Source organism: Actinosynnema sp. NPDC020468 (assembly GCF_040642015.1).
Lineage (GTDB): Bacteria > Actinomycetota > Actinomycetes > Mycobacteriales > Pseudonocardiaceae > Actinosynnema.
Genome location: NZ_JBFAEO010000004.1, coordinates 115344 through 230686 on the forward strand (window position 1 = coordinate 115344; position 115343 = coordinate 230686).

Consider the following 115343-nt stretch of genomic DNA (forward strand, 5'->3'; position numbering starts at 1 on the left):
AGCACATCGCGATCTACATCAAGGCGTGGAACGACTGGATGAACGGGGAATCCAGAAAACTGATCGCATTCCGCAAGGGCGAGTCGACGCCGACTCCGGTAGAGCGCCCATAGTAACCACAGGGGTGACGCCGAGTGGCAGCTCGGCGTCACCCCTGCCGGAGTCGCAAACGCCGAACAGGCAGTCATTCCAATTCGGCTTGCCCTCCACGCCGTACGCTACCACATTTTCCGGGCGCCACAAACCCTTCAAGAAAATTGCGTACACCACTCTTTTTGTACCACTTGCTTTACGCAGAGCTCGTACCGGATATACCGGAATTTCGCGGGCGGAGCCGATCAGGGAAGTCTCGGCCGGCTCCACTCAAGAGTGGAACTCATCCGCAGAATCGCGTATGCGAAATTTCCCGAGACCTGCAACGCTTCCGACGTCTAATTCAACCGATTTACGCACGTCAGCCGCGTGCCAGGTTGCCGATGTACGCGCCTGTCGGGAACAGCGACGTCGCCTCTTCGAAGTCGATCCGGCCCATACCGTGGCACACAGCCTTGCCATGCCTGACCGGTCGGCAGCGCGCCGCCTCGTCACAGCGCTCCACGACCCGTCGTGCCACCATGTCGCGCATGACGCGCAAGGTGTGCCTGGCCCAGAACCCCGAGGCCGACGAGCTGCTGGCCGACGACATGTTCGCGCTGCTCACCGGCATGCTGCTCGACCAGCAGATCCCCATGGAGAAGGCGTTCAGCGGGCCGAAGGTGATCTCCGACCGGCTCGGCGGGTTCACGCCCTCGCTCCTCGCCTCGACCGACGCCGAGGCGTTCGCGACCGTCATGGCCACACCCCCCGCCGTGCACCGGTTCCCCGGGTCGATGGGCAGGCGGGTGCAGGACCTGGCCGCCGCCGTGGTGGAGCAGTACGACGGTGACGTCACGCGGATCTGGGCCGACGGTGACGCGAAGGTCGTGCTCAAACGACTGCTCGGGTTGCCCGGGTTCGGCGAGCAGAAGGCGAAGATCTTCCTCGCGCTGCTGGGAAAGCAGTTCGACGTGCAGCCCGAGGGGTGGCGCGCGGCGGCCGGGGCGTACGGCGAGGACGGGTCCCGGCGCAGTGTCGCCGACGTCGTGGACGAAGGCACGTTGCAGGAGGTCCGGGCGTTCAAGAAGGCCGCGAAAGCCGCCGCCAAGAAGTAGCGCCGGGCACTCCCCGACCTGACCTCGGCAGGTGACCCGTTCGGGTTAGAGTCGCCGTCGTGCACTTGCCTGGGCTCACCGATCTCACGCCGTTGGGGCAGGGCGGGTTCGCGACGGTTTACCGCGCGCGCCAGGTCCAGCTCAACCGCGAGGTCGCCGTCAAGATCGACAACCGCGTGCTCCAGACCGAGCGCGACCGGCGGCGGTTCCTGCGCGAGGCGCACGCCGCGGCGCGGTTGTCCGGGCACCCGCACGTCGTGTCGGTGCACGACGCCGACTTCACCCCGTCGGGCACGCCCTACCTGGTGATGGAACTGTGCGCCGGCGGCTCGCTGGCCGACCTCATCCGCCGCGACGGTCCGCTGCCCGCGGAACGGGTGCGGCAGCTCGGGGTCCAGCTCGCGGACGCCCTCGCCGCCGCGCACGCGGAAGGGGTGCTGCACCGCGACATCAAGCCCGGCAACATCCTGCTCGACCGGTACGGCACGGCGAAGCTCGCGGACTTCGGGTTGGCCGCGCTGCTCGACGCCGAGGGCAGCTCGACCGTGACGCGGGACGCGCTGAGCCCGTCCTACGCGCCGCCCGAGGCGTTCGCGATGGCCCAGCCGACCCCGGCCGCCGATGTGTACGCGCTGGCCGCGACCCTGTACGACCTCCTCGCCGGCAAACCGCCGCGCCCCGTGCCGTGGCCGATCGACTCGTTCGACCACCTCGGCGAGGTGCTGCGGTCACCGGTGCCGCCGGTCGCGGGAGTGCCCGCCGAGCTGCACGCCGTCCTGGTGCGCGGCCTCCAACCCGAGGTCTCCCACCGCACCCCGTCGGCCGCCCGGCTGCGCGACGAGCTGAGCGGGGTCGCGGCGTTGCCGACCCCGGCCCAACCGCTCGCCCCGATCGTCGCGCCGGCCGTGCCGAACGCGCTGCCGGCACCCACCCAGTCCCGACCGTTCCCCCCGCAGGGTCACTATTCCGCGCCCCCGCAGGTCCCCCAGCAGGGTCACTATTCCGCCCCGCCGAATCCCTACCACTCCGGCCCGCCACCCCAGTACGCCTCGCAGCCGGTCCGCAGGCGCAACCCGCTGCCGATCGTGCTCGCGGTCGTGCTGCTGGTCGCCGTCACCGCGGTCGGCGGCTGGTGGTTCGTGTTGCGGGAGAAGAAGAAGGGCACGAACACGGCGGCCGGCCAGTCCACCACCAGGCAGGTCGACCAGCCGGCCGACGACCTGCCACCGCCGCGGCTCAAGGCGTGCGGACCGGCGTACTGCGTGGCCGAACCGTCGTGCTTCCACGGCATCACCACCATCGGCGGCACCGCGGCCACCGCCCGGCGCGCACCGGACTGCGCCACCGAGCACTACTGGGAGGCGTTCGCGGGCGGCTGGCTGTCCGGACCGGTGCCCAAGGTCGACGCCGACGCCCTCGCCACGTCCACCGAGGTCGTCGGCGTCTGCACCACCGCGGCGATGAAGGCCAACACCCGACCGAACGTGGACACCACCGGCTGGGAGATCACCGCCGTCGGCTTCGCGGAGGGCGACCGCAACTTCTTCTACTGCATGGCCGCGCCCGCCGAGGGCGGCGAGACGACGACCAGCGCGTTCGGCTCGTCCTGAGGCCCGTCGTCCGAGGAACCGCCAGCGGGCTCCTGCGGCTTGAGCGCGAACACCAGCAGCACCAGGGCGACGACCGCCAACAACGCCGCGATCGGCGGCAACGGCAGCAGACCCACCCAGCTGATCACCAGCCCGCCGAACACGCCGGACAGCCCGACGCCCAGGTAGATCGCGGACGCGTTCAGCGACAGCAGCAGACCGCTGTTGGCCGGCGCCAGTTCGATCAGCCAGCTCTGGATGGGCGGGTTCGCCGACCACGTCAACGCGCCCCACACGAACAGCGCGATCCCGGCGCTGACCGGCGTCACGGTGGTCAGCGGCAACGTCGCGAGCACCACGGTGAACCCGCTGAACAGCACGACCAGCAGCTTCCGCGTGTCGTACCGGTCGGACAGCCGGCCGGCCGCCCAGTTGCCCACGGCGCCGCCGAGGCCGTACGCGACGAGCAGCGCGCTGATCACCGCGCCGGACGCGTGCGCGGTTTCGGCGAGCAGCGGCGCGATGAAGTTGAACACCGCGAACACGGACAGGCACGCGAGCACGGTCAGCGCCAGGACCATCAGCACGCGCTTGTCGGCGGCGGGCGCGAACCGGTCGCGCAGTGCCACGGCCGGCGGCGCGTCGACCCTCGGCAGCCACAGCCGGACGGCCACCGCGGCGATCGCCGTGACGACCGCGATCAGCGCGAACACGCCCTGGTAGCCGAGCGGCCCGCCGAGCAGGTTGCCCGCCGGCACCCCGAACACCAGCGAGAACGTGAGCCCGCCGAACACCAGCGCGACCGCGCGACCGCGGTGCTCCGGCGGGGTGAGGACGGTCGCGACGAGGGTGGCGCCCGGGGTGTAGACGGCCGCGCCGAGGGCGCTGACCACCCGGGCGGCGAGCAGCAGCGGGTAGTTGGGGGCGAGTGCGGCCAGTGCGTTGCCGAGCGCGGAGACGCCGAGGGCGGTGACGAGCAGCGTGCGGCGCTCCCACCGGCCGGTGGCGGCGGCGAGCAGCGGGGAGGAGATCGCGTAGGCGATGGCGAACGCGGTCAGCAACTGGCCCGCCGTGGCGTGCGAGACGTGCAGTTCCTCGCTCACCGCGGGCAGTACGCCGGACACGATGTACCCACTGGTGCCGATGGCGAACGCCCCGGCGGCCAGCAGGTAGGTGCGGGCAGACATGTCGATTCCCCCAGTCGGGTACTGTTTCGATGAGTACCGTACTACGAGACTCATCAAATTTCGACGCATCTCGTAGGATGGGCGTTATGACGGTTCTGGCCCACCCCGCCCGCGACGAGATCCGGATCGCGGACGTGCTGCACGCCCTGGCGGACCCGGTGCGCCTGCGCATCGTCCGCGAACTGGCGACCCACGCCGAGGGCATGTCGTGCGGCCTGCTGGAACTGGGCATCACCGCCTCGACCCTGACCCACCACGTCCGCACCCTCCGCGAAGCCGGCGTCATCTGGGTCCGCCCGAAAGGCACCTCCCGGATCAGCCACCTGAGACGCGACGACCTGGACGCTCTCTATCCCGGCCTCCTCACCGGCGTCCTAGCCGCCCCCCGCTGACCCACCCTGGTAGAACCTTAGAATCGTTCAACAATCCTTCAATCCTCTCGTAGAGTCATCCCACAATCCCACAACCGCCACGAAGACCAACCGCGAAACGAATCGCCACCCGAACCGCGAAACGCGGCAGTGAAGCGCGGCGACGGACAGCGATGGCAGCAGAAACGCACGCAACGGCACCGAGACAGGTGGCGATCGCGATTGGCAACACCACCACCAAAACCACCGGCAGCAGCCGCGATGGCGACAACCGGCCGCGATCACGACGGGCGGGCGCCGAACAGCCGGCCAGCCGAAGAGTCCGGCTGACGGCTGACGGCTGACGGCTAGGCGGCGGGCGGCTGGGCGGCTGGGCAACTGGGCGACCGACGGCAGTCCGGCGGCGACAGTGCGGCGGGCGGCGGTAGGCGGCGGGCGGCCGCGGTCGCGGGCAGCGGTGGGCGGCGGCGGGCAGGCCAGCAGCGGCGGCGGTAGTCGTGGGCGGCGGCGGGCCGGCGAGGAAGCGCTGCGGTCGGGGGCGCGCTTGGCGGCGCGGCCCGGTTGTCCGGTGGCGCCTGGGGTTTGCGATCCCCAGGCAGGTTGGGTGCGGGTCTTTCGGTGTCGGCCGGCGGTCCCCCTCCGTCGAGCGCGACGAAGTGAGCCTCTACAGCAGGGTGTGCGGGTGGCGAGGATGTGAGGATTGTGGGGTTGTTGAACGACTCTACAAGTGGACGATCGGGGTGAGCGGCTAGGCGAAAAGTGGTTGTGGGGGTGCCTAGGGTTGGAAGACGTGCGCGCCTACGGCCGTCTCGCGTTGGCCGGGTTCCGGCGCTTCTCCACCTACCGACAGGCGATGTTCGCCGGCTTGGCCACGAACGTCGTGTTCGGGCTGCTCAGGTTCGCCATCCTCAGCACGGCCGTCGGCGGCGCAGGGGTGGTGGCCGGGTACGACGTGGCGGACGTCGGGGCCTACGTGTGGCTCGGCCAGGGAATCATGGCCTTCACCCTGCTCTGGGGCGACACCGCGCTCGCCGAGCGGATCAGGTCCGGTGACGTCGTGGTCGACCTCTACCGCCCCTGGCACCTCACCTTCGCGCTCTACGCCGAGGACCTCGGTCGCGCCGGCTACACGCTCCTCGCCCGCCTCGCCCCACCCGTCGCGTTCGGCGCGATCTTCTTCCCGTTCCCCTGGCCCGAACCCACGACCTGGCCCCTGTTCGCACTCAGCCTCCTCCTCGCCGACACGGTCAGCTTCGGCATCCGCTTCCTGCTCAACGCCTCCACCTTCTGGCTCCTGGACAACCGCGGCATCGTGAGCTGCTACAACGTCACCAGCCTCCTGCTCTGCGGCATGGGCGTCCCGATCGCCTTCTTCCCGACCTGGGCGCAGACCGCACTCGCGAGCACACCTTTTCCCTCCATGATCCAGTCACCCATCGACGTCTTCCTCGAGCACGGTCCACAATGGACAACCCTGGCGCACCAGGCGTTCTGGGCCGCGGCACTGCTCGCCCTCTGCCACCTCACCCTGACCAGGGCCGTCCGGAAGGTCGTGGTGCAGGGTGGCTGACCGCGTCTACCCCAGGATCATCCGCGCCAGGGTGCGTTCGCAGATGGCCTACCGCGGCTCGTTCGCCCTGGAGATCGCGGGCCAGGTGCTGAACCAGTTCGTCGAACTGGCCCTGATCCTGGTGCTGTTCGGCAAGGTCGACGCCCTCGGCGGCTTCTCCGTCCACGAGGTCGTCCTGATCTACGCCATCGCCGGCACGGGTTTCGGGATCGCGGACCTCTGCGCGGGCCAGCTGGACAACCTCTCCCGGCACATCCGCACCGGCACGTTCGACGTCCTGCTCCTGCGCCCGCTCGGCACCCTCCCGCAGATCATGACCTCCGACATCGCCCTGCGCCGCCTGGGCCGCATCGTCGCCGGCGTCGGCCTGATGGTCTACGCCTTGTCCCACAACGACATCGCGTGGTCACCGTGGACCGCCGCGCTCGCCGTCGTCGCGCCACTGGCCGGCGCGGTGATCTTCGGATCGGTCTGGGTGACGGCGGGCTCCGTCACGTTCTGGCTGATCGAGGGCCGCGAACTGGCGAACATGGTCACCTACGGCAGCAACGCCTTCACCGCCTACCCGGTCAACGTCTACGACGCCTGGCTGCGCGGGTTCATGGCGTTCGTCGTCCCCGGCGCGTTCGTCGCCTACTACCCGAGCCTGGCCCTGCTGAACCGCCCGGACCCGTTGGGCGGCCCCGCTTTCCTGGGCTGGATCTCCCCTCTCGTCGCCGCCGCGGCCGCCCTCGTGGCGGGCCTGGTGTGGCGGTTCGCCGTCCGTCACTACCGGGGGACCGGATCATGATCGAGGTACGCGACCTGCGCCGCGAGTTCACCGTCACCAGGAAAACCGGCCGGTTCCGCCGCGAGAAGCACACCGTCACCGCGGTCGAGGGCGTCAGCTTCGACGTGCGGGCGGGCGAAGCCGTCGGCTACGTCGGACCGAACGGCGCCGGCAAGTCCACCACCATCAAGATGCTCACCGGGATCCTGGTGCCGACCTCCGGCCACGTCCGGGTGTCCGGCCTCGACCCGTCCCGCGCGCGCAAGGACCTGGCCCGCCGCATCGGCGTCGTCTTCGGCCAGCGCAGCCAACTCTGGTGGGACCTGCCGCTGCGGGACAGCTTCGACCTGCTGCGCGCGATCTACCGGGTGCCCGCCGCCGACCACGCCCGCAGGCTCGCCGAGTGCGTCGGACTCCTCGACCTGGAGCCGTTCCTGGACACCCCTGTGCGGCAACTCTCGCTGGGCCAACGAATGCGCGGCGAGGTCACCGCGTCCCTGTTGCACGGACCGGAACTGCTGGTCCTGGACGAGCCGACCATCGGCCTGGACCTGGAGTCCAAGGAACGCCTGCGCGAGTTCCTCGCCGAGCTGAACACCGCGCGCGGCACCACGTTGCTGCTCACCACGCACGACCTGGACGACATCGAGCGGCTGTGCCCGCGACTGGTGGTCATCGACCGCGGCACGGTCCTCGCCGACGGGCCGCTGGACGTCCTGCGCGACGAGGTCGCGCCGGACCGGGTGCTCGTGGTGGACCTGGAGAAACCGGCCGCACCGCTGGACGACCTGCCCGGCGTGGTGGCCGCGCGGGTCGAGGCGGGCGGGCTGCGGCAGCACCTCACGTTCCGCCGCACCGAAACCACCGCGGCGGCCCTGATCTCGGCCGTTGCGGCCCGGGCCGAGGTGCACGACCTGGTGATCGGGGAACCGGAGATCGACGATGTGGTGCGGCGCCTTTACGCGCGTCGGTAGAGTCGGACGAAACAGACACCACCCGATCCCCCAGGAGAGTCGCCATGCGCGCAGGTCGTCCGGTCGCCACCATCGTCTTGGCCCTGGGTCTCGTCGGGGCGGTGTCGGGCTGCGAGGCCGTGCAGCAGGCGTCGGACACCGCGAACCAGGTCGGCCAGGCCGCGGACAAGGCGACGCTGTGCATCGACGCGTTGAAGCTCGCCGGTTTCACGCCGGACGCGACCGACCCGGCCAAGGCGGTCGAGGAGACCAAGAAGAAGGCCGAGGAACTGGACGCGCTCGCGAACAAGGCCGCCGACACCACGCTGCGGGACGCGATCCAGGGCGTGTCGGACAAGATGTCCAAGGTGACCCTGGACGACCTCAGCCCGGCGTCGATCGCGACCTGGACGCAGGCCAAGCTGGACACCGTGTCCACGCTGTCGAACGCGTGCGGCTGACGCCCGGCCGTGGGTGATCGATGAGCGGAAATGCCAGGCTGTCGATACCTTCGGAGGCGTCCTACGCTGGGACGCACCGGAGGTGTTGCAGATGCACGCTGCTATAGGCGACCGGTTGCACGTCCACAGCCGCACCGTGGGGCTCGCCGAGAACATCGGTGAAATCCTCGAGGTGCGCGGCTCGGAAGGTGCGCCGCCGTACCTGGTCCGCTTCCTCGACGGCCACGAAGGGCTGGTCTACCCAGGCCCGGACAGCGCCGTCGAGCACCCGGAGCGACCGATCCTGCCTCGTCAGTCGTCGATGAGGGAATCCAGCTCGGCGCGGTAGAGCAGCGCCGGGTCGAACCCCATCGGCCCGAATTGTCCGGACACCTCCAGGCTGAGCACGCCGTGCAGCCTGGTGAACGCCCGGACGGCCGACATGAGCACGGCGGGGGCCACGTCGCCCTCGCCGCGCGACCGCGCCCACCCCACCAGCTGACGATCCAATGTGGACTCCTGCCCGGTGGTGCCACCCGGCGCGTCCAGCATGCCCAGGAACGCGCTCGTCGTGCGGTGCGCGGCCATGATGGTGTCCTCCGGCGCGTGGTAGCCGGGCACCGGCGTGCCGAACAGCAGCAGGTACCGGTGCGGCTGGGCCAGCGCCCACGCGCGGAACTCCTCGCCGAATTCGCGCACGCGGTCCTTCGCGGACATCGACCGGGCGCGGTCCGCGCAGTCCTCCATGGCCTGGCCGAGGTCGTTCCACGCGTCGCGGATCAGCGCGTCCAGCAGGTCGTCGCGACCCTTGAAGTAGCGGTAGAGCGCCGGTCCCGTCACGCCCATGCGCTTGGCGATCGCGTTCACCGACACGCCTTCCAGGCCGTGCTCGGCCAGTTGCTCCAGGGCGATGCGCTTGGCCTCGTCCCGGGTTTCCTCGCGGTACCGCTCACGCCTGGTGGTCAACGCCGCACCTCCTTGACAAACTCTAACTTGTGTTAGAGGTTGTTACCACAGCGAGAGCTTGTTACTTCGGAGGTGTTCGGTCGTGACGGTCGTGGTGCTGGGCGCGGGGCGGGGAATCGGGCGGGAGATCACCCGGCAGTTGGTCGAGGCCGGGCGCGAGGTGCGGGGCGTGACGCGGTCCGGCGGGGTGCCCGAGGGCGCCGAGGACGTGCGGGCGGACCTGCTCGACCGGGACGCCGCGGTGCGCGCGGTCCGGGGCGCGACGGTGGTGCACCTGGCCGCCAACGTGCCTTACACCGACTGGGTGACAACACTGCCCACGTTGGTGGACAACGCGGTGTTCGCGGCCCGGGAGGCCGGGGCGAAGCTGGTGTTCGCGGACAACCTGTACGCCTACGGGCCCGTGTCGACGCCGCTGGTCGAGACGATGCCGGAGCGGCCGGTCGGGCCGAAGGAGAAGCTGCGGAGCGCGTTGGGGCGGCGGATCCGGGAGGCGGGGGTGCCGTTCGCGATCGGGCGGTCCAGCGACTACTACGGGCCGGGTGGGGTCGGGTCGTTGCCGGGTGAGCTGGTGCTGAAGCCGATGGCGACCGGGCGTGGCGCGATGTGGTTCGCGTCGGTGGACGTGCCGCAGACGTTCGCGTTCCTGGGCGACACGGCGCGGGCGCAGGTCGTGCTCGGCGACTCGGCGGCGGCGAACGGCGGGGTGTGGCACACACCGGCCGCACCCGTGGTGACGGTGCGTGAGTTCGCGGCGCTGGCGGGCACCGTGCTGGGGAGACCCGGGAAGGTGATGCGGTTGCCTTCGGTGACCGTGACGCTGGGTGCGTTGGTCGACAAGCGGCTGCGCGGGATGGGCGAGTTGGCGCACCAGCGGGCCAAGCCGTGGGTGGTGGACCACTCGGCGTTCCTGAAGGCGTTCGGGCCGTTCGACGTGACGCCGCACGCCGAGGCGATCGCCCGGACCGCCGAGTGGTACCGCGCCGCGCAAGCCGGGTCGTGAGCCCGGTCGGGTTCCGGTCGGGCGTGCGGCCGTGAGCGGAATTGTCCCCTAGCCGAGAACGGTGGCGATCAACTCGTCACCCAGTTCGGGCGTCGCCGCCGCGATGCCGGACCAGCGGCGGGACAGGTCGAGGTCGAACGTCAGCGGACGGCCGTGGAGGTCGAGCAGCACGCCGCCGGCCGCCGGGACGGTGACGAGCGCGGCGATGAGGTCCATCAGCCGGTGCGTGTCGGAACCGACGTCGGCGAAGGCGTCGACCGACCCCTCCGCGACCAGCATCGTCTCCAGGCAGGACGTGCACAGGACCCGGATCCGGTCGGCGACCCCGGCCACCCGAGCCCAGGCCTCCTCGGTGCCGCGCTTGGGGCGCATGAGGCAGATCGAGGCGCCGGCGAGGGTCGTGCGCCCGGACGTCCGGAACGGCGTGGACTGCCCGGCGCGCGCCCACCACGACCGCCCGGTGTCGAACCAGACGGTGAGCGCCTCGACCGGCTGATCGTCCACCACCACGGCGCCCGCGAAGCAGGACAGGGGCACCCCGAGCGCCGCGTTCGCGGACCCGTCGACGGGATCGACGCACAACGTGACGGCCGACCCGTGGTCGAGAAACCCGGCCTCCTCGGACAACAGGTTGACCCCGGCCCGCTTGGCCGCCTCGGCGATCGCCCCCTCGACGATCGCGTCGACCCGCATCGTCGGCGTCCCGTCCGCCCCCTGCCCCACCTCCTCCCGCAACTCGCGCCGCGTGTGCAACTGCCGCGCCTCCTGATAAGCCCGCGCCGCCGCCACCGCCGTGGCGCTCAACGCGGGATGGACGTCGACAGGCAACACGGGAACCGGAACAGGCCACTGGTTCTTGGTCACGCCACCCACCCTGCCATGCCCCGCGCTCTCGTTAGAATCGTTCAACAATCCCACAACACCACAATCCGACAATCCCCCACGCACATCGTTGAACAACTCAACACTCAAGCACGCGAAGCCCCCGAAGCCCGACGGCGACCAGCAGGCAGGAGGCAGGAGGCAGGAGGCAGGGCAGCAGCGGACTGACTCGAGCAGCAAACAGCGGGCGGGGACCAGAAGGCTGACGCGGACTGGGCGGCGAGCGGGGAGCGCCAATCAGCCGTCGGCGGGCGACAGGCAGTAGCCACCGGCGGGCGACGGGCGACGGCCAGCCCGGCAGACTTCGGGCAGATGGGCCGGGCGATCTGCGGACAAGAGGTCCGGCAAGCGGCAGGTGCGCGCGGACCTTGAGGCGGGCATCGCGCCAGATGCGCGCGGGACTTGGGCGGACCAAGGCGACAGATGCGCGGGATCCCGAGGCGGGGCAAGGCGACAGATGCGCGCGGGATCTTGAGGCGAGGGCAAGGCGGCAGATGCGCGTGGGCGCTCGATGCAGGCGAGGCAGTAGGAGTGCGGGGGCCTCAGGCAGCAAGACACAGGTGCGCGTGGGCCTTACAGGCGGGCGAGGCGACAGGGCGCGCGTGGAGGACTTCGGGCAGAGGCGATAGGCCTGCGCTCGGATGGGTCCATGGCGAGAGCGGGTGCACCCGTCGGCAGGTCGCCGACTGCCTGCCGGCGACTGCCCGCGATGGCTGCCGGCCGCCGGCGGGCGACAGGACGCGATGGCGGGCGACGGGGGTGACGAGGCGACAGGGGACGGCTGACCGCAGGCGACAGGCGACAGGCGACAGGCGTCAGGGCGGACGACGGCGGGCGGCTGACCGTACGCGGCGGGCGGCGGGCGGCAGGCGGCTTACCGCGGGCGTGGGGTGTGGGCAAATAGGAACGTCCCCTTGTCGGATTGTTGAACGATCCGACAAGGGGACGTGGGAACAGCTGGGGTCAGATCAGGCCGAGGGCCTGGACCGCGTCGCGCTCCTCGGTCAGTTCGGCGACCGAGGCGTCGATGCGGGCGCGGGAGAAGTCGTCGATCTCCAGACCCTGGACGATACTGTACTTGCCGTCCGTCACCGTCACCGGGAACGAGGAGATCAGGCCCTCCGGGACGCCGTACGAGCCGTCCGACGGGATCGCCATCGACACCCAGTCACCCTCGGCGGTGCCGTTCACCCAGTCGTGGATGTGGTCGATCGCCGCGTTCGCCGCCGACGCCGCCGACGAGGCGCCGCGGGCCTCGATGATCGCCGCGCCGCGCTTCGCCACGGTCGGGATGAAGTCGTTCTCCAGCCACTGCTGGTCGTTCACGACCTCGGCCGCGTTGCGACCGCCGACCTCGGCGTGGAACAGGTCCGGGTACTGGGTGGCCGAGTGGTTGCCCCAGATGGTCAGCTTCTTGATCTCGTTCACCGTCACGCCGAGCTTCTTCGCCAGCTGCGACAGCGCCCGGTTGTGGTCCAGCCGCGTCATCGCGGTGAACCGCTCGGCCGGCACGTCCGGCGCGTGCGACTGCGCGATCAGCGCGTTGGTGTTGGCCGGGTTGCCGACGACCAGCACGCGCACGTCCTCGGCCGCGCCCGCGTTGATCGCCTCACCCTGCGGCTTGAAGATGCCGCCGTTGGCGGACAGCAGGTCGCCGCGCTCCATGCCCTTGGTCCGCGGCCGGGCGCCGACGAGCAGCGCCACGTTCACGCCGTCGAACGCGGTCTTCGCGTCGTCGGTGATGTCGATGCCGGTCAACAGCGGGAAAGCGCAGTCGTCCAGCTCCATCGCGGTGCCCTCGGCGGCCTTGACCGCCTGCGGGATCTCGAGCAGACGCAGGCGGACGGGGACGTCGGCGCCCAGCAGGTGGCCGGAGGCGATGCGGAACAGCAGTGCGTAGCCGATCTGGCCGGCCGCACCGGTGACGGTGACGTTCACGGGCGTGCGGGTCATGAGCCTTCCCGAATGACGAACTGGGCTTCAGTCACCGGGTAACAACCACTAGGCAGGCTGACGACCTGTCAGCGGCGGTCTCTGCTCCGGGACCGCGCACCGGACTGGGTTGTCCGGCAGGTCGGAGGTTACCAACTGGCGAACGATGACAAGGTGTGACAGTGGACAACCTGGACTACGCCGACGCGGTGCTCTTCGGGCAGCGGTGGGAGGGCAAGGCGTTCGTGGGCGCCGACTTCACCGAGGCCGACATGCGCGGGATGGAAACCGTGAACTGCACCTTCACCGACTGCACGTTCGACCGCACGGACCTCGGCGACTCGAAACACCGCGCTTCGGCGTTCCGCTCGTGCAAGTTCGACCGCGCCGTGCTCAACGGCGCGACGTTCGACTCGTGCACCCTGCTCGGCTCGATGTTCGTGGAGTGCTCGATGCGCCCGATCCACCTCACCGAGACCGATCTCACGCTCGTCGGCTGGACCGGCGCCCGGGTGCCGAAGATCGACCTGACCGGCGCGCGGCTGCGCGAGGCCAACCTGGAGGGCGCGAACCTCAAGGACGCCACGCTGCGCGACGCCGACCTCACCGGCGCCCGGCTGCGCGAGGCGAACCTCACCGGCGCGGACCTGCGCGGCGCGCGGCTGGACGCGAACTCGCTCGTCGCCGCCACGCTCACCGGGGCCCGGGTCGACCTGGACACCGCCGTCGCGTTCGCCGCCGCGCACGGGCTGCGGGTCGGGTAGACCCGCAGCCCGGCCGACGTCAGTGCGTCGGCGCCTCCTGGTTTGCGACCTCCACCAGGACGCCGTCGGCGAGCATGTCGTCGATCGACTTCGGCATCAGGTAGGCCGTACCGCCGCCGGGCTGCTCGAACCACGGCACCGCGACGCCCGTCAACACCTCGACCTGCCGCCGCAACCGGTACACCCGGTACGGCCGGTTGATCCACGACGGCACCAGCGAGCGCTGCTGGAACGGCGTCCCGGCGGCGTAGACGAGGTTGCCCGAACCGTCGCCGAACCGGTCGATCTCCATGCCGGCGGGCAGTTCCACCATCTTCTTGTGCCGGAACAACGTCAGCGGCGGCTCACCGCCGAGCGGGTTGATCGGCCACGACCGCGGCGTCTTGTCGCCGCCCGACTGGTCGGCGGCACGCTCACCGCGCTGCTCGACCGGCCGCTGCTCGGGCGAGCGCTGGTCGGCACCGCGCTGGTCGGCGCCCCGCTGCTCCGGCGCGCGCTGCTCGACGGGGCGCTCCGGCGGTCGCCCGCCGAACTGGGTCGGCGCGCCCTCGTGCTCGCCGAACGCCCGGTTCGCCCCGCCGAACTGCGGCGGCGTGAACGGCTCCCGACCCTGGTGCTCGCCCGGACCGGTGAACGGACGCGGGTCCGCGGGCCGGTCCTGGCCGGTGAACTGGTGCTCGGCCGGGCGGTCCGGGCCGCCGAACTGGCGGTCGTGCCCGTTGAACCCGCGGTCCGCGCCGAACCGGTCACCCGGTGCGGGACGGTCCTGCGCCGGCCGCACCGGCGCGCCGAACTGGCCGGGGTGCTCGCCGAACCCGCGGTCCGGCGCGGTGAACCCGCGGTCCGGCGCCTGCTCCGGACGGCGTTCCGGCACGTCCGGCGTCGGCTCCGCGAAGGAGTGGCCGGGCTCCTGGCCGAACACCCGCTCGGGCGGCGGTTCCTGGCCGAAGGGGCGTTCCGGCGGCGCTTCCTGGCCGAACGGCCGTTCCGGGCGGCTCTCCTGGCCGAACACGCGTTCCGGCGGTGCCTCCTGGCCGAACGGGCGCTCGGCGGGCGGCTCGTGCCCGAAGGCCCGGTCCACCTGCTCGGGCGCGGCGAACTGCGGCTCCTGGGCGGCGAACCGTTCCCCGCCGCCGAACGCCTGCGTCTGCTGCTCGGGCGCGGCGAACTGCTCGGCGGGCGCGAACGACTGGTGCTCCGGCGTCTCGAACGGCTCCGCGCCGAACGCGGTCGGCGCGGGTTCCGGCGCGCCGAACGTGCGGTCGGCCAGGTGGTCCGCCCGGGCCTGCTCGGCGGAACGACCCTGGTCGGCGACCTCGACCCGCTCCGGCTCGGCCGCGTGCGCCGACTCCGCCGCGTGCGCGGGCTCGAACCCGGCGTGCTCCGACCGACCGTGCTCGGGCAGCGCGTGCTCGGACCTGCCGTGCTCGACCTGGGCGTGCTCCGACTGCTCCGGTTCGGGCTCGGCGAGACCGTGGTCCGCGAGTCCGTGCTCGTGCTCGTGCTCGGGGTGGGCGTGCTCGGGCGACCGCGCGAACTCCGGGTCGGCCGCGTAGTCGGGCGTGCCCGTCTCCGGCTGCGGCGACGGGCGGAACCCCGGCGCCGCGCGGCGCGGCTCGCGGTGACCGGTCAGCACGAGCTTGCCGATCAGGTAGGCCGCCGCGTCGTCCAGGCGCTCGAACCGCACCGGGTTGTGCGTGCCCTGCTCGTGCCACGCCACCTCCCAGTCCGCGCCGTCGGGCCGCAGCACCCACGTGTGCTCGGCGGGCTCGCCGAAGCGGTACGCCTCGGCCGGCACGTCCAGGTCCTCCAGCGCCCGGCGGGCACCGGCCAGCTCGCGCTCCTCGTCCTCCTCCAGCCCGCGCAGCGGCGGCGGCGCCGGGTACTGCTGGGTCGGCTGCCCGACGTACGGCGTGCCGTTGAACGGCGGCTCCGCGTACTGGGTGCGCTCCGAGTCGGTCTCGGCGCGCATCCGGTCCCGGTCGACCTCGAACTCCGTCGTGTCGTCCAGCTCCGGCTCCACCGCCGGCGGCTCGGCCGCGGGCTCGGGCTCCGGCTCGGCCGCCACCACCGGCACCGCGGGCTCGGCCAGGTCCGGACCGTCCTCGGCGACCGGCTCGACCGCCTCGGGCACGGCGTCGTCCTCGTCGTCGGCGAACGGGCTCCACGCCTGGGTGTCGTTCAGCTCCCGCTCCCGCTCGTACTCCGCCGGAGCGAACAGGTTCATGCCTTCGACGTACGTCTCGCGCCGGTACCGCTCGTCGATCACCGGACCGTCCTCGTCGAACGTCACCCGGTAGGGCGGACCGTTCACGGGAGGGGGACCCACCGGCGGCTCGGCCTCGACCGGCTCCGACCGCTGCTCGGACCGTACGGGCTCCGACCGCACCGGCAGCGGCGCGGCGACCGTCGCGCCCACGTCGGCCGGGCGCTCGTCACCCGGCACCTCGATCGGCGCCACGACCACGTTCGGCCGCGGCAGCGGGGTGTCGCGCGGCGCGGCGGGCGCGCCCAACGACGAGGCGGCCGCGACCCGGGCCTCCTCGGCCACGTCGGGCAGCACGAAGTCCTGCGACCGCGCCCGCTCGACCAGCTCCGCCTCCGGCGGCACGCCGTAGGTGCGCAGGTAGTAGGCCACCGCGGCGGGCCAGATCCACACGCCGTCGGTCTGGAACGCGACCGGCACCACCGACGGCGTGTCGTCGTGCAGCACGTCCGCGTCGAACCCGCGCCCGGCGATCACCACCGGCGCGCGGTCCAGGTAGCCCAGCAGCAGCTCCCGGTCGGGCTCGGGCACCGGCGGCCGGTTGACCGACGGCCGACCGCCCGGTCCCGCGCCGTCGAACACCCGGGTGGTGCGGAACCGCGGCGCGGACGCGAGCCTGCGGCGCAGCCAGTCGGGGACGTTCTCCTCGTTGCGCGGGAACATCCGCATCTCGTCCACGTACGCCTGCGGCGGCGGTGGCGACTGCCACGACGGCTCGGCGCGGTCGAAGTCGAGGTTGTAGCTGGACGGGTGGTCGAGCTGGTAGCGGGCGTTGGACCAGCTGCCGCGGCCCTCCCGGTACATCCCGGTGCGCAGGCGCGCGAACAGCCCGCCCACCTCCTGGGGCGGGTGCCACGCGCGCAGCGACCCGTCGGACGAGCGGACCTCGGCGGACAACTCCGAGTACCGCCCTGTCGCGCGGTACTCGGCGGTGACGTGCGCCCAGTCGTCCGGCGCGGCGCGCATCAGCGTCAAGCCGATCTGCTTGACCAGCGCGTCCTGCTCGGTCGGGTTCAACGGCTTCGGCTCGGACACGTGCACCATCTTCCCCCGCGACTCCCCGTGCACGCACGGGCCCCCGATGCGCCGAACGGAGGAACCCGTCGGCGCTACCGAGGTCAAACCCTGGGCGCGGGCGGTTCCGTGGTGACCTCGGGCACTTCGACCAGACTGCCGCTCGCGAGCAGCGCGCGCACCGATTCGGCCAAGAAGTAACCCGTGCCACCCCCGGGCTGTCCGAACCACGGGACGGCGACGCCCTTCAGCGCCGGAACGGGCTTGGCGACCCGGTACACGTGGTAACGGCGGTTCAGCCAGTCGGGTGGCAACGACCGGTTGCCGAACATGGTCCCGGCCGCGTAGACGAGGTTGCCCTCCTCCGGCCCGAACCGGTCCAGCTCGGCGCCCGGCTCCAGCACCACCGGCTCGCGGTCGCGGAACAGCGACAGCGGCGGCTCGTCGGGCATCGGCTGGATGTCCGACACCGGCTGCACGGGGATCGCCGCGGTCGGCGTCGCGCCCCGGTTGGCCGACCGGACCTGGTCCAGGTCGTCGCGCCACAGCAGGTCCGCGAGCAGCACCTTCGCCGCGTCCGCCGCGTTGGTGAACACGGTCGGGTGACCCGTGGGGCCGCGGTCGCCGTCCCAGAACTGCACCTGCCAACCCTCGCGACCGGGCGCGGGCTCGACCACGAGCGCGTCCCGCTTCGGCTCGACGATGCCGTACTCGTCCTCGCCGACGCCGTAGTACTCGAGCCGCTCGCGCAGTTTCTCCAGCGCCCGCCGGTCCGCGTCGGTGATCACCCGCGGCTCGTAGAGCGGCAACGGCGCGGACTGCGCCTGCCCGGTCGCCACCGCGGCCGCCGCGGTCTCGGCGGCCGGGTCGACCGCGGGCAGCGCGTAGCCGTTGTCCCGGATGTGCTGGACCAGCTGCGGGACGGGCGGCACCGCGTGCGTCCGCAGCTGGAACGGCACGCCGCCCTGCCACACGAACACACCGTCGGTGTGGAAGGTCTGCGGCACGGCGGGCGTGGCGTCCGGGTCCAGCGGGTCCGGCCCGTAGCTGCGCGCGGCCAGCACGACCGGCGCGCCCTCCAGGTACGCCAGCACCTCGTCGCGCTCCTGCGGGTGCACGGCGGGCCGGTCGTAGGTCGGCCGGCCGTTCGGGTCGGTGCCGTCGAACACCGGCGCGTCGTACAGCGGCACGTCCTGCGCCACCGGCTCGGCGGCGGGCGCGGGCGCCAGCCACTCGGGCGTCTGGTCCGCCGGACGCGGGTAGGCCGCCAGCTCCTCGTCGCGGTGGCGCGGCTCGGGCGGGCTCGTCCAGTCCGGCTCGCGGTCCCGGTTGAACTCCACCGAGTAGGTGTCCGGGTGGACCAGGTGGAGCTTCATCGAGTACCACGCGCCGCGGGTCGACGTGGCCATGCCGTCGCGCAGCTGGAGCAGGATCGGCAGCGCCTCGTCGGGCAGGTCCCAGGCGAACGCCCGACCGAAGATCGTGACGCCGTTGGACTCGACCTCCAGGTGGCTGCCGAGCAGCCGCAGGTCGACCCACAGCTGCTCCCAGTCGCCCGGCAGCCGCTGCACCAGCAGCGTCGTCACCGAGCCCAGGATCGCGTTCTGGTCCTCGATGGTGAGCACCGGCTCCGGCGCGGTCATGCGTTCTGCTCCTCGCTGCTCGCCTCGACGAGCCTGTCGCGCAGCCAGTCGGGTGTGTACGCCTCGTCGCGGGGGAAGACTTCCAGGTCACGCGCGAAGACCGACGCCGGCACGTCCGGCACGAACCTCGGGTCGTGGTCCAGGTTGTAGGTGATGTCGATCCGGGCGGGCGCGTTCACGACGCACCGCGCCGAGAACCAGGTGCCGCGACCGGGTTTGTTGACCACCTGCCGCAGCTCGGTGAACGCGGCGAGCAGCCCGTCCGGCGGCGCCACCTCGGGGGTGCTCCCGTCGGGCAGGTACACGGTCAGCGCCAGGTCCTGCACCGGCACCGTCAACCGCACCAGGACGTCGATCCGCCGGAAGTCGGCGGGCGCGGCGTCCAGCAGCAGGCCCCCGACGCGCTGGAGCAACTCGGCGTGCCGCTGCTCAGAAGTCGCTTGGCCAGAGGGCTGCGTTGTGCTCATTGGGGTAGCTCCTGACGTAGATCACGGTGGTGCCGTCCGGCTGGGTCACGCGCCAACGGGTCTGGTAGGTGTGCGGGTGGCGCTGGCCGGGATCGCGGAGCGCGAACGTGTCGACGGACTCGACGGTACCGAGGTTCCGGCTCGCGAACTCGGCGCGGTCCCGCTCCATGCGGTACCAGGTCTCGTCCGTGGTGAACGCGGGTCGCCGGTTGCCCTGGTTCTGGTCGCGCTGCTGGCTGGACTGGTTGGCCTCCTCGCCGGGGAAGCCCATCTCGTTGCCGCCGTGGTGGCCGCCGTCGGAGAGCTTCTTGCCGGTCGAGTCGACCTCGCCGTGGTTGCCGACCGCGAGCTGCGCCGCGCCGTCCCGGCGGATCTCGCCGCCCGAGCTGAAGTCCGGGCGACCGGTGGTGGCGGCCGTCTCGCCCTGGCCGTCGGTCCGGCCGCGCCACATGTCGTTGTCCGCGATCAGCGTGGCGTGGGGCAGCGGGTTGTTCAGGTCCGGGCTGAACGGGCGGAACGTGTGGACGTGCGAGGCCTGGCCGTTGTCACCCGTCTGGATGGTGCTGTAGCCGTGGCCCTTGACGTCCTCCAGCACGAACCGGGTGTTCGGCGGCAGGTTCTCCCGGCCGGAGAACGGGTCGGAGTTGCCGTAGACCCGCTCGACCGCCGCGCGCTGCTCCGGGGTCCAGCCGCCGGTGTCGCCGTCGATCGTGACGGAGTAGACGTTCCTGCCGTCCACCCGGTTGACCTCGACGCCGAGCCGGACCTCGCCCTGCGTCGGCGCGGGCCACGTGCTGGTGGCGTCGTGACCCCTGGGCAGGCCGTAGAAGCCGTCCGAGGTGACCTGGGCGTTCGCCGGTGCCCGGGTGATCTCGGCGTTGACCCGGCTGCGCTGGCCGCTGTGGGTCTCCTCGAAGACCACGTGGCCGTTCTCGTCGGTGACGAACCGGCCGCGGGTCTGGCCGTGCTCGTCGCTGACCAGGTACTCCGTGTTGCTGTCGTGCACCTGGTCGGGGCGGCTGAACGGCTGACCCTGCTTGAGGTCGTCCACCGTGCGCTGGGTCGCGGCCTGGGGCTCGTTGCGCGACACGGCGTCCTGCGGGTGGCCGTTGGCGTCGGTGCTGAACTCCTGGTGCAGCGGACCGCGGTCGATGTTGTAGTTGGCGCCCGCGATCGGGTGGGTGGTTTCCGGGTTGCGACCGCCGGGGTTGTCGCTCGTGCCCCAGAAGTCCGGCGCGGCGATCCACTTCGGAGTGCCCGTGCCGTCGGTCTGGACCGTGCCCCGGTAGTTGCCCTCCGTGTCGTAGACCTCCATCCGGGTGTCCGCCGGGAGGTCGGTGCGGGCCACGAAGGCTTCACCGGGTCGCGGGGACATCGGGTGGTCGTGGCCGATGACCTGGCGGCCGTTGGCCGGCTCCGGGATGGGCTCCACGATCGTGCGGCGTTCGACCTCGACCGTGCGGTTGCCGATCTTGATCTCTTCGGTGTGGGTCTGCCGGGTGCCGTCCGCGTTGCCGACGAAGGCGTCGTTGCGCTGACCGATCTCCACCCGGTACTGGGCGTTGGGCAGCGGGTGGCGCACCTCGGGGTTGTCCCGGTCGTTGGTCGCCCGCGCGTCCACGAACGCGTTGCCGTCCGCGTCGACGTGCACGATCGTGCGCACGTGCCCGTTCGGGTCACGCACGTCGATCGTGGTGTCGCGGGGCAGCTCGCGGCCGTCGAACAGGCTGTCGTGCTCGCCCAGGTGGACGGTTTCGCGGTGCTGCGTCTCCGGCGCCTCCCAGTGGGTCTGGACCTGCGGTTCCAGGTCCTGGTGACCGCGGTGGGCGCTGTCGTCGGCGGTGGTGGCCAGGTCGCCCTTGGGCTCGTGGCCGGGCGGCATGCCGTTCTCACCCGTCGGGGTGATCGTGCCGTCGGGGTCGAAGGCGTGCCAGCCGCCGTCCGGCGGGAGCTTCGGGCCGGGACCGGACTCGCTGGGCGAGCTCGAGTAGACGTTGCCGTCGCGGTCCGACCAGGCCAGGTTGTCCGGCGCGACGACCTGCTGCCCGGTCTCCCGGGCGACGTGCGCGGCCAGGCTGTTCTCGCCGCCGACGCCCGCGTCGCAGCCGACGAACACGATCGGGCGATTCGCCAGGTCGGGGTGGTTGTTGATCAGGTCGACCAGTTCGGCGCGGGTGTAGTGCGTGTCGCCGATCCGGACGCCGTCGCCGTCGGTGTGCACGTCCAGGACGGCGTGGGTGTCGCTCTGCGGGATGCGCGAGCTGAGGTCCTGGAGCCGCGGCTCGGTGTGCAGCGCCACGCCCGCGTCGGTGGGGCGGCTGTTGCGGATGGCCTGGTCGACGCGCTGCGACACCTCGCCGAGCGGGACCGGGCCTTGGTGCGCCACCGGGCCGAGGTCCGGGTTCGGGGTGAAGTCCGACGCGCCGTTCGTGGCCGGGGTGTAGTCGTCGAACGCGCCGTTGCGGGCGTCGTCGACCGAGACCACGTCCGGCGTGCGCACGTCGCCGTGCTCGTCGAAGGTGCCGAAGTCGGGCGGGAGCACCTTGCCGTCGGCCGGCGGGACGTCCACCTCGTGCAGGACGCCCAGCTCGGCCAGGTGCTCGACGTTGATCTTGCCCTTGGTGTCGCGCAGCTCGGGCAGGTCGACGGGCTGGAGCTGCCGCGCGCCGCCGTTCTGGTCGAACGCGGACGCGACCGGGGCCAGCTCGACCAGCATCGGCCGGTCGAGCACGTAGACGTGGTAGCCCTTGCCCATGGAGTCGGGCATGATCGCCCGCTCGCCGTAGCCGTAGGCCTGGCCGTCGGGGCGCAACGGGGACATGAAGTCGCCCTGGGGGCTGCCGAACCGGTCGAGGACGGTGCCGGCGGGCAGTTCCACGACCACCCGCGGGCCGCCCGCGCCCTGGTTCGGCGGCCAGGCGATGCTGCCGTCGGGGTTCGAGTGGGCCTGGATGAACGGGTCGTAGCTGCCGTGCGGGCCGTAGGGCTGGTAGGTCGGCTCGATGATGGCGGCGGCGCGCTGGTCGTAGGTGCCGACCTCGCGGTCCGTGGGGCCGGTGGAGTCGTGCGCCGAGTGGTAGGGGCCGTCGTGCGAGAACCCGGGCACCACGCCGGCGGGGTTCCCCCAGGCGTTCTTGTGCGGGAGGGCGCCGGGGTCGGTGGTCGCGCCCGGGTCGGTGCCTGTCGTGGTGCCGGTCGTGGTGCCGGTCGGGTCGGGCGTGGCCGTCGTGCCCGGGTCCGGGGTGGTGGTCGTCGGGTCGACGTCGGCGGGCCACTCGTGCGACGCGACCGGCGAGTGCTCGTCGCCCGGCGTGCCGGCGGTCGGGTCCGCGACGTGATCGCCCGCAGGCGTGCTCGTCGTGTCGCCGGCCGGATCGCCCGTCGGGTGGCTGTTCGTATCGCCGTTCGCACCGCCGGACTCGGGCGCACCGGTGTGCTCGGTCCCGCGCGAGGCGGGTCCGTCGTTCGGCGACTCGCCGCCCCGGGCCACCGGGCCGTCGGCGGGCGCTCCGGGCCTGGTCTCGGCCGCGTGCGCAGGGCCGTCCGGGCGCGGTTCGGTGCGCGAGCCGGGCACCTCGGCGCGGGGTTCGGCAGCGTGCGCCGGACCGTCGGCCCGAGTCTCGGAACCCCGCGACGCCGGCCCTTCCGAACCCGGCGCGGTCCGCGAACCCGGCACGTCGGCCGCGTGGGAGGGGGCATCGGTGCGCGAACCGGGCACCTCGGTCCTCGGGTCGGCCGCGTGGGTCGGGTCGGCGTTCCGCGAACCGGGCACTTCAGCCCTCGGCTCGGTGGAGTGCGCCGGACCGTCGGTGCGCGAGCCGGGCACCTCGGCCCTCGGCTCGGCCGCGTGCGTCGGGCCGTCCGTCCGCGAACCCGGAGTTCCGGCCCTCGGGTCGGCGGCGTGCGTCGGACCGTCCGGGCGGGTCCCCTCGATCGGGCGACCCTTCCCCGGCTCAGTGACACCCGTCCGGGGGTCATTCGTACGCGGAGTGGTGTCGGTGCGCGGGCCGGACTCGGGGCCGCGGGGCGTCGAGCCCTCGGTGCGGCCGGTCGACTCCGGGCTGCGCCAGGCCGGGTTGTCCGGGCGGGACGTCGTGTCCGAGCCGCGCGTGGCCGGGGCGTCCGGCCGGGTCGTGGTCGGCGCGCCGGCCTGTGGCGTGCGGGGCGGTTCGGTCGTGCGGGGTGCGGTGCCGGCGTCCGGGCGCGCGGTCGGCGGGCCGGGCTGCTGGTGCGGCGCGCCCGACTGCGGGCCGAAGCCACCCGGTTGGGGGCCGAATCCGGGCTGCGGGCCGAAACCACCCGATGGGGGAGCAACCGGAGACCGCTGTTCCGGCATGGAAGAAGTAGTGGGGTGTTGGGGCGCCGGGGCGAAGTCCTGGACCGGCATGCCGGTGACCGAGCTGGCGGTCACCGCGTCCGTGCCCCGGACGTTCCCGCCCGAGTGCTCTTCGGGCGAGAAGTACCCGCTCGCCGTGGGCGCCGTCGGACCCCGACCGCCGCCGCCCCCGCCGACTCCACCACCCGCACCACCGGCGGGCGGAGGCGCGAAACCGCCACCGCCCATCGGCCCCGCCGCACCCGACCCGGGTGCGGCCCCACCACCCGGCGAACCCGCCGAGGGAGGAGTTGCCGCTGGATCATGACCGGTCGCGTGCGCCGCGGGAGCGTGCTCGACGGCGGACGAGTGCCCACCCGGAACCGGACCACCCTGCACCGGCCCGGAGGGCACCGAACCGCCGCCGGGAGTGACCCCGTGCGTGCCGGCGCCGGTAACGGAACCGCCACCAGGCGTGCCGTGAGGCACCGCACCGGGAGTGGCACTCGGGGTGCTGCCGTGCGACGACCCACCGGGCGTCGACGCGGCCGACCCGGGCGTGCCCGAATGCGAGCCGGGAACGCCACCGGTGCCGACCCCGTTCGCGGAGCCGGTCGCCGAGCCGTTCGCGGAGCCCGGCGTGCCACCGGGCGTGCCGCCGCGCTCGGCGGGCGAGGTGCCGGGCGTCGTGCTGTGCGAGTCGGGCGAGGCACCCGGCGTCGAGCCGTGCGAGGTCCGCGAGTCGGGCGAGGTGCCGGGCGTCGAGCCGTGCGCGTCAGGCGAGGTGCCGTGCGAGCCGGTGCCGGTGCCGGGCGTCGAGCCGTGGGTGCCGGCGCCGGGCGTGGAGCCGTGCGTGTCGGGCGTCGCGCTGTGCGAGCCGGTGCTGCCGCCGGGCGTAGAGCTGTGTGCGCCGGCGCCGGGGGTGCCGCCGGGCGTGCCGTGTCCGGCGCCGTCCGGGGTGCCGTGCGAGCCCGGGTGGGACGTGCCGGGGGCCGTGTGTGGCGCGCCGTTCGCGGTGCCGGACGGGCCGCCGTGGGTGCTGCCCGGGGTGGTGCCGTGGGGTGCCGTGCCGGGCGAGCCCGCGTGGTGCTGGCCGGTGCCGGGTGCGGACGTGCCGGGCGTCGTGTGCGGCGCTCCGCCTGGGCTGGTGCCGTGGGTGCCGGTCGGGGTGCCGGCGTGCGCGCCGCCGGGCGTGGTGCCGGGGCTGCCGTGGGTGCCGGTGCCGGGCGTGCCGTGGGGCGTCGTGCCCGGGGTACCGCTGTGGGCGCCCGGTCCGGCGGAGCCGGGGGTGCCGGTGTGCGGTGCGGTGCTGCCGGGGGTGCCGTGCGGGACGGTGCTCGGCGCGCCGGGGGTGGCGTGCGGCGTGGAGCCGGTCGCGGGTGGGAAGCCTGCGGTCGGGGGGCGGCTGGTGCCCGGCGTGCCGGTGGCGCCGCCCGGGGTGGTGCCCGCGGTCGGCGTGTGGGTGCCGCCCGGGGTGGAGCCGGTCGGGGTGTGGGTGCCGCCGGGGGTGGGGCTGCTGCCGCCGGTGTAGCCCGTCGGGGGGCGGCTGGTGCTGCCCGCGCCGCCTGGTGCGGTGCTGCCGGTGCTGCCGGTGCCGGGGCTGCCGAGCCTGTTGCCGATGGTCGAGCCGCCGCCCTGGGTGCCGGGGCTGGTGGGCACGGTCGCTCCGCCCGGCCTCGGGGTCGGGGGTGCGCTCGTGTAGCCCGACGGCGACGAGGTCGGGCCGCCGGTCGCGCCGTGGTCTGGGCTGCCGCCGATCGTGGGCGGCGCGGTGGCGGTGTGGGTGGGTGCCGGGGGTGCGGCCACCGAGGACGCGGTGGTGGAGTCGGCGCCCCGGGGGAGGTTCAGGCCCTCGCGGTTGACCGTCGGGCCGCTCGGGGACGAGCCGTTCGGGGACGAGCCGTTGCCCGGCGCGGTCGACGGGGAGGGGCCTCCGGTCGGGGCTCCGGAGCCCGGCGCGCCCGGGGACGTCGGGGAGCCCGGCGCGCCCGAGGGCGGGCCGGCCGGGTGGCCTCCGGGCGGCGGGGTGGCCGACGGGTCGATGGTGGGCGGGCCGCCGTCGGGGCCGCCCGGGGTGATGTGGGGCGCCTCGACGGTCAGGCCTTCCTTCGCGCCGCCGATGCCGCCCGACACGGCGCCCGAGGTGGCGCCCAACAGCACGTCCTTGGCGCTGATGTCCTGACCCAGCACCGCGGCCGTGCCGACGGTCGAGACCGCGCCCTCCACCGCGCCGCGCGTGGCGCCGACGGCGACCTGGCCCGCCAGACCACCGCCCTGGAACTTGAGCCCGCCCGACACGCCGCCGACCAGGCCGGACACCGCGCCCGACACGGCCGCCTGGCCGGTTTTGCCCCAGTCCCAGTTCTTCCGGTCGCCGCGGATCATCTGGATGCCCTGGATGGCCGCGTCGATGCCGACCGAGATCGCGACCTCCTTGAGGATCGCGATGATCAACTGCCGGAAGGTGAACTGCACGACCAACCTGGTGGCCTGCTGCGCGATGGGGATGCCCGCCGTCGACGCGCCGAACGTGCCGAACGCCGCCGCGATCAGCGCCGCGATCTCGATCGCCAGCGCGATCAGCGAGGCGATGATCGACAACTTGGTGTACTCCACCTCCAACGCGGTGTTGTCGCAGCTCTCCGCCAACTGCTCGCAGATCTTCTGGAGCTTCGGCAGGTACGACTCGTCCCCGTCGGCGAACTTCTTCCAGTACTCCTCGAAGCGCAGCACCGCCTCGCCGGTCTGGCTGCTCATCACCGTGGACGCGGCGCCGTTCGCCTCGTCGATCACGGACTTCACGCCCTGCGCGGCGGTGCGGTAGGCGTCGGCCATGCGCCTCAGCGCAGTCTCGTCGCCCTCCGGCCAGCTCTGCCCGACCACGATCGGGAAGAGCCAGGTGACCTCGCTCGGGATCTCGATGCCCACCGCAATGCCCCTCAGTAAGTCCGGGAAATGCCGGACGCGTTGCCCTGGTCGGAACCCTCGTACGCGTCCGCGGTCTGGTCGACGCCGCCGCGGATGGCCTCCAGCGCCTCGGCGAGGCTCTGGAACGCCTGCAAGGTCGCCTGCGAGTTCGGCACGTACTCCTTGGCGAAGGCCTTACCCGACTCGTCACCGCCCCAGCACTGCCCCTCTGCGGCCAACGCGGAGTTCAACGCCTGGAAGACGCCGTCGAGCGAATCGCCCGCGGCGCTGAACTGCGCACCACCCCGGCGCAGGCCGGGAACGTCCGCCTGGAATCCGGTCACCAGCCACTCCTGTCCATGAAGCTGCCGCCCTCTTCGTCGTCGTCACGGGCCGGCGCGCGGCGCGGCCCGGCGGCCGCGGGATCCGGCACGGCGGGCGGCTTGGGGATGAGGTCGGCCAGCGAGGGCATGCCGGGCAGCATCTCCGACAGGTCGATCGAGCCGCCCTCCTGCGCGGGGGCCAGCACCTCGTTCAGCTCGGTCCGCGCCTTCGCGACGGCACGCAGCACCGTCTCGACGGCGAGCCGGGCGAGCTTGTCCGGGGTGGGGTGGCGGTCGTACGCGCCGGGCGCGAACTCCAGCGACGTGAGCGCGCCCGTCGAGTCGACCGACGCCTTCACCGTGCCGTCCGGCGAGACCGCGCTCGCGGTGATCGCCAACGCCCTGGCCTGGGTCTCGCGCAGCTCGGCGGTCTTCGCCTGCAACTCGCCGAGGAGGGAGTCGACCTGCTCGCGCATGGCGGCGTTGCGCGCCTCCAGCTCGGCCCTGCGGCCACTCGGATCGGTCACAGCTGTCCCCTCGCTATTCCTTCTCGTGGAGTGCTGACGCTAACGGAGGCCCGCAGGTTCCCGCCGACGTCGGACGTGAATTGTCGGTGGTCCGGTGCAGAGTGGACCTCGTGCTCCGGCCCTACCGCGAACTCGCGGGCATCCCCCACCTCCCGTCGACGCTGCTGTGGTCCCTGATCGGGCGCGCGCACCTGCCCGCCACGCCGCTCGCGGTGTCGTTCCTGGTGGTCGGGTGGACGGGGTCGTACGTGTCGGCGGGTGTCGTGGGCGGCGCGATCACGCTGGGCATGGGCGTGGCGAGCCCGTTGCGCGGCCGGGCCGCGGACCGGAGCCCGGCGAGCAGGCTGCTGCTGGTCACGTCCGCCTCGTACGCGGCGGGCGTGGGTCTGCTCGGGTTGCTGCCCTCGGTGGTGCCGCACGGCTGGTGGCCGGTCGCGGTGCTGGTGGGCTTCTTCACGGGCGTGTCGACGCCGCCGGTGACGGCGCTGAGCCGGGCGTCCTACCCGCGGTTGGCCACCGGCGCGGCGCAGCACGCGGTGTACACGGTGGAGGCCTCGATGCAGGAGGTCATGTACGTGGTGGGCCCCTCCCTCGCGGCGGTGGTCGTGGCGGTGGCGAACGCGCAGGTGGCGCTGTGGCTGTGCGGCGCGTCGGCGGTGCTGGGCGCGCTGGGCTTCCTGGCCGCGCTGCGCCGGGCCGGGCTCGACCGGCCGGTGCCGGGTGAGCGGACCGGCGGCCGGACGCTGGTGTCGGACGGGTCGCTGCTGCTGTCGTTCGCGACGGCCGGGTGCGTGGTGGCGGCGCTGGTGGCGGTCGACCTGGTGATCATCGCGTGGGCGCGGGCGGCCGGCAGTCCGGCGGCGGCGGCCGTGCTGACGGCGGTGTGGGGTGTCGGCTCGGTGGTCGGCGGTCTGGTGGTGGGCGGGTTCGCCGGCGCGCCGCGCTTCCCGCGGCGGATGGTGTTGCTGGCACTGGGTTTCGTGGCGCTGGTGCCCGTGCTGCCGCCGGTGGGCGGCGCGCCGGGGTGGGTGGTGGCGGCGGTGCTCGGCGTCGGCGGGTTGGCCATCGCGCCCGCGATCGCGGCCAACAACACGCGGATCAGCGAACTGGCGCCGGAGGGCCGCAAGGCCGAGGCGTTCGGCTGGATGGGCACGTTCACCACGGCCGGGCCGGCGCTGTACCTGCCGTTCGCGGGCTGGCTGCTCGACCACCTCGGCCCGGCGGCGACCGCGGGCGCGAGCGGCGTGGTCGCGCTGGTGGGCGCGGTGCTGGCGAGCCGGGTCCGCCGGTCGGAGCCCGCCGCGGTGGTGTGACCGCTCGTGGTGGAACAACGGTGAGGGGGCGTCGGTGGTCGAGGTCGAGGCGCGGCCGGGCGGTAGGACGGACGCGCGGGTGTCCGGTGTGGTCGCCGCGGTCGTCGGCGGGGTCGCGCTGGCGTTGGAGGGCTGGGCCAACGGCGAGTTGGGGCGGGTTTACCAAGACGGGTTCCTGGCCGCGCTGGTGTCGTTCCTCTGCGGACTGGTGGTGCTGCTGGCCGTCGTCGTGCCGACGCGCGCCGGGCGCGAGGGCTTCGGCCGGCTGCGGGTGGCGTTGCGCGAGCGGCGGATCCGGTGGTGGCAGTGCGTCGGCGGGTCGTGCGGCGCGTTCTTCGTGGCCACGCAGGGGTTGACGATCGCGGTGCTCGGTGTCGCGGTGTTCACCGTGGCGGTGGTCGCGGGGCAGGTCGTCGGGAGTCTGGTGGTGGACCGGGTCGGGGTCGGGTCGGCGGCGCGGCAGGCGTTCACCGCGCCGCGGCTGGTCGGCGCGGCGCTCGCGGTGGTGGCCGTGGTGGTGGCGGTGTCGGACGACCTCGACCGGCCGACGGCGCTGTGGCCCGCGGTGCTGCCGGCGCTCGCGGGCGCGGTGGTCGGGTGGCAGGCCGCGGTGAACGGGCTGGTCCGGGAAGCCTCGCGGAGCGCCGCGGTGACCACGACGGTCAACTTCGTCGTCGGCACGACGGTGCTGGCCGCGGTGTGCGCGGTGGAGTTGGCGGTGCGCGGGCTGCCGGACGCCGCGTGGGGTCGGCCGCTGTTCTACGTCGGTGGCGTGCTGGGCGTGGTGGCCATCGGCACGGCGGTGCTCGCGGTGCGCCGGATCGGGGTGCTGCTGGTCGGGTTGTGCCAGGTGTCGGGTCAGCTCGTGGGCGCCGTGGCGGTCGACGTGGCGGGTGGTCACCTCTCGGTCGCCACCCTCGCCGGCACCGCGCTGACGCTGGTCGCGGTGGTGGTCGCCGCGCTGCCCGGCCGGCGGTGATGCGAGAATGGGGCACGTGACGGCGACGATCCTCAACGGCAGGGCCACCCGCGACGCGATCTTCGAGGACCTGCGGGAGCGGGTCGCCGCGCTCGTGGAGCGGGGTGTGACACCGGGCCTCGCGACCGTCCTGGTCGGCGACGACCCGGGCTCGCACTCGTACGTCAAGGGCAAGCACACGGCGTGCGCGAAGGTCGGCATCACCTCGATCCGCCGCGACCTGCCCGCCGAGACGACGCAGGAGCAGCTCGAAGCCGTCATCGACGAGCTGAACGCGGACCCGGCCTGCACCGCGTACATCGTGCAACTGCCGCTGCCCAAGCACCTGGACGCGAACGCGATCCTCGAGCGCATCGACCCGCGCAAGGACGGCGACGGCCTGCACCCGGTCAACCTGGGCAAGCTGGTGCTCGGCGAACAGGCCGCGCTGCCCGCCACCCCGCGCGGGGTGATCGAGCTGCTGCGCCGCTACGACGTGCCGCTGGCCGGCGCGAACGTCACGGTCGTCGGCCGCGGTGTCACGGTCGGCCGCCCGATCGGGCTGCTGCTGACCCGCCGGTCGGAGAACGCGACGGTCACCCTGACCCACACCGGCACCAAGGACCTGGCCGCCGAGGTGCGCCGGGCCGACATCGTGATCGCGGGCGCGGGCAGCCCGGGTCTGATCACCGCGGACATGGTCAAGCCGGGCGCGGCGGTGGTCGACGTCGGCATCACCCGCACCGAGGCCGGCCTGGTCGGCGACGTGCACCCCGACGTGGCGGAGGTGGCGGGCTTCCTGGCCCCGATCCCGGGCGGCGCGGGTCCGATGACCATCGCGATGCTGCTGACCAACACGGTCGAGGCAGCCGAGAGGCAGTGACGGTGGAGCTCATGCCGGAACAGCGCTGGCGGTCCGCGGCGGGTCAGCACCTGCCGTTCGCGCTGGTGCTGGCCGTCGTCGGGTTGGGCGTGCTGCGGATCGCGCAGTACCACTGGCGGCAGGGCGCGGTGCTGATCGGCATCGCGCTGCTGATCGCGGCACTGCTGCGGATGCTCGTCACCGACGAGCAGGCGGGCCTGATCGCGATCCGCGGTCGCGGGATCGACGCCCTGCTCTACTCGGGTCTCGGCTTCTCGGTGATCGTGGTGGCGATGACGATCATCGGCGGCCCGTTCAGCCGGTAGGCAGTCGGTCGACCAGCGCGTCGACCAGCGCGTCCAGGTCCGGCAGCACGTCGGGCAGGGTCAGGTGTTCGACCAGCAGACCCGTCATGCCCAGGTACAGCAGCACGACGTCGGTCCTGTCGCCCGGCAGGCCCGCGTCGAGGTGGAACGCGACGTTCGCCTCGACGTTCGCGGTGATCATCCGGGTCAGCGTCGCGCGCAACCCGGGCCGCCGGGTGGCCTCCAGGCGCAGTTCGAGCAGCGCGAGGTAGCCGGTGCGGTCGTGCCGCACCCGGTCCAGCAACTCGTGCATGAAGCGGCGGACGAGGGTTTTGTCCCGGGGTGCCGCAAGCGTTTGCGCCACCACGTCCGGGTTCGGCGTCAACCGGACGTGCACGTGCTCGCCCGCCTGGTGCAGCAGGTCGTCCCGGCTCGGGAAGTAGTTGGACGCGGTGCCGCCGGGCACGCCCGCCTCCTGGTCGACGGCGCGGAAGGTCAACCCGCGCGCGCCGTCCCTCGCCAACACCTCGATCGCCGCGTCCACCAGGGCGGTGCGCCGCTCCACGTTCCGGACCACCAGAACCTCCCTTGACAACCACTACGGACATAGTACTACAGTCACCGTGGTTCTTCCGAGGAGGCTGCATGCGCAAGCTCGTGTACTACGTCGCCGTCACGCTGGACGGTTTCATCGCCGACGAGGACGGCGGGTTCGACTTCTTCCTGTTCGAGGGCGACCACATGGCGTGGCAGGCGGCCGAGTACCCGGACGCCCTGCCGACCGCGGCACGCGCCCACCTCGGGCTGGACGGCGTGCCGAACCGGCAGTTCGGCGCGGTGCTGATGGGTCGGGCGACCTACCAGGTGCCCGGCGGGCTGCCGAGCCCGTACGCGCACCTCGACCAGTACGTGGTCACGTCGGGTCCGCTCGAGGTCCCGGACGACGTCGAGGTGATCGCGGATGACGTCCTCGGCCGCGTTCGCGAGCTGAAAGCGTCGGAGGGCAAGGACATCTGGTTGTGCGGCGGCGGGACGCTGGCATCCTCGCTGCTGCCCGGGATCGACGAATTGCGACTGAAGGTGCACCCGGTCGTCCGCGGCACCGGCATCCCGCTGTTCGCGGGCTCCGCCCGGCCGGAGTACTTCAAGCTCCAGCACACCAAGGCGTTCGACAGCGGGGTGGTGTTCTCGACGTACTCAGCGGAAGTCCCGCGACCGTGACGGGATGCGCAGGTCGAGGTGCTGGAGTCGTTCGGCGCGCAGGCTGACCACGCCCTCGGCCGACTCCACCACCCCGCGCACCAGCAGCGCCGGGCTGGACCGGGCCACCCGGCGGTAGCGGGCCCACAACCCCTGGGAGCACACGACGTTCACCATGCCGGTCTCGTCCTCGATGTTGAGGAACGTGACGCCGCCCGCGGTCGCCGGCCGCTGCCGGTGGGTCACCGCGCCGCCGATCAGCACCCTGGTCCCGTTCGGCACGGACGCCAGCGCGGCCGTCGCCAGCGCGCCGAGCGAGGTCAGCCGCTCCCGGACGAACTGGGTGGGGAAGCTGTCCGGCGACAACCCCATCGCCCACACGTCCGCGACCGCCACCTCCACCTCGTCCATGCCGGGCAACGCGGGCGCGTCCACGCCGCTCTCGGTGCCGGGCAACCGGTCCGGCCGGATCCGGGCCACCGCGCCCGCCGCCCACAGCGCGCCGCGCCGGTCGACGCCGAAGCAGCCGAACGCACCGGCCGTCGCCAACGCCTCGACCTGCGCGGCGGTCAGTCGCACGCGGGCCCCGAAATCCGCCAGGTCGGTGAAAGGTCGTTGCGCGGCAATGCTTTCCGCGTCCTTCTCGCCGATGGTCCGGATACCGGCCAACCCGATCCGCACCGCCGCCGCGCCGTCCACCGACTCCAGGACGGCGTGCGGCAGTGACGCGTTCACGTCCGGCCCGAGCACCCGGACGCCGTGCCGGCGCGCGTCCGCGACCAGCGACTGCGGCGAGTAGAACCCCATCGGCTGCGCCCGCAGCAACGCCGCGCAGAACGCCGCCGGGTAGTACAGCTTGAACCACGCGCTGACGAACACCAGGTGCGCGAACGACAGCGCGTGGCTCTCCGGGAAGCCGAAGTTGGCGAACGCCAACAACTTCGCGTAGATCCGCCCGGACAGCTCGGCCGACAACCCGTTGGCCGCGGCGCCCTCGGCGAACCGGTCGCGCAGCCGTTCCATCCGGTGCGTCGACCGCTTGGCGCCCATGGCGCGCCGCAGCTCGTCGGCCTCGGCGGGGCTGAAGTCGGCCACGTCCACCGCGATCTGCATCAGCTGCTCCTGGAACAGCGGCACGCCCAACGTCTTGTCCAGCGCGTTCTCCAGCAACGGGTGGTCGTGCTCCCACGTCTCCTTCCCGTTGCGGCGCCTGATGTACGGGTGCACCGACCCGCCCTGGATCGGGCCGGGTCGGATCAGCGCGACCTCCACCACCAGGTCGTAGAACGTGCGCGGCTTCAGCCGGGGCAGCGTCGCCATCTGCGCCCGGCTCTCCACCTGGAACACGCCCACCGAGTCGGCCTTCTGCAACATCGCGTAGACGGCCTGGTCGTCCAGGTCCAGCGCGCCCATGTCGACCTCGACGCCGTGGTGCTCGCGCACCAGGTCGATCGCGTAGTGCAACGCCGACAGCATGCCGAGCCCGAGCAGGTCGAACTTGACCAGCCCGATCGCCGCGCAGTCGTCCTTGTCCCACTGGAGCACGGTCCGGTCGACCATCCGACCCTTCTCCACCGGGCACACCTCGCTGACCGGCCGGTCGCAGATCACCATGCCGCCGGAGTGGATCCCCAGGTGGCGCGGGAAGTTCTCCAGTTCGGCGGCCAGCTCCAGCACCGGTTTCGGTATCTCGTGATCCTCCACAGTGGACCGCAGCGGCCCCCACCGGTCGATCTGCCGGCTCCACGCGTCCTGCTGCCCCACCGAGTGCCCGAGCGCCCGCGCCACGTCCCGGACCGCCGACCGACCCCGGTAGCCGATCACGTTCGCCACCTGCGCGGCGTGCCGGCGGCCGTACTTGCGGTAGACGTACTGGATCGCCTCCTCGCGCCGGTCCGACTCGATGTCCAAGTCGATGTCCGGCGGCCCGTCCCGCGCGGGCGCGAGGAACCGCTCGAAGAGCAGGTCGAACCGCACCGCGTCGACGTTGGTGATGCCCAGCGCGTAGCAGACCGCCGAGTTCGCCGCCGAACCCCGGCCCTGGCACAGGATCCCGTTGCGCCGGCAGAAGTCCACGATGTCGTGCACCACCAGGAAGTAGCCGGGGAACCCCAGCCGTTCGATCACCCCCAGCTCGTGCGCGAGCTGCTCGTAGGCCCGGGGGTTCTCGCCGACCGACCGGTACCGCCGCGCCGCGCCCGCGTAGGTCAGCTCGCGCAGGTAGGAACTCTCGTCGTGACCGGCGGGCACGTCGAACGGCGGGAGCCGGGGCGCGACCAGCTTCAGGTCGAACTGGCACTGCATCCCCAGCACCGCCGACCGGTGCACCGCGCCGGGGAACCGGGCGAACCGCCTGGCCATCTCCGCACCCGACCGCAGGCACGCCGCTCGTGCGGGCGGCAGCCAGCCGTGCAGGTCGTCCAGGCTCCTCCGGGCGCGCACCGCCGCCATCGCCGCCGCCAGCCGACCCCGCGCGGGCGACGCGTAGTGCACCGCGTTCGTCGCCACGGTCGGCAGCCCCAGTTCCGCGGCCATGCCCCACAGCAGGTCGTTGCGCGGACCGTCCTCGGGCAGGCCGTGGTCGGTCAGCTCCACGAACACCCGGTCGTCGCCGTACAGCGCGACCAGCCGGCGCAGTTCGGCGAACGCCCGCTCCGGCCCTTCCAGCGCCAACGCCCGGCGCACCGCGCCCTTGCGGCACCCGGTCAGCACCACGCACCGGTCGCGGGTGTCGGCGACGACCTCCGCCAGGTCGTACACCGGCCGGCCCTTCTCGGCGTCCGCCGCGAGCTGACCGCTGGTGACCGTGCGGCACAACGAGTGGTAGCCGGTGACGTCGGTGGCCAGCAGCAGCAGGTGCTCGCCCTCCGGGTCCGGCACGCCGTTCTGCGGCTTGCCGAGGCCGAAGCTCAGCTCGGTGCCGAACACCGTGCGCATGCCGAGTTCCCTGGCCGCCTCGGCGAACCGGACCACGCCGTACATGCCGTCGTGGTCGGTGATCGCGATCGCGTCCAGGCCGAGCTGCTGCGCCGCCTCCACCAGTTCCTCGGGGTGGCTCGCGCCGTCCAGGAAGCTGAAGTTGGAGTGGCAGTGCAGTTCCACGTACGGCACGCGGCTCTGCGTGGCGGCCAGGTCGTCGACGCGCACCGCGAACCCGTCCGGCGCCGCGTACCGGTCGCGCTGCCGGGTCCACGCCGGACCGTCGCCGCCGTCGGGGAGCTGGGGTTTGCCCGACAGCGCCCGTTCCAGCTCCGACCAGCGGACCGGCGGGTTGTTCCAGCCCACGCTAGAACCACTCCTCCGGCGACCGGCGCGGCAGCGGCACCAGCGGCGGCACCCAGCCGAAGTGGTCGGGGTAGGCGGGTTCGCCGGTCGGCTCGGGCAGCTCGAAGTCGGTCAGCCAACCCTGGTAGTCGTCGGACATCTAGTCGTACACCCCTTCCACGGCCCACTTGCCGCGGGCGCGGATCAGCAGGAACGCCAGTTCACGACCGTGCGCGTCGGCGCCGAGCACCTGGAGCCGGGCGGCGCGCACCGAGTTCGGCTCGTCCCACCACCGCTCGTCCACCGGCCACGGCCCGGACCACGCGAGCACCCGGCGGGTGCGGCCCGCGTGCACGATCCGGTGCGGTCGCACCACGAGTTCGGCGGCGCCGGTGACCACGACGTCCGCGCCCCGGTCGTCCACCAGCACGGCGGGTTCCGGTCGGGCGAACACGGTGGCCGGGCTGGGCGCGGGCAGCCGGCCGGGCCACGGCCGGTCGGGGTCCAGCCCGGGGGTCCGCTCGTCGCCCCAGGGCACCAGCGTGACGCGTTCCGCCGGGCCCTTGCCGCCGCCGAGCACGGGCGTGAGCACGGCCTCCGGGCCCAGCAAACCCTGCACGTGCACCATGGCGCGGGCCGCCCGGCCGGCGGCGGCGTCCTGGTCCTCGCCCCACAGCGAACCCTGGAGCAGGGTCGCGTCGACCACCTCCTCCGGGTCCAGCCGCAGCGCGACGAGCGGTCCGGTGGGTCGGGCGCGGGTCAGCCAGCCGTCGAGCTGCCACCGCACCCGGTCCGCGATCCCTTGCGGCGTCAGGGGTTCCGCCGCGCGCCACACCCGGCGCAGCTCCTCGCCGCCGTCGGTGACGGCCTCGACGGCGAGCCTGGTGCAGGCCAACCCCCGGTCCGCGAGCACCGCGTGCAGCTGCTCGGCCAACGCCTTCGCCGCGAACGCGGCCGCGTCCACCCGGTCGACGGGCGGGTCGAAGACGTCGCGCACGGTCAGGTCGGCGGGCGGTCTGCGGCGGTCCCGCGGCCGTTCGTCCAGGCCGGAGGCGAGCCGGTGCGCGAGCACGGCGGCCGAGCCGAACCGGGTCGCGACATCGCGCTCGGGCACCGCCGCGAACGCGCCGAGCGTGCGCAACCCCAAGCGCCGCAACAGGTCCACGAGTTCGGCCCGACCCTGGCGGTGCTCGGCGGGCTGGTCGAGCTCGTGGATGCCCAGCTCGGCGAGGAACTCGGCGGACCGACCCGGCGGCACGATCAAACCGCGCTGGGCGGCCCTGGTCGCGGCGAACAACCCGTCGGCGAACCCGACCTGCGCCTCCACCCCGGCACCGGCGACGTGGTCCAGCAGCAGTTCCGCCACCCGTTCGGGCGAACCGTAGTAGCCGACGGGCCCGCGCGCGTCGAGCGCCACCAACCCCGGCCGCACCACCTCGATCCCGGGCGCGACCGCCTCGACCGCCGCCGCGACGGGTTCGAACACCCGGGCGTCCCGCGCGTCGTCGTGCTCGAACAGCACGAGTTCCGGACACCGCCCCTGCGCCGACCGCTTCCGCTCACCGCGCCGCACGCCCTCGGCGCGCGCGATCGCGGAACAGGCCACCACCGCACCCGCCCGGACCACCGCGGCGGGCACGTGCGCGGGCAGGGCGGCCTCGGCGCACGCCGCGACCACCGGCCAGTCCGGACACCAGAGCACGAGCGTGTGCACGGAGATCACCCGGCTTCCGCGAGTTCGAGGGGTGGGAACAGCTCGGACACGTCGAGGACCAGGGCTAACCGCCGGATCGGCACGACGGGGGCGGCGTCCGCGGGCAAGCCGACCTCCGCGGCGGCACCGGTTCCCGCGGACCGGAGGGCGGACCGCGCCTCGGTGCCCGGCACCTCGGGCAGGACGAGCGATTCGGGCCGGACGAGCACCTCGGACCAGCCAAGCGGTTCAGGCCGGCCCGGCACCTCAGGTCGGACGAGCGGTTCAGGCCGGCCGGGCACCTCGGGCAGGACGAGCGGTTCAGGCCGGACGAGCGGTTCCGCCGCGGTGATCCCCGGTTCGGCGAGCGGGCGAAGAGGGCTCGGCTCGGCATCGGGAGTCGCCGGGCGGAAGAGCGGCTCGGCGGCGGGCAGCGGGAACGTGGTGCGCTTCGGCCTGGTCGCCGCGCCACGACCCGCGACCACCACCGTCAGCTCGCGCGCCCGGAGCACGCCGAAGCCCTCACCGAGGCCGCTCCACGGGCCCGGTTCGGCGGTGAGCTCCAGGTCGACGCCCGGCCACTCCACGTCGAACGGCACCAGCACCGACCTGCGCTGACGTGCGCGATTGGTCAAGCGGCGGGCCGAGGAGGCGGTGACCGGTGTCGCCACGACCACCACGTCGAACCCGTCCAGCAGGGCCGCCACCACCCGGTCGACCTCGGTCCGGTCCCGACCGGGACTCGGTACCAGGGCGAGACGCCGGACGGCCACCCCCGTCTCGGCCGCCGCGAGCGCACCGCACCCCGGCAGGCCGACGATGGCCGCCCAGCTCCCTTCCGCCGTCGCCTCGGACAGCAGCGCGAGCAGCAACGATGTCGAACCGCGCACCGACACCGTGCTGCCCCGCCGCAGGCCGCCCCACGGGAGGACGGCCGCCAGTTCCCCGCGAACCGGCAGCACCCGGACCGGAGCCGCGGTCGACTCGCCCGTCGCGTCTACCCCGAGCGCGACCGACGACGCCGTTGTCGACCTGGACACCAGCCCTCCTCCCCGAAACGAATCCGCGCGCACCCCTGTGCGCGGACCGCCGTGGGAAGTTCCGGCGACCTGCATCGAACACCTGTTCGAACAACACGATGATCGTAGCGCGCCGCACCGACCCGCTGTCAATGCCCTGGATCGGGTGACTGGCACACTGCGCCCCGGACCGAGTTACGGGGGGAACCGTGAACGCACCGCAGAACTGGCCCCGGCAGGGCTACCCGCAACAGCAGCCGCCCTACGGCCCGCCGCCGCCCAGGAAGAAGCGCACCGGGCTGGTCGTCGGCATCCTGATCACCGTCGTGGTGCTGGTCGTCGGCGGCGTCGCGGCCGTGCTGTACCTGGACTACACCGCGCCGGCCGGCACCAGCGGCGCGGGCGAACAACCGCTGCCGCAGTGCGACATCGGCGCGGAAACCCGGAAGTCGGCCAAGGTCGGCAAGTTCCGGCTCGCGGGCAAGCCGACGGACAGCGGGCTGAAGATCAGCAACTGCTTCTGGGAGCAGGGCGACGAGGACGGCAAGGACAAGCGCGTCCTCCAGATCCAGGTCTACGACCACAGCGCGCAGACCAAGGACGAGGCGCGCAGTCGCAAGCTCGCCGAGGACGACTACGCGAACCTCGCGTCCGCGCCGTACGGCGGCGACCAGGCCAAGCCGCTGGACGGTCTCGGCGACCAGGCGACCTACGTGGCGCCCGGAACGAAGACCTACGCCACCGAGGTGGACCTGGTGGTGCGCAAGGGACTCGTGATCTACCGGGTCGCGTACTCGGGCGAGGACAAGGGTTTCTTCGGCAGCTCGGCGTTCCCGGTCGAGGACGCCGAGGCCGTGGTGCGCGAGGTCGCGGAGGACCTCGTCGCGAAGTGAGCGGAGGGCCTCCCCGTCCGGGACGGGGAGGCCCTCACCGCGTCAGTGCGCGAAGTGCCGCGTACCGGTCAGGTACACGGTCGCGCCGGCCGCCTCGGCCACCGCGATGACCTCCGCGTCCCGCACCGAGCCACCGGGCTGCACGATCGCCCGCACACCCGCGTGCACCAGCACCTCCAGCCCGTCCGGGAACGGGAAGTACGCGTCGGACGCCGCGATCGAGCCCTTGGCCCGGTCGCCCGCGCGGGTCACCGCGAGCCGCGCCGCGTCGATCCGGTTGACCTGGCCCATGCCCGCGCCGACCGTGGCGCCGCCGGAGGCCAGCAGGATCGCGTTCGACTTCACCGCGCGCACCGCGCGCCACACGAACGCCGCGTCCGCCAGGTCGTCCTCGGACAGCGGCGTGCCGCACGCCAGCGTCCAGTTCGCCGGGTCGTCGCCGTCGGCCTCGACCGCGTCCAGGGTCTGCACGAGCAGCCCGCCGGACACCGGCCGGAACTCGGTGCCGCCGCGGGCCGGCGGCTCCGCCACCAGGATGCGCACGTTCTTCTTGCGCGCCAACACGTCCACCGCGCCGTCGGCGTACGAGGGCGCGACGATCACCTCGGTGAAGATCTCCGCGATCTGCTCGGCCAGCTCCACGGTCACCTCGCGGTTGGCCGCGATCACGCCGCCGAACGCGCTCACCGGGTCGCACGCGTGCGCCTTGCGGTGCGCCTCGGCGATCGCGCCCGGACCATCCACAGTGGACACCGCGATGCCGCACGGGTTGGCGTGCTTGATGATCGCCACGCACGGCAGCTCGTGGTCCCACGCGGCGCGCCACGCGGCGTCGGAGTCGACGTAGTTGTTGTACGACATCTCCTTGCCGTGCAACTGCTCCGCCGTCGCGAGGCCCTGCCTGCCGTCACCGGCGGTGTACAGCGCGGCGCGCTGGTGCGGGTTCTCGCCGTAGCGCAGCACCTGCTTGCGGTCCCACGTGCCGGCGACCCACCCCGGGAAGCCCGAGCCCTCGTCGTCGGGCGCGACCACGTTGCCCAGCCACGAGGCCACCGCGACGTCGTAGGAGGCGGTGTGCCGGAACGCGTCCACGGCGAGCTTCTGCCGGTCCGCCAGCGTGAAACCGCCGGCCACGACCTCGTCCAGCACCCAGCCGTAGCGCGCCGGGTCCACCACGACCGCCACCGACGCGTGGTTCTTCGCCGACGCGCGCACCATCGCGGGCCCGCCGATGTCGATCTGCTCCACGCACTCGTCCGCCGACGCGCCGGAGGCCACCGTCTGCGTGAACGGGTACAGGTTCACCACCAGCAGGTCGAACGGCGCGATGCCCAACTCGTCCAGCTTGGCCACGTGCTCGGGCTTGCGGGTGTCCGCGAGCAGCCCGGCGTGCACGCCGGGGTGCAGCGTCTTGACCCGCCCGTCCAGCGCCTCGGGGAACCCGGTCACCCGCTCGACGGGCACCACCGGCACACCGGCGTCGGCCAGCGCCTTCGCGGTGCCGCCGGTGGAGACGATCTCGACACCGGCCGCGTGCAGACCCGCAGCGAGTTCCAGCAGGCCGGCCTTGTCGGACACCCCGATCAGGGCACGACGAACCGGTCGCCTCTCGGCAGGAGTGGTCACGGAATGCTCACCTTTCGTCCGTTCACGGTGCAGCCCTCGCGGGCCAGTCGGGCGACCACGTCGACGAGCAGCCGCCGCTCCACCACCTTGATGCGCTCGTGCAGGCTGTCGACGTCGTCGTCATCGCCGACGACGACCGCCTCCTGGGCCAGGATCGGCCCGCTGTCCACGCCGCCGTCCACCAGGTGCACGGTGGCGCCGCTGACCTTCGCGCCGTAGTCGACGGTGTCGCGGACCGGGTGCGCGCCCGGGAACGCGGGCAGCAGCGCGGGGTGGGTGTTGAGCATCCGGCCGCCGAAGCGGGCCAGGAAGACGGGTCCGGTGATCTTCATGAACCCGGCGGACACCACCAGGTCGGGCCGGTGCGCGTCGACGGCGTCGGTCAGCGCGGTGTCCCACGCGGCGCGGTCGGCGTGGTCGCGCAGCTTCACGGCGAAACCGGGCACACCCGCGCGGTCCGCGCGGGCCAAACCCTCGATGCCCTCCCGGTCCGCTCCGACCGCGACCACCTCGGCGGGGTAGCCGGGGTCGGCGGCGGCGTCCAACAACGCCTGGAGGAGGGTGCCGGAACCGGAAACCAGAACGACGACCCGCGCGGGGTTCGGAAGCCGGAGTGTGGTCGAGGCGCTCAGCGTGCTCTCCTTGCCCGTTACTGTCACAGCAGCTCAGCAGCAGCCTAGGCGTTGACTACCGGGCCTTGCCGGGCAGGTCCTCCTCGCCGGCCGCGGGCTCCTCGTCCTCGCCGGCCGACCCCTCCTCGTCGGGTTCCTCGTCGGGATCGTCCTCGGGATCGACGTCGCCGTCCTCGTCCTCGAGGTCGTCCTCGTCGTCCCCGTCCTCCTCGTACTCGTCGTCTTCCTCGTAGTACTCGTCCTCGTAGTCGAGGTCCTCTTCGGACTCCTCGTCCGACCCGTCGTCCGGGTCCTGCTCCGGCTCCGCGTCGGCGTCCTCGTCCACGACCTCCGGCCCGGCTTCCGGCTCCGCCACGACCGGCGCCCGACCGCCCGAGAACCACGCCACGATCGAGCCGGGCACCAGGATCCACCCGAACGTGAGCAGCGCGAGCAGCCCGGCCGGGATGGTGACCGGGTTGAACGCGCCACCGCCGAGGCTCCCGCCCGCGACCGCCGCGAGCACCAGCACGACCACCGCCGCCGCCACGGCCGCCACCAGCACCGCGCGCACCCGGGACGACGGCCGGGGCGCGGCGTCGCGCAGCGACAACCCCACCGCCACCCCGATCACACCCGGCAGCACGAGCACCAGCGGCGCCCAGGCCAGCTTCTCCTCGGGCAGCGCGGCCAGCAGCGGCACCGCGGGCACCGGACCGCCGGTGAACGCCAGCGGGCTCACCGCCACCGAGCCGATCGAGAACCCCGAGCCCACGACGTAGGACAACCCGCCGACCACCGCGTTCGGCAGGTAGCCCAGGCACAGCAGCCACAACCCGAGACCGCTGCCGACCGTGCCGCCCGCGGCGTCGAACAACCCGGACGTGGTCGACCAGGAAAACAGCAGGCCGAGCGCGAGCAGCAGCGCGCCGGCCGCGGTGAGCGCCGCCAACGCGAGCGCGCCCGCCTTCAGCCCGCGCTGCGCCACCGGGTCGACCCGCTCGAACAGCAGGTCCACCAGACCGCACCGCTGCGCGACACCCGCGACCGCCGCGACACCGGAGACGGCCGCGCAGCCGAAGAACGCGACCGCGGGCGTGGCCCGGACGCCGTCGCCCTCGTCGCCCATCAGGAACGCGATCAACCCGCCGACACCGGCGTGCGCGCCCGCGATGCTGAACACCACGGCCCGCGCCTGCAACGGCTCGAACAGGCCCAACCGGTCCGCCGCGCTCGCCGCGGCGCGGGACACCAGCAGCATCACCAGCGCGGTCGGCAGCAGCGGCAGCACGGCCAGCTGCCCGCCGTCGAACCGCAGCGGCACGTGGTGGGCCACCAGCCAGCCCGGCGCGGACGCGGCCAGCACCCCGGTCGTGGAGAACGAGGCGTGCGCGGCCGTCGAGGACACCAGCGCGAGCAGCGCGGCGACGGCGGCGTAGCCGACGACCACCGAGCCCGCCGCGGTCAGGGTGAGCACCCGCACGCGTTCCGCGCGGGAGAACTCGGGCGGGCGCACGGAGTCGGTCGCGGCGCCGTGCGAAGTCGTTTGCAGCACCGGCATCTTTCCACTGTGTCAGGCGGGGTGGGCCGTTCGGGTGAGGCACGCCGGGCACGCAGAGAGGGGTGGCACCCGACGGCGCCACCCCTCTCCCGAGCGGAAGTTGCTCAGCCCTGCTGACCGAATCCGCCGGGCGGAGTGCCCGGCGCCTGCTGGGGCGGTTGCTGCTGCTGGAACTGGCCCGGCTGCGACAGGTAGGACGTCGGGCCGGGCTGCTGGGTCGGCTGCTGCGGCTGGACCGGCTGCACGGGCTGGCCGAACTGGCCGGACGGCGGGCCGTACTGCTGCGGCTGCTGACCGGGCTGCGGGAACGCGCCGGACTGCGGGTTCCAGCCGCCGGGCTGCTGGTAGGGGTTCGCGGGCTTGGGCTCGAACTTCACGATGCCCGCGTCGAGCAGCAGCGCGACCACGATCGCCGCGCTCTCCAGCAGCGCGATGATCAGGAGCACGATCTGCATGCCCTTCACGTCGCCCTCGCCCTTGATGATGCTCTGGAGGAACAGGAGCGTGGGCACCGCGGCCAGCACGGCCGCGGCGGGCAGCAGCTTCAGGGCCTTGGGCAGCACCGACAACCCGGCCAGCGCGGCGGCGGCCAGCAGGTACTCGACGGTGCCGAACGACGGCACGTCGTCCGCGAACGCGAGCAGGTAGGCGATCACACCGAGCCCGGCGGCGCCGAGCGGGATGATCGTGTTCAGGTTCACGCCCACCGCCGGCTGCGCCGGACCCGGCTGCTGCTGAGGGGCGCCGTACGGCACGGACATGGTGAGGTCTCCTCCTCATACCGGAACGGACTCGCAAGCGACAACAGAACGCTAGCCGATGCGCACTCTCCGACGACGACCGGACTCCGATGGTTCCCCCGGACGCGCGAATCGAACCCCGTCGAGAGGCGGAAAGGCCACCTCCCGTGGAAGGTGGCCTTTCCGAAGTACCTCGTACGGGCGATCAGACCAGCTTCTGGATGATCTCCCGGGCGAGCGCGGCGGTTTCGCTCGGCGTCTTGCCGACCTTCACGCCCGCGGCCTCCAGGGCCTCCTTCTTGGCCTGCGCGGTGCCGGCCGAGCCGGACACGATCGCGCCGGCGTGGCCCATCGTCTTGCCCTCGGGGGCGGTGAAGCCCGCGACGTAGCCGACGACCGGCTTGGTCACGTGCTCCTTGATGTAGGCCGCGGCCCGCTCCTCGGCGTCGCCGCCGATCTCGCCGATCATCACGATCGCGGCGGTCTCGGGGTCGGCCTCGAACGCCTCGAGGGCGTCGATGTGCGTGGTGCCGATGATCGGGTCGCCGCCGATGCCGATGGCGGTGGAGAACCCGAAGTCGCGCAGCTCGTACATCATCTGGTAGGTCAGCGTGCCGGACTTCGACACCAGACCGATCTTGCCCGGGCCGGAGATGTTGGCCGGGATGATGCCCGCGTTCGACTGCCCGGGGCTGATCAGACCGGGGCAGTTCGGGCCGATGATCCGGGTCTTGTTGCCGGTCGCGACGGCGTGCGCCCAGAACGCGGCGGTGTCGTGCACCGGGATGCCCTCGGTGATCACGACGGCCAGGCCGATGCCGGAGTCGATCGCCTCGATCACGGCGGCCTTGGCGAACGCCGGCGGCACGAAGATCACGGTGACGTCCGCGCCGGTGGCCTCGATGGCCTCGGCGACGGTGCCGAACACGGGCAGCACGTGACCGTCGAAGTCGACCTTCTGGCCGGCCTTGCGCGGGTTCACACCGCCGACGATGTTCGTGCCGGACGCCAGCATCCGCTTGGTGTGCTTGGTGCCCTCGGCACCGGTGATGCCCTGGACGATGACCTTGCTGTCCTTGGTGATGAAGATAGCCATCGTCAGACCCCCGCAGCCGCGAGCTCGGCGGCCTTGTCGGCCGCGTTGTCCATAGTGTCCACCACGGTCACGAGCGGGTGGTTCGCCTCGGCCAGGATGCGCCGGCCCTCTTCGACGTTGTTGCCGTCGAGGCGGACGACGAGCGGCTTGTTCGCCTCGTCGCCCAGGGTCGCCAGCGCGGCGACGATGCCGTTGGCCACCGCGTCGCACGCGGTGATGCCGCCGAAGACGTTCACGAACACCGAGCGGACGTCCTGGTCGTTCAGGATGATGTCCAGGCCGTTGGCCATGACCTCGGCGGACGCGCCGCCGCCGATGTCGAGGAAGTTGGCCGGCTTGACGCCGCCGTGCTTCTCGCCCGCGTAGGCGACGACGTCCAGGGTGGACATCACGAGGCCGGCGCCGTTGCCGATGATGCCGACCTGGCCCTCGAGCTTGACGTAGTTGAGGCCCTTCTCCTTGGCCTTCGCCTCCAAGGGGTCCTCGGCCTGCTTGTCGACCAGCGCCTCGTGCGCGGGGTGGCGGAACGAGGCGTTCTCGTCCAGCGTCACCTTGCCGTCGAGGGCGACGATCTTGCCCTGCGGGTCGCGCACCAGCGGGTTGACCTCGACCAGCGTCGCGTCCTCGGAGACGAAGGTCTCCCAGAGCTTCACGATCACGTCGGCGACCTGGTCGGCCACCTCGGCCGGGAACTTCGCCAGGGCCACGATCTCGTCGGCCTTCGCGCGGTCGACGCCCTTGATCGCGTCCACCGGCACCTTGGCCAGGGCCTCGGGCTTGGTGGCGGCCACCTCTTCGATGTCCATGCCGCCCTCGACGGACGCCATCGCGAGGAAGGTGCGGTTGGCCCGGTCGAGCAGGAAGGAGAAGTAGTACTCCTCGGCGATGTCGGACGCCGGGGTCACCAGGACGCGGTGGACGATGTGGCCCTTGATGTCCAGACCGAGGATCGCCTCGGCCTTCGCCTCGGTCTCGTCGGGGGTCTCGGCGAGCTTGACGCCACCCGCCTTGCCCCGGCCGCCGGTCTTCACCTGCGCCTTGACGACGACGGTCGAACCGATGCCCTCGGCGATCGCCCTGGCCTCGGCGGGGGTGCTGGCCACGTCACCCGGAAGTACCGGGACGTCGTGGGCGGCGAAGAGGTCCTTCGCCTGGTACTCGTACAGGTCCACTCGGGTCTCCTGCGACGTCGGTGTCGGACACCGCGTCAGTCGTGCGGTCCTCTTGGTGGTCCGGCGCTCCAGGCGTTGGCCTGGTGCCTCACGTACCAGGCATCACCTGGAACGCCGGCTATCCGGCCGTGGTCGGACCGGCTCGACGCGGCTGGGAAGACACTATCGACCTGCCAGTACCTCGGCGCACGCCGTACCCGTGAGGTCTGTCATAACTGTGGTGAGGTCGATCACGACGGCCGCGGCGACCTCAGCGCGTGGTCCGCACGGCCGCCGCGACGAGCAGCGCGACGACCGCGCCGAGCGCCAACCAGAGCCCCGGTCCGGGAACCGACTCGGCGGCCCGCGCCTGGGTCAGCGGGTACTCCAGCGCCCGGGTGACGAGGACCGCCGCGCCACCCAGCAACAGCGCCGCGCCCCGCGCCGGACGGGCCCGCAGCGCCACGCCGGCCGCGACGAGGACGGCCGCGAGCGCCAGCAGCTGACCCCACGAGCCGAGCCGGAACCCGAACGCGGTGATCGGCGTGACGTCCGGCGCGCGCAGGACCGGCAGCGCGAACGCGCCGATCGCGAGCAGCCCGCCGATCAGGGACAGCGCGAGGAGCGGCAACGGGACCGGTCCGCCCGGCGGCGCCTCGGCCTCGTCGCGTTCCACCGCGCCCGCGACGGCGGCGGTCGTGGCGGCGGCCGCGGCGGCGACCACCGCGAGGGCGGTGAACACCGCGCCGGCACCGGGCTGGACGGCGTTGACCCGGGTGGCGTTGAAGACGGCGTCGAGGGCCTGCGCCGCGGCGAGCGGGACGGTGGCGGTCGCGACGACGAACGCCGGCCGCGCGCCCGCCCTGGCGAGCAGCGCGAGGGCCAGGACGCCGGTCAGCACGGCGGCGGGCCACAGCGAGCGGGACGCGTAGTCGGTCGGCGCGGGCAGTCCGGCGGGCAGCACCAGTTGGTCGGTCAGCGCGCCCACGACGGCGAAGGCCGCGGCCACCAGCCCGAGCACCGCGGCGGCCACGTGCAGCCGCCGTCGTCCGGGCAGCACGGGGTCGGCCCGCTCGGCCCGGGCCTCCCGGCGCGGCCAGGCGAACGCGAGCCCGCCGACCAGGACGACGAAAGGACCGGCCGAGAGCGACAGCCCGTCGGTCGCGAGCGCGGTCGTGATCCGCACCAGCGCGATACCGACCAGCACCGCCGCGGCCGCGCGGAGCGCACCGGTCGGCGCGGCCGAACTGGCGGCCAGCACGGCGACCAGCGGCGCGGCGAGCACCAGCAGCAGTCCGCCGACGAGCGCGGCGGCGGGCTCGTCCGGCACGGAGTGCGCGGGCAGCAGGGAGACGGTGGAGGAGAAGGGGGCCATGAACAGCCCGATGCCCGCGACGACGCCGGCGGTGGCGACGACGCCGAACCCGCGGCGGTCGGCGGGCTCGTCGTCGCGCAGCGCCGGCACCGCCAGCACGCCGGCGACGATCGTGAGCAGGTGCCCGGCGAGCAGCACCCACAGCCCGGCACCGACGGCCGGCGTCACGAGCGTGGTGGCCCGGAACAACTCGGGCCGCGACGCCAGCCCGGCGTCGACGAGCACCTGGAGGTCGGCGACCAGCGTCCCGACCGAGAACACCGCGGCCACGACGAGCGCGCCGCCCACCGCGCCCACGTCGCCCCGCCGGAGGAAGGAGAACGCCACCCCGACCGGCAGCAGCGCGGCGAGCAGCACCACGACCCAGGAGAAGGAGAAGGAGGGCGGCACGTCCACCACCCCGACGAGCACCCCACCGCCGACGAGCAGCGCGCCGACAACAGCGACCACGAACGCGACCCGCACGACCACAGGGGAAGGCGACCGCAACTCCTCGACCCGGCTCATCGCCACCGAAACTAGCAACCCCACCCCACCCGACCCCCGCCAACCCGCGCTCCACCGACGGCGAGGCCCGGGACACCGCGACCCGGCACCACGTGGGCGACCGCCCGCCGCGCCGGGTGATCAGCCACGATCGCCGCCCGACCTCCGACACCGCGCCGACCACGAGGCCCGGGGGAGTTCAGGGCCTACCTCTATTACGACCGAACCGGCCGGCCGTTCGACGCGCCGGGTAGCCAGCCGCGACCGACTCCGACCCTCGACACCGCGCCACGCCGACCGCGGATCCGGGATGTCGGCGGGGCGCCCGGCCGGCACGAAGCAAAGGTGGCACCTCCACACGACCGAACGTGCCCATGCGGCCGGCCGTTCGGCGCTCCGGGTGATCAGCCGCGATCGACTCCGACCCCCGACACAGCGCCGCACCGCGCCACGCCGACCGCGGGATCCGGGGCGCCGACAGGGCGCCCGGCCGGCACGAAGCAAAGGTGGCACCTCCATACGACCGAACGGGCTCATGAGGTCGGCCGTTCGCCACCTCGGGTGATCAGCCGTGATCGAGGGCGAGGTTTCAACCGGGCCGCGCCGGCCACCTCGGGTTCACCGCGCGGCGAGGCCCGCGCCGCCCGCCGTTCCCACCAGGCGACTCCGCCCGGACCCCGCCCGGGCCGGCGGAACCACCGCGCCGACCCTCCCGCGCCCCGCCCCGTCCCCGACGATGCCGGGCGGGAGCCGCCGGATGGTCGGGGCGCGGCGAAACATCCGCTTGGCGCACTCCGGGTTGGTCGGACCAGAGCAGCAGATACGTGATTCAGGTCACGATTACTGCCCGGTTGACAGGAGGGGTGGTCACGTGGTTGTGACTGCCGTCACTCGAATGGATGAACCTGAAGATGACTACATCTTCCCTGCACGCGCCAGGTCTGGTGACCGATTCACGACGGAACGTCACCACCCTCGGTCCAAACCCGGAGACCGACCCCGACCCGGTGGACCCCAACCCCGGGGATTGCCCTTAGGGCTTCCGCCCCGTTACTGTCCCCCGGTCCGTTGTCACGGTCTGGTCACAAGCAGGACAACGAGCTGATTCCCCGATCAGCTCACCGGGATCCCCCGCCCGGCGGTCCGACCGGACTCCCCGAAAGCGGAAGGCCAGGTCTTGTCCCAACACCGCTCCCCCGGCGGCCATCCGAGCGCTGACGTGCTCGACACCGCGATCGACCGCGCGTCCACGAAGAACGTGAACTCGCACCGGCTACCCCCGCCGCCCTCGGCGCTGCGAGGCCGGATCGTGGTGGCCGCAGTCGCGGTCGGCGCGTTCGCCGCCGCCGGCGCAGGTCAAACCCTGCACGCGCTCGGCTCCTCACCGCAGCAGGACGAGGTCACCCCCCTCGCCAACAGCGCCGCCGAAGGCGCGGCCGCGTTCGGCGTCGGAGGCCCGGCACCGGCCGCGCCGCAGATCATCCCGGTCGCGAAGACCGTGGACCCGGCGGCCGAGGCCCAGAAGCTCACCAAGTCCCAGAAGATCACCGAGGACCGCGAGGCCGCCGACGCGGAGGCCAAGCGCGTCAAGTACGCCCGCCCCGCCGAAGGTGTCTTCAGCTCCGGCTACGGCGGCCGGTGGGGCGAGATGCACTACGGCATCGACATCGCCAACGCCATCGGCACCCCCATCTACTCCGCCGCGGATGGTGTCGTGATCGACGCCGGTCCGGCAAGCGGTTTCGGGCTCTGGATCCGCGTGCAGCACCAGGACGGCTCCATCACCGTCTACGGCCACGTCGACAGCTACAACGTCGAGAAGGGCCAGCAGGTCAAGGCGGGCGAGCAGATCGGCCGCATGGGCAACCGCGGCTTCTCCACCGGCCCGCACCTCCACTTCGAGGTCTGGAACCCGGCCGGCCAGAAGATCAACCCGCTCCCCTGGCTCAACGCCAACGGCGTCACCATCTGACCGCACCGCGCACCTCCCCCGTCGCCTCTGCGGGGAAGCAAACACCAGGGGTACGACAATTTTCGGGCGCACCGCGCCCCACCTGCGCAAAAGGGAGGGCCGGGTCGCCATCGCGACCCGGCCCTCCCGTGGATCAACCCCCCTGTCGATCCTCCCCCGACCAGGACCCCGCCCCCGACGCGCGGTCCCGTCCCCCCGGGACGTCGGCCGCCCGAGATGACCGGATCACCCCATATGCCCCGGTCATCCTGCTTCCGACAACCCTAAAGACGCCCACCCGGCCCGGGGGTTGCGCCGATCACGAGAATTTCCCCCGAACCGGGAACACCCGCTCAGCGCCCCGTGACGCGACCGCGCGCCGAACCCGCGCCCACCACCCCGGAAACACGTCCGGCCCGCCCAGGCGAACGCTGGGCGGGCCGGACGCACGTCGTGCCGGACGACGTCAGAGCTTCACGATCGGCACCCCGCCGATCAGCATCAGCCGCACCGTGCCGGAGCCGCCGAAGTCGATCGTCGCGGTCGCCCGCGGCCCGGAGCCGTCCACCGCGACCACCCGGCCGAGGCCGTACTTGTCGTGGTTCACCCGGTCGCCCACGTCCAGCTTCAGCGCGGGCGTGTCCTTCCAGTTCTGGTTCGCGGGCGCGGGGCGCGGCGAGTCGCCGGAACGCCGCCACGTCGTCGGCGCGGACGGCGCGGTCCGCTTCGGCTCCACCCGCCGCCAGTCCAGGAGGTCGGCCGGGATCTCGTCCAGGAACCGGGACGCCGGGTTCGCCGCCGGCTGACCCCACGCCGAGCGCACCAGCGCCCGCGACAGGTACAGCCGCTGCTGCGCGCGCGTGATGCCGACGTAGGCCAGCCGGCGCTCCTCGGCCAGCTCGGTCGGGTCGCCCAGCGCGCGCAGGTGCGGGAAGACCCCGTCCTCCCACCCGGTCGAGAAGACCACCGGGTACTCCAGGCCCTTCGCGGTGTGCAGCGTCATCAGCGTGACCACGCCGTCGGACTCCGCGTCCGGCACCGAGTCCGCGTCCGCCACCAGCGACACCCGCTCCAGGAACGCCGCCAGCGAACCCTCCGCCGGCTGCCCCTCCTCGGGCTCGACCGGCGCCGCGCCGCCCAGGTCGGTGAACTCGCGCGCCACCGTCACCAGTTCGTTCAGGTTCTCCACGCGGGTGTGGTCCTGCGGGTCCTCGGAGGCCTCCAGCTCGGAGCGGTACGCCGTCTTCTCCAGCACCGCCTCGAGGACGTCGGCCACGTCGTCGCCGCGCTCCACCAGCTCGCCCAGCTCGTCCATCAGCTCGACGAACCCGGCGATCGCCTTCTGCGAGCGGGGGTTCAGCAGCGGCACCCGACCTTCCACGGCCGCCCGCAACGCCTTCGCGAAGCTGATCCGCTCCCGCTCGGCGTAGGTCGACACGCACGCCTCGGCCCGGTCGCCGATGCCGCGCTTGGGCACGTTGAGGATGCGCCGCAACGACACCGTGTCGTCCGGGTTGGCCAGCGCGCGCAGGTACGCCAGCGCGTCCCGCACCTCGCGCCGCTCGTAGAACCGCACCCCGCCGACGACCTTGTAGGGCAGACCGAGCCGGATGAAGATCTCCTCGAACACCCGGGACTGGTTGTTCGTCCGGTAGAACACCGCGATCTCGCTGTTGTTCGCCTCGCCCGAGTCGACCAGCCGGTCGATCTCGCCCGCCACGAACGACGCCTCGTCGTGCTCGTTGTCCGCGACGTAGCCGACGACCTTCTCGCCGTCGCCCAGGTCGCTCCACAGCCTCTTGTCGCGGCGGCCGGGGTTGCGCGAGATCACCGCGTTGGCCGCGGTGAGGATCGTCTGCGTCGACCGGTAGTTCTGCTCCAGCAGCACCGTCGTCGCGTCCGGGTAGTCCCGCTCGAACTCCACGATGTTGCGGATCGTCGCGCCGCGGAACGCGTAGATCGACTGGTCCGCGTCGCCCACCACGCACAGCTCGGCGGGCGGCACGCCGTCGCGGCCGTCGCCGACCAGCTCGCGGACCAGCGTGTACTGCGCGTGGTTGGTGTCCTGGTACTCGTCCACCAGCACGTGCTTGAACCGGCGGTGGTAGTACTCGGCCACGTCCGGGAAGTGCTGGAGCAGCTCGACCGTGCGCATGATCAGGTCGTCGAAGTCGAGCGAGTTCGACTCGGTCAGCCGGCGTTGGTAGGAGGCGTAGACCTCGGCGACCCGGCGCTCCAGGTCGTTGCCCGCCCGCTCCTGCGCGGTCTCGACGTCGACCAGCTCGTTCTTGAGGTTGGAGATGTGGATCGCGAGCGTCCGGGCCGGGTACCGCTTCGGGTCCAGGTCGAGGTCGCGGGCCACCAGGGTGATCAACCGCCGGGTGTCGTCCGAGTCGTAGATGGAGAAGTTGGACGACAGACCGAGGGTTTTGCCCTCGCGGCGCATGACGCGCACGCACATCGAGTGGAACGTGGACACCCACATCGAGCGGGCGCGGGCGCCGACCAGGTCGGCCACCCGCTCCTTCATCTCGGCGGCGGCCTTGTTGGTGAACGTGATCGCCATGATCTCGCCGGGGTGCACGTCCCGTTCGGCGAGGAGGTAGGCGATGCGACGGGTCAGCACGCGCGTCTTGCCCGAGCCCGCGCCGGCGACCACGAGCAGCGACGAGCCGGCGTGCTCGACCGCCCTGCGCTGGGCCGGGTTGAGGTCGTCGAGCAGCCGCGCGGACCGGGAGGCGGGGGGACTTGAGGGCAAGTCGAACAAGGCGCTCATCGTTCGTCCACGTTACCGGGTACCCCCGACAGTTCCGCGCCTGTGGCATGATGGGCGCATGCGCGCGGTTCACTTCGAGTTTTTCTACGGGATCCGGACTCCGGCTCCCGTGGACCGCTGACGCTGCAAAGCCACCCACGAAGCCCCGGAGTCCTCGGACCCCGGGGCTTCGCTGCTGCCGGGCCAAGGGACTCCACCCGAAGAGTCGAGAGGTCGTCATGAACAGCACCGAAGCCGCACCCGACATCGACGCGCTGCGGTCCGAGATCGACCACCTGGACGCCGAACTCCTCCGGCTGGTCAAGCGCCGGGTCGAGGTGTCGCAGCTGATCGGCGCCGCGCGGATGGCCGCCGGCGGCACCCGGATCGTGCACAACCGCGAGATCGACGTGCTCAACCGCTACCGGGAACTCGGCCCCGAGGGCCGCGACCTGGCGATGATCCTGCTCAAGCTCGGCCGGGGCCCGATGGGTCGCTGACGAACCGCCAGTGCGGCCGGAGCGCGGCGCGGACCCGGTCGAGGTCGGCGCCGTCCTCCTGGTCGGGCAGGTAGGCCAGCGGGTCGGCCAGCAGGTCCAGCCCCAGCAACCCCTCCACCAGCGAGTGCAGGCACAGCGCCGCGTAACCGCGCAGGTACCCGCCCTCCTGGGTGAGCACGGTGGGCAGGCCCAGCCCCGACACCAGCCGGCCGATCGTCCGGTACCCGCCGCCGGTCAGGTTGTGCCTGCCGTTGGGGTCGAACGCCGAGCCGTCGAACCCCGAGGCGCACACGAGGAAGTCCGCGCCGAACTCCGCCACGGCCGGAAGCGCCACCTCGGTCAGCGCCCGCTCGTAGGACCGGTCGCCGGCGCCCAGCGACAGCTCGACGTTGACGTTCGTCGCGTCGGACTCGTCGGGGGCGCCGGTCTGCCGGTGGTTCGCGCCCCACGCGCCGTGCCGCATGTGCACCGACACGGTCAGCACGTCGGCGCCCGCGAAGATCTCCTGCGTCCCGTTGCCGTGGTGCACGTCCCAGTCCAGGACGGCGACCCGGCGACCGGCGCGGCGGGCCGTCTCGGCGACCAGCGCGGCGTTGTTCACCAGGCAGTACCCGTCCGGCAGCCCGGGCTGGGCGTGGTGGCCCGGCGGTCGCACGAGGGCGTAGGCGAGCCGGGTCCGCCCGGACGCGACCGCCTCGTACGCGGCCAGCGCGGTGCCCGCCGCCGCCCGCACCGCGTCCCACGAGCCGGGTCCCACGACGGTGTTGGTCTCCAGCCGGACCCGGTCGCCGCCGGTGCACGCCGCGCGCAGGTCGCGCAGGTAGTCGGCGGTGTGCACGCGCGCCAACTCCTCGCCGGTGGCGAACCGGCCCTCGTGCCAGGTGAGGTGGCCGGCCACCGGGCCGTGCCGCAGCGCGTGCCGGAAGGTGCGCAGCCGGGCCGCGCTCTCCGGGTGCGGCTCGGGTTCGTCCAACCAGGACGGGGTCTCCGGCAGCTCCCAGAAACCGGCGCCGGTGTCGTGCTCGAGGCAGGCGTCGTGCCAGAACAGTTCCACCCCGGGGGCATATCAGGGCGATCACGGATGGTCCAGCCGCTCATCCGACGGGCACACTGTGGACATGAGTGGAGTCATCGGTCTCATCATGGGTCTCGTCGCGATCGTGGGTGTGCTCGCGACGTTCGCGCACGACGGCTACCTCGCCATGCTGGGCTCGGCGGCCCGGAAGAAGGGCGCGGCGGGCGCGCCCATCGGCACCTACGTCCGCAGCCGCTGGACGATCGCGGGCGTGACGACGGCGATCGCCCTCATCGGCCTGCTGATCACCACCGGCGAGAGCGTGTCGGGCGACATCATCGGCGCCCTGATCGCGGGAGGCAGCGGCCTCGCCGCCACCAACGCGTTGCAGGGCGCTCGCAAGCGGTTGAACAGCGGACACTGAAACTTCACTCTTACGTGTGTCGCCTCGTGTCACAAGGCTGACCTGGGCGGATTCCCGTACTCGCGCCACCTAGTCTGACCTCAAGGTGGGAGTTGCAGAGGGGTCCGCGCAGACATGCACAACGGAGTCGACGGGGAACGGTCGGGGCGCCATCGACTGGACGACGGTCCGTCGCCGTGGCAGTCCATGGGCGGCGAGCTTGACGACCCGCTGCCGGCACGGCGCGACCCCGAGCCCGAGCCGGACCTGACGGGTCTACGTGGGTTCAACATCGGTCTGGTGCCCGCGTCGGTGACGCCGCCGCGCACGTGGCGGCGCGCGGCGTGGTTCGCCGTGCTGTCCTCGGCGGGCGTGCTGGTCGGGCTGGCGGTGGTGGCCTCGCAGCTGGTCGGCACCAGCCGGCCGAGCGAGCACGTGGCGCTGCCGAACTACCCGACGGACGTGCCGCTGCTGACGAACTTCGCACCGGCCACCTCGGCCGCGCCGGCCGCGTCGTCGACCGTCGTCGCACCGCCCTCCACCGCCGTGGTGCCCCAGGTCCTCGCGGGCGGTGACGCGGGCGAGCGCGGTGGTGCCGCCGTCGAGCGAACACCCGGCGAGGTCGTGCCGCCGGGCGCGGGCACGACCGTCCCGAAGGTCACCACAGTGCCCAACACCGTGCCGCCGGTCGTGGACGGCGCGGCCATCGCGTCGCGCACCGAGCGGTTCTACGAGCAGCTGGCGACCAACAGCGGCACCGCGTTCGCGCTGACGACCGACGTGTTCCGGTCGACCGCCGAGCCGCTGCTGGCCGGCCGGTTCGGCGACGTGTCGCTGATCGAGGTGAAGTCGATCGCGGTGGACCCGGTGCAGGGCATCACCGTGTCGACGCTCGAGGTCACCCGCAAGGACGGCACGACGAGCACCCAGCGCCGGGAGCTGATCTTCACCACCACCGGCGACCCGTTGATCAACGCCGAGCGGTTGACCGGCGGAACGTGAGCGCGTCTCGGCCGAATTTCACCCGGACGTGCGACATGACCGACCGCTGGTCGCCACGAAGGAGTGAACTCCCCGGTTGAGCTGGCTCAGCCCGGACGGAGCACGGTACTCGTTCTGCCTGACGACGCAGGCACGAGGGAGTCGCCAGTGCGCCCTACCCGGAGTGGCCGTCGGCACAACCGTGCCGGATCGGTCTCGGTGGCCGAGCTGATCCGCAAACAACCGGCGCCGCTGCGCATCGCGTCGCGGGAGGAGACCGAACGGCACAGGTTCGTGGCCGACCTGCTCGGCGACCCCGAGCCGACCGGACCGCCGTCCAGGCGCACCGCGCGCATCGCCGGGTTGTCGACCGGCGCCCTGGTGTTCGTCGCCACGGTGCTCGCGGCGGCCCTGCTGGCCGGGCACCGCGACCCGGGTCCGGCGCACCCGCACGTGTCGCCGCCCGCCGAGATCAGCGGATCGGAGGCGTTGCGGCCGGACCTGCTGTGGGCCGAACTCGGCGGGTCGGTGGACGTGCTGCCGGCGTCGGTGACGCCACTGGCCGCCGACTCGGCCGACGTCGTCCCGCCGGACGCGCTCGCGACCGGCCCGCGACCGCAGGTGGACGTGGTGCGCCGGTTCTACGAACTGCTGCCGGCCAAGCCCGCGGCGGCGGCCCGGCTGCTGGCCGGCGAGCTCGTCGGCGGGCAGGGCGACTTCGCGACCGCGTGGTCGGCGATCCAGTCGATCACGATCGAGTCCACCACCCTCCAGCCGGACGGCACGGTGCGCGCCGCGGTGTCGATGCAGGAGCGCTCGGGGCAGTGGCTGCGGGTCGAGCAGGTGTTCTGGCTGACCGACACCCGCACACCTCGGATCATCGGGACACGCGTCCTTTCGGCCCAACGGAGTTGACGCTCCGTGTCCGGGCTGGGACCAGGGCGCACGGACGGTGGCCACTTTCGGTGCTTGCAGCGGAAACTTCGCCCAAAGGGGTTACGGATTCGGTCACGATTCGGTATCCATGTTCCCGGTCAGTTGCTTTTCGGTTGTTCCGGGAAGGGTGAAGCGCGGTGTCGAACGACGACAAACGCCGTCGGTTGGACGGGTCGACGGAGCGGTTGTCCGTCGCCGACCTGATCGCTCGCCGTGAAGCCGAGACGATCGAGTTCCCCCGGATCACCGACGACGTGCTCGACACCGTGCCGGTGCCGCACCACGCGACGAACCTGTCCGGGCGCGAGCTGCACGTGACCGAGCTGCTCCGGCGCGAGGGCCGGGCAGGCGAGGAGGAGCGCGGCGGCGGGTTCTCCGTGCCGAAGCTCGTGGCGATGGCCAGTGGCGGCGTGGTGCTGTGCGGCACGGTCGCGTTCGGCGCGTCCCAGTGGCTGTCCTCGCCCGACGAGCGCCCGCTGGCGGAGGTGCGCTTCGACACCCGCCCGGCCGCCCGCAGCACCGAGTCCCTCGGCGCCGACCTGGCGGGCGCCGCCAAGGACAAGCCCGCGCCCGAGAGCACCACCTCCGCGCCGGAGACGACCACCGAGGCGCCGGCCACCCAGGACGCGCCGCCGCCCGTGGTGAACCAGCCGCAGCAGCCCCAGCAGCCGCAGCCGACGACCACCACCCAGGCGCCGCCGACCACCACCACCGAGGCGCCCCCGCCGCCCCGCGACACGACCACGCCGCCGTCGACCACCACCCCGGCGCCGACCACGACCACCCAGGCACCGCCGCCGCCCACGACCCGCTCCGTGGTCCCCACGTCGAGCGTCGTGGCGCAGCCGAGCTCCTCCGTGCTCCCCACCACCACCGTGAGCCTGAGCACGTCGATCGAGCCCCTGGGCGCCTTCGACTTCTTCGCGCCCGCGTAACCACCGGCGCTCCTCGCGCACCGGGCGGCCACCGGCCCGGACGCGCGCCGCCGGCCGAATCCCGTTGTCCGGTCCCAGGACGCGCGGCACGTTCGGCCGGATGGACCCAGTTTGGTGGATCTTCACCCGAACCGGTGACTTGACCGGACGTGATCGGGTATCACCTGCCGGGTCGGACGGATCGGCGCGAGCGGGGCCACGGGCCTGCGGGCGTCGGCTCGGGCCGACCGGCCACCGAGGTAGGCTCTGCGGGCGAGCGCCCGCCAACGCCGAACCGAGACCCCGTACGACGAGGAGCCCGAGCGTGAGACCTGCCGCACCAGCGCCGGTCACGCAGCGCCCCACCGGGGAGGCACGGTGAGCACGGACGGTCGGTTGATCGCCGAGCGCTACCGCTTCCTGGACCGCATCGGCAGCGGAGCGATGGGCATCGTGTGGCGCGCCCAGGACGAGCGGCTCGGCCGGATCGTCGCGGTCAAGCAGCTGCTGCTCCAACCCAGCCTCGACGCCACCGAGCAGGACGAGGCGATCCAGCGCGCCATGCGCGAGGGCCGCATCGCCGCCAAGCTGCACCACCCGAACGCCATCGCGGTGTACGACGTGGTGGAGGAGAACGGCGCTCCGTGCCTGGTCATGGAGTACCTCCAGTCCTTCAGCCTGGCGGACACGCTCGCCGAGCACGGACCGCTCGACCCGGTCGAGGTCGCCCAGATCGGCTACCAGGCCGCCGCCGCGCTGGCCGCCGCCCACGCCGCGGGCATCGTGCACCGGGACGTGAAGCCCGGCAACGTGCTGATCGCGGACAGCGGCTTGGTGAAGATCACCGACTTCGGCATCTCCCGGGCCACCGACGACGTGACGGTCACCAAGACGGGTCTCATCGCCGGCACGCCCGCGTACCTGGCGCCGGAGATCGCCCGCGGCCAGGACCCGTCCGCGGCCTCGGACGTCTTCTCGCTCGGCTCCACGCTGTACGCCGCGCACGAGGGCGAGCCGCCGTTCGGCCTGTCCGAGAACACGCTGGGCGTGCTGCACGCGGTCGCCGCCGGCCGGATCAACCCTCCCACCCAGGAGGGCCCGCTCACCGACGTGCTGCTGCGGCTGCTCAACTACGACCCCGCGGAACGGCCGACCATGGCCCAGGCCCGCGACCTGCTGCACGCGGTGGCCACCGGTCGTCCGCCCACGCTCACCGGGTTGCGCCCGGCGAGCACACCCGGCGTGCTGCCGGTGGGCGTGCCGAACACGGCGGTCATGGACGCCGAGCGCACCCACGTGGTGCGGCCGCGCGCCGACCCGCGCACGACGCACCCGCGCACCAACCCGCGCACGGTGCCGCCGGTCGCGCCGCCGTCGTCGAACAACCGGCCGCTGATCGTCACCGCGGTGGTGCTCGGCCTGCTGCTGCTCATCGGCGTGCTGATGGTGGCGCTGGGCGCGTTCGACTCGAAGCCGCAGGTCACGCCGGTCACGACGAGCAGTTCCTCGACGCCGGTGACGACCACGACCACGGCGAAGCCGACGCCGACGACCACCGTCGAGGCGCCGCGGACGACGGAGGAGCAGGTCACCACCACGACCCAGCCGACGACGACCACGACCGAGCCGACCACGACGACGACCACCACGACCACCACGACGACGACCACCACCACCACGACCAAGGCCCCGGTGACGACCACCGTGCCGACGACGACGACGCAGCCGCCGGCCGGTGGGTGAACCTCGTAAGGTGGACCCCGAACCCGATCGGGTGATGCAACGTTCTTGTCCACGTGGCGATGTCTCCGGTGTTCGCCACTGAAGAAGCAACCGCACTGGGAGCAGCCGTGACCGACGATGGCCGCCTGGTCGCTGGCCGCTACCGACTGGGCCAGCGAATCGGCAGCGGTGCCATGGGCATCGTCTGGACGGCACACGACGAGCGCCTGCACCGCACGGTCGCCGTGAAGCAGCTGCTGCTCCAGCCGGGGCTCGCGGAGTCCGACACGGACGAGGCCAAGCGCCGCGCCATGCGCGAGGGCCGCATCGCCGCCCGGCTCCAGCACCCGCACGCGATCGCGGTCTACGACGTGGCCGACCACGACGGCCAGCCGTGGCTGGTCATGGAGTACCTGCCGTCGCGCAGCCTGTCCTCGGTGCTGTCCGAGCGCGGCACGCTGAGCCCGCGCGACGTGGCGTCGATCGGCTCCCAGGTCGCCTCGGCGCTGGCCGCCGCGCACACCGCGGGCATCGTGCACCGGGACATCAAGCCCGGCAACGTGCTGCTGGGCAACGAGGGCACGGTCAAGATCACCGACTTCGGCATCTCCCGGGCGACCGGCGACGTGACGGTCACCGCGACGGGCATGCTCGCCGGCACCCCCGCGTACCTCGCGCCCGAGGTCGCCAAGGGCTACGACCCGGGCCCGCCGTCGGACGTCTTCTCGCTGGGCTCGACGCTGTACGCGGCGATCGAGGGCGCGCCGCCGTTCGGCCTGAACGAGAACACCATCGCGCTGCTGCACCAGGTCGCGTCGGGCAAGGTCACGCCGCCCAAGCAGGCGGGCCCGCTGACCGCGCTGCTGATGCGCCTGCTGCGCGCGGAGCCCGAGGACCGGCCGACGATGGCCGAGGCGCGCGAGGCGCTGGCCGCCGTCGCCGCCGGTCGGGCCGCGCCCGAGTTCCCGGTGGCCGTGCCGCCGACGAGCCCGCCGTCGTGGCAGGGTTCGCCCGCCAACGCGCCCACCCGCCCGGTGCCGAACCAGGCGAGGCCCGCGAAGCCCGCGCCGCAGGCCACCCGGATCGGCGCCCCCGTGCAGCCGGTCGCGGCGCACCAGCCGCCGCCGGACCACCGCCCGCCGCCCCGTCCCGCGGCGGCGCGCCCGGCCGCGAAGCCGGCGTCCCGGGGTCCGGGTCGGAACAAGAAGACGACGGTGGTGACCGCGCTCGCGATCGCCGCGGCGGCGGTCGTGGGCATCCTGCTGGCGAGCACGCTCACCGGCGGTGGCGGCGCCCAGAACCAGGCGGGCGCGGACACCTCCACGACCCAGCCGGCCGCCGGCGGCGACGACAAGCCGACGACGACCACCAAGAAGTCCGTCCCGCCGCCCGCGAAGATCACCGCGGACCCGACGCCCGCGCAGCTGGAGCAGACGGTCCGGGACTACTTCGCCCTGCTGCCGGACAACGTCAAGGAGGGCTTCTCCCGGTTGTCGCCCGGCTACCAGAGCTCGTCGGGCGGCTACGCCACGTACGAGGGCTTCTGGGAGGACGTCGACTCGGTGAAGCTGGACGCGGTCAAGGAGAACTCGGCGTACGCCTACGAGGTCGACATCGCGTTCACCATGAAGGACAAGTCGGTCGAGAAGGAACGCCGGCTGGTCGTCCTCCAGTGGACCGACTCGGCGCTGTTCATCTCGCGCGAGGAAACCCTGAGCAAGGGCTACTGAGCTACCGGGCGGCCGCGGCCTTCAGCGCGGCCAGCAGGCTGTGCACCGAGGACAGGCCGACGGCCTCCTGCCGGATCGCGGCGCAGATGGTGCGGGTCGGTTGCGGGCGGCGCAGTCGGCGCACCGCCACGCCCTGGTGCCCGACGCCCAGGCCGAGCTTGGGCACGATGGTCACGCCGAGCCCGGCCGCGACGAAACCCTGCGACGTCGGGTAGTCGTCCGCCTCGACCACCACGTTCGGCGTGAACCCGGCGCCCGCGCACGCGTCGACCACGATGTCCCGGCACGTGCCGGGCAGGTTGACCGCGTCCACCCACGGCTGGTCGGCGAGGTCGGACAGGTCGAGCACCCGCTTGCGGGTCAGCTCGTGCCCGCGCGGCAGCACGGCCAGGTACGGGTCGTCGAGCAGGTGCTCGAGGTGCACCCCGCGCGGCGGCTCGGACTCCGGCGGCACGACCACGATCGCCACGTCCGCGCGACCGGCCTCGACCTCGACCATCGGGTCGTCGGGCTCGGTGAGCTTGAGGTCGAGCCGCACCTCGGGGTGCTCGGCCCGGAACCGGGCGACGGCGGGCGGCAGCAGGGCCGCGCCGGCGGTGGCGAAGTAGCGCAGCCGGAGCCTGCCGGTGCGCCCGGCGCGCAGGTCGGACAGCGCGGCCTCGGCCTCCACCAGGCGTTCGGTGATCAGCGCCGCGTGCTCGGTGAGCAGCCGGCCCGCCACGGTGGGCCGCACGCCGCGGCCGACCCGGTCCAGCAGCGGCAACCCGGCCTGCTTCTCCAGCGCGGCCACCTGCTGGCTCACCGCCGACGGGGTGTAGCCGAGGTTCACCGCGGCGGCGGTGATGGAGCCGGTGGTGACCACGGCCCGGAGCACCTGGAGTCGTCGCACGTCCAACATGCCCGCCGACCTTACAGCGTTGCTTAAAGGTTGTGCAGTTCTCTTAACTTGTGCTGATGCTTCGTCAGGGCGCAGGGTATCCGGTGTGAACAGACCAGGCACGCTGATCAGGATGGGCGTCCTCGCCCTGCTGTGGGGTTCGAGCTTCCTGTGGATCAAGATCGCGCTCACCGGCTTCTCCCCGGTGCAGCTCGCGTTCGTCCGCACGGTGCTCGGCGCGGTCGTCCTGGTGGCCATGGTCCACACCCGCGGTCAGCGGCTGCCCGGCGACCGGAAGGTGTGGGGTCACCTCGTCATCGCGGCCGCGTTCGGCAACGTGATCCCGTTCGTGCTGTTCGCGGTGGGCGAGCAGACCGTGGACTCGGGCGTGGCCGGCGTGCTGAACGCCACCACCCCGCTGTGGACGCTGGCGTTCGGCCTGGTGCTGGGCTATGAGCGCAACCGGGGCGCGACCAGGATCGCCGGCCTGCTGCTCGGGTTCGTCGGCACGCTGCTGATCTTCGCGCCGTGGGAGAAGGCCGGGCTGGCCGGCTGGGGCGCGCTCGCCTGCCTCGCGGCGGCCGCCTGCTACGCGGTCAGCTACACCTACATCGGCCGCACCCTGTCCGGGCGCGGGCTCACGTCGATCCAGCTCGCCTCGGCGCAACTCGTGACGGCGTCCGGGCTGAGCCTGCTGGTGCTGCCGGCCGGCGGGCTCGGGGAGCCCCACCTCACGTGGCAGGCACTGGTCGCGATCGCGGTCCTGGGCGTGCTCGGCACCGGCGTCGCGTTCGTCATCAACTACCGGCTGATCGAGGACGAGGGTCCGACCAACACCACGTCGGTCGGCTACCTGCTGCCCGTGGTCTCCGTGCTGCTCGGCGCGGTGTTCCTCGGGGAGGGCCTGAACCTCCGCGTGGTGGCGGGCATGGTGGTCGTCCTGGTGGGCGTCGCGCTGTCCCGGAAGCAGCCGGCGACGGCCGTGGTGCCGATCAAGGAGCCCGCGACTACGCTCAAGTGACCTGCGATAACGCACGGTTACTCGCCGGTACGGCCATCTGAGACGTCCCACCTGGGCAAACGGGTGCACTTGAGAGCCAGGTCTCCCCCGATAGCGTGGTGTTCGCGGGATCCACGTCCCGAACGGCGTTCGCGGACGTCTCCTCTCGTGAGAGCGAAGTTCGAACGGGAAGGTCCGAGGGACATGAGCCACGAGAGCATCACCACCAGCACCACGTTCCACCTCCTGGTGCCCGGCGTCGCGCCGGCGCCGGTCGAGGCCGAGCTGCACTACGAGCCCGAGGACCCGTACGCGGTCGCCGTCCTGTTCCACACCGGGCAGGGCAAGGTCGAGTGGATCTTCGCCCGCGACCTGCTCGCGGACGGCCTGCTGACGCCGTCCGGCGAGGGCGACATCCTGGTCCGGCCGGCGGCCGACGACCCGGAGCGGGTGCTGGTCGAGCTGAACGCGCCGACCGGGTTCGCGATCCTGTCCGCCGAGGCCGAGCACATCGCCGAGTTCCTGGACCTCACCTACGACGTGGTCCAGCCCGGCGAGGAGGACCTGTGGATCGACTTCGACCGGGAGCTCGCGAAGCTCGTCTCGACCAACTGATGGCCTAGCCTTCGGACATGACGTCCGGGGGGATCATCGGCGGTCGGTACGCGCTGGACGAGCACGTCGGCAGCGGCGCCATGGGCGTCGTCTGGCGGGCTCGGGACACACTGCTCGACCGGGTGGTGGCGGTGAAGCAGCTCCGGTTGCCCGACCTCGCGCCTTCCGAGGTCGAGCAGGCCAGGGCGAGGGCGATGCGCGAGGCACGCATCGCCGCCCGGCTCCACCACCCCGACGCGATCACGGTGTTCGACGTGGTCGTCGCCGACGGCAGCCCCTGGTTGATCATGGAGTACCTGCCTTCGCGCAGCCTCGCCGAGGTGCTGGCCGAGCGGGTGGCGACACCCGCGGAAGCGGCGGCGGTCGGCGTGCACGTGGCCGCGGCACTGGCGGCGGCGCACGCGGTGGGCGTGGTGCACCGCGACGTGAAGCCGTCGAACGTGCTGATCGGCACCGCGGGCACGGTCAAGCTCACCGACTTCGGCATTTCCCGTGCGCTCGACGACGGCACGGTGACCGACACCGGCGTGATCGCCGGCACCCCCGCCTTCCTGGCGCCCGAGGTGGCGCGCGGCGACCAGCCCGGCGCGGCCTCCGACGTGTTCGCGCTGGGTGCGACCCTGTACGCGGCGGTCGAGGGCCGACCTCCGGTCGGCGACGCCGACAACAGCCTCGGCCTGCTGTACCGCGCCTCGCGCGGCGAGTTCGACCCGCCACGCGGCGCGGGCGAGCTGACCGCCGTGCTGACCCGGCTGCTCGCCGTGGAACCCGCCGACCGACCCACCGCCGCCGAGGCGGGCGCGCTGCTCGCGCCACTGGCCTCCGCGCCGCCCGCGATCGTGCTGCCGGAACGGCTACCCGCGCCCGAACCCCGGAACCCGACGCTGCTGATGGTGTCCGGCGCCGAACCCCGACCCGCCGAACCCGCCACCCAGGTCGTGGCCCGGCCCGCCGCGCGGTTCCCGGCACGGCGGCTCGTGGCGTTCGGCGTGGCGGCGGTGCTGCTGGTCGCGGTGGGCGTGGTCGCGCTGACAGTGCCCTGGCCGTCGTCCGACGGCACGGCCGGGCCGACCACCTCGACCTCGGAGCAGCGGTTCGACACCGAGCACGTGCGCGGGTTCCTGATCGGGCACTACGACCTGCTGCCCGCCCAGCCCGAGCGGGCGTGGCTCGACCTCGCGCCGGAGGGCAGGCCCGAGCTGGACGAGTACACCGCGTTCTGGGAGGGGTACGCCGACGTCCGGGTGGACTCGATCGACGTGCGGGACGACGGCGACGGCACGTTCACCGCGTACGTGACGCTGAAGTTCCGCGAGCACGACGGCCGGAGCGAGGGTCGCTACCGGCACACCCTGTCCACCGAGGACGGCGGGATGCGCATCACCGACACCGCCGAGGCCTAGACCAGGCGGCGGTCGGAGGCCCAGCGGGACAGCTCGTAGCGGTTGGAGAGCTGGGTCTTGCGCAGCACGCTCGACACGTGCGTCTCGACCGTCTTCACCGAGATGAACAGCTCCGACGCGATCTCCTTGTACGCGTAGCCGCGCGCCAGCAGGCGCAGCACGTCGCGTTCGCGCGGGGTCAGCAGGTCGAGCTCGGGGTCGCTGATCGGGGCCGCGCCGGGGCGGTCCGCGAAGGCGTCCAGCACGAAACCGGCCAGCCGGGGGCTGAACACCGCGTCGCCCTCGGACACCCGGACCACCGCGCGTACCAGCTCCTGGCTGGAGATCGTCTTGGTCACGTAGCCGCGCGCGCCGGCCCGGATGACCGCGATCACGTCCTCGGCCGCGTCCGAGACCGACAGCGCCAGGAAGACGACCTCGGGCAGGCTCGTGCGGATCTGCCGGAGCACCTCCGCGCCGCCGCCGTCGGGCATGTGGACGTCCAGCAGCACCACGTCCGGCCGGTGGTGGCCGATGCCGGCGACCGCCTCGCCGACCGAGCCGGCCTCGCCGACCACCTCGATCTCGTCGGTGATCGAGTCCAGCTCCGCGCGCACCCCGGCGCGGAACAGGGCGTGGTCGTCCACCAGGAATACCCGCACCGTCATGTCCTGGCCTCCGCTTTTCTCGGCATCATCAACTGCACCTCGGTGCCCTCGCCGGGGCTCGTGCGCAGCTTCACCTCGCCACCGTGCCTGCCCATCCTCCCCCGGATCGAGTCGGCGAGGCCATGCCGGTCCTCCGGAACCTCCTCGGGATCGAATCCCTTGCCCCGATCGCGGACGAACACCGCCACCTTCTCGGGCTCGACCTCGGCGTACACGCTGATCTCGCCGACGCCCGCGTGCTTGGCCGCGTTGACCATCGCCTCGCGGGCCGCGTTCATCAGCGCGATGAGGTTGTGGTCGAGGTCGCAGTCGCCGACGACGACCTGCTGCACGGTCAGCGCGAAGTGGTCCTCCACCTCGCCCGCCGCGGCCGCGATCGACGCGGACACCGTGGTCGGGCGCGCGGAGCCGTCGACGCCGTCGCGGCCGTAGAGCCAGTCCCGCAGCTGCCGCTCCTGGCCGCGCGCCAGGCGCTTGACCTCGCGCGGCTGCTCGGCCTGCTTCTGGATCAGCGCGAGCGTCTGGAGCACCGAGTCGTGCAGGTGCGCCGCGATCTCGGCGCGTTCCTCGGTGCGGATGCGGACCCGGCGCTCCTCGCCCAGGTCGTTGATCAGCTTGAGCCACAGGGGGATCGTCAGCACCGCGACGCCGCCCAGGGTCGCGACCACGGCCACGAGCGCGAACTGGAGCTGGTCCAGGCCGTAGTTGTTGATCAGCAGCACGGTGATGCCGATGGCGACCAGCGCCACGCCCGCGATCACCCGGAACAGCGCCGAGCGGCCCGAGCCGAGCAGGCCCGACCGGGCGCCGTCGCGCCACCTCCTGCGCTGCGCCTCGTCCGCCTCGCGCCACACCACCGCCGCGCCGACCAGCGCCACCGCGAGCGGACCGGCGATCCAGCCGCTGACCGGGCCGGACAGCAGTCCGGTGAGGACCGCCGCGCCGATGCCCAGCGCGAGCAGACCCATGGCCTGCTGCTTCTCCTTGGGGCCCTCCGCGCGTTCCGGTGTGCCCGCGGGCGGTTGCGGCACGAACAGCCACAGCAGCCCGTACGCGACGACGCCGACGCCGTTGAGCGCGGTCAACGCCGCGAACACCGCGCGCACCCAGAACACCTCGACGCCGAGGTGGTCCGCGATGCCGCCCGCCACACCGGCGACCACGCGTGCGGTGCGGCGCCTGCGCACGGGTTCCGCCGGGGCGCGCTTGGTCTCCACCTGCGAACTCACGGGGTGAATCGTCACACGCCGCCGGGTGCGAGGCATCAGGGTTCCACCCGATGCCCGGTTCAGGGTGGGTCCCGGATGTGCGGTGGGGCCTGCCCCACCAAGCTGGTCACCGTGAGCGGGAACCTGAGCACAGCCGGCGTCGAGGAGACGCTGAAGGACTTCTGGGTCAGCAGGCCCAGGCGGCCACACGACGGGCGCAAGATCGCGGGTGTCGCCGCCGGCATCGCCGAGCGCTACCGGGTCGACCCGGTGATCGTCCGGGTGGCGTTCGTCGCCATGGCGCTGTGCAACGGCGCGGGCTTCCTCATCTACCTCCTGGGCTGGCTGTGGCTGGCGCAGAGCGACGACGAGGTGTCGCCGGCGGAGGCGCTGATCGGCCGCGGCCGCAGCTCCACGCCGGTGCCGCTCACGGTGCTGCTCGGGCTCGCCGTGCTGCCCGCCACCGGTTTCTTCGTGGACGGCGGGTTCACCATGGTCGGCGGCGTGCTGCTGTCGGTCGGCGGCATCTACCTGCTGCACCGCAACCGCGGCCACCTCAACCGGCCCGCACCCCGCGACCCGGTGACGACCTCGGTGTCGGACCCGGGCCTCCCGATCACGGAGCAGGTGATGATGAACCAGGAGACGTCCCGGGTGACGACGCCGCCGGCGTGGGACCCCCTCGGCGCCGCGCCGTTCGCGTGGGACCTGCCGGAACCGACACCCGACCCCGTGCCGCCGCCCGTACCGGTGGTCCGGCGGCGCAAGTCGCGGGTGGGCTCGGCGACGTTCGGCCTCGCGATGATCACCCTGGCCGGCTCGGTGGTGGCGTCCGGGTACAGCCCGTGGTTCTCGCCGCAGCACGTCGTCGGGCTCGTGGTGGCGGTGCTGGGGCTCGGCATGCTGGTCGGCGCGTTCCGCGGTGGCGGGCGCGGCCTGATCTGGCTGGTGGTGCCGCTGAGCGTGGTGGGCGTGGGGATGACGTCGGTGCACCTGGACTCGTTCGGCGGGTCGGACCGGGTCGGCGACTACACGGCGCGGCCGGTGAACGTGGAGCAGGTCGAGGCGCGGTACGACACGAACGCCGGGACCGTGACGCTGGACCTGACCGCGCTGCCCGCGACCGGGTCGGTGAAGACGGTCGTGGAGGCGGGCGTGGGTTCGGCGGAGGTGCTGCTGCCGCCGACCGCGGACGTGACGGTGACGTGCTCGACCGAACTCGGGTCGGTGAAGTGCCTCGGTCACGAGGCGGACGGGCGCGGCAAGACGCAGCGGGTGGTGGACAACGGCACGGACGGGCCCGGCGGCCTGCACGTGGAACTGGAAGTGAAGAGCAGCGTGGGAGAGGTCGTGGTGAGCCGTGGCTGACCAGGAAGTGAGCCGTGGGGTCGACGTGGTCGGCCTGGTCTTCGGGGCGGCGGCCCTGGTGGCGGCGGCGTACATGTTGTCGGACGGCCGGTCCTGGCCCGCCTTCCTGGACCTCCGCTGGGTCCTGGCGGGCGGCGCCATGATCATCGGCCTGGGCCTGCTCCTCGGCTCCCGCCGCCGCCGCTAGTCCGCGCTCACCAGCGAAGCAGGGCCGCACCCGGGGGGCGGCCCTGCTTCTTTTTGCGTGCCGGGTCCGCCGCGGTCTACTCGTTCGTTCCCGCGCCGGTCTCGTGGCCGGTCTGCTCGCCGACGGCCGCGGTCAGCTTCGCGGCGACCTTGCCCGCCGCCTCGCGGGTGAACACGAGGTCGAGGTTCGCGCCGAAGGAGAGTTCCACCTCCTCCGCGGAAGTCCGGCACTCGAACGGGGCGTCCCCGTGGATCTTGACCCAGGACGTGACAACTGCCCCACTGGCGAGGTTCATCGGTCGATCGACTCCTTTGGGTATCGTGGCCGCACACGGCCTTTCGCCGTATTTCCTACCGGCCGGCGGTGGCGTTCAGGCGATTGGACGCGTTGACAAACGTTGACAACGGGGGCGACATGTCCGAACTCGGTCGTGCAATGAAAAGTGCCCGCGAACATTCGGGTTACAGCCTCACCCGGATGGCTCAGGTTTCGCATTACAGCGCGGCATATCTGAGCCTGATCGAAAACGGCAAACGGCGTGCGGCACCCGGAGTGGTGACGGCCTACGAGCAGGCGCTCGGGGTGTCGATCGGCGACGACCCGGTGCGGCGGGCGCACGAGTGGCTGGTCGCGGAGTCGCCGGTGGTCGAGCACCGGCGGGCCGGGCGGCGGATCGGGGTGGGGACGGTCGAGGTGGTGGAGGCTCGGGTGGTCGAGCTTCGGCGTCTGGACGATGTGGTGGCCGGTGGCGAACTGCTGCCTGTCGTGCTGCGGGAATGGGACTCGGCGGTCGGACTGGTGCGGGAGGCCGCGTTCTCCTCGGTGGTTCGGCGGCGGTTGTTGGTCGCGGTGGCGGAATTGGCCCAGTTGGCCGGGTGGGTTTCCGGGGATGTCGGGCGGCGGGCGGAGGCCGAGCGGTTGTTCCTCGGTGGGGTGGGTGCGGCGGAGGAGGCCGGTGATCGGGTTCTCGGGGCGCAGTTGTTCTCGTCGTTGGGGTATCAATGCACGAATTCCGGGCGGCACCGGGACGGGGTGTTGTTGGCGCGTACCGCCGTTCAGGGTGGAATTCCGGCCACGCCGGTGGTCCGGGCGCTGTTCCTCGACCGGCTCGCCTGGGCCTGTGCGAAATCCGGGGACCGGGACGGGGCGAGGCGGGCGTTGGACGGCGTTGAGGCCGCGTACGAGCGGCGGTCGCCCGATCTCGTGGAACCCGAGTGGGTGTACTGGTTCGATCGGAACGAGATCGACGTGATGGCCGGGCGGTGCCTGATCGAACTCGGGATGCCGGGAGTGGCGGGGCCGTTGGTGGAGGCGGCCGTCGCGCGGTACCCGGTGGAGCGGTCGCGGGAGGTGGCGTTCTACCTCACCTGGCTCGCCGAGGCGCACGCGCGCAACGGGGAGCGGGACGCGGCCGCGGACGTGTTCGCGCGGGCCGTCGAGCACGCCGCGCGGATGCCCTCCGCGCGCAGCGACGAGCGGCTGCGCGCGGTGGGCGAGGTCATCCGGTGAGGGTCACTCCCACTCGATGGTGCCCGGCGGCTTGCTCGTGACGTCCAGGACCACCCGGTTGACCTCGTTCACCTCGTTGGTGATCCGGGTCGAGATGCGTTCCAGGACCTCGTACGGCAGGCGGGTCCAGTCGGCCGTCATGGCGTCCTCGCTGGACACCGGGCGCAGCACGATCGGGTGACCGTAGGTCCGGCCGTCACCCTGCACGCCCACGCTGCGCACGTCCGCCAGCAGCACCACCGGGCACTGCCAGATCGACCGGTCGAGGCCCGCGGCGGTGAGTTCCTCGCGGGCGATCGCGTCCGCGCGGCGGAGGATCTCCAGGCGGTCCGCGGTCACCTCGCCGATGATCCGGATGCCCAGGCCCGGGCCGGGGAACGGTTGGCGCTGCACGATCGTCTCCGGCAGGCCCAGCTCGGTGCCGACCCGCCGCACCTCGTCCTTGAACAGCGCGCGCAGCGGTTCGACCAGGGTGAACTGGAGGTCGTCCGGCAGACCGCCGACGTTGTGGTGGCTCTTGATGTTCGCGGTGCCGGCGCCGCCGCCGGATTCCACCACGTCCGGGTAGAGCGTCCCCTGAACGAGGAACTGGTAGTCACCCTCGGCCTTCAGGTCCCGCTCCGCCTGCTCGAACACGCGGATGAACTCGCGGCCGATGATCTTGCGCTTCTCCTCCGGGTCCGTGACGCCCGCCAGCGCGCCCAGGAACCGCTCGCGCGCGTCCACGGTCACCAGCTTCACGCCGGTCGCCGCCACGTAGTCCCGCTCGACCTGCGCCCGCTCGCCCGCGCGCAGCAGCCCGTGGTCGACGAACACGCAGGTCAGCCGGTCGCCGATGGCCCGCTGCACGAGCGCCGCCGCGACCGCCGAGTCGACGCCGCCGGACAGGCCGCAGATCGCGTTGCCGGAGCCGACCTGCTCGCGGATCCGCGCGACCTGCTCGTCCACGATCGAGGACGTGGTCCACTGCGGCCGGATGCCCGCGATGTCGTGCAGGAACCGCCGCAGCACCTCCTGGCCGTGCGGCGAGTGGCCGACCTCCGGGTGGTACTGCACGCCCGCGAACCGCCGCTCGCGGTCCTCGAACGCGGCCACCGGCGCGCCCTCGCTGGTCGCCGTCACGGTGAAGCCCTCGGGCGCCTCCGTCACGCAGTCGCCGTGGCTCATCCACACCGGGTGGGTGCCGGGCAGCTCCTCGTGCAGCACGCCGCCCTCGGAGCGGACGCCCAGCTCGGTGCGGCCGTACTCGCGGGTGCCGGTGTGCTCGACCGTGCCGCCCAGCGCGCCCGCCATGGCCTGGAAGCCGTAGCAGATGCCGAAGACGGGGACGCCGAGCTCGAACAGCTTCGGGTCGACCTGGGGCGCGCCCGACTCGTAGACGCTGGACGGTCCGCCGGACAGCACGATCGCGGCCGGGTCCTTGGCCAGCAACTCGTCGACCGAGGCGGTGTGCGGCACGACCTCGGAGTACACCTGCGCCTCGCGGACGCGTCGGGCGATCAGCTGCGCGTACTGCGCGCCGAAGTCGACCACCAGAACGGGGCGGTTGCTGCTGTCGGACACTGGGTGAGGACCTTCCGTCGGGCGAATCCGCGCAGGTGAAGGATGTCAGACGTGACCGAGGAACCGCTCACCGGAGGCGGCATGAACGCGGTGGCACGGGTCGGCGACACGGTGCGCCGGCCGGTGGGGCCGTGGACGCCGAACGTGCACCGACTACTGGACCTCCTTGCCCCGCTTGGCCTTTCGCCGGTCGTGCGGGGCTTCGACGGGCAGGGCCGGGAGGTGCTGTCGTACCTGGAGGGTGAAGTCGGCCACCCGCCGATCCCGCCCGGACTGCGCGGCGACGACACCCTGGTGGCCCTGGCCCGCGTGGTCCGCGCGCTGCACGACGCGAGCGTGCCGCTGGTGGGGCTCCGCGAGGGGTGGCGGTTCCCCCCGGTCGAACCGGTGGAGGTGATCTGCCACAACGACCTCGCGCCGTACAACGTGGTGTTCCGCGACGGGGTCCCGAAGGGAGTGATCGACTTCGACACGGCCCGGCCGGGGCCGCGGTGGTGGGACGTCGCCTACACGGCCTACTGCCTGGTGCCGTTCTCGCCCGAGTTCGGCACCGTGCCGGAGCAGCGCCGGCGGGCCGCGTTGTTCTGCGCGGCGTACGGGATCACCGCCGACGACCTGCCGCACCGGGTGCTGCTCCGGCTGGACGACATGGTCCGGATGATCCGCGAACAGCCCGAGTTCGCGCGGCAGCGGGAAGAACGGCACGACGAGTACTACTTGCGCCACGCGGGTTACGTGCGCGCGCACTTCCTCGACCACTAGCGCCATCGGGCGCGCGGCGGAATACGGTGTCGGACATGGACGCGACCACCCCCGAGCCCCGGCCCTGCTGGATCGCCGGTCGTCCCGAACAGGGCACCCAGGCGATCACCGTCTACCACCCGTTCGACGGCACGGAGGTGGCCTCGGTCGCCGTGCCCGGACCGGACCAGGTGGAACGGGCGGTGGCGGCGGCCGCCGCGGTGGCCAGGGAGTTCCGGCGAACCCCGGCGCACGTGCGGGCGAAGGCGCTGCTGCACGTGTCGCAGGCGATCGCCGACCGCGCCGAGGAGATCGCCGAGACCATCACCGCCGAGAACGGCAAGCCCCTGAAGTGGGCGAACGTCGAGGTGCAGCGGGCGGTGAACACGTTCCGGTTCGCGGCCGAGGAGGCGCGGCGGTACACCGGCGACCTCCAGCGGTTGGACACCGACGCGGGCGGCGAGGGCCGGTTGGCCGTGGTGCGCCGGGTGCCGCGCGGGCCGGTGCTCGCGGTGGCGCCGTTCAACTTCCCGCTGAACCTGGTGGCGCACAAGGTCGCGCCCGCGCTGGCGGTGGGCGCGCCGGTGATCGTGAAACCCGCCTCCGCCACGCCGCTGTCGGCGTTGCTGCTGGGTGAGCTGCTGGCCGAGACGGACCTGCCCGAGGGTGTGTTCTCGGTGCTGCCGGTGCGCGGGCGGGACATGAAGTCGCTGGTCACCGACGAGCGGCTGCCGATCATCTCGTTCACCGGGTCCACCGACGTCGGCCGGTCGCTCACCGACGCCGCGCCGCGCAAGCACGTGCTGATGGAACTGGGCAGCAACAGCGCGGCCATCGTGTGCCCGGACTGGCCGGACCTCGACTGGGCGGCGTCGCGGATCGCCACGTTCGGCAACTACCAGGCCGGGCAGTCGTGCATCGCGGTGCAGCGGGTGATCGTGCACCGCGACGTGGCCGAGGAGTTCGTGCCGAAGCTGGTGGCGGCGGTGTCGGCGTTGCGCACCGGCGACCCGCACGACCCCGAGGTCGAGGTCGGACCGCTGATCGACGAGGACAACGCGCGCCGGGTCGAGGAGTGGGTGGCCGAGGCGGTGTCGGGTGGCGCGGTGCTGCACGTCGGCGGTGGTCGGTCGGGGTCCACTGTGGAGCCGACGGTGTTGCAGGACGTGCCGGCGGACGCCCGGGTGTGGGGGCAGGAGGTGTTCGGGCCGGTGCTGGCGGTGTCCGTGGTGGACGACGTGCCGGCGGCGTTCGCGGCGGCCAACGCCACCGACTACGGGTTGCAGGCGGGTGTGTTCACCCGCGACGTGACGATCGCGTTCGAGGCGGCGGCGGAGTTGGAGGTCGGCGGCGTGATCGTCGGCGACGTGCCGTCGTACCGGGCGGACCAGATGCCGTACGGCGGGGTGAAGGGCTCGGGCACGGGGAGGGAAGGGGTGAGGTCGGCGATGGACGACTTCACCGAGCAACGCACCCTGGTCCTGACCGGCATCAGCCTCTAGCCGCCCGCGCCTGCCGCGCTCACGACCGGCCCCGCCGCGAGCGCGCCGAACGGGCTCGCGGCGCCGGTCGTGCGGGCGTACCCGGAGGCGGTGTCGGGCGAGGCGCGCCCGACGCTGGGCCACGCGCCGGTGACGACGACCCAGGTTCACGCACCGGAGGCGGTGTCGGGAGAGGCTCCCGACGCTGGGCCACGCATCGGTGACGACGGCCCAGGTTCACGTGCCTAGGGCGGTGTCGGGAGAGGCGCGCCCGGCCCTGGCTCGCGTTGGATTGTTGAACAATTGAACGTGAGGCTGGGGGGATTGTTCAACAATTCTTACCGAGGGTGCGGGGATTGTTGAACAATCTGATTGTTGAACAAGAGGAATTACGCAGGAGGTACCGGTCAGAAGCCCTTCGCGCGGGCGAGAGCTCGGGGCAGGTCGGTGACGGGGTGGGCGGCCACGTGGCCGTCGGGGCGGACCAGGGTGTCGCCCTGCACGGTGAAGGTCGGGCCGTATTCGCGGCTGTTCGGGAGCATTCGGCCGTCCGAGGTGGTCAGCGGGGACGTCCGGTACGAGTTCGGGGCGAACAGCGTGCCCGAGTCGATGCCCCGGCCGGTCGCCAGAGCCGCCTCGCGGGCGGCGTGTTCGGCGGCGGTGCGGGGTACCAGGAAGCGCATGGTCCGGGTGGTCACGGCCAGGTTCTCGTCGGCCGCCCCGCCGCGTTCGACCTCGTAGGACGCCAGGAGGCCCGGGCCCGCGGCACCCTCCCGGTCCAGGGCGATCTTCCACGCCGCGTTGTCCGCGTCGCAGATCCCCGAGTTCAACCCCCGCGCGCCGAACGGGCTCATCACGTGGGCCGCGTCGCCGACCAGCAGCACCCGCCCCTCCCGGAACCGCCGGGCGCGGCGCTGGTGGAAGCGGTACGTCGACTGCCACAGGACCTCGTACGGGCGATCACCCGTCACCGCCCGGACGTGCGCCTCGGTGAGCACGAAACCCGGCGGCACCTGCCAGTCGACGCGCACCACCCCACCGGGCTGCGGGTGCAGCAGCACCTGACGGCCAGGGTGCCACGGCGGGTCGAAGTGGAACAGGCGCTCGGGTTCGGCGTGCCCCAGGTCGACCCGGATGTCCGCGATCACGAACAGGTCCTCGAACGAGTGCCCGTCGAACGGCACCCCGAGCAGCTCCCGCACCGTCGACCGCGCGCCGTCCGCCGCCACGCAGTGCGTGCCCTCGACCACGGAGTCCACAGTGGACACCCGAACGCCGGCACCCTGCTCCAGGCCCACAACCCGTTGCCCGCGACGGAGATCGATCAGCGGTGAGGCGAGGACGCGCTCCTCCAGGAGCTCCTCCACCACCGTCTGCGGCGTGTTCACGAACGGCGGAAAGCCCTCCACGAAGGGAAGTTCCGTCGTCAGCACCTCGCGACCGCGGTGGAACGTCCGCCCCCGGTACCACGTCACGCCCGCGTCGACCACGGCCTGACCGGCACCGACCCGCTCCAGCACCTCCAGCACGTCCCGCTGCACGCAGATGGACCGGCTGCCCACGGCCTCCCGCCGCCGCGCCGCCTCCAGCAGCACGGTCGGCACCCCGGCACGCGCCAGCAACAACGCGGCGGTCATGCCGACCGGGCCGGCGCCGACCACCACGACGGGTGTCACCGCAGCGCGTCCCACACCGCCCGGTCCCGCTCGGCGGTCCAGATGTGCGGCCACTCCACGCCGTCCAACTCGTCCCAGTACCGCTGCACGTCGAACGGCAGGCAGTGCTCGAAGATCGGCCACCGGCCGTAGCGCGGCTCCAGCGCGGCGTGCGCGGCGGCGAAGGCGCGGGCGAGCGTGCCACCGGACCGGTGCACGGTGCCGACCGTGCGGCGGAGTTCGTCCAGGAAGTGCCGGGACTGCGCGACCGCCGCGTCCACCTCGTCCCGACCGCGCGCCACCGCGCCGCGCCCGCCGACCAGCACCTCCGCGCCCAGCGCCGCCACGTTGTCCAAAGTGGACGAAGCCCACTCGTCGTGGAACGCGTCGCCGGTGTACAGCGCGGCCCGCGACTCGACCAGGTCGCCCGCGAAGAGGATCCGCTGCTGCGGCAACCAGAGCACGATGTCGCCCGCCGTGTGCCCGCGCCCGAGGTGCCGCAGTTCGAGGTCGCCGCGGTCACCGCCGAGCGGGATGGTGAGCCGGTCCGAGAACGTCACCGTGGGCCAGGTCAACCCCGGGATGGACGACGGCTCCTCGAACAGCCGCGGCATCCGGCCGAACTCGCTCTCCCAGTCCTGCGCGCCGCGTTCCGCGATCAGCGCCCTGGTCGCCTCGTGCGCGATCACCGCGTCCGCGTCGAAAGCACTGGCGCCCAACGTGCGCACCGCGTGGTAGTGGCTCAACACCAGGTACCGCACGGGTTTCCCGGTGTGCCGGCGCAGCACGTCCAACCACCGGCGCGCGGCGACGGGCGTGGCGCGGGCCTCGAAGCAGACGAGGAAGTCCTCGCCCTCCACCGCGCCCACGTTGGGGTCACCCTCGGCGGTGAGCGCGTACACCCCGGGCGCGAGTTCGACGAACTCCTCGTCCTTGGGCGTCAGGTCGGCACTGGACGCGAACGGCTTCGTTGCCACGCCTCCACCATAGGGCGACTACGACACCTTGACGATCGGGAGCCGCAGCGCGCCCGGCGCGTCCGACGGCACGGCCGGCACGACCGGGACGACGGCCGCCACCCGCCGGTACGGCGCCGACTGCTCCGGTCGGCCGTCCGACTCACCCTTGTTGGGCCACAAGGAGAACGCCCGCTCGGCCTGCGCCGCGATGGTCAGCGACGGGTTCACGCCGAGGTTCGCCGAGATCGCCGCGCCGTCGACCACGGACAGCCCGGGGTAGCCGTGCACCCGGTGGTACGGGTCGATCACGCCGCTGTCCGCGTCGACGCCGATCGGGCAGCCGCCGATGAAGTGCGCGGTGAGCGGGATGTTGAACAACTCGCCCCACGTGCCGCCCGCGATGCCGTCGATGTGCTTGGCCGCCAACGTGTTCGCCTCGTGCCCGAGCGGGATGAACGCCGGGTTCGGCTCGCCGTGCCCCTGCTTCGAGCCGAGCCCGCGCCCGAACAGACCCCTGCGGCTGAACGTGGTGATCGAGTTGTCCAGGCTTTGCATCACCAGCAGGATCACCGTGCGCTCGCTCCACCGGTGCACCGACAGCAACCGCGCCAGCCGCACCGGGTGCCGCACCGCCTGAACCAGGAACTGGAGCAGCCGCGGCGTGCTCTTCGCCCCGTCGGTGGCCAGCGTTTGCAGCAACCCCATGGCGTTGCTGCCCTTGCCGTACCGCACGGGCTCGATGTGCGTCTGCTCGTCGGGGTGGAACGACGACGTGATCGCCACGCCCCGGCTGAAGTTCCGGCTCTCGTCCACGCTGAACCGACCGGCCCCGATGATCGACTCGGAGTTGGTCCGGGTCAGCTCGCCCAGCCGCGGCGACAACGCGGGCAGCACGCCGTCGGCCTTCATCCGGTGCAACAGCTGCTGGGTACCCCACGTGCCGGCGGCCAGCACGACCTGGCCCGCGGTGATCGTCCGCCGACCGCGCCGCAGCCGGCCGCCGGTCCGCCGGGTGCCGACGTGCCACGTGCCGTCGGGCGCCTGCCGCAGGTCGGTGACGGTGGTCAGCGGCAGCACCTGCGCGCCGTTGCGCTCGGCGAGGTACAGGTAGTTCTTGACCAGGGTGTTCTTCGCGCCGACCCGGCAGCCGGACATGCACGCGCCGCACTCCGTGCAGCCGGTCCGCTCCGGTCCCGCGCCGCCGAAGAACGGGTCGGCCGCGGGTCGGCCGGGTTCGCCGAAGTACACGCCGACGGGCGTCGGGTGATAGGTGTCGGCCACGCCCATGTCCGCCGCCACCTGCCGGATCACCCGGTCCGACGGCGTGGTCGTCGGGTTCTCCACCACGCCGAGCATCCGGCTCGCCTGGTCGTAGAACGGTGCCAGCTCGGCTTCCCAGTCGGTGATGTGCGCCCACTGCCGGTCGGTGAAGAACGGCTTGAGCGGCCGGTACAGGGTGTTCGCGTAGACCAGCGACCCGCCGCCGACCCCGGCGCCCGCCAGCACCATGACGTTGCGCAGCGCGTGGATCCGCTGGATCCCGTAGCAGCCGAGCGCCGGCGCCCAGAGGTAGCGCCGCAGGTCCCAGGACGTCCTGGCGAACTCGTCGTCGGCGAACCGGCGGCCGGCCTCCAGCACGGCGACCCGGTAGCCCTTCTCGGTCAACCGCAGCGCGGCGACGCTGCCGCCGAACCCCGACCCGACGACCACGACGTCGTAGTCCGTCTTGTTACCGGCGAGTTCACCCATGGCAGCGAGGTTAGGCGTTACCTCCGGTAACAGCTAGTTCCCGATCGATTCAGCACGCAAAAGGCCCCCGCCGGGGCGGGGGCCTTCCGAGCCGTCCTGAACGCGGTCAGCCCCGGATGGTCAGGCCGACCTTCTGGAACTCCTTCAGGTCCGAGTAGCCCGTCTTGGCCATGGCGCGGCGCAGCGAGCCGAAGAGGTTCGTGACGCCGCGCGGGTCCACCGACGGCCCGAACAGCAGGCTGCGCAGGTCCACGACCTGGTCCACGCCGGTCGACACGTGCGAGCGCGGCACCGACGGGTGGGCCGACGCCGCGGTCCAGTACAGGCCCTGGGCGGGCGCCTCGGACGCGGCGGCCAGCGGCTCGCCGAGCATCACCGCGTCCGCGCCGCACGCGATCGACTTGGCGATGTCACCGCTGGTCAGCACGCCGCCGTCGGCGATCACGTGCACGTACCGGCCACCGGTCTCGTCCAGGTAGTCGCGCCGCGCGGCGGCGGCGTCGGCGATCGCGGTCGCCATCGGCACGCCGATGCCCAGCACCGCGTCGGTCGTCGTCACGCCCGGCGTGTAGCCGTAGCCGACGATCACGCCCGCCGCGCCGGTGCGCATCAGGTGCATCGCCGTGCGGTAGTCGCCGACGCCGCCCGCGATGACCGGGATGTCCAGGTCCGCGATGAACGACTTCAGGTTCAGCGGCTCGCCGTCGCGCGACACGTGCTCGGCCGAGATGATCGTGCCCTGCACGACCAGGATCTCCACGCCCGCCGCGAGCAGGTCCGGCGCGAGCTCGGCCGCGCGCTGCGGGCTGACCCGCACCGCCACCGTCACGCCGGACTCGCGGACCTGCTTGATCGCCTCGGCGACCAGGTCCATCCGCACCGGCGCCGAGTGCAGCTCCTGGAGGACGCGGACCGGCGCGGCCGGGTCGTCGGTGTCCTCCACCGACTGCACCAGCCGGAACAGCGCCTCCTCCACGTCACCGTGCCGGGCCCACAGGCCCTCCGCGTTGAGGACGCCCAAACCGCCCAGTTCGCCGACGGCCACCGCCGTGCCCGGCGACACGATCGCGTCGGTCGGGTGGGTGATCAGCGGGATCTCGAACCGGTAGGCGTCGATCTGCCACGCCGTCGAGACGTCCTTCGAGGACCGGGTCCTCCGGGACGGGATGATCTCGACGTCGTCCAGCTCGTAGGCCCGCCTCGCGGTCCGGCCCATGCCGATCTCGACCAGATCGCGCACCTTGTTCGTCCTCTCGTGGAACCGACTAGCGGGTCGTGTAGTTCGGGGCTTCGACGGTCATGGTGATGTCGTGCGGGTGGCTCTCCTTCAGACCGGCCGCGGTGATCCGCACCAGCTGCTTGGTCTGGAGGTCGACGATGGTCTTGGAACCCGTGTAGCCCATGGCCATCCGCAGCCCGCCGACCAGCTGGTAGGCCACCTGCGAGAGCGGGCCGCGGAACGGCGTGCGCCCCTCGATGCCCTCCGGCACCAGCTTGTCCTCGGACAGCACGTCGTCCTGGAAGTAGCGGTCCTTGGAGTAGGACTTGCTGTTGTCGCCCCGACCGCGCAACGCGGCGAGCGAGCCCATGCCGCGGTAGGTCTTGAACTGCTTGCCGTTGACCAGCACGACCTCGCCCGGCGCCTCGGCGGTGCCCGCGACCAGGCTGCCCAGCATCACCACGCTCGCGCCGGCCGCGACGGCCTTCGCGATGTCGCCGGAGTACTGGATGCCGCCGTCGCCGATCACCGGCACGCCCGCCGGCGCGCACGCCAGGTTCGCCTCGTAGATCGCGGTGATCTGCGGGACGCCGACACCGGCCACCACGCGGGTCGTGCAGATCGAGCCCGGGCCGACGCCGACCTTCACGCCGTCCGCGCCCGCGTCCACCAGCGCCTGCGCGCCGAGCCTGGTCGCCACGTTGCCGCCGACCACGTCGACCGCGTCGCCGAGTTCCTTCTTGATCCGCGACACCATCTCCAGCACGTTGCGCTGGTGGCCGTGCGCGGTGTCCACCATCAGCACGTCGACGCCCGCGTCGGCCAGCGCCATCGCGCGGGCGAACGCGTCCTCGCCGACACCGATCGCGGCGGCGCACAGCAGCCGGCCGTCCGGGTCCTTGGACGCGTTCGGGTACTGCTCGGTCTTGACGAAGTCCTTGACCGTGATCAGGCCCTTGAGCTTGCCGTCACCGTCCACGATCGGCAGCTTCTCGATCTTGTGCCGGCGCAGCAGGCCCAGCGCGGCCTCGGCCGACACACCGACCTGGGCGGTCACCAGCGGGCCGTTGGTCATGACCTCGCTGACCTTGCGGTTGTGGTCGACCTCGAAGCGCATGTCGCGGTTGGTGATGATGCCGACGAGCTTGCCGGTCCCGTCGGTCACCGGCACGCCGGAGATCCGGTAGCGCGCGCACAGGTCGTCCACGTGCTTGATCGTGTCGTCGGGCGAGCACGTGATCGGGTCGGACACCATCCCGGCCTCGGAGCGCTTGACCGTCTCCACCTGGCGGGCCTGGTCCTCGATCGACAGGTTGCGGTGCAGCACGCCGATGCCGCCCTGGCGGGCCATCGCGATGGCCATCCGCGACTCGGTCACCGTGTCCATCGCGGCCGAGGCCAGCGGGATGCCCAGGGTGACGTTGCGGGAGATCCGGGTGGTCGTGTCCACCGCGCTCGGGATGATCTCCGACTCGGCGGGCAGCAGCAGTACGTCGTCGAAGGTCAGTCCCAGCATCGCGAACTTGCTCGGGACTCCGTCAGCGTTGAGCTCGCTGGTCATGGCGGCTTGCTTGCCTTCCGTCGTGCGGTGATCCCGCCGGCCGCGGGTGGGTATTCCGCAGGCGGCGATGGGTTCAGCCCATGGTATCTGGACGCGGTCGGGGGTCCTGCCGGTACCGTGCGGGGTCGTGCCGCACGACGCGTTGCCCCCAGACCCGTTCGCGGGCGATCCCGAGGACCCGGCCAGGGACCTCGCGGAGACGCCCGACGACCACGACCACCCGCCGATGGACGACGTCGAGCGGGCCGAACTGGTAGGCGACATCAGCGACCTCGCCGTCTACCAGGCGCTGCTGGAACACCGCGGTGTCAGGGGGATCGTGGTCGACTGCGGCGAGTGCGACGAGCCGCACTACCACGACTGGGCGCTGCTGCGGTCCTCGCTGGAGCAGCTGCTGGCCGACGGCCGGATGCGCCCGCACGAGCCCGCGTTCGACCCTGACCCGGCGGCGTACGTGAGCTGGGAGTACTGCCGCGGTTACGCGGACGGGGTCACGGCGAGCGAAACCGCGCGCTGACCCGTGTGACCGACGGGACACTTGATCCCGACCACAGCCCCGACCACAGCGTCCCCCGAACCACGAGGAACCCGCCCCCGGCGGACCGGGAGCGGGTTCCTGTTTCGTCACTTCGGCGTCAGCCGCCGGTCGGGACTTCACCCGTCTGGACATCACCGCGCGTCTCGCCGCGCGACTCGCCCGCGGGGGGCTGCTCGCTCGGCGGCGGTGGCGTGACCGTGGTCGTCGTCGGGTCCACCGTGGTGGTGGTCGGCGACGTGGTCGTCGTCGGCTCCTGGGTCGGAACCGTCGACGTCGTGGTCGGCGGGTTGGTCGCCGACGTGGTCGTCGGCTTGGTCGGCCTCGTCGGTTTGGCCGGGCTGTTGGTGGTCCCCGTGCCTGGCGCGGGCGGCGTGGTGCTCGTCAACTCCTGCATGAGCGAGTTGTGCGTCTGCGTCAGGTCCGCCTTGCCGTCGTCGGCGGACACCGACGGCAGCGAGGCACCGGCCTTCTCCAGCAGGTTGCGTGCATCCTCGACCCGACCGTCGCGCAACGCGGCGCGAGCGGTGTCCAGATCGGTGCGCACCGCCACGGCGGCTTCCACCGATCGGGCGTGCTCCGAGTAGAGGACCCTGGTCAGTCCCCAGAGCGCGTCACCCGGTTGGGCGTCGCGCGCGACCAGGCTCACTCCGGTGAACGCGATCGCCAGCACTGCGGCGGCACTCGCGAGCGGGATGAGGAAGCGCCGGCCCCGCTGTTCGGGGCGTGCGGCGGCGATGGTCGCCACCGCGGTGTCCGTGTCGACCAGTTCGCCCACCGGGCGGCTGTCGACGTCGCGCCGCCAGGCGAGCAGCAGCGCGTTCAGCTCGTCGTCGACGAGCGGGTTGTCCTGATCGAGGTCGCGCCCGCCCAGCGCGTCCAGCAGGGCGTCGTCAGCCCGGATGCCCGCGAGGTCGTCCTCCGGCTCGTCATCCGAAGTGAGCGGGTGTCTCTCATCTTGTCCGCGCACGTCTTTCCCGTTGCCCTTCTCGTGCTGGTCGGCCACTCAGACCACCTCCTCGGCTGCCAACGTCCGGCGGAGGCGGGCGAGCGCGCGGTGTTGCGCGACCCGGACCGCTCCCGGCGTGGAGCCGACAGCGTCGGCGGTCTCCTCGGCCGACAGACCCACGACGACACGAAGCAGGAGGATTTCCCGCTGCTTCTCCGGAAGGACCTTCAGGAGTTTGGCCATTCGCCCGGTGAGTTCGCCCTGCATGGCCCGCTGTTCGGGGCCTGCCTCGGTCTCCGGGGCGTCGGGCACCTCCGGAACCGGCTCCGACCGGTTCCGCGCGGCCGACCGATGAGCGTCGGCCACCTTGTGCGCCGCGATGCCGTACACGAACGCCAAGAACGGCCGACCCTGGTCGCGATAGCTGGGCAAGGCCGTCAGCACCGCGAGACACACCTCCTGGGCCACGTCGTCCGCCGAGGCGAACGACCTCTCCTGCCTTCCGACTCGGGCGCGGCAGTACCGCACCACGAGAGGACGTATGGATGCCAGCAGCCGTTCGATCGCGTGGCGGTCGCCATCGACGGCTGCGCCCACTTCGGCGTCCAGTCCGTCCCCCAAGTTGGTCATCGCAGACAACAGCCCTGGTGTTACGCGTAGGCGTACCGACAACGAACAGCACAAGACGACCGACGTCGCCCGTACCGGTGACCATCACCGTACCGGTCCACCCCCTCGGGCTTCCGCGACGGGTGCGCCCGGAAGCCCGCCGAAGTGGACCTGACGTGGACAACGAACCAGCCCGGCGACGGTGACGTCACCGGGCTGAGTCGGGGTCGGTAGGGGTCGGCCGGACCCGGCTCAGGACACGAGACCGCGGCGGAAGCCGTGGGCGACCGCCTGCGCGCGGTCCCGGACGCCGAGCTTGCGGAAGAGCCGGCGCGCGTGCGTCTTGACCGTGTCCTCCGACAGGTACAGCTCGCGGCCGATCTGCCCGTTGCTCTTGCCCTGGCTCATGCCGCGCAGGACCTGGAGTTCCCGCTCGGTGAGCTGGACGCCCGGGTCCGACGGTTGCCTGGGCGCGGGCACGCTCGTGCTCGCCAGCGTGTGCGCCAGCGCGGCCACCAGCTCGGGGCGCGAGGCGTCCCAGCGGAGGTAGCCGCGGGCTCCACCCGCGATGGCGGCGGCGATGCTGCCCGCGTCGTCGGGCGCGCCGAAGACGATGACGTTGGCCTGCGGGTTGGCCGAGACGAGTCGCCGGGTCGCTTCGACCCCGGTCGGGACGGCGCGCTGGGTTCCCACCAGCACCACGTCGACCGGCTGCCGCGAGAAGCGGGCCAACAACTCGTCACCGTGCGCTACGCAGTCGATGCGGCTGACCCCTGGGACAGCCGACATCACACGGGTAAGACCCTCCCGCACACTGCGACGGTCGTCGCAAATAAGGACCGTGGTCACGGGGACTCCTTCCTGCAGCCGAGTGACGTTCCACTTCCCCTATCGGACGCTAGGGCCCGAACCTTGACACGATCCGGTGCTTAATCCGTCAAGAAGTTCGCCCCGGGGTCTGCGTTCGGGGGTTCCCCGGAACGGAGCAGCGCCGTCGGGACCCACGGCGAAGCGGAGGCCGCTCGCCGGCTCCGATGATCAGCTCTGCGTAACACGCAGCTCAGAGCGGTTGCGGCGATTTTCGCCAGGTTTTCACCTTCCGCAGTATTGCGGAAAGTGACGACCCCTGACAGGACGTGCGCCGTCGGCCAGCTCAACGAAATCAGGCCTCTCCGGTTGATGTGATTTAAGTCACACAGTAGCAGATCGACCCCTCTGGCGACGCTTTCGGGTGTCCCCCACACCACCAACGCGGTCCCCAGGACGAGGTCGGACTTGAGGAGGTGTCGCGTCCCGCCGGCCGCCCGGCTCACCTCGGCGGCGGCTTCCGCCTCCGGCACCGCTCGCTCAGCGTGACCTCCGGCCAGGTGGATCTCGGCGCCGACCCAACGATGGCGCACCTCGCTGCGCCAGGTGGTGGGCCGCACCCGGGCGTGCAGCCGGCGGGCCTCGTCGAGCCTGCCGCGACCGACCGCGTCGGCCGCCAACCCGAGCAGCGCGTCCGCCCGCGCCTCCGCGAACGCGTGCCCCGCGGCGCCGGAACGGAGGACCGCGGGCGCCGGACCGGACGACTCGCGCAGGGCGCGCGCGTCGAGGGTGCGCGCGGTCGCGTGGTCGCCCAGTTGGCGGTGGTGGGAGGCCAGCGTCGAGGCGGCCAGGGAGGCGTACGGGGCGGGCGCGGCCAGCAGGTGGGTCAGCGCGGTGGCGGCGGCCGCGTAGTGCCCCTGTGCGCCCAGCACGACCGCGGCGAGCCAGCGCGACCTCGGGTCCGGCGAGGTCAGGGCGGACCCGACGGCGGCCTCGGGGTGCGCGCCGAACGCGGCGTCCTCTACGTCCACACCCCGATTGTTCAGCAGACCGCGCGCTCCACGGCGTCCACGGCGCCCTCCAGGGTGCTCAGGCGCTCGGCGGGCGCCGGCACGACGCCGCGCTCCCAACCCGGTCCGCCGACGAACAGCCGGACCTGCTGGCGGGTGCGCGGCAGCGAGGTGATCACGCCCGGATCGGCGTAGCGGGGCAGCTGGGCCCACAGCACGACCGCGGCGGGCGCGGTGCGGCGCACGGCCGAGCCCAGGGCGGCGAGCGGGAGGGACGCGCCGAGCTGGCGCACCCCGACGCCGCGTTCGGCCAGGGCCGCGGCCAGCGGGTAGAGCGGGAGGTTGTGCCGTTCGTCGGGCATGCAGGTCAGCAGCACGGGCCGGTGGTTGCGCGGCTGCGCCACGACCGGGGTGGCCCGGACCAGCGACGCCAGCACGCACTCCTCGAACAGGTGGGACACCTCGACGCCCGCGCCCGAGTGCTCCCAGCGCGCCGCGATCGCCGCCATGACCGGCCGGACCACGTCGTTCCAGGTGGTGACCACGCCGTCGGCGGCCAGCGCGGCGGCGAGCAGGGACTGGAGCGCGCCCGAGTCCATCGCCAGCGCGGCCCGGCCGACGCCCCTGGCCCGGCGGTTGGTGCCCGCGAGCTTGAGCCCCCGACCGCCCGGCGGCGCCGACCCGGTGTCGAACTCGCCGCCGGTGAGGCCGGCCGCGCGGGGCGCGGGCACGGCGTTGCTGAGGGCGTACTTGGCCGCCTCGGCGCTCGACGCGCCCCGCAGCAGCGCCCGCTGCATCAGTTCGAGCCGGGCGACGTCCTGCGGACCGTACTTCCGGTGTCGCCCGGTGGTGTGATCACCGGGTCCGAGGCCGTACCGCCGGTCCCAGGTCCGCAGGGTGGCCGGCGCGATGCCGAGCCGACGGGCCACCGCCGCCACCGAGAGGGTCACCGCATGCTCGGGATCACCTTCTGCGACAACGGTTTCCCGCTCGCCATCGGGCTGCGCCGCGGTCTGGTCGGGTGGCGTCGTCACGCGGACATCGTCCGTTCACCTCACGTCACGGGCAACTCCGGGACGCCCCGGGGCTGATCACCCATCGAATGAATTGCCAGGATTTGACCGCGCACCCCCTTGAACAAGTTTTGGCGCGGTTCTACGGTGGATCATCATTAAGCCGAATGGAGCAGTTCCGGCCCTGGGCCAAGGAGGCGGTCTCGATGGCGGACACCCGAAGGCTTCCCGGTCCCAACGCGGATCTGTGGGACTGGCAGATGCGCGGCTCGTGCCGCGGCATGGACAGCGCGTTCTTCTTCCACCCGGACGGTGAGCGCGGACCGGCCCGAGCCCGGCGTGAGGCCAGGGCGAAGGCGGTCTGCCTGGCCTGCCCGGTCCTGGAGATGTGCCGACGCCACGCCCTCGCCGTGCAGGAGCCGTACGGCATCTGGGGCGGGCTCTCGGAATCAGAACGCGACAGCATCATCAAGGCCCGCAAGCGCCACCACCTGACGCCGGCCTGAAACCCACGACCACACCCGGCGACCGGACCGCACCGGCCGCCGACCCGAACGCACGAACCCGACCCCGGTCGGGTGGGACCGCACCGACCACGCGGGCCGACCCACCGCAGGTGGCCGGGCCGCGGCACCCCGCGACCGCCGGACCGCACCGGCCACGCGGGGCCGATCGAGCCCGGTCGCAACCCGCTGGCCGGGGACCGCGGCGGTTCGCCGGAGCCGCCGACCCGACTCACGCCGAGCAGCCCGTCCGGTCCGACCGCGGTGGGCGGATCCCGGCGGCTCGGAGCGACCGCCGACCTGATCCGACCCACGCCGAGTGGGTCGGTCCGGCCGGACCGGGCCGAGACCGGCGGCGGCGGGCGACCGCACCGGTCGCCCGGTCCTCAGCGACGCCGAGGGGGCGACACCCGGCCGGGTGTCGCCCCCTCGTTCGTGCGTCAGCCGTGGATCAGTGGCCGTGCCCGTGGCCGTGACCGGCCTGCGCGGGCTCGTCTTCCTTCTTCTCCACGATGGCGCTCTCCGTGGTGAGCACCATGCGGGCGATGGACGCGGCGTTGGAGACGGCCGAGCGCGTCACCTTCACCGGGTCGATGATGCCCGCCTCGAGCAGGTCGCCGTAGACCAGCGTGGCGGCGTTGAGGCCGAAGCCCCAGTCGCCCTCGCGGACCTTGTTCACCACGACCGCGCCCTCGAGGCCCGCGTTCGCCGCGATCCAGAACAGCGCCGAGCCCAGGGCCTCGCGGACGATCGCGACACCCGTGGCCTCGTCACCGGTCAGCGACAGGTCGCCGTCCAGCACCTTGGCCGCGTGGATCAGGGCCGAGCCGCCGCCGGGGACGATGCCCTCCTCGACCGCGGCCTTGGTCGCCGCCACCGCGTCCTCGATGCGGTGCTTGCGCTCCTTCAGCTCGGTCTCGGTGGCCGCGCCGACCTTGATCACCGCGATGCCGCCGGAGAGCTTGGCCAGCCGCTCCTGGAGCTTCTCGCGGTCCCAGTCGGAGTCGGTGGCCTCGATCTCGCGGCGCAGCTGCTCCGCGCGACCCGCCACGTCGGCCTTGGTGCCCGCGCCGTCGACGATGGTCGTGTTGTCCTTCGACACCACGACGCGCCGCGCGCCGCCCAGCACGTCCAGGCCGGACTCGGACAGCTTCAGGCCGACCTCGGCCGCGATGACCTGCGCGCCGGTGACGACGGCCAGGTCGTCCAGGAACGCCTTGCGGCGGTCGCCGAAGTACGGCGCCTTGACCGCGACGACGCGGAGCGTCTTGCGCAGGGCGTTGACCACCAGGGTGGACAGCGCCTCGCCCTCGACGTCCTCGGCGATGATCACCAGGGGCTTGCCGGCCTCGGCGACCTTCTCCAGCAGCGGCAGCAGGTCGGCCAGCGCGCCGATCTTCTCGCGGTGCAGCAGGATGCGGGCGTCCTCGAACACCGTCTCCTGCGCCTCGAGGTCGGTCGCGAAGTGCGCCGAGATGTAGCCCTTGTCGAACTGCACGCCCTCGGTGATCTGGAGCTCGGTGGCCAGCGTCGAGGACTCCTCGACGGTGATCACACCGTCCTCGCCGACCTTCTCGATGGCCTCGCCGAGCAGCGCGCCGATCGACTCGTCGCGCGAGGAGACGGTGCCGACCTGGGCGATGTTGTCGCGGCCCTTGACCGGGGTGGCCTTGGCCTTGAGCGCGTCCACGACGGCGTCGGCGGCGGCCTGGATGCCGCGGCCGAGCGAGGTGGGGTTGGCGCCGGCGGCCACGTTGCGCAGGCCGACGCGGACCATGGCCTGCGCCAGGACGGTCGCGGTCGTCGTGCCGTCGCCCGCCACGTCGTTGGTCTTGGTGGCGACGCTCTTGGCGAGCTGCGCGCCGAGGTTCTCGAACGAGTCTTCCAACTCGATCTCGCGGGCGATGGTCACACCGTCGTTGGTGACGGTCGGACCACCGAACTTCTTGTCGAGCACGACGTGCCGGCCGCGCGGGCCAAGGGTGACCTTGACCGTGTCGGCGAGCTTGTTCACGCCGCGCTCGAGCGCCCGACGAGCGTCCTCGTCAAAGCTGATCTGCTTGGGCATTGCCTGAGCCTCTCTTGTGCGCGAAACGCCCCGGTAGCCCCGGATGGGGTCGCCGGGGCGCTCTGCGTGTCAGCCGAACGTCAGTTGATGACGGCCAGCACGTCGCGGGCGGAGAGGATGAGGTACTCCTCGCCGTTGTACTTGACCTCGGTGCCGCCGTACTTGGAGTAGATGACGACATCGCCGACGGCGACGTCCACGGGGACGCGGTTGCCCTTGTCGTCGATCCGGCCGGGGCCCACCGCGATGACCTTGCCCTCCTGGGGCTTCTCCTTCGCGGTGTCCGGGATCACGAGGCCGGAAGCGGTCGTGGTCTCGGCCTCGCTGGCCTGGACGACGATCTTGTCCTCGAGCGGCTTGATGTTCACGCTCACCGGGCTGACCTCCACGGTCGTCAGAAGCGTTGGCAGGTTGCTGTTTACGGCTCCTGCCACCCCGCCGTCGCGGGGGTCGGGGCGGTTGCTGGTGCCGTGCACCTGGCACTCTACCCACGCGAGTGCCAGCGCTTCAACGAGCCCCTCCCAGTCACCCGGAGAGGTGACCGGACGACCACTCCGCGGGACGACGGGTGCGGGTGCCCTCAGCCGACCTGGATCCGGTCGACCGGGAGGCCCGGGACGGTCGAGAGGGTCAGCGGCGACGGTTCGGCGCCGGCCGCGACGAGGTGCGCGCCCAGTGCCGCGATCATCGCGCCGTTGTCGGTGCACAGCCGCGGCCTCGGCACCCGCAGTTCGATGCCCGCCTCCGCGCAGCGCTCGGCGGCCAGCGCGGACAGCCGCGAGTTGGCCGCCACGCCGCCGGAGACGACCAGGGTGTCGATCGCCAGGTCCTTGCAGGCCCGGATCGCCTTCGCGGTCAGCACGTCGGCCACCGCCTCCTGGAACGACGCCGCCACGTCGGCCAGCGGGATCTCCTCGCCGGCCCGCTCCTTGCGCTCGACCCACCGGGCGACCGAGGTCTTGAGGCCGGAGAAGGAGAAGTCGTACTTGGCGTCGCGCGGACCGGTGAGCCCGCGCGGGAACGCGATCGCGCAGCCGTCGCCCTGCTTGGCGAGCCTGTCGATCGGCGGACCGCCGGGGTAGGGGAGGTCGAGCAGCCGGGCGACCTTGTCGTAGGCCTCGCCCGCCGCGTCGTCCACGGTGGAGCCGATCTCGGTGATCTTGTGCGCCAGGCCCTCGATCAGCAGCAACTGCGAGTGGCCGCCCGAGACGAGCAGCGCGAGGCAGCGCTGCGGCAGCGGACCGTGCTGGAGGGTGTCCGCCGCGACGTGACCCGCCAGGTGGTTGACGCCGTAGAGGGGCTTGTCCAGCGCCGCCGCGTACGCCTTCGCCGCCGCCACGCCGACCAGCAGCGCGCCGGCGAGCCCGGGACCGGCCGTGACCGCGATGGAGTGCACGTCCGACAGCCGCACGCCCGCCTTCGCCACGGCGCGCTCCATGGTCGGGAGCATGGCCTCCAGGTGGGCGCGCGAGGCGACCTCGGGCACGACGCCGCCGAAGCGGGCGTGCTCCTCGACGCTGGAGGCGACCTCGTCGGCCAGCAGTTCCAGCGCGCCGTCGGGGCCGAGCCGGACGATGCCGACGCCCGTCTCGTCGCACGAGCTCTCGATGCCGAGGATCAGCCGGTCAGTCACGGTTCGCGGGCCTTCCCATCGTGTACGCGTCGGCTCCCGACGGCTGGTAGTAGCGGCGGCGCAGGCCGAGGTGCTCGAAGCCGTGCGCGACGTAGAGGGTGATCGCGGGCACGTTGTCCGTGCGGACCTCCAGGAACACCGGCAGCCCGTCCGCGTCGGCCCGCGCGAGCAGGGTCCGCAGCAGCGCCTTGCCGACGCCGGTGCCCTGCTGCGGCTTGGCCACCGCGATCGTGTGCACGCTCGACTCGAAGTCCGTCAGGCCGAGCCCGGCGTAGCCGACCAGGGTGTCGCCCTCGTACGCGCCGACGTAGTAGTTGCCGTTGTCCAGCTCGGCCCGGAACGCGTTCTCGCTCCACGGGTCGTCGCCGGGGAACAGCTCGTGCTCGATCTCCGCGCACCGCGGCACGTCCTCGTACCGCAGCGGCGCGATCCTGGCCGGGCTCATGCCTTGATCACCCGTTTGCGCCCGGTCGGCTCCACCGCGTCCGGTCGACGCAGGTAGAGCGGGGTCAACGGGTCCGGCTCGGCGCCCGCGAGCACCCGGTCGGCGACCGCCGCGACCAGCGATTCCGGCGACGGGTGGCGCGCGTCGAGCAGCGGCAGGCCCAGGGTGTCCGCGTACAGCTCCGCCCCCTCGCCGGTCGCCGCCACCACGCCGAACGCGGCCGACCTGCCGACGACGTCCGCCGCGCGGTCCACGTGCGGGCCCTCGACCCGGCGGCCGCGCGCGTCGTAGACGGCCCAGTAGACCTCCTTGCGCCGCGCGTCGGTGGCCACCAGCAGCGGCGCGCCGCTCGCCGCGTCCAGCGCGACGGCGTCCTGGGTCGGCACCGGGTACACCGGCCTGCCGAGCGCCTGGCCGAGCGCGCCCGCGGTGACCATGCCGACCCGCAGGCCGGTGAACGGGCCGGGTCCGGCGCCGACCACGATCGCGTCCAGGTCGGCGAGGGTGTGGCCGGCGTCGGCGAGCGCACCCAGCACGTGCGGGGTGAGCAGTTCGCCGTGCGCCTTGGCGTCGACCGTCACCCGTTTCGCCAGCAGGCGGGGTGGCGCGTCGGGCGTCAGTTCGACGACCCCGGCGGTGACGGCGGGAGTGGCGGTGTCCACAGCGAGCACTAGCACAGCCGTTAAGACTACGGGTACCGCCGTGCTGCACTTGTGCTGACGTCGACGTCAACTCGGAGGATCGGCACCGTGCGCATCGGAGAACTGGCGCGGCGGAGTGGGCTGACCACTCGGGCGCTGCGCTATTACGAGTCCCTGGGGCTGCTGGCCGCGCGACGGACGTCGAACGGCCAGCGCGAGTACGACGAGCACGACCTGCGGCTGGTGGGCGAGATCAGGTCGCTGACCGGCATCGGGTTCGCGCTGGAGGACACCCGGCCGTTCGTGCAGTGCCTGCGCGACGGCCACGCCAGCGGCGACTCGTGCCCGGCGTCGGTCGCGGTGTACCGGCGCAAGCTCGCCGAGCTGGACGAGTGCGTCGAGCGGTTGACCGCCGTCCGGGACCAGGTGCGCGCGCAGTTGGAGGAAGCCGAACGAAGGGTGAAGCCGTGCGCACGTTGACCGACGAGACGTTTCGCGAGGGAGTCCGGGACGGCGGGACGGTGCTGGTCGAGTTCTGGGCCACCTGGTGCCCGCCGTGCCGGATGATCGAGCCGGTGCTGGAGGAGATCGACCGCGAGGTCGACGGGCTCACCGTGTACAAGATCGACACCGACGCCAACCCGCTGACCACGCGCGACCAGCGGGTGATGGCCAACCCGACGCTCCAGGTGTGGCGGGACGGCGAGCTCGTCGCCGAGGCCGTGGGCGCCCGGCCCAAGGCCCAGCTGCTGGCGTGGCTCGAACCACATCTGTGATGCGGCGGGCACGGCGGGGCACCAAGGTGGGTCCATGCTGCTGCCCGCCTTGGCCTCGCCGTCCTCGAAGATCGCGCTGCGCTTCCCCGGGCGGGAACTGACCTACGCGGAGCTGGCGCGGGAGGCCGGCGCGGTCGCGCACGGGCTGGTCGGGAAGCGCCGCGTGGCGGTGTGGGCGCGGTCCACGCCGGAGGCCGTCGTGGCGATCGTGGGCGCGCTGCTCGCGGGCGTGCCGGTGGTGCCGCTCAACCCCAAGATCGGCGAGCGGGAACTCGACCACGTCCTCACCGACTCCGCGCCGGACCTGGTGATCGACGACGTGCTGCCGTCGGGGCCGCCGGTGGACCTGCCCGAGCCGCACGACGAAGCGCCCGCGCTGATCGTCTACACCTCGGGCACCACCGGGCCGCCCAAGGGCGTGGTGCTGCCCCGGCGGGCCCTCGCGTCGAACCTGGACGCGCTGGCGGCGGCGTGGCAGTGGACCGGCGACGACGTGGTGGTGCACGGCCTGCCGCTGTTCCACGTGCACGGGCTCGGCCTCGGGGTGCTCGGCGTGCTGCGGCGCGGCGGCACCGTGCACCACCTCGGGTCGTTCACCGTCGAGGCCGCGGCGGAGGCCCTGGCGGGCGACGGCACGGTGTTCTTCGGCGTGCCGACCATGTACCACCGGATCGCGTCGGCACCGGCCGCCGCCGAGGGGTTCCGGCAGGCGCGACTGCTGGTGTCCGGTTCGGCGGCGCTGCCCGCGACCGTGCACGAGCGGATCCTCGCCCTGACCGGGCAGCGGGTCGTGGAGCGGTACGGGATGACCGAAACCCTGATGAACACCAGCGTGCGCGCGGACGGCGACCGGCGACCGGGCACCGTGGGGCTGCCGCTGGACGGGGTGCGGGTGCGCGTGGTGGACGCCGACGGCGAGGACGGCATCGGCGAGATCGAGGTGCGCGGGCCCAACCTGTTCCTGGAGTACCTGAACCGGCCCGACGCGACCGCCGAGGCGTTGCGGGACGGCTGGTTCCGCACCGGCGACCTGGCCGTGGTGGAGCCGGACGGGTACCTGCGGATCGTCGGGCGGCGGGCCACCGACCTGATCAAGAGCGGCGGCTACAGGATCGGCGCGGGCGAGATCGAGAACGCGCTGCTGGAGCACCCCGCGGTGGCCGAGGTCGCGGTGACCGGCGAACCGGACGAGGACCTCGGCGAGCGCGTCGTGGCCTGGGTCGTGCCGGTCGCGGAGGCGCCGGACCCGGCCGAACTCGCCGACCACGTGGCCCGGCTGCTGTCGCCGCACAAGCGGCCGCGACTGGTCCGGTACGTGGACTCGTTGCCGCGCAACGACCTCGGCAAGGTGCTCAAGCGCGAACTGCGCTGACCGCTCACACCGGCAGCGGCCGGTCGGCCCACGAGCCGTGCGGGTGCAGGTGGGCGATCCGCACGTCGTCGTCGCGGCGTTCCAACCGGATCAGCAGGTGGTCCTCGGACAGCCGCTCGGCCACGCCCTCGCCCCACTCGACCGCGACCACGGCGTCCACGAGGTCGGTGTCCAGGTCGAGGTCGTCCAACTCCTCGAGGTCACCGCCCAGCCGGTAGGCGTCGACGTGCACCAGCGGCACGCCGCGCCCGCCCGGCGCCGGGTCGTGCACCCGGGCGATCACGAACGTGGGCGAGCTGACCCGACCCGCCACGCCCAGCCCCGCCGCGAGTCCGCGCACCAGCGCCGTCTTGCCCGCGCCCAGGGGCCCGGCGAGCAGCAGCAGGTCGCCGCCGGTCACCAGCCCGCCCAGCCTGCGCCCGAAGTCCTCGGTGTCCTCCACGCCCGGGAGGGTCACGCTCGTCGCCACCACCGCCGCCTGCCTTCGACCTGTTCGACACTGCGCCGGACCAGACCCACCAGGTGCTCGGTGACCGGTTCCGGCTGTTCCAGCATGACCATGTGCCCCGCGCCGCCGACGCGCACCAACTCGCCGTGCGGCATCTCCTCGGCCATCCGCTCGGCGTGCGAGAACGGGGTGAGCTTGTCCGCGTCGCCCCCGATGATCAGCACCTCGCAGTGCTTCAGGCCGGCGAGGGCCTTGTAGCGGTTGTGCGTGCCGAGGGTTTCCAGGAAGTCGGTGAGCACCTGGACCGTGGTGCCGCCGATCATCCGGTCCATCAGGTCCACCAGCGACGTGCTGACCCGGTGGTCGCCGAACGCCAACGTCCGGATGCCGCTCCAGGTGAGCGTCGTGGCGTGCCGGCGGACCCACTCGACCAGGCCCGGTTGCAGGCCCGCGAGCCGGCCGACGCCCAGGGTGACCGGGTTGTACCGGGACAGCACCGACTTCGGCAGCCCCGCGCCGCCGACCGCGCCCGCCGCCGTGCCCACCAGCGCGACGCCGCGCACCCGTCGGGCGAACAGGTCCGGCTGCTGCTCGGCCAGCGCCATGATCGTCATGCCGCCCATGGAGTGGCCGACCAGGACCAGCGGACCCTTCGGCGCCACCGCGCGCAGCACCTCGTCCAGGTCCCGGGCGCACTGGTCGATGGTGCTGTTCCTCGCCGCGCCCCGGCCCGAACGACCGTGGCCGCGCTGGTCGTAGAGGACCTGGCGGACCGGCGGGTCGGTGAGCCTCGCCAGGTCGCGGCGCTGGAAGTGCCAGCAGCGGCGGTCCAGGGCGAAGCCGTGCACGAGGACGACGGTCAGCTCGGCGGTGCCGTCCTCCGGGTCGACCTCCTCGACGCTGAGCGGGACGCCGTCGTCGGCCGCGACCGTGGACTCCCTGGTGGGGACCAGTTTTCCGAGCGGCTCGTCGGCGAGCGGGTCGTCCGCGCGGCGGTCGTTGGAGACCTTCTTCTGGTTGGCCGCGACACCGACCGCGACACCGGTCGCCGCCGCGCCGAGGAGGCCGCCGACCCAGCCGACGGTCTTCCAGACGGGGTTCACACGTAGGTCCGCTGCACGCGCGGTCGGCACATGCCGGTGACGATCTCGTAGTCGATCGTGCCGACGAGGTCGGCCCACTCCCGCGCCGTGGGGCCGCCGTGCGCACCCGAGCCGAACATCACGACCTCGTCCCCCTCCGCCACCTCGTCGTCGCCGCAGTCGACCACGACCTGGTCCATGCACACCCGGCCGACGACCGGGCGGCGTTTGCCCGCCAGCCACACGTGCGCGCGGTTGGACAGGGCGCGCGGCACACCGTCGGCATACCCCACCGGCACCAGCGCCAACGTCGTCGCGGATTTTGTGGTCCAGGTCAAACCGTACGAGACGGCCTCGCCCGCGGGGACCCGTTTCACCAGCGCCACCGCGGACCGGAAGGTCATGACGGGGCGGAGGTCGACCTCGGTGTGGACGGGGTTCAGGCCGTAGACGGCGATGCCGGGGCGGACGAGGTCGAAGTGCAGGTCGGGGCGGGTGAGGGTGGCGGCGGAGTTGGCCAGGTGGCGCAGCGGGTCGAGGCCGTGCGCCAGGGCGACGCGGTAGGCGTCGTCGAAGCGCTCGGCCTGGAGGTCGGTGGCGGGGTGGCCCGGTTCGTCGGCGACGGCGAGGTGGGACCAGACGGCGACCACCTCGACCTCGGGTGCGCTCGCGGCGGCCCGGACCAGGGCCTCCCAGTCGTCCTTCGGGCAGCCGTTGCGGGACAGGCCGGTGTCGATCTTGAGGTGGACGCGGGCGGTGGCCTTGGCGGCGCGCGCGCCGGCGCGGACCTCGGTCAGGCGGCGGAGGGAGGAGACGGACAGGTCGACGCCCGCGTCGACGCCCGGCGCGTAGTCGGTGCCGGCGGGGTCGAGCCAGGCGAGCACGGGTGCGGTGATCCCGGCGTCCCGCAGGACGAGGGCCTCGGCGAGCGAACAGGACCCCAACCACGCGGCCCCGCCCTCGACCGCGGCCCGCGCCACGGCGACCGCGCCGTGCCCGTACCCGTCGGCCTTCACCACGGCCATGACGGCAGCGGCCGAAGCCATCCGGTCGAGCAACGCCACGTTGTGCCGAAGGTCGCCGAGGTCGACCACCACCTCGGCCCGGGTCTGAGCAGCAGCCATATCGCTGTTCATGGTGACACAACACCGACTTTCACCCGGTCGGCGGTGCCTGCCGCACTCCGTAGGATCCACCTAACGTAGAATCGTTCAACAATCCAACAAATCAACAGACCTAGCTGTACCGGGCGAGGTAGAATTGTTCAACAATCCCCTGACTCAACACTGAGATCGACTCACGGCGGGCGTAGGATTGTTCAACAACCGCATCGTTGAACAATCCTACGTTGCAACAAGAGGCACGCATGCCGGGCTCGACCCTCGCGGTGACGGGGGTTGGGGAACGCGGGCCGGAGCGGGTGCGCCCCAGGGCGAGTGCGCCCCAGGGCGGGGTGACACCGGAGGGCGAGTGAGGTCTGAGCGGGTGAGGCCTGGAGTGGTCCGGGGCGGGCGCGGCGTGAGGCAGGTGCGACCCGAGGCGGGTGGCGCCGGGGCAGGCGCGGAGCGGGCGTGGTTCGGAGCGGGCGTGGCGTGAGGTGGGCTCGGTCGGGAGCAGGCGCGGCTTGGGTGAACGAACCCGGCGCGGAGGCGGACCGGGCAGGCGCGGTTCGGGCGAATGGACCCGGAGCAGGCGCGGCGGTGGGTGCGACCTGGGTGGACGGCCCTGGAGCGGGGCGGTCCGAGACTGGTGGGTCATGGACCGGCGCGGCTCGGGGTGGGATTCGGAGCGGGTGCGGTCCGAGGCTGGCGGTCCCCTGGACGGGCGCGGCTCTGGGGTGGGGTCGGAGTGGCCCGTGGGTGCGGCCTGGGGCAGGGGTGGGCCGGGGTGGCCGGAATGGGTGCGGCCCCGACGGGGTCAGGTGGTGGGGGTTGGGTGGGCGGCGCGGTGGAAGAGGAGGGTGGCCGATTTCAGGTCTTCCTCGAGGAGGGCGTCCCAGCGCTTGTCCTTGGTGAGGGTGCGCAGGAGGAAGGCCGTGACCAGGGCCTTCGACAGCTTCTGCGCCGCGCGCTCGCCCTTGCCGTCCAGGAGGAGTTCGCTCCAGTGCCTGCCCTCGGCGAAGCCCAGGTGGCTGGTTTTCGGCAGCAGGCGCAGCTGAACCGGGCCGGCCCAGGCCTCCGCGATCGCCGTCGCGTGGCCGACCGGTGGGGCGATGCGGTCCTCGGCGGCGGCCAGGTGCAGGCCCGGCACGGTCACCTCGCGAGCCGCGTCCAGGGCGGACGGGCGGGTTTCGGTGGCGGCCAGGGTGACCACGGCGCGCACCCTCTCGTCGGTCGACGCCGCGAGCACCGCCGCGCCGCCGCCCATCGAGTGACCGGCCACGGCCAGCCTCGACGCGTCGACGCTGATGCCACCGGTGCCCAGCCGCACGCCGGTGCACACGTCCAACGTCGTGGAGAGGTTCGCGGCCAGGAGTCGGGCCGACATGAGCGGGCCGCGCTGGGTGCCCGGCGCCGCCGCCACGACGCCCCACGAGGCCAGGTGGCGCAGCAACGCCCGGTACCGGGTCACCGGCTGGAGCCAACCGTGGCCGAACGCCACCGCGGGCAGGCCGAGCCCCTCCTCCGGGGTGTACACCAACCCCGGCAGGCCGACGAGGGCCAGGTCGCCGCGCAGCACCGGGTGCGGGCCGGGCCTGCTGAGCCGGTCGAGGACCTGCTTCGCCGAGTAGCCGCTCACCGGCGCAACGGTAGTCGATCGAGGACCACCCGCGCACGCCCCGATTGGTCTACACCAATAACGCCCCTGACCAGGCCAAACGACCTGAAGTGGCCCTTTCGGGTGACACACTTGGTCTGGCTACAGTGTCCGGCGTGTGCGGAATCGTGGGATACGTGGGACACCGGTCGGCGCTCGACGTCGTCCTGGACGGTTTGCGACGGCTGGAGTACCGGGGCTACGACTCGGCGGGCGTCGCGGTGCTCGACGGCGAGGGCGGCCTGGCCGTCGAGCGCAAGGCGGGCCGGCTCGGCAACCTGGAGGCGCTGCTGGACGAGGTGGGTCGCGACCACTTCACCGGCACGGCGGGCATGGGCCACACCCGGTGGGCCACCCACGGCGCGCCGATCGACCGCAACTCGCACCCCCACCGCGACGTCTCGGGCCGGGTCGCCGTGGTGCACAACGGGATCATCGAGAACTTCGCCGCGCTGCGCGCCGAACTCGAAGCCCTCGGCATCGAGATGGCCAGCGACACCGACAGCGAGACCGCCGCGCACCTGATCTCCCTGGCCTACACCGAGGGCGACACCAAGGGCGACCTGCCCGCGAGCGTCCGCACCGTCGCCCGCCGCCTCGAAGGCGCCTTCACCCTCGTCGTGACGCACGCCGACGAGCCGCACCAGGTGGTCGCCGCCCGCCGCTCCTCCCCGCTGGTCGTCGGCGTCGGCGAGGGTGAGACGTTCGTCGCCTCCGACGTGTCCGCGTTCATCGAGCACACCCGCGAGGCCGTCGAACTCGGCCAGGACCAGGTCGTGATCATCGACCGCGCCGGCTACACCGTCACCGACTTCCACGGCGAGCCCGCCGAGGCCAAGCCGTTCACGGTGAACTGGGACCTGTCGGCCGCCGAGAAGGGCGGCCACGAGTTCTTCATGCTCAAGGAGATCGAGGAGCAGCCCGAGGCGCTCGCGAACACCCTGCGCGGCCACTTCGCCGACGGCCGGATCGTGCTGGACGAGCAGCGGCTCTCCGACCAGGACCTGCGCGACGTGGACAAGGTCTTCGTCGTCGCCTGCGGCTCGGCCTACCACTCGGGCCTGGTCGCGAAGTACGCCATCGAGCACTGGACCCGGCTGCCCGTCGAGGTCGAACTGGCCTCCGAGTTCCGCTACCGCGACCCGGTGCTGGACCGCGACACGCTGGTCGTCGCCGTGTCCCAGTCCGGCGAGACGGCCGACACGCTGGAGGCCGTCCGGCACGCCCGCGAGCAGAAGGCCCGCGTGCTGGCCGTGTGCAACACCAACGGCGCGCAGATCCCGCGCGAGTCCGACGCCGTGCTCTACACGCACGCCGGTCCGGAGATCGGGGTCGCCTCCACCAAGGCGTTCCTGGCCCAGATCGCGGCGAACTACCTGGTCGGGCTGGCCCTCGCGCAGGCGCGCGGCACCAAGTACCCGGACGAGGTCGCCCGCGAGTTCCACGAGCTGGAGGCCATGCCGGCGGCCGTGGAACGGGTGCTCGGCACCACCGAGCAGGTCCGCGCGCTCGGCCGCGAGCTGGCCGACTCCAAGGCGGTGCTGTTCCTGGGCCGGCACGTGGGCTACCCGGTGGCGCTGGAGGGCGCGCTGAAGCTGAAGGAACTCGCGTACATGCACGCGGAGGGCTTCGCGGCGGGCGAGCTGAAGCACGGTCCGATCGCGCTGATCGAGCCCGGGCTGCCGGTGGTCGTGGTGATGCCCTCGCCCAAGGGCCGGGCGGTGCTGCACTCGAAGCTGGTGTCGAACATCTCCGAGATCCAGGCCCGCGGCGCGCGGACGATCGTGATCGCGGAGGAGGGCGACGAGACGGTGCGGCCGTTCGCGGACCACCTCATCGAGGTGCCGGCGGTGTCCACGCTGCTCCAGCCGCTGGTGTCCACGGTGCCGCTCCAGGTGCTCGCCGCGGAGATCGCGAAGACGCGCGGCTACGACGTCGACAAGCCCCGCAACCTCGCCAAGTCCGTCACCGTCGAGTAGGGCAGGCTGGACCTCCATGAGAGGTCTGTGGACGACGGCGCACGTGCGGGAGGCCGAGGCACGGGCGCTGGCGGTGACCCGGCCGGACGCGCTGATGCGCCGTGCCGCGTACGGGGTCGCCGCGGTGGCGGCCGAGGTGCTGGCCGGGCGTCGTCGGGTCGGGTTGCTGGTGGGCGCGGGCGGCAACGGCGGCGACGCCCTGTGGGCCGGGTACTACCTGCGCCGGCGCGGGATCCGGGTGTTCGCGGTGCTGCTGACCCCGGACCGCGCGCACGCCTCGGGGTTGGCCGCGTTCCGCCGGGCGGGCGGACGCGTGGTGCCGGCGCTGCCGCCGGTGGACCTGGTGGTGGACGGCATCGTCGGGTTGTCCGGGCGCGGGCCGTTGCGCGAGGTCGCGGCGGCGCACGTGGCCGCGCTGGACGCGCCGGTGCTGGCCGTGGACTCGCCCAGCGGCGTGGACCCGGACACCGGCGCGATCTCCGGGCCGCACGTGCGGGCGTCGTGGACGGTGACGTTCGGCGGGCTCAAACCGGTGCACGCGCTGGCCGACTGCGGTGACGTGCGGGTGGTCGACATCGGCCTGCCGCTGCCGCCGCCGGACCTGGTGGAGCTGTCGCTGACCGACGTCGGGAGGCTGTGGCCGGTGCCCGGCGCGACGTCGGACAAGTACACCCAGGGCGTGACGGGCGTGGCGGCCGGCTCGGCGACCTACCCGGGCGCGGCCGTGCTGTCGACCGGCGCCGCGCTGCTGGCCACGTCGGGCATGGTGCGGTACGCGGGTTCGGCGGCGGACCTGGTCCGCGGGCGGTGGCCGGAGGCGATCTGCACCGGCTCGATCACCGACGCCGGCCGGGTGCAGGCGTGGGTGGTCGGGCCCGGGATGGGCACCGGGTCGAGCGCGGAGGCCGTGCTGCGGACCGTGCTGGAGGCCGGGGTCCCGGTGTGCGTGGACGCCGACGCGGTGACGATGCTCGCGAACACCCCGGCGCTGTGGGACGCGCGCGACCCGTCGACCCCGGTGGTGCTGACCCCGCACGACCGGGAGTTCGCACGCCTGGCGGGACCCGTGGGCACCGACCGGGTGGCCGCCGCCCACCGCGCCGCGACCCGCTTCGACGCGGTCGTGCTGCTGAAGGGCAACACCACGGTCGTCGCCGCGCCCGACGGCACCACCCACGTGAACCGCGCGGGCTCCTCGTGGGCCGCGACCGCGGGCTCCGGCGACGTCCTCTCCGGCGTCCTGGGCGCGCTCCTGGCCGCGGGTCTCCCGCCGGCCGTCGCGGCCGCGGCCGCCGCGCGCCTGCACTCGGAATCGGCCGCCACCGCGGCGAACGGCGCCCCGATCCCGGCGTCGGCCCTGCTGGCCGCGATCCCGGACACCATCCGCCGCGCCCGCCGACCGCTCGGACCGGACGGCGCGGACTAGATCGGCCGGGTGCCCTAGTCGTCCACCCGCGGGCCTAGGTCAGCCAGGTCTGGCTGCCGAAATCGTCGTCCTCGTCCACCCGCGGTGCCCGACGCGGAGCGCGCGGCGGGGGCGGCGGCGGTGCGGGTTGGGCCGGGAGCGGGGTGGTCGGCGGGGTGGACCACGACGGCTGCGCGGGCGCCGGTTGGGCCCAGGGCTGGGCGGGCGGTGGCGCGGACTCGTAGGGCTGGTCCTCGTCGTCCGCACCGAAGCGGTACTCGACGGCCTTCTTCTCGGTGGCGGCCGAGGTGTTCCAGCCGCCGGCGGCCTTCTGGCGCTTGCCCATCTCCTGGAGGCGCTCGATGGTCTTGTCCGCGAGCTGACCCTGCTTGGCGAGGTTGGACGCGGCGGACTCGCGTGCTTCGCGTGACCGCCGTTCCCGCAGCTCACGACGGTCCGCGTGCTCGCGGGAGATCTGGTCCATGCGGTCCTTCGCCGCCGCCAGCCGCTCCGCTGCCGTGCTCATCTGCGCTCCTCACCCAGCAAACCCTGCACCCGGCTCAGGCTCACGTCGTCGTCGAAGAGCGACCCGGTCTGCCGCCACTGGCTCGGGCTGCGCTGCGCGTCCTCGCCGCCACCCTGCTGACCGCCGCCCGGCGTTCCGCCGCCCATCATCCCGCCACCCATCATGCCCCCGCCGACGGCCGAGCCGCCCTGGTCGTGGTGGGCTTCCTGCATGGTCGGCAGCGTGGCCTGACCGGCCTGGCCCGCCTGCGAGGCGTTGGTGTCCGCCAAACCCTGGTCCGCCGAGTCCGGCGTGCTCCACGTGCGGTCCGAACCGTGCGAGGAGTCGCCGCCCAACACCGAGTCCGCGCCGTTGAAGCCGCTCGACCCGGAGCCGGTGATCGACACGCCGGACGTGCTGGTCGTGCCCTCGGAGCCGCCGTGCCCGGAGCCGCCGTGCCCGAAACCGCCGTCGTGCGAGGCGTGCGCGGGTTCGCTCCAACCGGACCCGTCCGGCGCGTAGGCGGCGGCGCCGGAGTCCGCCGGACCGCCCGCGAAGCCCTGGTCGAACGCGGGCATCGTGCTGTACGACGCGCCGGACGACCCGCCGAACCCGGAGCCCTCGGCCGCCGGGACACCCGCGGCGTCGGAGCCGAAGCCCGAGCCGAACGTGTCGCCGGACGAGCCGCCGACCGCGGCACCCGCACCGTCGGAGCCGGAGGGGCCGAAGTCGGAGGAGCCGAAGTCGGTGCCCGCGACGCCCGTCGGGACGTCGCCGACGAGCGGGCGGCCCTGGTTCTCGTACGGCTGTGCGCGCGGTTCGTCCTTGGTGGACCCGGAGGTGTCGGTCTGGTCCGCCTTGTCCTCGCCGAACTCCACGCCGTACTGCTCGGGCGTGCCGTCGCCGTCGTCCACGGTCAGGCCGATCTCGCCGGTCAGCGGGTCGACCGCGGCGGTGATCGACAAGCCGTCGATCTCGATCAGCGCCTTGCCGTCCGCACCCGCCTCGATCGGGATCGCGCCGCCGTCGCCGCCCGGCGCGCCGGCCGAACCGGTGCCGGTGCCCGTGCCGGCGGTCGGCGTGCCCGAGGTGCCGGCCGCGACCGACGACGCCAGGTTCTGCAACCCGTTCTGCGCGGTCAACGCCTTGAGCGCGTCGGGGTTCTTGCTGAAGTCGACGTCGTAGGTCTTCGGCGGGCTCTGCGGCGTGTCCACGGTGATCTTCACGTGGCCGTTCGCGTCCGGCTCGGTGACCTTGATCGAGTTGTCGCCGCTCTTGATGGTGACGGACTCGGGCTCCTCGTCGCCCTTGTCGCCCTTCACCCCGTCGGGCTTGCCGCCGGTGTCGTCGGGCTTCCCGTCGCCGTCCAGGTCGTCCGGCTTGCCGTCACCGTCCGTGTCGCCGGGCACGTCGGGCTTGCCGTCGCCGTCCTTGTCCAGCGGGTTCTCCGGCTTCGGCATCTCCGGGACCGACGGCGTCGAGCCGCCGCCACCCGCGGAACCGCCACCGCCGGTCGAGCCACCGCCACCGGTCGAGCCGCCACCGCCACCGGTGCCCGTCCCGTTGCCGTTGCCGTTCCCATTCCCGTTGCCGTTGCCGTTGCCGTTCCCGTCACCGGGCTTCTCCTCGGCCGCCGCGGCCGGGAACGGGTTCTCGAAGCCGGACATGTACCCCGCGAGGGTGTCCCACTTCGCGTCGACGGAGGTCTTCGTCTCCTCGTTGCACGACTTGAACTGCTGGTACAGGCCCCAGAACTCGGTGTTGAACGACTGCTGGATCCACTTCTTGCACTGGTCGATCGCGTACTGCTTGTTCTCGTCGTTCAGGCCGCAGTCGTCGTCGTTGAGCCGCTCGGCGATGTTGCTGCCGGTTTTCGAGTCGACCCAACCGGCGATCTCCCGGACCTGGTCCTTGCCGATGTCGCCCTGACCCTGCGCGAACGTCACGACCTTGTCGGCCATGTAGGTGTCCGCCTGCCCGATCTGCTCCCGGTACATCTCCAGGACCTCGTCGGCCTTGCTCTTGCACAGCTGGTAGACGCCGCTCACCGCGGTCCGGGACAGGTCGGCGGCACCCTGGATGCCGTCGGCCAGCTCACCGACCTTGGGCGCGATCTTGCCGCTGTAGTGGTCGTACGAGGCGGTGGCGGCCTTGCCCTCCCACTCGCCGTAGAGCGACTTCAGGTCGCCGTCGACGGTCGTCTTCATCTCGTCGATGCGGGACTTGGCCGCGCTGAACTCGTCGGCCTCCATCAGCAGCTTGTGGAAGTTGATGCCGCGCTGCTCGTTGTACGGCTTCTCGATGTCGTTGCCGTAGTCGAGGTTCTTGGTGGTGCCGATGCAGTCGCCCGGCCGCTTGTTCCAGATCGGCAGGAACTTCTCGAACACCGCGAGACCGGCCTTGCCCGCGTCGAACAGCTCGTCCGACAGCTTCACGCCGGTGCCGGCCGCGTTCGGGGCCTGCTTGCCGTCGAGCGACTGCTTGCCCGCGTCGACGGCCTTGGTCTGCTCGCGGGTGTTGTAGCTCTTCGAGTCGCCCTCGGACTTGGCCTCCTCGAACCGGTTCTTCAGACCGTCGTCACCGGAGGCGTAGTCGCCCCAGTCGCTCCAGCTCGACGTGTCGTAGCGGTCCTTGTAGGAGTCGGCCTCGTCGGGGATGCTCCACGGCGGCGTGTCGGAGACGTAGGCGTGCATCAACGCCTTCTTCTTGTCCTCCGACACGTTCGGGTCGTCCAGGACGGCCTTGACGTCGTTCCAGGTGGGCTCGGCCATCAGTACTGGCTCCCCAGGTTGGAGGCGTTCGCCGACTCGTTGTCGGCGTAGGTCGCCGCGCCGGACGCGATCTTCCCGGAGAACGCGCCGAGGGTGCTCACCATGTTCGTGATCCCCTTGGCGAAGTTGTCGATTCCCGCCTTGTACTTCTCGAAGTGCTGTTGGTGGGCCTCGCCGAAATCACGGGCGATCGTTTCCGTGGTGCCGACCTTCTTGGTGTCGTCGGCGGTGTCCTTCGCGGCGTCGGAAATGGCTTTCGCCGCTTTCCGCATCGCCTCGGTGCTGGTGCCGTAACCGGCCACGGTGCCCCACTCCCCTCCGTGGCTCGACGGCCACGACCCTGCCAACGACTCACCCGTACGACGCAACGCCGGAGTTCGTGGTTCCCATCGTGACACTCCGGGGAGTCACCGGCGGGGCTTTCCGGGCTGGTCCTTGCAGGTGTAAACGGGTGGCCTCACGGCCGCGGCGGCGGACCCTGCGGCGGGTACTGGCCAGGGGGCGGCCCGGGCGGGAACTGGCCCCGGGGGAATTGACCGGGGTTCGGCGGGTACTGGCCCTGGGGGTACTGGCCCGGCGGCGGGTACTGGCCCGGCGGAACGGTCGGCGGCGCGGCCTTGCGGCTCTTCTTCACCAGCACGACGACGAGCACCACGACGGCCGCGATCACCAACACGATCGCGGCCAGCGGGATGTAGCCCAAACCACCCATCTGCGCGAGCCCCCTCGGTGTGGACGCCGCACGGGCGGCGCTCAGTGCACCGAGGAAACCACACCCGCGAGGCGCTGCGCGGCGGACTCCGCGATCTCGTGGGTCGGCGCCTCCACCATCACGCGGACCAGCTGCTCGGTGCCCGACGGGCGCAGCAGCACGCGGCCGGTGTCGCCCAGCTCCTCGGTGACCGAGGCCACCGCGTCGTTCACCGCGCTCGCCGTCGCGACCGCCGCCTTGTCCGCGACCACGACGTTCAGCAGCACCTGCGGCAACCGGCGCATCACGCCCGCCAGCTCGCCGAGCGACCGGCCCGTCTCGGCCATCCGCGACATCAGGCGCAACGCCGTCAGCAGGCCGTCGCCGGTGGTGGCGTGCGCGGGCAGCACCACGTGACCGGACTGCTCGCCGCCCAGCGCGTACCCGCCGGCCCGCAGCTCCTCCAGCACGTACCGGTCGCCGACCGACGTCGTGCGCAGGGTGATGCCGTGCTCGCGCATGGCCAGGTGCAGACCCAGGTTGCTCATCACGGTGGCGACCAGGGTGCCCTCGGTCAGCTCGCCCGCGTCCTTCATGGCCAGCGCGATCACGGCCATGATCTGGTCGCCGTCGACCTCGTTGCCCTCGGCGTCGACGGCCAGGCAGCGGTCGGCGTCGCCGTCGTGCGCGATGCCCAGGTCCGCGCCGTGCTCCAGGACCGCGGCGCGCACCAGGTCCAGGTGCGTCGAGCCGCAGCCGTCGTTGATGTTCAGGCCGTCCGGGTCCGCGTGGATCGCGATCACCTCGGCGCCCGCGCGCCGGTAGACGTCCGGCGCGGCGATCGAGGCGGCGCCGTTCGCGCAGTCCACGACCACCTTCACGCCGTCCAGGCGGTGCGGCGTCACGTCGAGCAGGTGCGCGACGTAGCGGGCCTCGGCGTCCTCGACGTCGCGCACCCGGCCGATGCCCGCGCCCGTGGGGCGGTGGCCCGGCTCGGCCATCTTCTGCTCGATCTCGTCCTCGACCGCGTCCGGCAGCTTGTGGCCGCCGGCGGCGAAGAGCTTGATCCCGTTGTCGGGCATGGGGTTGTGCGAGGCGGAGATCATCACGCCCACGTCGGCGCCCAGCGCGGCGACCAGGTGCGCGACGGCGGGTGTCGGCAGCACGCCCGCGCGCAGCACGTCGGCGCCGGCGGACGTGAGACCCGCCACCACGGCGGCTTCCAGCATTTCGCCGCTCGCCCTCGGGTCCCGGCCGACGACGGCGACGGGTCGGTGCGAGCGGTCGTGTTCGGCCAGGACCCGGGCCGCCGAGGCGGCGATCGACAGGGCGAGTTCCGGGGTCAGGTTCGCGTTCGCGAGTCCGCGTACGCCGTCGGTGCCGAACAGCCGAGCCATGCGTCCTCCGTGATCAACCACACATCTTCGGGCGGAAAGCACAGCGGGAGCAGCAGTTCGGTGAGGAACTGGCTGCTCCCGCAGTGTCGCTGGACCCGGTGGGGTCAGCGCTTGCTGTACTGAGGCGCCTTGCGGGCCTTCTTCAGACCGTACTTCTTGCGCTCCTTGACCCGGGGGTCACGGGTGAGGAAGCCGGCCTTCTTCAGCACCGGGCGGTCCTCGGAGTCCACGGCGATCAGCGCACGCGCGATCGCGAGGCGCAGCGCGCCGGCCTGGCCGGTCGTGCCGCCGCCGCGCAGGTTCGCGATGACGTCGAACGTCTCGGGCTTCTCGGTCGTCACCAGCGGCTCGCGGATCAGCTGCTGGTGCACCTTGTTCGGGAAGTACGCCTCGAGCGTCTTCCCGTTCAGGGTGAACTTGCCGGTGCCGGGCAGCAGGCGCACGCGGACGATGGCCTCCTTGCGGCGGCCGACGGTCTGCGCCAGGTGGTGCGCGCCGTTGAGCTGGTGGCGGACGACCGGAGCGGCTTCCGCCTCCTCGTCGCCGGCCTCGTCGGAGTCGGACTCCTCGGAGACCGCCTCCTCGGAGTCGGCCTCGACGTCGGCGGCCTCGGTGGCCTCGACCTCGGTGGCGGTGTCTTCGGGGGTGTCGACGGCGGCCTCGGCCTCAGTGGCCTCGTCCACGTCGACCTCGGGGGTCGTCACGTCGATGTCCTCGGTGTGCTGCTCGGTCACTGGGCGACCTTCTTGATCTCGAACGGCTGCGGCTGCTGCGCAGCGTGCGGGTGGTTCGGGCCCGTGTAGACCTTGAGCTTGCCGGCGATGGCGCGGCCGAGGCGGTTCTTGGGCAGCATGCCCTTGATGGCCTTCTCGACGAGCCGGTCGGCCCGGGTGTCCAGAACCTCGCCGAACGACTGCTGGCGCAGACCGCCCGGGTGGCCCGAGTGCCGGTACACGAACTCCTGGTCACGCTTGTTGCCGGTCAACGCCACCTTGTCCGCGTTGACCACGATGACGAAGTCACCGGTGTCGACGTGCGGGGCGTAAGTCGGCTTGTGCTTGCCGCGCAGCAGCGTCGCGGCCTGGGTGGCGAGCCGACCGAGCACCACGTCCTGGGCGTCGATCACGTGCCAGGCTCGGGTCACCTCGCCGGGCTTCGGGCTGTACGTGCGCACGGGTCTACCTCGTCGTCACTTGCGTCTGGGGTCATTGCGGCGGCTGCTCAGGCCTTAGACCCCAGGTGGGCAGGTGGACCAGAACACGGGGCACGCGAGTGCGCCGATGTACCGCACAACAACGTAGGAAGATACCGGTCGGGTGCCGACCGGGTCAAAACGCCCCCCGCTAACGGCTCGGGAGGTCCGCCGCGATCCGTGCTACAGGGCACCCGCACGACCGCGGTAACGGACGATTCGGGCACGCCGGAGGGCTCGGGGCGGACGGTGACGCGCTCGGACCCCGACGCCCTGGGCGGGCACCGGGGTCCGAGGGTGGTGCGTGGGTTACCAGCGCGCCGAGTTGGTGCTCTCCGCCTGCTGGTAGGCGTCGGTCGCCTGGGCGACGGCGACACCGATGGAGGCCAGCACCGACTGGAGGTCGGCGGCGGAGGTGTTCCACTTGTTCTGGGCCTCCTGGTACGCCTCGGAGGACGAACCCTGCCACTGGGCGATGACCGGCGCGAGGCGGGTCTTCAGGTCCTCGAGGGCCTGCTCGACCTGCTTGGCCTGGCCGGAGATGTCGGAACCGGCGTTGCCGAGTTCGGCGAAGTTGACTTCGATACGACCGTCGTTCATTTTTCTCCCCTTCGGAAGTCAGAAACCTGTGCGGGTGGGTGAGGCACGACCGGCGAACCGGTCGGAGGGATCAGAAACCGCCGGACAGCCGGCCCAGCAGGCCGCTCATCGACTGGTTCTGCTCCTCTTCCTGGCGGCGGTAGATGTCGGCGCTGCCGCTCATCTGCTCCGCGATGGCCCGCAGGGCCTCCTGCAGCTTCCGGGCGTCGTCGTCGAAGCGCGCGATCAGGTTGGTGAAGGCGGTCGACGCCTCGCCCTTCCACGAAGCGCCGACGGTGTCGACGGTGCTGCGCAGGCTGCGCAGGATGCCCTGGACGGTGTCGTCGGTGCTCACGATGTCCTGAGCAGCCGTGACGAGCTCCTGAGTCCCGGTGCCGTAACCGCTACCAGCCATTGGGAGAACCCCCTTCGTCAGTGATGGTCGTACCCGTTTCACTCGGTACGCCACTTCCGACGCAGACCCTGCCACGTCCGGTTCCCCGTTGTCGCGACTTCTTCCCAAGTCGTTGCGCTAGTAAACGCGAACGCGCTCAGTACAGGATTCGCGCTTGCGAAAAGTCCTCGTCATCGCCGGTTTCGGGAGGAAGTTGACCACTCGGGCCGATCGGTGCACGGGAACCGCCGACCGGTGCCGGTGGTGTCGAATTTGCATTCGCGTCCGTTCGCACTTGCGATTCTTCGGCGGACAGCAGTTCCGTTCCCGAAGGCAATTGCCCGACCGGCAGCCCGCGATGACCGCGGAACCCCGCGGCGACCCTCCGGACGTCCGCCGAGGTGGCCTCGTGACCCTCGCGCGGCGACACCCGGCCGGCCTTGGCCCGGTCCGCCAGCGCCCGGTTCGCGGCGCGCTGGGCGGCCACGCCGGCACCCGCCGCGTCGGCCGCGCGCCGCCCCCTCGTGACGGCGGCCTCGACGGCCGTGCGGAAGCCCGCGAAGGCGTCCGGGACGCCGCTCATGTCGCTCCTGGTTCAGCTCGTGACGGTCAGGGTGCCCACGACCTGCTCGCACGCCGCGCGGACCCGGTCACGGCCGTCGCCGGGGTACTGGCACCCGACGCTGACCTGCACTCGGCCCTGGAACAGCACGTACCAGTCGATGGTCGCCGAAGCGGTCCGCTCAACGTAGTGGACGACGCGCTTGCCGGCGAAGTCCGCGGCCGGGTCGAAGTCGGACAGGCCGCGGCCCTGGTCGTAGGCGGTGCGCAGCTCGGACTCCGCCTTCGCGCGGTCGGCCGTCGCGTCGTAGGTCAGCTTCTGCTCCTGCACCGCGATCAGGTCCGTCGGCGACGGCGGGTCGTCCGGCTTCAGCTGGACCTTGCGGGTCGCCGCGTCGCCGCCGGACTGCTGCCAGCCCGGCGGCGCGGTGAAGCTGTAGTCGTACTGCGCGACCGCCTTGCCCTGCGGCGCGGACGGCACCGGGTCGCCGCTCTCGTCGCGGGAGAGCGCGAGCGCCACCGAACCGCCGACCACGACCACCAGCGCCACCGCGCCGACCACCAGCCACGGCGTGCGGGACCGGCGGGTCGGCGGCGGGGTGGGCGGCGGTGGCTGGTGCGGCGGGAAGTGGGGCGGCGGCTGCCGGACGACCGGCTGCGGCGCGGTGGCGGTGATCTTGCGGGTCAGCTTGCGGGTGCTGTCGTCGGTGATCTTCACCGTCACGTCGCCGGTGCCCGGCGGCAGCGAGCCGGTGCGCAGCGGGTCGGCCTGCACCGCGCGCAACGCGCCGCGCGCGACCACCGTCTGCGGCTGGTCGATGCTCGTCGGCACCACACCCGACTGCTCCAGCACCAGCCTGCCCACCAGCGGGATCCGGCTCGAACCGCCGACCAGGAAGACACCGGCCAGCCCGCGCGGGTGCAGGCCCGCGTCCCGCACCACGTCGACCACCAGCCCGGCCGCCCTGGTCAGCGGCGCGGTGACCAGGCGCTCCAGGTCGACCCGCGTCACGTGCGCGTCGGCGAACGGCGGTGGCAGCGGCACGTCGGTGTAGGCGTGCCGGGACAACGTCTCCTTCGCGCCGCGCACGTCCTGGCGCAGCATCCGGCGGCGCCGCCGGTCGGCCATCTCCCGACCCTCGACCAGCTGCCGCCACCCGTCCGGGTCACCGGGCGCGACCAGTGAGCCGATGTGCTCGAGCAGCGCCTGGTCCACGTCGACGCCGCCGAAACCCGGGTCGCCCTTGGTCGCGAGCACCCGGAACCCGGTGCCCTGGCGGGCCACCACGCTCGCGTCGACCGTGCCGCCGCCCAGGTCGAGCACGGCGAGCGCGGCTCCGTCGGGCAGCGCGTGGGTGGCCGAGTGGAACACCGCCGCGGCGACCGGCTCGGGCACCAACCGGATGTCCTGGCCGAGGCCGCGGGCGGCGTGCAGCAGCACGCGGGTGCGGATCGCGCCCCAGTCGGCCGGGTGGGTGAGCACGAGCAGGTCGACCCGGGCGCCGCCCGCGACCCGCCGCGCCTCGTCCACGACCCGGCGCAGCACGCCGCGCACCACGTCCACGACCGGCACCACCGACGAGCCCAGCAGCAGTTCGCCCTCGTCCACCCGGCGCTTCGGGTGCGGCTCGTAGCGGGACGGGTCGACGGCGGCCTGGCGCTCGGCCTCCTGGCCGACGAACAGCGTGCCGTCGGCGGCGGCGTACACGGCCGACGGGACGATCGGCTGCCCGTCCACCACGACGACCTGCGGCTCGCGGCCGTCGACCGAGACCGCGACGCAGGTGCTGGACGTGCCGAAGTCCACCGCCACGTGCAAGGTCATCCGCGCCTCCCCCGTCCGCCGCGCTCGGCTGACCGCACATGCATACCCGACACCTCCGACAGCCGTCAGCCCGGACGGCGTCAGGCGCCCGCCCGCGCGAGCAGCCGGTCGCCGACCGCGCGCATCTCCGGCGCGTTCAGCTCCTTGAAGATGTCCAGCGCGTCGCGCCAGCAGCGGCGGGCCTCCTCGACGTCGCCCAACTCGTGCCGGACGTCGCCCAGCCGGGACAGCGCCACCGCCTGGTTGTGCCGGTCCGCCACCGCGCGGCTGTGGTCGAGGGCCTGCTCCAGCGCGGACGCGGCGGCCTCGGGCGCGCCCAGCTCCTGGTGGATCAGGCCGAGGTTGGCCAGGTTGATGCCCGCCGAGTAGCGGTCGTCCGCGCGCAGGTTCAGCCGCAGCGCCTGGTCGAGGCACGTCAGCGCGCGGGCCAGCTCGCCGTGCGCGCGGTAGATCGTGGCGAGCGTGTCGAGCAGGATCGCCTCGCCCGGGCGGCCCTCCTGGGCGTGGCAGATCTCCAGCGCCCGCAGCAGGCACCCGATCGCCTCGTCGTTGCGGCCGATCGCGGTGTAGGCCATGCCCAGGTTGTTCAACGCCTTGCGCATGTTGCGGTCGCTGTTGATCGGCTCGGCCACCTCCAGCGCGCGCCGCCCGTAGGAGATCGAGTCCTCGAACCGGCCCATCCGGCCGCACACCGCGGCGAGGTTCACCAGGGTGTCGGCCTCCGCCAGCCGGTCGCCCAGCTCGCGCGCGCCGACCAGGCCCATCTCGCCGAGCCCGAGGATCTCCGGCCAGTACGAGCGCATGTTGAGGAAGTTCCAGGACACCGTGCCCATGGTCGGCAGGTAGTTCCACCGCCTGGTCGCGAACGCCTCGCCCGCCATCACGCAGAAGTTCGAGTACTCGGCCTCGAACCAGTCGCACGCGTGCTCGAACGAGGTGAAGGTCGCGGGCCGCACGGAGGGCGCGGGCTCGACCCGGGGCGGCACGTGGTCGGTGGTCATCCGGGTCTTCGCCTGGTAGCCGGTGTGCAGGTACCAGCTCAGCACCCGTTCGACGGCCGCCGCCCGGTCCGCCTCGGAGTCCTCGGCCGCCGAGCGCTCGGCCGCGTACCAGCGCAGCAGGTCGTAGGTCGAGTACCGGCCGGGCAGGTGCTCGAACAGCAGGTGGGCGCGCATCAGCTCGCCGATCGCCTCGCGGGTCGGCCCGACCGGCGCGCCCGCCAGCGCGACCGCCGCCGGCACCGAGATGTGCACGCACGGATGTCGGCCGACCAGGCGGAACAACCGGGCCGCCGGTGGGCTCAGGTGCCGGTAGGACCAGGAGAACACGGTCCGCACGCTCGCGTCCGGGTCGCCCGCGTCCAGGTAGTCCAACCGGTGGTGCTCGCCCGCGAGCTCGTCGGCCATCACCCGCAGCGGGAAGTGCGGGTTGATCACCGCGCGGGCCGCCACGATGGCCAGCGCCAGCGGCAGGCCCGCGCACCGGTGCACCAGCTCGAGCGCGGCCTCCTCGTCCTCGCGCACCCGACTCGCGCCGAGCCTGCGCACCAGCAGCGACCGGCCCTCCTCCGGGCTGAACAGGTCCAGCGTCACCGGGCTCGCGCCCTCGTTCGCGACCAGACCCGCCAGCCGGTCCCGGCTCGTGACCACCACGAAGCACGGCGAGTCGCCCGGCAGCAGCGGCCGGACCTGCTCGGCGTCGCGGGCGTTGTCCAGCACCAGCAGCAGCCGCCGGTTCGCCAGCACGGACCGGTAGAGCACGACCTGGCCGTCCAGCGCGGTCGGGATGTCCTGCGGCGCCACGCCGAACGCGTCCAGCACGCTGCGGATCGCCTCGGCGGGCTTCACCGGCTCGCCGGTCGGGTCGAACCCGCGCAGGTTCAGGTACAGCTGACCGTCGGGGAACCGCTCGGCCACCTGGTTGGCCCAGAACACCGCCAGCGTGGTCTTGCCGACGCCCGCCGTCCCGCCGATCGTCACCACGCCCGACTGCCGCTCGGCCAGCTCGGCCAGCCTGGCCAGCTCCTCGACCCGGCCGACGAAGTGCGGGCTGCGCGCGGGCAGCAGGTGCGGCGTCGTGGTGATCACCGTCTCGGCCCGCGCGGGCGCGGGTTCCGGCGACGCGATCAGGATGTGCTCGTGCAGCTCCTGGAGCCGCGGCCCGGGTTCCACGCCCAGCTCGCGGACCAGGTGGTCGCGCGCGGTCCGGTACGCGGCCAGCGCCTCGGCCTGCCGGTCCGACCGGTACAGCGCGAGCATCAGCTGCGCCCAGAACCGCTCGCGCAGCGGGTGCCTGCCGGTCAACGCGCGCAGCTCGGCCACCAGCTCGTGCGCCCGGCCGGCCGCGAGGTCCGCGTCCACCCGCAGCTCCAGCACGGCCAGCCGCTCCTCCAGCAGGGGCCCGACCTCGGCCAGGTGCAGCGCGTCGGACGGCACGTCCGCGAGCGGCTCGCCGCGCCACAGCTCCAGCGCCTCGGCGTGCCTGCCGTCGGCCGCCAGCGCCCGGAACCGGTGCAGGTCCAGCGCGTCCGGCGGCACGTCCGCCACGTAGCCGCCGGTCGCGGTCCGCACCACGTTCGCCGGTCCCAGCGCGCGCCGCAACCGGGTCACCACCATGTGCAACGTGGCGCGGGCGCGGGCGGGTGTCAGCGACCCGTCCTCCCACAGCAGCTCCACCAGCTCGTCCGCGGTCACCACGCGGTTCGCGCGCAGCAACAACGCGGCCAGCAGCACCCGCACCTTGCCCGCGGGCGTCGCGATCGGTCCACCCTGGTAGCGCACCTCCAGGGGACCGAGCACCTTGAACTCGGCCGTCATCCGCTCCCCCTTCCGACCTACCGTCGGGCCGCCCGTCCGCGGTGGCCCACCGCTCGTCGTCGACCCGGCCCTCCTCACTCGCACCGGCCGGTCACGAACCGACCCGAAGCCTCCCGTCGCCCGGACCCGGCAGCCGCGGCACGGTGTCGCCGTGGGCGCGGTGCAGCGCCGCCGACTCGCCGTGACAGCGCTCCGCCTCGGCGTCGTCGCCGAGCCGCTGGTGGATGTAGCCGAGGCTGTCCAAGGCCAGGGCTTCACCCAGCGGGTCCTCCAGTCGGCGGCACAGCCGCACGGTGCGCCGGCAATCCGCGAGCGCGGCCCGCAGGTGACCGAGTCGCGCGCGCAACCAGCCGGTCGAGTTGAGGGCGCGTGCCTGTCCACGCACGTCGCCCGCGTCCTCGTACAGGGCGAGAGCCTGCCCCATGTGGTGCAGCGCCACGCTCTCGTGGTCGGCGAACTCGTGCAGCACGCCCAGTTCGTAGTGCAGCCGGGCCGCCGTGCCCGGGTCGCGGGCCTCCGCCAGGCGGCGCAGCAGGTGCCGGCCCGCCTGGCCGTCGCACGGCGCCGGGTCGGGTGTGCCGCCGCGCAGCCGCCGGCACGCGGTGATCACCGCCGACAGCTGCCAGGCGTGCCGGTCGAACCCGAGCCGCGAGGCCAGCGGCACCAGCGCCCAGAGCACCGCGCGCTCCCGCTCGAACCATTCCGGCACCTCGGCCATGTCCGCCGGGCCGGTCACGACGACACCGGGTCGCGGCGCGTCCGGGATCGCGCCGCCCGCGCCCGAGTGCACGTAGTGGTCCAGCAACCGGTGCAGCGCGGCCTCCTCGTCGGTCGCCGGCAGCCCGCGCGCGTAGGCGTGCAGCAGTCCGCACACCGTGAACCGGCCCGGCGCCCACTCCGAGACCAGGTGGGTGCCCGCCAGCTCGACCAGCGCCCGCCGGGCGTCGCGCTCGGGCACACCCGCGAGGCTCGCCGCCGCGGCGACCGACACGTCCGGGCCGGGGTGCCTGCCCAGCAGGGCGAACATCCGGGCCGCGGCGCCGCCGAGCCGTTCGAACGACCAGGAGAACACCGCCTCCAGCCGGGCCGAGTCGCCGGTGTCCAGCACGTCCCAGCGGGTGCGCTCGTCGGCCAGTTCCCGGGCCACGACGGCCGGTCCGCGCTCGGCGGCCCGCGCGGCGACCGCGGCCAGCGCCGGCGGCAGGCCCGCGCACAACCGGACCAGCTCGGCGACCGCGTCCGGTTCGGCGGCCACCCGGTCCGCGCCCAGGTGCGCCTCCAGCAACCGCACCGCCTCGTCGTCCTCCAGGCCGTCCAGGGCCAGCGGACGGGCGCCCTCGTGCACGACCAGCCCGGTCAGCGTGACCCGGCTGGTGACCAGCGCGACGCAGCCCGCGCTGCTGGGCAGCAGCGGGCGCACCTGGTCGGCGTCGCGGGCGTTGTCCAGCAGCACCAACACCTTCCGGTCCGCGAGCACGCTCCGGTACAGGCCGGTCAGGTCGGTGCCGCCGGTCGGCACCCGGGCCGCGGGCACGCCCAGCGCGACCAGGAACCCGCGCAGCGCGTCCTCCGGCGGCACCGGGTCGCGCGTCGGGCCGAACCCGCGCAGGTCCACGTGCAGCAGGCCGTCCGGGAACCGGTGCGCCGCGCCGTGCGCCCACCGCAGCGCGAGCGCGGTCTTGCCGACGCCCGCCGCGCCGCTGATCGCGACCACCGCGGCGTCGTCGGCGGTGTGCGCGTCCAGCAGGTCCGACTCGGCCGCGCGCCCGACGAACGTCGGCAGCGGGTCCGGCAGCCGGTGCGGCGCGAGCACCCGCCGGTGCGCCTCGCGCAGCCGCGGGCTCGGGTCGACGCCCAGTTCCTCCGCGAGCCGGCGGCTGACCAGGTGGTAGGCCTCGAGCGCCTCGGGCCGCCGGTCCGAGCGGTGCAGCGCGAGCATCAGCTGGGCCCAGAACCGCTCGCGCAACGGGTGGCTGCCGGTCAGCGCGTCCAGCTCGGCGACCAGTTCCGCCGCCCGACCGGCGGCGAGGTCCTCGTCGATGCGCCGTTCCAGCACCGCGAGGTGCTCCTCGACCAACGGCGCGACGTCCTCGCGGTGCAGCGTCTCGGACCGCACGTCGGCCAGCGGCGCGCCGCGCCACAGCCGCAGCGCCTCGGCGTTGCGGCCGGCGGCGGCGTGCGCGCGGAACACGTCGAGGTCGAGTTCGCCGGGCGCGACCTCGACCAGGTAACCGGTGGACGTGGTGCGCACGGCGTTGCGCGGTCCCAGTGCCCGGCGCAGCCGGGTGACCACCACCTGGAGCGCGGACTTGGCGCGGTCGGGGTCGGCCCAGATGCGCTCGGTCAGCTCGGTGGTCGACACGGACCTGTTGGCGCGCAACAACAACGTGGCGAGCAGCACCCTGGACCGGCCCGCGGGCAGCGGGACCGGGTCGGTGCCGTCCCACACTTCCAACGGCCCCAGCACCTTGTAGCGGATCACACCCGCACCCCGGGCGGCACCACGCCGGACGGGGGAACAGCCACGCCGGTGGACATACCCCTCCCCCCTAGGACCGCGAGCCAGTCTACGTGCGGATCACGCCGAGTGAGGAGAGTGTGACGCTCGTGTGCGACGTCGGCACGGCACCCGCGCGGCGGTGATTGGTCCGAACGGCGGCAGGCCCGAACGGTTGCACGGAATGAGAGTGCGGCGTGAGT

103 protein-coding genes (1 of these 103 only partly in view) are annotated in these 115343 nt (G+C 72.8%); 41 read left to right on the top strand and 62 right to left on the bottom strand.

Annotated features, from left to right (window positions below):
* Positions 1–113, top strand: partial view of a hypothetical protein gene (locus AB0G50_RS05335; protein ID WP_360102512.1) — the end only. Its footprint begins 691 nt before the window's first position; 113 of the gene's 804 nt are visible here — the last part of the coding sequence; the start codon falls outside the window, past its left edge; its stop codon occupies positions 111–113.
* 341 nt (positions 114–454) lie between these two features.
* Here the strand turns inward: AB0G50_RS05335 and AB0G50_RS05340 are convergent, their stop codons facing one another.
* On the bottom strand, positions 455–625 hold the full coding sequence (locus tag AB0G50_RS05340; RefSeq protein ID WP_360102514.1) for a hypothetical protein: 171 nt from the start codon (positions 623–625) through the stop codon (positions 455–457).
* Here AB0G50_RS05340 and AB0G50_RS05345 point away from each other — a divergent pair.
* Positions 624–1190 carry an HhH-GPD-type base excision DNA repair protein gene (locus tag AB0G50_RS05345; RefSeq protein ID WP_360102516.1) on the top strand — a complete coding sequence of 189 codons (567 nt, stop codon included), beginning with the start codon at positions 624–626 and terminating at the stop codon, positions 1188–1190. The genes AB0G50_RS05340 and AB0G50_RS05345 overlap by 2 nt on opposite strands.
* Positions 1191–1249: 59 nt before the next feature.
* Positions 1250–2800, top strand: a complete 1551-nt coding sequence (locus AB0G50_RS05350; protein WP_360102518.1) for a protein kinase — start codon at positions 1250–1252, stop codon at positions 2798–2800.
* On the opposite strand, the gene AB0G50_RS05355 is transcribed toward AB0G50_RS05350, so the two are convergent.
* Complete coding sequence (locus AB0G50_RS05355; protein WP_360102520.1) at positions 2737–3966, bottom strand: MFS transporter; 1230 nt, start codon at positions 3964–3966, stop codon at positions 2737–2739. The two genes, AB0G50_RS05350 and AB0G50_RS05355, sit on opposite strands and share 64 nt — an antisense overlap.
* Positions 3967–4052: 86 nt before the next feature.
* Here AB0G50_RS05355 and AB0G50_RS05360 point away from each other — a divergent pair, with 86 nt between their 5' ends.
* The 6 genes from AB0G50_RS05360 (at position 4053) to AB0G50_RS05385 (ending at position 8418) form a co-directional block, all read left to right on the top strand.
* Positions 4053–4358 (top strand): helix-turn-helix domain-containing protein, encoded by a 306-nt coding sequence (locus AB0G50_RS05360; RefSeq protein ID WP_360102522.1) that lies wholly within the window; start codon positions 4053–4055, stop codon positions 4356–4358.
* Positions 4359–5127: 769 nt separating this feature from the next.
* Positions 5128–5907 (top strand): ABC-2 family transporter protein, encoded by a 780-nt coding sequence (locus AB0G50_RS05365; RefSeq protein ID WP_360102524.1) that lies wholly within the window; start codon positions 5128–5130, stop codon positions 5905–5907.
* A complete protein-coding gene (locus AB0G50_RS05370; RefSeq protein WP_360102526.1) occupies positions 5900–6697 on the top strand; it encodes an ABC-2 family transporter protein in 798 nt (265 codons plus the stop codon). Before AB0G50_RS05365 ends, AB0G50_RS05370 begins: the two co-directional genes overlap by 8 nt.
* Complete coding sequence (locus tag AB0G50_RS05375; RefSeq protein ID WP_360102528.1) at positions 6694–7650, top strand: ATP-binding cassette domain-containing protein; 957 nt, start codon at positions 6694–6696, stop codon at positions 7648–7650. The genes AB0G50_RS05370 and AB0G50_RS05375 overlap by 4 nt, the downstream gene beginning before the upstream one ends.
* A 44-nt stretch (positions 7651–7694) precedes the next feature.
* Positions 7695–8090, top strand: a complete 396-nt coding sequence (locus AB0G50_RS05380; protein WP_360102530.1) for a bacteriophage spanin2 family protein — start codon at positions 7695–7697, stop codon at positions 8088–8090.
* Positions 8091–8181: 91 nt separating this feature from the next.
* Positions 8182–8418 (top strand): DUF1918 domain-containing protein, encoded by a 237-nt coding sequence (locus AB0G50_RS05385; protein WP_360102532.1) that lies wholly within the window; start codon positions 8182–8184, stop codon positions 8416–8418.
* Here the strand turns inward: AB0G50_RS05385 and AB0G50_RS05390 are convergent.
* Entirely contained in the window at positions 8382–9035 is a 654-nt protein-coding gene (locus tag AB0G50_RS05390; protein WP_360102534.1) for a TetR/AcrR family transcriptional regulator, read from the bottom strand. The genes AB0G50_RS05385 and AB0G50_RS05390 overlap by 37 nt on opposite strands.
* Positions 9036–9117: 82 nt before the next feature.
* Between AB0G50_RS05390 and AB0G50_RS05395 the strand changes: the two genes are divergently transcribed.
* Positions 9118–10038, top strand: a complete 921-nt coding sequence (locus AB0G50_RS05395; protein ID WP_360102536.1) for an NAD-dependent epimerase/dehydratase family protein — start codon at positions 9118–9120, stop codon at positions 10036–10038.
* Positions 10039–10086: 48 nt separating this feature from the next.
* Here the strand turns inward: AB0G50_RS05395 and AB0G50_RS05400 are convergent, their stop codons facing one another.
* Both AB0G50_RS05400 and AB0G50_RS05405 read right to left on the bottom strand, forming a co-directional pair.
* A complete protein-coding gene (locus AB0G50_RS05400; protein ID WP_360102538.1) occupies positions 10087–10902 on the bottom strand; it encodes an inositol monophosphatase family protein in 816 nt (271 codons plus the stop codon).
* Positions 10903–11883: 981 nt separating this feature from the next.
* Positions 11884–12873: a malate dehydrogenase gene (locus AB0G50_RS05405; RefSeq protein ID WP_360102540.1), complete on the bottom strand. Its 990-nt coding sequence runs from the start codon at positions 12871–12873 to the stop codon at positions 11884–11886.
* A 161-nt stretch (positions 12874–13034) separates the two neighbouring features.
* Between AB0G50_RS05405 and AB0G50_RS05410 the strand changes: the two genes are divergently transcribed.
* Positions 13035–13616 (top strand): pentapeptide repeat-containing protein, encoded by a 582-nt coding sequence (locus tag AB0G50_RS05410; RefSeq protein ID WP_360102542.1) that lies wholly within the window; start codon positions 13035–13037, stop codon positions 13614–13616.
* A 19-nt stretch (positions 13617–13635) separates the two neighbouring features.
* Here the strand turns inward: AB0G50_RS05410 and AB0G50_RS05415 are convergent, their stop codons facing one another.
* The 6 genes from AB0G50_RS05415 to AB0G50_RS05440 all read right to left on the bottom strand — a co-directional run bounded on the left by AB0G50_RS05415 (position 13636) and on the right by AB0G50_RS05440 (position 27078).
* The gene (locus tag AB0G50_RS05415; RefSeq protein ID WP_360102544.1) at positions 13636–16917 is read right to left on the bottom strand and encodes a glycohydrolase toxin TNT-related protein; all 3282 of its coding nucleotides are present in this window, start codon (positions 16915–16917) and stop codon (positions 13636–13638) included.
* Positions 16918–17000: 83 nt separating this feature from the next.
* Entirely contained in the window at positions 17001–18539 is a 1539-nt protein-coding gene (locus AB0G50_RS05420) for a TNT domain-containing protein (protein ID WP_360102546.1), read from the bottom strand.
* The gene (locus AB0G50_RS05425) at positions 18536–19006 is read right to left on the bottom strand and encodes a hypothetical protein (RefSeq protein WP_360102548.1); all 471 of its coding nucleotides are present in this window, start codon (positions 19004–19006) and stop codon (positions 18536–18538) included. The genes AB0G50_RS05420 and AB0G50_RS05425 overlap by 4 nt, the downstream gene beginning before the upstream one ends.
* Complete coding sequence (locus AB0G50_RS05430; RefSeq protein WP_360102550.1) at positions 18969–26249, bottom strand: glycohydrolase toxin TNT-related protein; 7281 nt, start codon at positions 26247–26249, stop codon at positions 18969–18971. Before AB0G50_RS05430 ends, AB0G50_RS05425 begins: the two co-directional genes overlap by 38 nt.
* Before the next feature lie 11 nt (positions 26250–26260).
* Entirely contained in the window at positions 26261–26572 is a 312-nt protein-coding gene (locus AB0G50_RS05435; RefSeq protein WP_360102552.1) for a WXG100 family type VII secretion target, read from the bottom strand.
* The gene (locus tag AB0G50_RS05440) at positions 26569–27078 is read right to left on the bottom strand and encodes a YbaB/EbfC family nucleoid-associated protein (protein WP_360102554.1); all 510 of its coding nucleotides are present in this window, start codon (positions 27076–27078) and stop codon (positions 26569–26571) included. Before AB0G50_RS05440 ends, AB0G50_RS05435 begins: the two co-directional genes overlap by 4 nt.
* Before the next feature lie 101 nt (positions 27079–27179).
* Here AB0G50_RS05440 and AB0G50_RS05445 point away from each other — a divergent pair, with 101 nt between their 5' ends.
* From AB0G50_RS05445 to AB0G50_RS05460, 4 genes are read left to right on the top strand one after another with little or no spacing between them, the layout of a single operon-like run.
* The gene (locus AB0G50_RS05445; RefSeq protein ID WP_360102556.1) at positions 27180–28391 is read left to right on the top strand and encodes an MFS transporter; all 1212 of its coding nucleotides are present in this window, start codon (positions 27180–27182) and stop codon (positions 28389–28391) included.
* A 34-nt stretch (positions 28392–28425) separates the two neighbouring features.
* A complete protein-coding gene (locus tag AB0G50_RS05450; protein WP_360102558.1) occupies positions 28426–29370 on the top strand; it encodes a DMT family transporter in 945 nt (314 codons plus the stop codon).
* Positions 29371–29386: 16 nt separating this feature from the next.
* Entirely contained in the window at positions 29387–30232 is an 846-nt protein-coding gene (locus AB0G50_RS05455) for a bifunctional methylenetetrahydrofolate dehydrogenase/methenyltetrahydrofolate cyclohydrolase (protein ID WP_360102560.1), read from the top strand.
* Between the two features lie 11 nt (positions 30233–30243).
* Positions 30244–30537: a DUF3017 domain-containing protein gene (locus AB0G50_RS05460; protein WP_360102562.1), complete on the top strand. Its 294-nt coding sequence runs from the start codon at positions 30244–30246 to the stop codon at positions 30535–30537.
* On the opposite strand, the gene AB0G50_RS05465 is transcribed toward AB0G50_RS05460, so the two are convergent.
* Entirely contained in the window at positions 30527–31093 is a 567-nt protein-coding gene (locus AB0G50_RS05465; protein ID WP_360102564.1) for a TetR family transcriptional regulator, read from the bottom strand. The genes AB0G50_RS05460 and AB0G50_RS05465 overlap by 11 nt on opposite strands.
* A 68-nt stretch (positions 31094–31161) precedes the next feature.
* Between AB0G50_RS05465 and AB0G50_RS05470 the strand changes: the two genes are divergently transcribed.
* Positions 31162–31737, top strand: coding sequence for a dihydrofolate reductase family protein (locus AB0G50_RS05470; protein WP_360102566.1), 576 nt, complete (start codon positions 31162–31164; stop codon positions 31735–31737).
* Here AB0G50_RS05470 and AB0G50_RS05475 read toward each other — a convergent pair.
* The 4 genes from AB0G50_RS05475 to AB0G50_RS05490 are packed head-to-tail and all read right to left on the bottom strand — an operon-like array spanning position 31714 to position 37713.
* Positions 31714–35001, bottom strand: coding sequence for an error-prone DNA polymerase (locus AB0G50_RS05475; protein WP_360102568.1), 3288 nt, complete (start codon positions 34999–35001; stop codon positions 31714–31716). The genes AB0G50_RS05470 and AB0G50_RS05475 overlap by 24 nt on opposite strands.
* Position 35002: 1 nt before the next feature.
* Entirely contained in the window at positions 35003–35140 is a 138-nt protein-coding gene (locus tag AB0G50_RS05480) for a hypothetical protein (RefSeq protein ID WP_360102570.1), read from the bottom strand.
* On the bottom strand, positions 35141–36703 hold the full coding sequence (locus AB0G50_RS05485; protein ID WP_360102572.1) for a DNA polymerase Y family protein: 1563 nt from the start codon (positions 36701–36703) through the stop codon (positions 35141–35143).
* Complete coding sequence (locus tag AB0G50_RS05490; RefSeq protein WP_360102574.1) at positions 36700–37713, bottom strand: hypothetical protein; 1014 nt, start codon at positions 37711–37713, stop codon at positions 36700–36702. The genes AB0G50_RS05485 and AB0G50_RS05490 overlap by 4 nt, the downstream gene beginning before the upstream one ends.
* Before the next feature lie 188 nt (positions 37714–37901).
* Between AB0G50_RS05490 and AB0G50_RS05495 the strand changes: the two genes are divergently transcribed.
* Positions 37902–38585, top strand: coding sequence for a hypothetical protein (locus AB0G50_RS05495; RefSeq protein ID WP_360102576.1), 684 nt, complete (start codon positions 37902–37904; stop codon positions 38583–38585).
* 42 nt (positions 38586–38627) lie between these two features.
* On the opposite strand, the gene purH is transcribed toward AB0G50_RS05495, so the two are convergent.
* The 7 genes from purH to AB0G50_RS05530 all read right to left on the bottom strand — a co-directional run bounded on the left by purH (position 38628) and on the right by AB0G50_RS05530 (position 47252).
* A complete protein-coding gene (purH, locus tag AB0G50_RS05500; protein WP_360102578.1) occupies positions 38628–40211 on the bottom strand; it encodes a bifunctional phosphoribosylaminoimidazolecarboxamide formyltransferase/IMP cyclohydrolase in 1584 nt (527 codons plus the stop codon).
* Positions 40208–40870, bottom strand: coding sequence for a phosphoribosylglycinamide formyltransferase (gene purN, locus AB0G50_RS05505; RefSeq protein ID WP_360102580.1), 663 nt, complete (start codon positions 40868–40870; stop codon positions 40208–40210). The genes purH and purN overlap by 4 nt, the downstream gene beginning before the upstream one ends.
* Before the next feature lie 28 nt (positions 40871–40898).
* Positions 40899–42383, bottom strand: coding sequence for a DUF6350 family protein (locus AB0G50_RS05510; RefSeq protein ID WP_360102582.1), 1485 nt, complete (start codon positions 42381–42383; stop codon positions 40899–40901).
* Positions 42384–42487: 104 nt separating this feature from the next.
* Positions 42488–43144, bottom strand: coding sequence for a DUF5336 domain-containing protein (locus AB0G50_RS05515; protein WP_360102584.1), 657 nt, complete (start codon positions 43142–43144; stop codon positions 42488–42490).
* A 184-nt stretch (positions 43145–43328) separates the two neighbouring features.
* Entirely contained in the window at positions 43329–44219 is an 891-nt protein-coding gene (gene sucD, locus AB0G50_RS05520) for a succinate--CoA ligase subunit alpha (RefSeq protein ID WP_360102586.1), read from the bottom strand.
* Positions 44220–44221: 2 nt separating this feature from the next.
* Positions 44222–45391: an ADP-forming succinate--CoA ligase subunit beta gene (gene sucC / locus AB0G50_RS05525; RefSeq protein WP_360102588.1), complete on the bottom strand. Its 1170-nt coding sequence runs from the start codon at positions 45389–45391 to the stop codon at positions 44222–44224.
* Positions 45392–45641: 250 nt separating this feature from the next.
* Entirely contained in the window at positions 45642–47252 is a 1611-nt protein-coding gene (locus tag AB0G50_RS05530) for a hypothetical protein (protein ID WP_360102590.1), read from the bottom strand.
* Positions 47253–48450: 1198 nt separating this feature from the next.
* On the opposite strand from AB0G50_RS05530, the gene AB0G50_RS05535 reads away from it, so the two are divergent.
* Positions 48451–49203: a M23 family metallopeptidase gene (locus AB0G50_RS05535; RefSeq protein ID WP_360102592.1), complete on the top strand. Its 753-nt coding sequence runs from the start codon at positions 48451–48453 to the stop codon at positions 49201–49203.
* Positions 49204–49648: 445 nt separating this feature from the next.
* Here AB0G50_RS05535 and pcrA read toward each other — a convergent pair whose 3' ends face one another.
* Positions 49649–51958, bottom strand: coding sequence for a DNA helicase PcrA (gene pcrA, locus AB0G50_RS05540; RefSeq protein WP_360102594.1), 2310 nt, complete (start codon positions 51956–51958; stop codon positions 49649–49651).
* A 218-nt stretch (positions 51959–52176) separates the two neighbouring features.
* Here pcrA and AB0G50_RS05545 point away from each other — a divergent pair, with 218 nt between their 5' ends.
* On the top strand, positions 52177–52437 hold the full coding sequence (locus AB0G50_RS05545) for a chorismate mutase (RefSeq protein WP_360102596.1): 261 nt from the start codon (positions 52177–52179) through the stop codon (positions 52435–52437).
* Here AB0G50_RS05545 and AB0G50_RS05550 read toward each other — a convergent pair.
* The gene (locus tag AB0G50_RS05550; RefSeq protein WP_360102598.1) at positions 52406–53491 is read right to left on the bottom strand and encodes a histone deacetylase; all 1086 of its coding nucleotides are present in this window, start codon (positions 53489–53491) and stop codon (positions 52406–52408) included. The two genes, AB0G50_RS05545 and AB0G50_RS05550, sit on opposite strands and share 32 nt — an antisense overlap.
* A 64-nt stretch (positions 53492–53555) precedes the next feature.
* Between AB0G50_RS05550 and AB0G50_RS05555 the strand changes: the two genes are divergently transcribed.
* From AB0G50_RS05555 to AB0G50_RS05580, 6 genes are all read left to right on the top strand, one after another.
* Complete coding sequence (locus AB0G50_RS05555) at positions 53556–53876, top strand: hypothetical protein (protein ID WP_360102599.1); 321 nt, start codon at positions 53556–53558, stop codon at positions 53874–53876.
* A gap of 186 nt (positions 53877–54062) precedes the next feature.
* Positions 54063–54857, top strand: a complete 795-nt coding sequence (locus tag AB0G50_RS05560) for a hypothetical protein (protein WP_360102601.1) — start codon at positions 54063–54065, stop codon at positions 54855–54857.
* Positions 54858–55055: 198 nt separating this feature from the next.
* Positions 55056–55751: a hypothetical protein gene (locus AB0G50_RS05565; RefSeq protein WP_360102603.1), complete on the top strand. Its 696-nt coding sequence runs from the start codon at positions 55056–55058 to the stop codon at positions 55749–55751.
* 158 nt (positions 55752–55909) lie between these two features.
* Entirely contained in the window at positions 55910–56707 is a 798-nt protein-coding gene (locus tag AB0G50_RS05570) for a hypothetical protein (RefSeq protein WP_360102605.1), read from the top strand.
* A gap of 357 nt (positions 56708–57064) precedes the next feature.
* Entirely contained in the window at positions 57065–58429 is a 1365-nt protein-coding gene (locus AB0G50_RS05575) for a serine/threonine-protein kinase (RefSeq protein WP_360102607.1), read from the top strand.
* Between the two features lie 173 nt (positions 58430–58602).
* Positions 58603–60138, top strand: coding sequence for a serine/threonine-protein kinase (locus tag AB0G50_RS05580; protein WP_360102609.1), 1536 nt, complete (start codon positions 58603–58605; stop codon positions 60136–60138).
* Position 60139: 1 nt separating this feature from the next.
* Here AB0G50_RS05580 and AB0G50_RS05585 read toward each other — a convergent pair whose 3' ends face one another.
* Positions 60140–61036 (bottom strand): LysR family transcriptional regulator, encoded by an 897-nt coding sequence (locus AB0G50_RS05585; RefSeq protein WP_360102611.1) that lies wholly within the window; start codon positions 61034–61036, stop codon positions 60140–60142.
* 112 nt (positions 61037–61148) lie between these two features.
* On the opposite strand from AB0G50_RS05585, the gene AB0G50_RS05590 reads away from it, so the two are divergent.
* The 3 genes from AB0G50_RS05590 (at position 61149) to AB0G50_RS05600 (ending at position 64033) form a co-directional block, all read left to right on the top strand.
* Complete coding sequence (locus tag AB0G50_RS05590) at positions 61149–62036, top strand: EamA family transporter (RefSeq protein WP_360102724.1); 888 nt, start codon at positions 61149–61151, stop codon at positions 62034–62036.
* 183 nt (positions 62037–62219) lie between these two features.
* On the top strand, positions 62220–62630 hold the full coding sequence (locus AB0G50_RS05595) for an SsgA family sporulation/cell division regulator (RefSeq protein WP_360102613.1): 411 nt from the start codon (positions 62220–62222) through the stop codon (positions 62628–62630).
* A gap of 17 nt (positions 62631–62647) precedes the next feature.
* Positions 62648–64033 carry a serine/threonine-protein kinase gene (locus tag AB0G50_RS05600; RefSeq protein ID WP_360102615.1) on the top strand — a complete coding sequence of 462 codons (1386 nt, stop codon included), beginning with the start codon at positions 62648–62650 and terminating at the stop codon, positions 64031–64033.
* Here AB0G50_RS05600 and AB0G50_RS05605 read toward each other — a convergent pair.
* Entirely contained in the window at positions 64030–64680 is a 651-nt protein-coding gene (locus AB0G50_RS05605; protein WP_360102617.1) for a response regulator transcription factor, read from the bottom strand. The genes AB0G50_RS05600 and AB0G50_RS05605 overlap by 4 nt on opposite strands.
* The gene (locus tag AB0G50_RS05610; RefSeq protein WP_360102619.1) at positions 64677–65909 is read right to left on the bottom strand and encodes a PspC domain-containing protein; all 1233 of its coding nucleotides are present in this window, start codon (positions 65907–65909) and stop codon (positions 64677–64679) included. Before AB0G50_RS05610 ends, AB0G50_RS05605 begins: the two co-directional genes overlap by 4 nt.
* A gap of 111 nt (positions 65910–66020) precedes the next feature.
* Here AB0G50_RS05610 and AB0G50_RS05615 point away from each other — a divergent pair, with 111 nt between their 5' ends.
* Positions 66021–67256, top strand: a complete 1236-nt coding sequence (locus tag AB0G50_RS05615; protein ID WP_360102621.1) for a PspC domain-containing protein — start codon at positions 66021–66023, stop codon at positions 67254–67256.
* Entirely contained in the window at positions 67249–67443 is a 195-nt protein-coding gene (locus AB0G50_RS05620; protein ID WP_360102623.1) for a hypothetical protein, read from the top strand. Before AB0G50_RS05615 ends, AB0G50_RS05620 begins: the two co-directional genes overlap by 8 nt.
* 76 nt (positions 67444–67519) lie before the next feature.
* On the opposite strand, the gene AB0G50_RS05625 is transcribed toward AB0G50_RS05620, so the two are convergent.
* Entirely contained in the window at positions 67520–67738 is a 219-nt protein-coding gene (locus AB0G50_RS05625) for a hypothetical protein (RefSeq protein ID WP_360102625.1), read from the bottom strand.
* 119 nt (positions 67739–67857) lie between these two features.
* Here AB0G50_RS05625 and AB0G50_RS05630 point away from each other — a divergent pair, with 119 nt between their 5' ends.
* Positions 67858–68952, top strand: a complete 1095-nt coding sequence (locus tag AB0G50_RS05630; protein ID WP_360102627.1) for a helix-turn-helix transcriptional regulator — start codon at positions 67858–67860, stop codon at positions 68950–68952.
* A 3-nt stretch (positions 68953–68955) separates the two neighbouring features.
* On the opposite strand, the gene guaA is transcribed toward AB0G50_RS05630, so the two are convergent.
* Positions 68956–70515, bottom strand: coding sequence for a glutamine-hydrolyzing GMP synthase (guaA, locus tag AB0G50_RS05635; RefSeq protein WP_360102629.1), 1560 nt, complete (start codon positions 70513–70515; stop codon positions 68956–68958).
* Between the two features lie 42 nt (positions 70516–70557).
* Here guaA and AB0G50_RS05640 point away from each other — a divergent pair, with 42 nt between their 5' ends.
* Positions 70558–71277, top strand: a complete 720-nt coding sequence (locus AB0G50_RS05640; RefSeq protein ID WP_360102631.1) for a phosphotransferase — start codon at positions 70558–70560, stop codon at positions 71275–71277.
* A gap of 35 nt (positions 71278–71312) precedes the next feature.
* Positions 71313–72758, top strand: a complete 1446-nt coding sequence (locus AB0G50_RS05645) for an aldehyde dehydrogenase family protein (RefSeq protein ID WP_360102633.1) — start codon at positions 71313–71315, stop codon at positions 72756–72758.
* A 386-nt stretch (positions 72759–73144) separates the two neighbouring features.
* On the opposite strand, the gene AB0G50_RS05650 is transcribed toward AB0G50_RS05645, so the two are convergent.
* The 5 genes from AB0G50_RS05650 to guaB all read right to left on the bottom strand — a co-directional run bounded on the left by AB0G50_RS05650 (position 73145) and on the right by guaB (position 79880).
* Complete coding sequence (locus tag AB0G50_RS05650) at positions 73145–74413, bottom strand: FAD-dependent monooxygenase (protein ID WP_360102635.1); 1269 nt, start codon at positions 74411–74413, stop codon at positions 73145–73147.
* Positions 74410–75369, bottom strand: a complete 960-nt coding sequence (locus tag AB0G50_RS05655) for an MBL fold metallo-hydrolase (RefSeq protein WP_360102637.1) — start codon at positions 75367–75369, stop codon at positions 74410–74412. Before AB0G50_RS05655 ends, AB0G50_RS05650 begins: the two co-directional genes overlap by 4 nt.
* An 18-nt stretch (positions 75370–75387) precedes the next feature.
* Complete coding sequence (locus tag AB0G50_RS05660) at positions 75388–77100, bottom strand: GMC family oxidoreductase (protein WP_360102639.1); 1713 nt, start codon at positions 77098–77100, stop codon at positions 75388–75390.
* Positions 77101–77206: 106 nt separating this feature from the next.
* Positions 77207–78340 (bottom strand): GuaB3 family IMP dehydrogenase-related protein, encoded by a 1134-nt coding sequence (locus AB0G50_RS05665; RefSeq protein WP_360102641.1) that lies wholly within the window; start codon positions 78338–78340, stop codon positions 77207–77209.
* Between the two features lie 25 nt (positions 78341–78365).
* Entirely contained in the window at positions 78366–79880 is a 1515-nt protein-coding gene (gene guaB, locus AB0G50_RS05670; protein WP_360102643.1) for an IMP dehydrogenase, read from the bottom strand.
* Positions 79881–79947: 67 nt separating this feature from the next.
* Between guaB and AB0G50_RS05675 the strand changes: the two genes are divergently transcribed.
* Positions 79948–80397, top strand: a complete 450-nt coding sequence (locus tag AB0G50_RS05675) for a DUF5319 domain-containing protein (RefSeq protein WP_360102645.1) — start codon at positions 79948–79950, stop codon at positions 80395–80397.
* A gap of 118 nt (positions 80398–80515) precedes the next feature.
* On the opposite strand, the gene AB0G50_RS05680 is transcribed toward AB0G50_RS05675, so the two are convergent.
* The 5 genes from AB0G50_RS05680 to AB0G50_RS05700 all read right to left on the bottom strand — a co-directional run bounded on the left by AB0G50_RS05680 (position 80516) and on the right by AB0G50_RS05700 (position 84740).
* Positions 80516–81421, bottom strand: coding sequence for an anti-sigma-D factor RsdA (locus AB0G50_RS05680; protein ID WP_360102647.1), 906 nt, complete (start codon positions 81419–81421; stop codon positions 80516–80518).
* Positions 81422–81994, bottom strand: coding sequence for a sigma-70 family RNA polymerase sigma factor (locus AB0G50_RS05685; RefSeq protein ID WP_360102649.1), 573 nt, complete (start codon positions 81992–81994; stop codon positions 81422–81424).
* Between the two features lie 231 nt (positions 81995–82225).
* On the bottom strand, positions 82226–82822 hold the full coding sequence (locus AB0G50_RS05690) for a response regulator transcription factor (protein ID WP_015805222.1): 597 nt from the start codon (positions 82820–82822) through the stop codon (positions 82226–82228).
* An 80-nt stretch (positions 82823–82902) separates the two neighbouring features.
* Complete coding sequence (locus AB0G50_RS05695) at positions 82903–83811, bottom strand: tetratricopeptide repeat protein (protein WP_360102652.1); 909 nt, start codon at positions 83809–83811, stop codon at positions 82903–82905.
* 11 nt (positions 83812–83822) lie between these two features.
* Positions 83823–84740, bottom strand: coding sequence for a MerR family transcriptional regulator (locus tag AB0G50_RS05700; RefSeq protein ID WP_360102654.1), 918 nt, complete (start codon positions 84738–84740; stop codon positions 83823–83825).
* A 3-nt stretch (positions 84741–84743) separates the two neighbouring features.
* Here AB0G50_RS05700 and AB0G50_RS05705 point away from each other — a divergent pair, with 3 nt between their 5' ends.
* A complete protein-coding gene (locus tag AB0G50_RS05705) occupies positions 84744–84881 on the top strand; it encodes a hypothetical protein (protein WP_360102656.1) in 138 nt (45 codons plus the stop codon).
* Positions 84882–85009: 128 nt separating this feature from the next.
* Positions 85010–85309: a WhiB family transcriptional regulator gene (locus AB0G50_RS05710; protein WP_360102726.1), complete on the top strand. Its 300-nt coding sequence runs from the start codon at positions 85010–85012 to the stop codon at positions 85307–85309.
* 448 nt (positions 85310–85757) lie between these two features.
* On the opposite strand, the gene groL is transcribed toward AB0G50_RS05710, so the two are convergent.
* The 5 genes from groL to tsaB all read right to left on the bottom strand — a co-directional run bounded on the left by groL (position 85758) and on the right by tsaB (position 90129).
* Positions 85758–87374 (bottom strand): chaperonin GroEL, encoded by a 1617-nt coding sequence (groL, locus tag AB0G50_RS05715; RefSeq protein ID WP_360102658.1) that lies wholly within the window; start codon positions 87372–87374, stop codon positions 85758–85760.
* Between the two features lie 80 nt (positions 87375–87454).
* On the bottom strand, positions 87455–87748 hold the full coding sequence (gene groES / locus AB0G50_RS05720) for a co-chaperone GroES (protein ID WP_015105192.1): 294 nt from the start codon (positions 87746–87748) through the stop codon (positions 87455–87457).
* A 206-nt stretch (positions 87749–87954) separates the two neighbouring features.
* A complete protein-coding gene (gene tsaD / locus AB0G50_RS05725; RefSeq protein WP_360102660.1) occupies positions 87955–89007 on the bottom strand; it encodes a tRNA (adenosine(37)-N6)-threonylcarbamoyltransferase complex transferase subunit TsaD in 1053 nt (350 codons plus the stop codon).
* Complete coding sequence (rimI, locus tag AB0G50_RS05730; RefSeq protein ID WP_360102662.1) at positions 89000–89452, bottom strand: ribosomal protein S18-alanine N-acetyltransferase; 453 nt, start codon at positions 89450–89452, stop codon at positions 89000–89002. Before rimI ends, tsaD begins: the two co-directional genes overlap by 8 nt.
* On the bottom strand, positions 89449–90129 hold the full coding sequence (gene tsaB, locus AB0G50_RS05735; RefSeq protein ID WP_360102664.1) for a tRNA (adenosine(37)-N6)-threonylcarbamoyltransferase complex dimerization subunit type 1 TsaB: 681 nt from the start codon (positions 90127–90129) through the stop codon (positions 89449–89451). The genes rimI and tsaB overlap by 4 nt, the downstream gene beginning before the upstream one ends.
* A 72-nt stretch (positions 90130–90201) precedes the next feature.
* On the opposite strand from tsaB, the gene AB0G50_RS05740 reads away from it, so the two are divergent.
* From AB0G50_RS05740 to AB0G50_RS05750, 3 genes are read left to right on the top strand one after another with little or no spacing between them, the layout of a single operon-like run.
* Entirely contained in the window at positions 90202–90573 is a 372-nt protein-coding gene (locus AB0G50_RS05740) for a MerR family transcriptional regulator (RefSeq protein WP_360102666.1), read from the top strand.
* Positions 90561–90869 carry a thioredoxin family protein gene (locus AB0G50_RS05745; protein ID WP_360102668.1) on the top strand — a complete coding sequence of 103 codons (309 nt, stop codon included), beginning with the start codon at positions 90561–90563 and terminating at the stop codon, positions 90867–90869. Before AB0G50_RS05740 ends, AB0G50_RS05745 begins: the two co-directional genes overlap by 13 nt.
* Positions 90870–90903: 34 nt before the next feature.
* Positions 90904–92241: an acyl-CoA synthetase gene (locus AB0G50_RS05750; protein ID WP_360102670.1), complete on the top strand. Its 1338-nt coding sequence runs from the start codon at positions 90904–90906 to the stop codon at positions 92239–92241.
* Positions 92242–92245: 4 nt separating this feature from the next.
* Here the strand turns inward: AB0G50_RS05750 and tsaE are convergent, their stop codons facing one another.
* The 4 genes from tsaE to AB0G50_RS05770 all read right to left on the bottom strand — a co-directional run bounded on the left by tsaE (position 92246) and on the right by AB0G50_RS05770 (position 96510).
* Positions 92246–92713: a tRNA (adenosine(37)-N6)-threonylcarbamoyltransferase complex ATPase subunit type 1 TsaE gene (gene tsaE / locus AB0G50_RS05755; RefSeq protein ID WP_360102672.1), complete on the bottom strand. Its 468-nt coding sequence runs from the start codon at positions 92711–92713 to the stop codon at positions 92246–92248.
* Positions 92695–93792 (bottom strand): alpha/beta hydrolase, encoded by a 1098-nt coding sequence (locus tag AB0G50_RS05760; RefSeq protein ID WP_360102674.1) that lies wholly within the window; start codon positions 93790–93792, stop codon positions 92695–92697. The genes tsaE and AB0G50_RS05760 overlap by 19 nt, the downstream gene beginning before the upstream one ends.
* On the bottom strand, positions 93789–94895 hold the full coding sequence (gene alr / locus AB0G50_RS05765) for an alanine racemase (RefSeq protein ID WP_360102676.1): 1107 nt from the start codon (positions 94893–94895) through the stop codon (positions 93789–93791). The genes AB0G50_RS05760 and alr overlap by 4 nt, the downstream gene beginning before the upstream one ends.
* A gap of 793 nt (positions 94896–95688) precedes the next feature.
* Positions 95689–96510, bottom strand: a complete 822-nt coding sequence (locus AB0G50_RS05770; protein ID WP_360102678.1) for an alpha/beta hydrolase — start codon at positions 96508–96510, stop codon at positions 95689–95691.
* Between the two features lie 134 nt (positions 96511–96644).
* Here AB0G50_RS05770 and glmS point away from each other — a divergent pair, with 134 nt between their 5' ends.
* Both glmS and AB0G50_RS05780 read left to right on the top strand, forming a co-directional pair.
* Positions 96645–98507 carry a glutamine--fructose-6-phosphate transaminase (isomerizing) gene (gene glmS / locus AB0G50_RS05775; protein WP_360102680.1) on the top strand — a complete coding sequence of 621 codons (1863 nt, stop codon included), beginning with the start codon at positions 96645–96647 and terminating at the stop codon, positions 98505–98507.
* 16 nt (positions 98508–98523) lie between these two features.
* On the top strand, positions 98524–99933 hold the full coding sequence (locus AB0G50_RS05780) for an NAD(P)H-hydrate dehydratase (protein WP_360102682.1): 1410 nt from the start codon (positions 98524–98526) through the stop codon (positions 99931–99933).
* 34 nt (positions 99934–99967) lie between these two features.
* Here the strand turns inward: AB0G50_RS05780 and AB0G50_RS05785 are convergent, their stop codons facing one another.
* From AB0G50_RS05785 to AB0G50_RS05845, 13 genes are all read right to left on the bottom strand, one after another.
* A complete protein-coding gene (locus tag AB0G50_RS05785) occupies positions 99968–100438 on the bottom strand; it encodes a hypothetical protein (RefSeq protein WP_360102684.1) in 471 nt (156 codons plus the stop codon).
* Entirely contained in the window at positions 100435–103188 is a 2754-nt protein-coding gene (locus tag AB0G50_RS05790; protein WP_360102686.1) for a hypothetical protein, read from the bottom strand. The genes AB0G50_RS05785 and AB0G50_RS05790 overlap by 4 nt, the downstream gene beginning before the upstream one ends.
* Entirely contained in the window at positions 103188–103490 is a 303-nt protein-coding gene (locus AB0G50_RS05795; RefSeq protein WP_360102688.1) for a hypothetical protein, read from the bottom strand. The genes AB0G50_RS05790 and AB0G50_RS05795 overlap by 1 nt, the downstream gene beginning before the upstream one ends.
* Positions 103491–103645: 155 nt before the next feature.
* On the bottom strand, positions 103646–103900 hold the full coding sequence (locus tag AB0G50_RS05800) for a hypothetical protein (protein ID WP_360102690.1): 255 nt from the start codon (positions 103898–103900) through the stop codon (positions 103646–103648).
* Positions 103901–103941: 41 nt separating this feature from the next.
* Positions 103942–105276 (bottom strand): phosphoglucosamine mutase, encoded by a 1335-nt coding sequence (glmM, locus tag AB0G50_RS05805; protein ID WP_360102692.1) that lies wholly within the window; start codon positions 105274–105276, stop codon positions 103942–103944.
* A gap of 104 nt (positions 105277–105380) precedes the next feature.
* Complete coding sequence (gene rpsI / locus AB0G50_RS05810) at positions 105381–106010, bottom strand: 30S ribosomal protein S9 (protein WP_360102694.1); 630 nt, start codon at positions 106008–106010, stop codon at positions 105381–105383.
* Complete coding sequence (gene rplM, locus AB0G50_RS05815; protein ID WP_360102696.1) at positions 106007–106450, bottom strand: 50S ribosomal protein L13; 444 nt, start codon at positions 106448–106450, stop codon at positions 106007–106009. Before rplM ends, rpsI begins: the two co-directional genes overlap by 4 nt.
* Positions 106451–106777: 327 nt before the next feature.
* Positions 106778–107068, bottom strand: coding sequence for a WXG100 family type VII secretion target (locus AB0G50_RS05820; RefSeq protein ID WP_360102698.1), 291 nt, complete (start codon positions 107066–107068; stop codon positions 106778–106780).
* Between the two features lie 70 nt (positions 107069–107138).
* Positions 107139–107462 carry a WXG100 family type VII secretion target gene (locus AB0G50_RS05825; RefSeq protein WP_360102700.1) on the bottom strand — a complete coding sequence of 108 codons (324 nt, stop codon included), beginning with the start codon at positions 107460–107462 and terminating at the stop codon, positions 107139–107141.
* 136 nt (positions 107463–107598) lie between these two features.
* Positions 107599–108024: a hypothetical protein gene (locus AB0G50_RS05830; RefSeq protein ID WP_360102702.1), complete on the bottom strand. Its 426-nt coding sequence runs from the start codon at positions 108022–108024 to the stop codon at positions 107599–107601.
* A gap of 12 nt (positions 108025–108036) precedes the next feature.
* Positions 108037–109827, bottom strand: coding sequence for a type VII secretion-associated protein (locus AB0G50_RS05835; protein WP_360102704.1), 1791 nt, complete (start codon positions 109825–109827; stop codon positions 108037–108039).
* A gap of 80 nt (positions 109828–109907) precedes the next feature.
* On the bottom strand, positions 109908–112643 hold the full coding sequence (locus AB0G50_RS05840; RefSeq protein WP_360102706.1) for a BTAD domain-containing putative transcriptional regulator: 2736 nt from the start codon (positions 112641–112643) through the stop codon (positions 109908–109910).
* Positions 112644–112734: 91 nt separating this feature from the next.
* Positions 112735–115125 carry a BTAD domain-containing putative transcriptional regulator gene (locus AB0G50_RS05845; RefSeq protein WP_360102708.1) on the bottom strand — a complete coding sequence of 797 codons (2391 nt, stop codon included), beginning with the start codon at positions 115123–115125 and terminating at the stop codon, positions 112735–112737.
* Positions 115126–115343: the final 218 nt, after the last annotated feature.

Bases quoted from the DNA above. Each gene is read 5' to 3' on its own strand.
- AB0G50_RS05345 (WP_360102516.1), top strand. From the start codon at position 624: ATGACGCGCAAGGTGTGCCTGGCCCAGAACCCCGAGGCCGACGAGCTG.
- AB0G50_RS05340 (WP_360102514.1), bottom strand. From the start codon at position 625: ATGCGCGACATGGTGGCACGACGGGTCGTGGAGCGCTGTGACGAGGCG.
- AB0G50_RS05355 (WP_360102520.1), bottom strand. From the start codon at position 3,966: ATGTCTGCCCGCACCTACCTGCTGGCCGCCGGGGCGTTCGCCATCGGC.
- AB0G50_RS05360 (WP_360102522.1), top strand. From the start codon at position 4,053: ATGACGGTTCTGGCCCACCCCGCCCGCGACGAGATCCGGATCGCGGAC.
- AB0G50_RS05375 (WP_360102528.1), top strand. From the start codon at position 6,694: ATGATCGAGGTACGCGACCTGCGCCGCGAGTTCACCGTCACCAGGAAA.
- AB0G50_RS05380 (WP_360102530.1), top strand. From the start codon at position 7,695: ATGCGCGCAGGTCGTCCGGTCGCCACCATCGTCTTGGCCCTGGGTCTC.
- AB0G50_RS05385 (WP_360102532.1), top strand. From the start codon at position 8,182: ATGCACGCTGCTATAGGCGACCGGTTGCACGTCCACAGCCGCACCGTG.
- AB0G50_RS05405 (WP_360102540.1), bottom strand. From the start codon at position 12,873: ATGACCCGCACGCCCGTGAACGTCACCGTCACCGGTGCGGCCGGCCAG.
- AB0G50_RS05420 (WP_360102546.1), bottom strand. From the start codon at position 18,539: ATGACCGCGCCGGAGCCGGTGCTCACCATCGAGGACCAGAACGCGATC.
- AB0G50_RS05425 (WP_360102548.1), bottom strand. From the start codon at position 19,006: ATGAGCACAACGCAGCCCTCTGGCCAAGCGACTTCTGAGCAGCGGCAC.
- AB0G50_RS05460 (WP_360102562.1), top strand. From the start codon at position 30,244: ATGCCGGAACAGCGCTGGCGGTCCGCGGCGGGTCAGCACCTGCCGTTC.
- AB0G50_RS05470 (WP_360102566.1), top strand. From the start codon at position 31,162: ATGCGCAAGCTCGTGTACTACGTCGCCGTCACGCTGGACGGTTTCATC.
- AB0G50_RS05480 (WP_360102570.1), bottom strand. From the start codon at position 35,140: ATGTCCGACGACTACCAGGGTTGGCTGACCGACTTCGAGCTGCCCGAG.
- AB0G50_RS05510 (WP_360102582.1), bottom strand. From the start codon at position 42,383: ATGCCGGTGCTGCAAACGACTTCGCACGGCGCCGCGACCGACTCCGTG.
- AB0G50_RS05515 (WP_360102584.1), bottom strand. From the start codon at position 43,144: ATGTCCGTGCCGTACGGCGCCCCTCAGCAGCAGCCGGGTCCGGCGCAG.
- sucD (WP_360102586.1), bottom strand. From the start codon at position 44,219: ATGGCTATCTTCATCACCAAGGACAGCAAGGTCATCGTCCAGGGCATC.
- AB0G50_RS05530 (WP_360102590.1), bottom strand. From the start codon at position 47,252: ATGAGCCGGGTCGAGGAGTTGCGGTCGCCTTCCCCTGTGGTCGTGCGG.
- pcrA (WP_360102594.1), bottom strand. From the start codon at position 51,958: ATGAGCGCCTTGTTCGACTTGCCCTCAAGTCCCCCCGCCTCCCGGTCC.
- AB0G50_RS05545 (WP_360102596.1), top strand. From the start codon at position 52,177: ATGAACAGCACCGAAGCCGCACCCGACATCGACGCGCTGCGGTCCGAG.
- AB0G50_RS05555 (WP_360102599.1), top strand. From the start codon at position 53,556: ATGAGTGGAGTCATCGGTCTCATCATGGGTCTCGTCGCGATCGTGGGT.
- AB0G50_RS05560 (WP_360102601.1), top strand. From the start codon at position 54,063: ATGGGCGGCGAGCTTGACGACCCGCTGCCGGCACGGCGCGACCCCGAG.
- AB0G50_RS05580 (WP_360102609.1), top strand. From the start codon at position 58,603: ATGGGCATCGTCTGGACGGCACACGACGAGCGCCTGCACCGCACGGTC.
- AB0G50_RS05585 (WP_360102611.1), bottom strand. From the start codon at position 61,036: ATGTTGGACGTGCGACGACTCCAGGTGCTCCGGGCCGTGGTCACCACC.
- AB0G50_RS05590 (WP_360102724.1), top strand. From the start codon at position 61,149: ATGGGCGTCCTCGCCCTGCTGTGGGGTTCGAGCTTCCTGTGGATCAAG.
- AB0G50_RS05595 (WP_360102613.1), top strand. From the start codon at position 62,220: ATGAGCCACGAGAGCATCACCACCAGCACCACGTTCCACCTCCTGGTG.
- AB0G50_RS05600 (WP_360102615.1), top strand. From the start codon at position 62,648: ATGACGTCCGGGGGGATCATCGGCGGTCGGTACGCGCTGGACGAGCAC.
- AB0G50_RS05605 (WP_360102617.1), bottom strand. From the start codon at position 64,680: ATGACGGTGCGGGTATTCCTGGTGGACGACCACGCCCTGTTCCGCGCC.
- AB0G50_RS05625 (WP_360102625.1), bottom strand. From the start codon at position 67,738: ATGAACCTCGCCAGTGGGGCAGTTGTCACGTCCTGGGTCAAGATCCAC.
- AB0G50_RS05630 (WP_360102627.1), top strand. From the start codon at position 67,858: ATGTCCGAACTCGGTCGTGCAATGAAAAGTGCCCGCGAACATTCGGGT.
- AB0G50_RS05640 (WP_360102631.1), top strand. From the start codon at position 70,558: ATGTCAGACGTGACCGAGGAACCGCTCACCGGAGGCGGCATGAACGCG.
- AB0G50_RS05645 (WP_360102633.1), top strand. From the start codon at position 71,313: ATGGACGCGACCACCCCCGAGCCCCGGCCCTGCTGGATCGCCGGTCGT.
- AB0G50_RS05660 (WP_360102639.1), bottom strand. From the start codon at position 77,100: ATGGGTGAACTCGCCGGTAACAAGACGGACTACGACGTCGTGGTCGTC.
- guaB (WP_360102643.1), bottom strand. From the start codon at position 79,880: ATGACCAGCGAGCTCAACGCTGACGGAGTCCCGAGCAAGTTCGCGATG.
- AB0G50_RS05675 (WP_360102645.1), top strand. From the start codon at position 79,948: ATGGGTTCAGCCCATGGTATCTGGACGCGGTCGGGGGTCCTGCCGGTA.
- AB0G50_RS05685 (WP_360102649.1), bottom strand. From the start codon at position 81,994: ATGACCAACTTGGGGGACGGACTGGACGCCGAAGTGGGCGCAGCCGTC.
- AB0G50_RS05705 (WP_360102656.1), top strand. From the start codon at position 84,744: ATGCTCGGGATCACCTTCTGCGACAACGGTTTCCCGCTCGCCATCGGG.
- AB0G50_RS05710 (WP_360102726.1), top strand. From the start codon at position 85,010: ATGGCGGACACCCGAAGGCTTCCCGGTCCCAACGCGGATCTGTGGGAC.
- groL (WP_360102658.1), bottom strand. From the start codon at position 87,374: ATGCCCAAGCAGATCAGCTTTGACGAGGACGCTCGTCGGGCGCTCGAG.
- rimI (WP_360102662.1), bottom strand. From the start codon at position 89,452: ATGAGCCCGGCCAGGATCGCGCCGCTGCGGTACGAGGACGTGCCGCGG.
- AB0G50_RS05750 (WP_360102670.1), top strand. From the start codon at position 90,904: ATGCTGCTGCCCGCCTTGGCCTCGCCGTCCTCGAAGATCGCGCTGCGC.
- alr (WP_360102676.1), bottom strand. From the start codon at position 94,895: ATGGCTGCTGCTCAGACCCGGGCCGAGGTGGTGGTCGACCTCGGCGAC.
- AB0G50_RS05780 (WP_360102682.1), top strand. From the start codon at position 98,524: ATGAGAGGTCTGTGGACGACGGCGCACGTGCGGGAGGCCGAGGCACGG.
- AB0G50_RS05785 (WP_360102684.1), bottom strand. From the start codon at position 100,438: ATGAGCACGGCAGCGGAGCGGCTGGCGGCGGCGAAGGACCGCATGGAC.
- AB0G50_RS05790 (WP_360102686.1), bottom strand. From the start codon at position 103,188: ATGGCCGAGCCCACCTGGAACGACGTCAAGGCCGTCCTGGACGACCCG.
- AB0G50_RS05800 (WP_360102690.1), bottom strand. From the start codon at position 103,900: ATGGGTGGTTTGGGCTACATCCCGCTGGCCGCGATCGTGTTGGTGATC.
- glmM (WP_360102692.1), bottom strand. From the start codon at position 105,276: ATGGCTCGGCTGTTCGGCACCGACGGCGTACGCGGACTCGCGAACGCG.
- AB0G50_RS05820 (WP_360102698.1), bottom strand. From the start codon at position 107,068: ATGAACGACGGTCGTATCGAAGTCAACTTCGCCGAACTCGGCAACGCC.
- AB0G50_RS05825 (WP_360102700.1), bottom strand. From the start codon at position 107,462: ATGGCTGGTAGCGGTTACGGCACCGGGACTCAGGAGCTCGTCACGGCT.
- AB0G50_RS05830 (WP_360102702.1), bottom strand. From the start codon at position 108,024: ATGAGCGGCGTCCCGGACGCCTTCGCGGGCTTCCGCACGGCCGTCGAG.
- AB0G50_RS05835 (WP_360102704.1), bottom strand. From the start codon at position 109,827: ATGACCTTGCACGTGGCGGTGGACTTCGGCACGTCCAGCACCTGCGTC.
- AB0G50_RS05840 (WP_360102706.1), bottom strand. From the start codon at position 112,643: ATGACGGCCGAGTTCAAGGTGCTCGGTCCCCTGGAGGTGCGCTACCAG.